The sequence below is a fragment of the Saprospira grandis DSM 2844 genome, from assembly GCF_000275825.1.
Classification (GTDB): domain Bacteria; phylum Bacteroidota; class Bacteroidia; order Chitinophagales; family Saprospiraceae; genus Saprospira; species Saprospira grandis_A.
Window position 1 is genome coordinate 791,957 of sequence record NZ_JH719942.1, and the last position, 115,343, is coordinate 907,299.

The 115,343-nt window shown below is 47.0% G+C and carries 88 protein-coding genes and 1 tRNA gene (2 of these 89 running past the window's edge); 48 read left to right on the plus strand and 41 right to left on the minus strand.

Features of this window, described 5'->3' with window-relative positions:
- From SAPGRDRAFT_RS03720 to SAPGRDRAFT_RS03740, 5 genes are all read left to right on the plus strand, one after another.
- Positions 1 to 905: the 3' portion of a DUF1015 family protein gene (locus tag SAPGRDRAFT_RS03720; protein WP_002657292.1), read on the plus strand. Its footprint begins 214 nt before the window's first position; the window shows 905 of its 1,119 coding nt (coding positions 215-1,119); its start codon lies off the left edge, out of view; its stop codon occupies positions 903 to 905.
- 97 nt (positions 906 to 1,002) lie between these two features.
- Positions 1,003 to 2,142, plus strand: coding sequence for a cystathionine gamma-synthase (locus SAPGRDRAFT_RS03725; protein ID WP_002657294.1), 1,140 nt, complete (start codon positions 1,003 to 1,005; stop codon positions 2,140 to 2,142).
- Positions 2,143 to 2,928: 786 nt separating this feature from the next.
- The gene (locus SAPGRDRAFT_RS03730) at positions 2,929 to 3,522 is read left to right on the plus strand and encodes a leucine-rich repeat domain-containing protein (protein WP_002657296.1); all 594 of its coding nucleotides are present in this window, start codon (positions 2,929 to 2,931) and stop codon (positions 3,520 to 3,522) included.
- Complete coding sequence (locus SAPGRDRAFT_RS03735; protein ID WP_002657299.1) at positions 3,507 to 4,037, plus strand: DinB family protein; 531 nt, start codon at positions 3,507 to 3,509, stop codon at positions 4,035 to 4,037. Before SAPGRDRAFT_RS03730 ends, SAPGRDRAFT_RS03735 begins: the two co-directional genes overlap by 16 nt.
- Positions 4,030 to 5,064: a radical SAM/SPASM domain-containing protein gene (locus SAPGRDRAFT_RS03740; RefSeq protein ID WP_002657301.1), complete on the plus strand. Its 1,035-nt coding sequence runs from the start codon at positions 4,030 to 4,032 to the stop codon at positions 5,062 to 5,064. Before SAPGRDRAFT_RS03735 ends, SAPGRDRAFT_RS03740 begins: the two co-directional genes overlap by 8 nt.
- A 244-nt stretch (positions 5,065 to 5,308) precedes the next feature.
- Here SAPGRDRAFT_RS03740 and SAPGRDRAFT_RS03745 read toward each other — a convergent pair whose 3' ends face one another.
- A complete protein-coding gene (locus SAPGRDRAFT_RS03745; protein ID WP_002657303.1) occupies positions 5,309 to 7,108 on the minus strand; it encodes an acyl-CoA dehydrogenase family protein in 1,800 nt (599 codons plus the stop codon).
- A gap of 261 nt (positions 7,109 to 7,369) precedes the next feature.
- Complete coding sequence (locus SAPGRDRAFT_RS03750) at positions 7,370 to 8,128, minus strand: hypothetical protein (RefSeq protein WP_002657305.1); 759 nt, start codon at positions 8,126 to 8,128, stop codon at positions 7,370 to 7,372.
- Between the two features lie 166 nt (positions 8,129 to 8,294).
- On the opposite strand from SAPGRDRAFT_RS03750, the gene SAPGRDRAFT_RS03755 reads away from it, so the two are divergent.
- The 5 genes from SAPGRDRAFT_RS03755 (at position 8,295) to SAPGRDRAFT_RS03775 (ending at position 11,813) form a co-directional block, all read left to right on the plus strand.
- Complete coding sequence (locus SAPGRDRAFT_RS03755) at positions 8,295 to 9,008, plus strand: DNA alkylation repair protein (RefSeq protein ID WP_002657307.1); 714 nt, start codon at positions 8,295 to 8,297, stop codon at positions 9,006 to 9,008.
- Positions 9,001 to 9,456, plus strand: a complete 456-nt coding sequence (locus tag SAPGRDRAFT_RS03760) for a hypothetical protein (protein ID WP_002657309.1) — start codon at positions 9,001 to 9,003, stop codon at positions 9,454 to 9,456. The genes SAPGRDRAFT_RS03755 and SAPGRDRAFT_RS03760 overlap by 8 nt, the downstream gene beginning before the upstream one ends.
- Positions 9,457 to 9,470: 14 nt before the next feature.
- Positions 9,471 to 10,106, plus strand: coding sequence for an SCO family protein (locus SAPGRDRAFT_RS03765; RefSeq protein WP_002657310.1), 636 nt, complete (start codon positions 9,471 to 9,473; stop codon positions 10,104 to 10,106).
- A 7-nt stretch (positions 10,107 to 10,113) separates the two neighbouring features.
- Entirely contained in the window at positions 10,114 to 10,506 is a 393-nt protein-coding gene (locus tag SAPGRDRAFT_RS03770; RefSeq protein ID WP_002657311.1) for a c-type cytochrome, read from the plus strand.
- Between the two features lie 311 nt (positions 10,507 to 10,817).
- Positions 10,818 to 11,813, plus strand: coding sequence for a DUF3137 domain-containing protein (locus SAPGRDRAFT_RS03775; RefSeq protein WP_002657312.1), 996 nt, complete (start codon positions 10,818 to 10,820; stop codon positions 11,811 to 11,813).
- A 230-nt stretch (positions 11,814 to 12,043) separates the two neighbouring features.
- Here SAPGRDRAFT_RS03775 and SAPGRDRAFT_RS03780 read toward each other — a convergent pair whose 3' ends face one another.
- Entirely contained in the window at positions 12,044 to 13,186 is a 1,143-nt protein-coding gene (locus SAPGRDRAFT_RS03780; RefSeq protein ID WP_002657313.1) for an OmpA family protein, read from the minus strand.
- 266 nt (positions 13,187 to 13,452) lie between these two features.
- On the opposite strand from SAPGRDRAFT_RS03780, the gene SAPGRDRAFT_RS03785 reads away from it, so the two are divergent.
- The 6 genes from SAPGRDRAFT_RS03785 to SAPGRDRAFT_RS03815 all read left to right on the plus strand — a co-directional run bounded on the left by SAPGRDRAFT_RS03785 (position 13,453) and on the right by SAPGRDRAFT_RS03815 (position 24,708).
- Complete coding sequence (locus SAPGRDRAFT_RS03785; protein WP_002657314.1) at positions 13,453 to 14,187, plus strand: L,D-transpeptidase family protein; 735 nt, start codon at positions 13,453 to 13,455, stop codon at positions 14,185 to 14,187.
- An 86-nt stretch (positions 14,188 to 14,273) separates the two neighbouring features.
- Positions 14,274 to 15,980 (plus strand): S8 family peptidase, encoded by a 1,707-nt coding sequence (locus tag SAPGRDRAFT_RS03790; RefSeq protein ID WP_002657315.1) that lies wholly within the window; start codon positions 14,274 to 14,276, stop codon positions 15,978 to 15,980.
- Positions 15,981 to 16,173: 193 nt separating this feature from the next.
- On the plus strand, positions 16,174 to 16,827 hold the full coding sequence (locus tag SAPGRDRAFT_RS03795) for a SanA/YdcF family protein (protein ID WP_253271259.1): 654 nt from the start codon (positions 16,174 to 16,176) through the stop codon (positions 16,825 to 16,827).
- Between the two features lie 15 nt (positions 16,828 to 16,842).
- A complete protein-coding gene (gene tpiA / locus SAPGRDRAFT_RS03800) occupies positions 16,843 to 17,616 on the plus strand; it encodes a triose-phosphate isomerase (protein ID WP_002657317.1) in 774 nt (257 codons plus the stop codon).
- 389 nt (positions 17,617 to 18,005) lie between these two features.
- Positions 18,006 to 21,479, plus strand: coding sequence for a S8 family serine peptidase (locus SAPGRDRAFT_RS03805; RefSeq protein WP_002657320.1), 3,474 nt, complete (start codon positions 18,006 to 18,008; stop codon positions 21,477 to 21,479).
- 208 nt (positions 21,480 to 21,687) lie between these two features.
- Positions 21,688 to 24,708 carry a CHAT domain-containing protein gene (locus tag SAPGRDRAFT_RS03815; protein WP_002657322.1) on the plus strand — a complete coding sequence of 1,007 codons (3,021 nt, stop codon included), beginning with the start codon at positions 21,688 to 21,690 and terminating at the stop codon, positions 24,706 to 24,708.
- A 292-nt stretch (positions 24,709 to 25,000) separates the two neighbouring features.
- On the opposite strand, the gene SAPGRDRAFT_RS03820 is transcribed toward SAPGRDRAFT_RS03815, so the two are convergent.
- Positions 25,001 to 27,598: an FtsK/SpoIIIE family DNA translocase gene (locus tag SAPGRDRAFT_RS03820; RefSeq protein ID WP_002657325.1), complete on the minus strand. Its 2,598-nt coding sequence runs from the start codon at positions 27,596 to 27,598 to the stop codon at positions 25,001 to 25,003.
- A gap of 180 nt (positions 27,599 to 27,778) precedes the next feature.
- Between SAPGRDRAFT_RS03820 and SAPGRDRAFT_RS03825 the strand changes: the two genes are divergently transcribed.
- Both SAPGRDRAFT_RS03825 and lipA read left to right on the plus strand, forming a co-directional pair.
- Complete coding sequence (locus SAPGRDRAFT_RS03825; RefSeq protein WP_002657327.1) at positions 27,779 to 28,528, plus strand: hypothetical protein; 750 nt, start codon at positions 27,779 to 27,781, stop codon at positions 28,526 to 28,528.
- A gap of 371 nt (positions 28,529 to 28,899) precedes the next feature.
- Positions 28,900 to 29,790 (plus strand): lipoyl synthase, encoded by an 891-nt coding sequence (lipA, locus tag SAPGRDRAFT_RS03835; protein WP_002657330.1) that lies wholly within the window; start codon positions 28,900 to 28,902, stop codon positions 29,788 to 29,790.
- A gap of 418 nt (positions 29,791 to 30,208) precedes the next feature.
- Here the strand turns inward: lipA and SAPGRDRAFT_RS03840 are convergent, their stop codons facing one another.
- The 4 genes from SAPGRDRAFT_RS03840 to SAPGRDRAFT_RS03860 form a co-directional block, all read right to left on the minus strand.
- Positions 30,209 to 32,308: a ComEA family DNA-binding protein gene (locus SAPGRDRAFT_RS03840; RefSeq protein WP_002657334.1), complete on the minus strand. Its 2,100-nt coding sequence runs from the start codon at positions 32,306 to 32,308 to the stop codon at positions 30,209 to 30,211.
- A gap of 27 nt (positions 32,309 to 32,335) precedes the next feature.
- Positions 32,336 to 33,196: a hypothetical protein gene (locus SAPGRDRAFT_RS03845; protein WP_002657335.1), complete on the minus strand. Its 861-nt coding sequence runs from the start codon at positions 33,194 to 33,196 to the stop codon at positions 32,336 to 32,338.
- 628 nt (positions 33,197 to 33,824) lie between these two features.
- Positions 33,825 to 34,691 carry a helix-turn-helix domain-containing protein gene (locus SAPGRDRAFT_RS03855; RefSeq protein WP_002657337.1) on the minus strand — a complete coding sequence of 289 codons (867 nt, stop codon included), beginning with the start codon at positions 34,689 to 34,691 and terminating at the stop codon, positions 33,825 to 33,827.
- A gap of 91 nt (positions 34,692 to 34,782) precedes the next feature.
- Complete coding sequence (locus SAPGRDRAFT_RS03860) at positions 34,783 to 35,193, minus strand: hypothetical protein (RefSeq protein WP_002657339.1); 411 nt, start codon at positions 35,191 to 35,193, stop codon at positions 34,783 to 34,785.
- Positions 35,194 to 35,376: 183 nt separating this feature from the next.
- Between SAPGRDRAFT_RS03860 and SAPGRDRAFT_RS03865 the strand changes: the two genes are divergently transcribed.
- The 10 genes from SAPGRDRAFT_RS03865 (at position 35,377) to ychF (ending at position 47,591) form a co-directional block, all read left to right on the plus strand.
- Positions 35,377 to 36,171, plus strand: a complete 795-nt coding sequence (locus tag SAPGRDRAFT_RS03865; protein WP_037349812.1) for a hypothetical protein — start codon at positions 35,377 to 35,379, stop codon at positions 36,169 to 36,171.
- Between the two features lie 22 nt (positions 36,172 to 36,193).
- Positions 36,194 to 36,802 carry a hypothetical protein gene (locus SAPGRDRAFT_RS03870; RefSeq protein ID WP_002657342.1) on the plus strand — a complete coding sequence of 203 codons (609 nt, stop codon included), beginning with the start codon at positions 36,194 to 36,196 and terminating at the stop codon, positions 36,800 to 36,802.
- A gap of 148 nt (positions 36,803 to 36,950) precedes the next feature.
- The gene (locus SAPGRDRAFT_RS03875; protein WP_002657344.1) at positions 36,951 to 37,511 is read left to right on the plus strand and encodes a hypothetical protein; all 561 of its coding nucleotides are present in this window, start codon (positions 36,951 to 36,953) and stop codon (positions 37,509 to 37,511) included.
- A gap of 3 nt (positions 37,512 to 37,514) precedes the next feature.
- Entirely contained in the window at positions 37,515 to 37,988 is a 474-nt protein-coding gene (locus SAPGRDRAFT_RS03880) for a TlpA family protein disulfide reductase (RefSeq protein WP_002657346.1), read from the plus strand.
- A 330-nt stretch (positions 37,989 to 38,318) separates the two neighbouring features.
- The gene (locus SAPGRDRAFT_RS03885; RefSeq protein ID WP_002657348.1) at positions 38,319 to 40,712 is read left to right on the plus strand and encodes a hypothetical protein; all 2,394 of its coding nucleotides are present in this window, start codon (positions 38,319 to 38,321) and stop codon (positions 40,710 to 40,712) included.
- A 517-nt stretch (positions 40,713 to 41,229) separates the two neighbouring features.
- Positions 41,230 to 42,879, plus strand: coding sequence for a S8 family serine peptidase (locus SAPGRDRAFT_RS03895; RefSeq protein ID WP_002657352.1), 1,650 nt, complete (start codon positions 41,230 to 41,232; stop codon positions 42,877 to 42,879).
- A 294-nt stretch (positions 42,880 to 43,173) separates the two neighbouring features.
- The gene (locus SAPGRDRAFT_RS03905) at positions 43,174 to 44,391 is read left to right on the plus strand and encodes an acyl-CoA dehydrogenase family protein (RefSeq protein WP_002657354.1); all 1,218 of its coding nucleotides are present in this window, start codon (positions 43,174 to 43,176) and stop codon (positions 44,389 to 44,391) included.
- 62 nt (positions 44,392 to 44,453) lie between these two features.
- Positions 44,454 to 44,993 carry a TrmH family RNA methyltransferase gene (locus SAPGRDRAFT_RS03910; RefSeq protein WP_037349814.1) on the plus strand — a complete coding sequence of 180 codons (540 nt, stop codon included), beginning with the start codon at positions 44,454 to 44,456 and terminating at the stop codon, positions 44,991 to 44,993.
- A gap of 307 nt (positions 44,994 to 45,300) precedes the next feature.
- A complete protein-coding gene (locus tag SAPGRDRAFT_RS03915) occupies positions 45,301 to 46,374 on the plus strand; it encodes a 3-oxoacyl-ACP synthase III family protein (RefSeq protein ID WP_002657358.1) in 1,074 nt (357 codons plus the stop codon).
- Between the two features lie 113 nt (positions 46,375 to 46,487).
- Positions 46,488 to 47,591 (plus strand): redox-regulated ATPase YchF, encoded by a 1,104-nt coding sequence (gene ychF, locus SAPGRDRAFT_RS03920; RefSeq protein ID WP_002657359.1) that lies wholly within the window; start codon positions 46,488 to 46,490, stop codon positions 47,589 to 47,591.
- Between the two features lie 385 nt (positions 47,592 to 47,976).
- On the opposite strand, the gene SAPGRDRAFT_RS03925 is transcribed toward ychF, so the two are convergent.
- From SAPGRDRAFT_RS03925 to SAPGRDRAFT_RS03960, 7 genes are all read right to left on the minus strand, one after another.
- The gene (locus SAPGRDRAFT_RS03925) at positions 47,977 to 48,759 is read right to left on the minus strand and encodes a hypothetical protein (RefSeq protein ID WP_002657361.1); all 783 of its coding nucleotides are present in this window, start codon (positions 48,757 to 48,759) and stop codon (positions 47,977 to 47,979) included.
- Between the two features lie 58 nt (positions 48,760 to 48,817).
- Positions 48,818 to 50,524 carry an AMP-binding protein gene (locus SAPGRDRAFT_RS03930; protein WP_002657362.1) on the minus strand — a complete coding sequence of 569 codons (1,707 nt, stop codon included), beginning with the start codon at positions 50,522 to 50,524 and terminating at the stop codon, positions 48,818 to 48,820.
- A gap of 435 nt (positions 50,525 to 50,959) precedes the next feature.
- Positions 50,960 to 51,946, minus strand: a complete 987-nt coding sequence (locus SAPGRDRAFT_RS03935) for an energy transducer TonB (RefSeq protein WP_002657364.1) — start codon at positions 51,944 to 51,946, stop codon at positions 50,960 to 50,962.
- Positions 51,947 to 51,975: 29 nt separating this feature from the next.
- Positions 51,976 to 52,311 carry a VanZ family protein gene (locus SAPGRDRAFT_RS03940; protein ID WP_156001819.1) on the minus strand — a complete coding sequence of 112 codons (336 nt, stop codon included), beginning with the start codon at positions 52,309 to 52,311 and terminating at the stop codon, positions 51,976 to 51,978.
- Entirely contained in the window at positions 52,304 to 52,684 is a 381-nt protein-coding gene (gene gcvH / locus SAPGRDRAFT_RS03945; protein ID WP_002657368.1) for a glycine cleavage system protein GcvH, read from the minus strand. The genes SAPGRDRAFT_RS03940 and gcvH overlap by 8 nt, the downstream gene beginning before the upstream one ends.
- A 592-nt stretch (positions 52,685 to 53,276) precedes the next feature.
- Positions 53,277 to 55,688 (minus strand): TonB-dependent receptor, encoded by a 2,412-nt coding sequence (locus tag SAPGRDRAFT_RS03955; protein WP_002657370.1) that lies wholly within the window; start codon positions 55,686 to 55,688, stop codon positions 53,277 to 53,279.
- A gap of 439 nt (positions 55,689 to 56,127) precedes the next feature.
- Complete coding sequence (locus SAPGRDRAFT_RS03960) at positions 56,128 to 57,189, minus strand: endonuclease (RefSeq protein ID WP_002657372.1); 1,062 nt, start codon at positions 57,187 to 57,189, stop codon at positions 56,128 to 56,130.
- Between the two features lie 301 nt (positions 57,190 to 57,490).
- Here SAPGRDRAFT_RS03960 and SAPGRDRAFT_RS03965 point away from each other — a divergent pair, with 301 nt between their 5' ends.
- Positions 57,491 to 60,346 carry a carboxypeptidase-like regulatory domain-containing protein gene (locus SAPGRDRAFT_RS03965; protein ID WP_002657374.1) on the plus strand — a complete coding sequence of 952 codons (2,856 nt, stop codon included), beginning with the start codon at positions 57,491 to 57,493 and terminating at the stop codon, positions 60,344 to 60,346.
- Between the two features lie 214 nt (positions 60,347 to 60,560).
- The gene (locus SAPGRDRAFT_RS03975) at positions 60,561 to 62,591 is read left to right on the plus strand and encodes a DUF5689 domain-containing protein (protein ID WP_002657376.1); all 2,031 of its coding nucleotides are present in this window, start codon (positions 60,561 to 60,563) and stop codon (positions 62,589 to 62,591) included.
- Positions 62,592 to 62,831: 240 nt separating this feature from the next.
- On the opposite strand, the gene SAPGRDRAFT_RS03980 is transcribed toward SAPGRDRAFT_RS03975, so the two are convergent.
- From SAPGRDRAFT_RS03980 to folP, 4 genes are all read right to left on the minus strand, one after another.
- Positions 62,832 to 63,953, minus strand: coding sequence for a hypothetical protein (locus tag SAPGRDRAFT_RS03980; RefSeq protein WP_002657378.1), 1,122 nt, complete (start codon positions 63,951 to 63,953; stop codon positions 62,832 to 62,834).
- 79 nt (positions 63,954 to 64,032) lie between these two features.
- Positions 64,033 to 66,936, minus strand: a complete 2,904-nt coding sequence (locus SAPGRDRAFT_RS03985) for a hypothetical protein (RefSeq protein ID WP_002657379.1) — start codon at positions 66,934 to 66,936, stop codon at positions 64,033 to 64,035.
- Between the two features lie 499 nt (positions 66,937 to 67,435).
- Positions 67,436 to 68,038, minus strand: coding sequence for a tRNA-(ms[2]io[6]A)-hydroxylase (locus tag SAPGRDRAFT_RS03990; protein WP_002657381.1), 603 nt, complete (start codon positions 68,036 to 68,038; stop codon positions 67,436 to 67,438).
- Positions 68,039 to 68,041: 3 nt separating this feature from the next.
- Positions 68,042 to 68,896, minus strand: a complete 855-nt coding sequence (gene folP, locus SAPGRDRAFT_RS03995; protein WP_002657383.1) for a dihydropteroate synthase — start codon at positions 68,894 to 68,896, stop codon at positions 68,042 to 68,044.
- Between the two features lie 190 nt (positions 68,897 to 69,086).
- Here folP and SAPGRDRAFT_RS04000 point away from each other — a divergent pair, with 190 nt between their 5' ends.
- From SAPGRDRAFT_RS04000 to SAPGRDRAFT_RS04010, 3 genes are all read left to right on the plus strand, one after another.
- Entirely contained in the window at positions 69,087 to 69,533 is a 447-nt protein-coding gene (locus SAPGRDRAFT_RS04000) for a Eukaryotic cytochrome b561 (protein ID WP_002657385.1), read from the plus strand.
- A 350-nt stretch (positions 69,534 to 69,883) separates the two neighbouring features.
- The gene (gene trxB / locus SAPGRDRAFT_RS04005) at positions 69,884 to 70,825 is read left to right on the plus strand and encodes a thioredoxin-disulfide reductase (protein ID WP_002657388.1); all 942 of its coding nucleotides are present in this window, start codon (positions 69,884 to 69,886) and stop codon (positions 70,823 to 70,825) included.
- A 306-nt stretch (positions 70,826 to 71,131) separates the two neighbouring features.
- On the plus strand, positions 71,132 to 73,570 hold the full coding sequence (locus SAPGRDRAFT_RS04010; RefSeq protein ID WP_002657389.1) for a bifunctional UDP-N-acetylmuramoyl-tripeptide:D-alanyl-D-alanine ligase/alanine racemase: 2,439 nt from the start codon (positions 71,132 to 71,134) through the stop codon (positions 73,568 to 73,570).
- Between the two features lie 209 nt (positions 73,571 to 73,779).
- Here the strand turns inward: SAPGRDRAFT_RS04010 and SAPGRDRAFT_RS04015 are convergent, their stop codons facing one another.
- The gene (locus tag SAPGRDRAFT_RS04015; RefSeq protein WP_002657391.1) at positions 73,780 to 74,643 is read right to left on the minus strand and encodes a hydroxymethylglutaryl-CoA lyase; all 864 of its coding nucleotides are present in this window, start codon (positions 74,641 to 74,643) and stop codon (positions 73,780 to 73,782) included.
- Between the two features lie 127 nt (positions 74,644 to 74,770).
- Between SAPGRDRAFT_RS04015 and SAPGRDRAFT_RS04020 the strand changes: the two genes are divergently transcribed.
- Positions 74,771 to 75,019, plus strand: a complete 249-nt coding sequence (locus SAPGRDRAFT_RS04020) for a hypothetical protein (RefSeq protein ID WP_002657393.1) — start codon at positions 74,771 to 74,773, stop codon at positions 75,017 to 75,019.
- On the opposite strand, the gene dcd is transcribed toward SAPGRDRAFT_RS04020, so the two are convergent.
- Positions 75,016 to 75,552 (minus strand): dCTP deaminase, encoded by a 537-nt coding sequence (gene dcd / locus SAPGRDRAFT_RS04025; RefSeq protein WP_002657395.1) that lies wholly within the window; start codon positions 75,550 to 75,552, stop codon positions 75,016 to 75,018. The genes SAPGRDRAFT_RS04020 and dcd overlap by 4 nt on opposite strands.
- 289 nt (positions 75,553 to 75,841) lie before the next feature.
- On the opposite strand from dcd, the gene SAPGRDRAFT_RS04030 reads away from it, so the two are divergent.
- Positions 75,842 to 76,063, plus strand: a complete 222-nt coding sequence (locus tag SAPGRDRAFT_RS04030; RefSeq protein ID WP_002657397.1) for a DUF2795 domain-containing protein — start codon at positions 75,842 to 75,844, stop codon at positions 76,061 to 76,063.
- 221 nt (positions 76,064 to 76,284) lie between these two features.
- Here SAPGRDRAFT_RS04030 and rodA read toward each other — a convergent pair whose 3' ends face one another.
- From rodA to SAPGRDRAFT_RS04055, 4 genes are all read right to left on the minus strand, one after another.
- Positions 76,285 to 77,700 (minus strand): rod shape-determining protein RodA, encoded by a 1,416-nt coding sequence (gene rodA / locus SAPGRDRAFT_RS04035; protein ID WP_002657398.1) that lies wholly within the window; start codon positions 77,698 to 77,700, stop codon positions 76,285 to 76,287.
- A gap of 116 nt (positions 77,701 to 77,816) precedes the next feature.
- A complete protein-coding gene (locus tag SAPGRDRAFT_RS04040) occupies positions 77,817 to 79,214 on the minus strand; it encodes a thioredoxin domain-containing protein (protein ID WP_002657399.1) in 1,398 nt (465 codons plus the stop codon).
- A 9-nt stretch (positions 79,215 to 79,223) separates the two neighbouring features.
- Positions 79,224 to 80,138 carry a hypothetical protein gene (locus tag SAPGRDRAFT_RS04045; protein ID WP_002657401.1) on the minus strand — a complete coding sequence of 305 codons (915 nt, stop codon included), beginning with the start codon at positions 80,136 to 80,138 and terminating at the stop codon, positions 79,224 to 79,226.
- 789 nt (positions 80,139 to 80,927) lie between these two features.
- Positions 80,928 to 82,457, minus strand: a complete 1,530-nt coding sequence (locus tag SAPGRDRAFT_RS04055; RefSeq protein WP_002657404.1) for a SulP family inorganic anion transporter — start codon at positions 82,455 to 82,457, stop codon at positions 80,928 to 80,930.
- A 409-nt stretch (positions 82,458 to 82,866) separates the two neighbouring features.
- On the opposite strand from SAPGRDRAFT_RS04055, the gene SAPGRDRAFT_RS04060 reads away from it, so the two are divergent.
- Positions 82,867 to 84,303, plus strand: coding sequence for a DEAD/DEAH box helicase (locus SAPGRDRAFT_RS04060; protein WP_051018650.1), 1,437 nt, complete (start codon positions 82,867 to 82,869; stop codon positions 84,301 to 84,303).
- A gap of 263 nt (positions 84,304 to 84,566) precedes the next feature.
- On the opposite strand, the gene SAPGRDRAFT_RS04065 is transcribed toward SAPGRDRAFT_RS04060, so the two are convergent.
- From SAPGRDRAFT_RS04065 to SAPGRDRAFT_RS04100, 7 genes are all read right to left on the minus strand, one after another.
- Positions 84,567 to 85,064 (minus strand): Lrp/AsnC family transcriptional regulator, encoded by a 498-nt coding sequence (locus SAPGRDRAFT_RS04065; protein ID WP_002657408.1) that lies wholly within the window; start codon positions 85,062 to 85,064, stop codon positions 84,567 to 84,569.
- 294 nt (positions 85,065 to 85,358) lie between these two features.
- Positions 85,359 to 86,780, minus strand: coding sequence for a Glu/Leu/Phe/Val family dehydrogenase (locus tag SAPGRDRAFT_RS04070; protein ID WP_002657411.1), 1,422 nt, complete (start codon positions 86,778 to 86,780; stop codon positions 85,359 to 85,361).
- A gap of 87 nt (positions 86,781 to 86,867) precedes the next feature.
- A complete protein-coding gene (locus SAPGRDRAFT_RS04075) occupies positions 86,868 to 87,083 on the minus strand; it encodes a CcmD family protein (RefSeq protein WP_002657413.1) in 216 nt (71 codons plus the stop codon).
- A 399-nt stretch (positions 87,084 to 87,482) separates the two neighbouring features.
- Positions 87,483 to 88,532 carry a cytochrome c biogenesis protein gene (locus SAPGRDRAFT_RS04085; protein WP_002657414.1) on the minus strand — a complete coding sequence of 350 codons (1,050 nt, stop codon included), beginning with the start codon at positions 88,530 to 88,532 and terminating at the stop codon, positions 87,483 to 87,485.
- A 10-nt stretch (positions 88,533 to 88,542) separates the two neighbouring features.
- The gene (gene rsmD, locus SAPGRDRAFT_RS04090) at positions 88,543 to 89,097 is read right to left on the minus strand and encodes a 16S rRNA (guanine(966)-N(2))-methyltransferase RsmD (RefSeq protein WP_002657416.1); all 555 of its coding nucleotides are present in this window, start codon (positions 89,095 to 89,097) and stop codon (positions 88,543 to 88,545) included.
- A 188-nt stretch (positions 89,098 to 89,285) separates the two neighbouring features.
- The gene (locus tag SAPGRDRAFT_RS04095; protein WP_002657418.1) at positions 89,286 to 90,125 is read right to left on the minus strand and encodes a DUF3822 family protein; all 840 of its coding nucleotides are present in this window, start codon (positions 90,123 to 90,125) and stop codon (positions 89,286 to 89,288) included.
- Between the two features lie 3 nt (positions 90,126 to 90,128).
- A complete protein-coding gene (locus SAPGRDRAFT_RS04100; protein ID WP_002657420.1) occupies positions 90,129 to 90,872 on the minus strand; it encodes a hypothetical protein in 744 nt (247 codons plus the stop codon).
- Between the two features lie 569 nt (positions 90,873 to 91,441).
- Between SAPGRDRAFT_RS04100 and SAPGRDRAFT_RS04110 the strand changes: the two genes are divergently transcribed.
- The 4 genes from SAPGRDRAFT_RS04110 to SAPGRDRAFT_RS04125 all read left to right on the plus strand — a co-directional run bounded on the left by SAPGRDRAFT_RS04110 (position 91,442) and on the right by SAPGRDRAFT_RS04125 (position 95,891).
- Complete coding sequence (locus SAPGRDRAFT_RS04110) at positions 91,442 to 92,914, plus strand: phytoene desaturase family protein (protein WP_002657422.1); 1,473 nt, start codon at positions 91,442 to 91,444, stop codon at positions 92,912 to 92,914.
- Between the two features lie 12 nt (positions 92,915 to 92,926).
- Positions 92,927 to 93,769: a phytoene/squalene synthase family protein gene (locus SAPGRDRAFT_RS04115; RefSeq protein ID WP_002657424.1), complete on the plus strand. Its 843-nt coding sequence runs from the start codon at positions 92,927 to 92,929 to the stop codon at positions 93,767 to 93,769.
- Positions 93,770 to 94,624, plus strand: coding sequence for a lycopene cyclase domain-containing protein (locus tag SAPGRDRAFT_RS04120; RefSeq protein WP_002657426.1), 855 nt, complete (start codon positions 93,770 to 93,772; stop codon positions 94,622 to 94,624). It begins immediately after the preceding gene.
- A 97-nt stretch (positions 94,625 to 94,721) separates the two neighbouring features.
- The gene (locus tag SAPGRDRAFT_RS04125) at positions 94,722 to 95,891 is read left to right on the plus strand and encodes a pyridoxal phosphate-dependent aminotransferase (protein ID WP_002657427.1); all 1,170 of its coding nucleotides are present in this window, start codon (positions 94,722 to 94,724) and stop codon (positions 95,889 to 95,891) included.
- A 467-nt stretch (positions 95,892 to 96,358) separates the two neighbouring features.
- Here the strand turns inward: SAPGRDRAFT_RS04125 and SAPGRDRAFT_RS04130 are convergent, their stop codons facing one another.
- The 3 genes from SAPGRDRAFT_RS04130 to SAPGRDRAFT_RS04145 all read right to left on the minus strand — a co-directional run bounded on the left by SAPGRDRAFT_RS04130 (position 96,359) and on the right by SAPGRDRAFT_RS04145 (position 103,399).
- Entirely contained in the window at positions 96,359 to 99,067 is a 2,709-nt protein-coding gene (locus tag SAPGRDRAFT_RS04130) for a D-alanine--D-alanine ligase family protein (protein ID WP_002657429.1), read from the minus strand.
- Positions 99,068 to 99,156: 89 nt separating this feature from the next.
- Positions 99,157 to 101,616, minus strand: coding sequence for a TonB-dependent receptor (locus SAPGRDRAFT_RS04135; protein WP_002657432.1), 2,460 nt, complete (start codon positions 101,614 to 101,616; stop codon positions 99,157 to 99,159).
- Between the two features lie 460 nt (positions 101,617 to 102,076).
- Positions 102,077 to 103,399 (minus strand): HTTM domain-containing protein, encoded by a 1,323-nt coding sequence (locus SAPGRDRAFT_RS04145; RefSeq protein ID WP_002657433.1) that lies wholly within the window; start codon positions 103,397 to 103,399, stop codon positions 102,077 to 102,079.
- A 323-nt stretch (positions 103,400 to 103,722) separates the two neighbouring features.
- Between SAPGRDRAFT_RS04145 and SAPGRDRAFT_RS04150 the strand changes: the two genes are divergently transcribed.
- From SAPGRDRAFT_RS04150 to SAPGRDRAFT_RS04160, 3 genes are all read left to right on the plus strand, one after another.
- Positions 103,723 to 104,679: a DUF6089 family protein gene (locus SAPGRDRAFT_RS04150; protein WP_002657436.1), complete on the plus strand. Its 957-nt coding sequence runs from the start codon at positions 103,723 to 103,725 to the stop codon at positions 104,677 to 104,679.
- A gap of 219 nt (positions 104,680 to 104,898) precedes the next feature.
- Positions 104,899 to 105,387 carry a hypothetical protein gene (locus SAPGRDRAFT_RS04155; RefSeq protein ID WP_002657438.1) on the plus strand — a complete coding sequence of 163 codons (489 nt, stop codon included), beginning with the start codon at positions 104,899 to 104,901 and terminating at the stop codon, positions 105,385 to 105,387.
- Positions 105,388 to 105,390: 3 nt separating this feature from the next.
- A complete protein-coding gene (locus tag SAPGRDRAFT_RS04160; protein ID WP_002657441.1) occupies positions 105,391 to 105,723 on the plus strand; it encodes a hypothetical protein in 333 nt (110 codons plus the stop codon).
- Positions 105,724 to 105,911: 188 nt separating this feature from the next.
- Here the strand turns inward: SAPGRDRAFT_RS04160 and SAPGRDRAFT_RS04165 are convergent.
- Positions 105,912 to 105,985, minus strand: a tRNA-Arg gene (locus SAPGRDRAFT_RS04165).
- Between the two features lie 238 nt (positions 105,986 to 106,223).
- Positions 106,224 to 106,745 carry a hypothetical protein gene (locus SAPGRDRAFT_RS04175; protein ID WP_002657442.1) on the minus strand — a complete coding sequence of 174 codons (522 nt, stop codon included), beginning with the start codon at positions 106,743 to 106,745 and terminating at the stop codon, positions 106,224 to 106,226.
- Positions 106,746 to 106,848: 103 nt separating this feature from the next.
- Between SAPGRDRAFT_RS04175 and SAPGRDRAFT_RS04180 the strand changes: the two genes are divergently transcribed.
- The 5 genes from SAPGRDRAFT_RS04180 (at position 106,849) to SAPGRDRAFT_RS04200 (ending at position 110,278) form a co-directional block, all read left to right on the plus strand.
- A complete protein-coding gene (locus SAPGRDRAFT_RS04180) occupies positions 106,849 to 107,304 on the plus strand; it encodes a hypothetical protein (RefSeq protein WP_002657443.1) in 456 nt (151 codons plus the stop codon).
- A gap of 23 nt (positions 107,305 to 107,327) precedes the next feature.
- Positions 107,328 to 108,329 carry a succinylglutamate desuccinylase/aspartoacylase domain-containing protein gene (locus tag SAPGRDRAFT_RS04185; protein WP_002657445.1) on the plus strand — a complete coding sequence of 334 codons (1,002 nt, stop codon included), beginning with the start codon at positions 107,328 to 107,330 and terminating at the stop codon, positions 108,327 to 108,329.
- Between the two features lie 283 nt (positions 108,330 to 108,612).
- Positions 108,613 to 108,951: a 2Fe-2S iron-sulfur cluster-binding protein gene (locus SAPGRDRAFT_RS04190; RefSeq protein WP_002657447.1), complete on the plus strand. Its 339-nt coding sequence runs from the start codon at positions 108,613 to 108,615 to the stop codon at positions 108,949 to 108,951.
- Positions 108,952 to 108,962: 11 nt separating this feature from the next.
- Positions 108,963 to 109,202 carry a Fe-S cluster assembly protein IscX gene (iscX, locus tag SAPGRDRAFT_RS04195; RefSeq protein WP_002657448.1) on the plus strand — a complete coding sequence of 80 codons (240 nt, stop codon included), beginning with the start codon at positions 108,963 to 108,965 and terminating at the stop codon, positions 109,200 to 109,202.
- 77 nt (positions 109,203 to 109,279) lie between these two features.
- A complete protein-coding gene (locus SAPGRDRAFT_RS04200; protein ID WP_002657451.1) occupies positions 109,280 to 110,278 on the plus strand; it encodes a CobW family GTP-binding protein in 999 nt (332 codons plus the stop codon).
- 201 nt (positions 110,279 to 110,479) lie between these two features.
- On the opposite strand, the gene SAPGRDRAFT_RS04205 is transcribed toward SAPGRDRAFT_RS04200, so the two are convergent.
- The 4 genes from SAPGRDRAFT_RS04205 to SAPGRDRAFT_RS04220 form a co-directional block, all read right to left on the minus strand.
- Entirely contained in the window at positions 110,480 to 111,868 is a 1,389-nt protein-coding gene (locus SAPGRDRAFT_RS04205; protein ID WP_002657452.1) for a dipeptidase, read from the minus strand.
- Positions 111,869 to 112,063: 195 nt separating this feature from the next.
- Complete coding sequence (locus tag SAPGRDRAFT_RS04210; RefSeq protein ID WP_002657454.1) at positions 112,064 to 112,963, minus strand: FkbM family methyltransferase; 900 nt, start codon at positions 112,961 to 112,963, stop codon at positions 112,064 to 112,066.
- A gap of 4 nt (positions 112,964 to 112,967) precedes the next feature.
- The gene (locus tag SAPGRDRAFT_RS04215; protein WP_002657456.1) at positions 112,968 to 113,363 is read right to left on the minus strand and encodes a Rid family detoxifying hydrolase; all 396 of its coding nucleotides are present in this window, start codon (positions 113,361 to 113,363) and stop codon (positions 112,968 to 112,970) included.
- A gap of 198 nt (positions 113,364 to 113,561) precedes the next feature.
- Positions 113,562 to 115,343, minus strand: the 3' portion of a protein-coding gene (locus tag SAPGRDRAFT_RS04220; protein ID WP_002657458.1) for a peptidase M61. It continues 90 nt past the right edge of the window; only the last 1,782 of its 1,872 coding nucleotides appear in the window; its start codon lies beyond the right edge, outside the window; the stop codon is at positions 113,562 to 113,564.

The window sequence follows — 115,343 nt, forward strand, 5'->3', positions numbered from 1 at the left end:
ATATTCAGGGCCATATCAAACGACATGAGTTTACTCTGGCCGATAAAGAGGCGCGGATGCAAGAGCTTTTTGAGGAGCGCAATGGCGTGATTAAGCCCATTTTGCTCACTTACCCCAATGTGCTAGAAATTGATGCCCTGATTAACCGCATCACGATTTCTATGCCCCCTAGCTTTAAAATTCCCTTTGAAGACGACCAACATGTATTCTGGCTGCTCAAAGAAGAAGAGCATATGCAGCGGCTGCAAGAACTCTTTAAGGATAAAATTCCAAGTAGCTATATCTGCGATGGGCACCACCGCATGACCACCGCCGAACGGCTGTATATGCAACATAAAAGTAAGGAGGCCAAAAATCCTTACCACTATATTATGGCCGCCTATTTTCCCGCTAGCGAAATCCTGATCCATAACTATAATCGCATTCTTAAGTCGCTCAAAGGACTTAGTGAAGAGGAGTTTTTGCAAAAACTAGAGAAATATTATGAGGTCAGCCTAGAACCCATGGCCTTCCGCCCGGTCCGCCGTGGCGAAATGGGCTGCTATATTAAGGGTCGTTGGCGCAAACTTATTTTAAAGGAAGAATATATCCCTGGCGATGAAACCAGCGTGGCCGACAGCCTAGATGTCCACCTCTTCAATCGCTATATTTTACAAGATATTTTGGGCATTGAGGATGTCCGAAATGATGTGGAGGTCCGTTATGTAGGTGGCGTAAAAGGCCCCGCGGCCCTAGAGAGAAAGGTAGACGAAGAATCGGCCTTGGCCGCCTTCAACCTCTATCCCGTGGCCATGGAAGACCTGATTTCTATCTCGGACCTCAGAGGAACCCTGCCCCCAAAATCTACTTATGTAGAACCCCGTATGCGCAACGGCTTTACCGCCCAAATGTATAGCAAAATCTAAGTATAGTCTTAATGAATGCCTAGAACTTGGCTAGACAGCCCTACTTTTGTATCTTCCCCTACCTTCATTTAAGAATCGAATTAAACGACTTATTTTTATGAAATTCGGAACCAAAGTCATTCACGCAGGTATTGAACCCGATCCCGCAACGGGAGCGATTATGACGCCCATTTATCAGACTTCTACTTATGCCCAAAGCTCTCCGGGCCAACATAAAGGTTATGAGTATTCTAGAACGCTCAACCCCACCCGCAAAGCCCTAGAAGATAACTTGGCTGCCCTAGAAAATGGACAGTTTGGCCTTACTTTCGGCTCTGGCCTTGCCGCAGAAGCTGCCCTTTTGCACCTGCTCGATCCAGGCGATGAGGTGATTTCTACCAACGACCTTTATGGCGGATCTTACCGCCTCTTTACGAAGGTCTTTAGCCGCTATGGCATCAAGTTTCAGTTTGTAGGGATGCAGGGCACTGCCGAAATTGAGGCCCATATTACTGAAAAAACCAAGCTCATTTGGGTAGAAACGCCCACCAACCCCATGCTCAATATTATTGATATTGAGGCCATTTGTGCCGTAGCCAAGAAGCACAACATTATGGTTTGTGTAGACAATACTTTTGCTACGCCTTACCTCCAAAACCCCTTGGACCTTGGCGCCGATGTAGTGATGCACTCGGTGACTAAATACCTAGGTGGCCACTCTGATGTGGTGATGGGCGCTTTGGTGGTGAAGGATGAAGCCTTGGCCGAAAAGCTCTATTTTATCCAAAACTCTGTGGGCGCCGTTCCTGGTCCCCAAGATTGTTTCTTGGTCCTTCGTGGCATCAAAACCCTACATCTTCGGGTACAAAGAGCCAGCGAAAATGCCGCTAAAATTGCCGACTTCTTGATGCAGCACCCCAAGGTAGATAAAGTGTATTATCCTGGTTTGGCCCATCATGCGGGACATGAAACCGCCAAAAAGCAGATGCGCGGCTTTGGCGCTATGTTGTCCTTTAACCTCAAGGAGGATACCGCAGAAGCTGCCGCTAAGGTGCTCGAAAAAGTGCATTATTTCACTTGTGCCGAGTCTTTGGGTGGCGTAGAATCGCTCATTGGCCATCCTGCTAGCATGACGCATGCGGCTATTCCCCGCGAAGAGCGCCTCAAAGTGGGCTTGACCGACTCGATCATTCGCCTTTCTGTTGGGGTAGAAGATGCCGATGACCTTTTGGCCGATTTGGATAAGGCCCTAGGATAGCTCCTCCCCTTTTGGAATCTATACGATATAGAGCTGCCGATCTTTTCGGTGGCTCTTTTTTTTGGGGCCTCCGCTGCGGCTCCGCCTTGCGGCGCTACGTTTCGCAGCTCGCTGTTCGCTCGGCCCTGCGGCGGCTGCACCGCCTGGGTCTGGCCTGACGGCCACTGCTGCACATCGCTAGGCCGTTTGGCCTTCGGCCATAGCAGCAGGTTGAAACCCGCAGCTTTTAAGCCGCTGCGGCGAGCAAGATGATGGCCCAACAAGCTTGGCTGCGGCCTTTAGGCTGCAGCTAGCAGCAGTGCCGCCATGGCCGAAGGCCAAACAGCCCATCAAAACCTTTTTGTCCTATTCTGCAGATGCAAAACGGCAGCTTACAGTTGCGGCAAGCTATTCTGCGTCTAGAGGCGGCGAAGCCGCCGGCTGAGGGGCTGTAGCAGGGCCGCCGAAGGCGGCAGACCAAAGCGGCGCAGCCGCTGCAGGGCCGAGCAGACCTGCGAGCTGCGACAACCAGCCCCTATAGGGGCGTCAGTTCGATGACCAACGGGAATAAATGGCCCGACCCAAGGCCGAAGGCCGCAGGGGCAGCCCCAAAACAGCCTCCTAAAGGCATAATAAAAGGGTGAAAAATTAGGCTATTGTGTAGATGAGTAGCGGCCTTAGGGGGCCAAAAAAGGAAATCATCTAGGGACTTAGGCGAAGAGAAGGCTTTAAAATCTTTAGAAAAGCAGTATTTTGAGGGTAGTTCAGTGCTTGATCGGCTTTATTTTGACACTTAAAACGATATTGATGGGGCGATTATATTTTTTGTTTTGCTTTCTTTTGTTTTGGCAGTTTGCAATGGGGCAAGTGCAGCCTCCATCTTGGGCTTGTCGGGATATAGTGGGGTTAGCGGGAGAGCAAATTGATAGTTTGCAGGTCCTTTATTTGCATGAAAAGGAGCTAGAAGACTGGCCCCAAGAGATGCGGCAGGCCAAGGGATTGAGGCGGCTTTGGCTGAGGAAGATGAGTTATATGGACCTGCCCCTTATTTTGGAGCAATTGCAATATCAGCCGCAGTTAGAGCAGCTCTTTTTGAGTGAGAACGAGCTGGCCTTTTTGCCGGCCAGCATTGCTAATTTGCAAGCCTTGCGCATTTTGTATTTGGACCAAAACGAGCTAGATCAGTTGCCTGAAGCCTTGGGGCAATTGCAAGATTTGGAAGAATTGCATTTGGGGGATAATCAGTTGGAGCAATTGCCTGCTTGGTTAGAAGATTTGCCTAATTTGAGAAAGCTCTATCTGCAGGGCAACCCTTTGAGTCAGGAGACCGATGAAAGTAGAGCGGCTTGGGAAGAACTATTTAAAGAAAAGAAAATTCATTGTCAATGGAACAAACAGTAGCACGTCCGGAAGCGGGAGAATTTGCGCCTTTTTATGCCAACTACATCAACTTGGTTCCGGCTAGGCCCATCTTGCCGCAGTTTCAGTTGAATATGGACAAAACCCTTGAGTTATTGGGGCATTTACCTTTGGAGGCTGGCAATTTTGCCTATGCCGAGGGCAAGTGGAGCATAAAGGAATTGGTACAGCACTGCATAGATACCGAGCAAATCATGTTATATAGAGCCCTGCGTTTTGTTCGGAACGATGGGCAGGCCTTGGCTGGATTTGATGAAGACGCTTATGTTGAGGCCCTTAATTTGGATCAGCGGAAGCTTTCGGATCTTTTAGCGGATTGGCAGAGTTTGCGACAATTTAGTCAGCGGTTTTTTTTCCATCTTCGGGCAGAAGATTGGCTAAAGTTGGGTGTAGCTAGTGGCAAAACTTGTTCGGTTCGGGCCTTGGCCTACATCATCTTGGGTCATGAAAGTCATCATCGTAATATATTAGAAGAACGTTACCTTCCTTATGTCTAAACTAGCCAAATTGCAAGATGCCTGGAATTTGGGGCGTCGGATTGGGCCAAAACGATTTTGGAATCTAGTCAAAGTCTACAGCTCCTATTATTATAGTCGTTTATTGGGGCGGCCCAAGCAATGGGGTTTGCCTTTTTCTATTGCTATAGAGCCGACCACGGCCTGCAACCTTAGGTGTCCGGAATGTCCTAGTGGATTGCGCAACTTCTCTAGGCCAACGGGCAACCTCAAGGCGGATTTTTTCAGGAATTTGATGGATCAAATGGGGGGGCAGCTCTTTTACCTGACCTTTTACTTTCAGGGGGAGCCCTACATCAACCCCAACTTTTTGGAGATGGTGGCCTATGCCAAGCAAAAGGGCATTTATACGGCGACCTCTACCAATGCACATTTTTTGAATGAGGCCAATGCGAAGAAAACGATAGAATCGGGTTTGGACCGTTTGATTATCTCTATAGATGGCAGTGATCAGGAGACCTACTCGGCCTATCGGAAGAGTGGAAAGCTGGAGAACGTATTGCAGGGGGCTAGGAATATGGTCAAGTGGCGCAAGAAGTTGAAGAGCAAAACGCCCTATTTGATCTTTCAGTTTTTGGTTGTTCGGCCCAATGAGCATCAGATACCAGACATTTATCGATTGGCGGAAGAGATTGGGGTGGATGAGGTTAAATTGAAGACTGCTCAGATCTATGATTACAAGCAGGGCAACCCCTTGATTCCGACAGAAAGTAAATATGCTCGATATGCCAAGCAGGCGGATGGGAGTTATGTCATCAAGAATGAGTTATTGAATCATTGTTGGAAGCTTTGGCATTCTTGTGTAATTAGTTGGGATGGGCGGGTATTGCCTTGTTGTTTTGACAAAGATGCGCAGCATGAGTTGGGGCAATTGCAGTTGGCTAGTTTTGAGGAAATTTGGTGGTCGGAGGCTTATCAGGAATTTAGGGAATTATTATTTAGGGGTCGGGATCAGATAGACATTTGTCAGAACTGCACAGAGGGTTGTAAAGTTTGGGCGGAGGATTGATTTGGTCCAGTTTGCGGCGGACAGGGCGCGAAGCGCCCGCAGGCCTAGGGGCCTGTAAGGGTGGCCTGAAGGGCCAGACCTAGTTTTTTGAGCGCAGCGAAAAAACGCAGGGCCGAGCAGACTTGCGAGCCCTGTAAGGGCCCGCCGCAGCAAAGCTGCGGAGGCCCCAAAACAGTAGTATCCAAACAAAAAAGGCCTACCTCTGAGGAGGCAGACCTTTTAAATTTGATTGATATTCTGCTAATTAGAAGCAGTACTCATTAGCGTCGATAAGTGTTTTGGCGACTTCACGACCTAGATTTTTGACATTGTATTGTCCGCCTTTGCTAAAGCGTTTCACGCCATTGAGCATCATGCGGAGGGCATCGCCATCGGCGAAAGAGCAGAGTGCATCTTTGGCATTTTTGGCGGCGCGATCGAGGGCATCGTTAAGGAAAATCTTAAGCATTTTTTCGGGATTGCTATTATCTTTTCCGAGTTCGGCTAATTTTTGGACACGGAGAAGGAAAGACTCGGCCACGAAAGCGTCGATCATCAGGTCGGCGATATTCATGCAGACTTCCTGTTCATTTTTGAGGTCCAATTTGCCATCAAGTTGATATTTGGCGGCACCACCGGCCACCATAAGGGCCATTTTCTTGAGTTGTTTAACGGTTTTAATTTCTTGAGCTAGGGGGCCGTCGAGATTTTCGATTTTGGGCATGCTAGCCAACTCCTTTTGCACCTCCCAAGCGGGTCCGGTGATATCGATAGCGCCTTTCATGGCTCTACGCATAGTCATAGAGAAAGTGAGCAGGCGGTTAATTTCGTTGGTTCCTTCAAAGATTCGGTTGATTCGGGCATCGCGATAAGCGCGGGCGGCAGAATACTCTTCAGAGAAGCCATTTCCACCATGGATTTGGACCGTTTCGTCGACTACATAGTCGAGCATTTCGGAGCCGATTACTTTAAGCATAGCGCATTCTACGGCATATTCTTCGGCGGCGATTAGTTTGGCTTCGGCAAAAGTTTTGCCTGCATCCATAAGGGCCTTAGCCTTTTGTTGGAGGAGCATAGAGCTACGGTAGAGGGCCGATTCTGCGGCATAGATTTGAGTAGCTTGTTGGGCCAATTTATGTTGGATCGCGCCAAAATTGCTAATTGGCTGTTTAAATTGATGGCGTTCGTTAGCGTATTGCACGGCTAGGTCGGCATTGCGTTTAGCGCCACCTAGGGTCATCACGCCCAACTTAAATCGGCCTACGTTTAGTACGTTAAAGGCGATGAGGTGGCCTTTTCCGATTTCTCCCAAAACGGCATCCTTAGATACCTTTACATTTTCGAAGAAAACTTGGCGGGTAGAAGAACCTTTGATCCCGAGTTTATCTTCTTCGGCGCCAAGGCTAAGGCCTTCGGCTCCACGTTCTACCAAAAATCCAGTAAACTTATCGCCATCTACTTGAGCGAAGACGATAAAGACATCGGCAAAACCGCCGTTTGTGATCCACATTTTTTGTCCGGTGATAAAGAAATGTTCTCCATCTTCAGAGCGGATCGCCTTAGTTTTAGCGGCTAGGGCATCGGAGCCAGAGCCGGGTTCGGTAAGGCAGTAAGAGGCGGCCATTTGGCCAGCGCAGAGGCTGGGGAGGTACTTTTGTTTTTGTTCTTCGGTGCCATAATAAAGGATAGGGAGCATACCGATACCTGTATGAGCGGCTACAGCAACAGAGAAAGAGCCAGCACGGCCAATTTCTTCTGTGATGATTGTATTGGTATTATTATCCATGGGCATTCCGCCATATTCTTCGGGAATATGTGCGCTGAGAAGGCCCTGCTCACCAGCTACAGCCAAAAGGTCCTTAGCAATATTATTTTCTTGCTTTTCGATTTTGCTGTAATTGGGATAGATATGCGTATCGCAGAAATCCTTCACCATTTGGCGGATCATCTCCTGCTCCTCATTACTTTCTTCGGGGATATAAGTTTCATTAGCTTGGCTATCGCGGACCAAATACTCGGCTCCTTTTAGCACCTCTATTTGTTTATTATCAACAAGTTCTGCCATGATTATATGTTTTTATAGATTATACTTTCTGAATCACTATAGTTTAAGGGGCTGCCTTAAACCCAAAAGAAGAGACAGGGCCTAAAGCCGTATCTCTTCTTTTGGGGAAAAGCGCTTATTGCTAGCGCTATCCTCACAACTCTAAAAATAGCATTTTGTTTGTATTTAAGCAAAAAAGCCGATAATAATTTTTATTTGCAGTCATTTAGGCCAACAAATAATCAACTAATTTGGTAGACATAGTTTTTCGGGGGCTAATCATTAGCGTTTTTTAGGCTTTTTAAAGTAGTCTTCAAAGATGGCGGTTTGGTAGGCTTGGCTACGGAGCAAAAAGGTTTTGTAGCTCTCTACCTTGGGGATATGTTTTTTGACCAACTCTATGCTCACCTTCGTCTTGGCGGGTTTGGCCATAAAGCAGAGGGCATCTAGGTGGATATAGTAGTAGTCTATGGTATATTTTTTCTCTTCTCTTTTTGCTTGGTTTTGAAAATAGGGCAAAGAGTGGCCTTCAAAGCTGTTATAGTCCCTTTTCCAATAAAAGATTTCCTCATCTAGAGCCTCTAGTTCTTCTAGATCTAATTTAATTTTGCCTAGGTTTTTTTTGGGCTTTTTTAGGAGCTGGCTCAGTTTAACTTCTACCGGAAGTTTATACATTTGCCCGTGCAAACTATCGCGGTTAATTTCTGTAATATGTTCTAGGGCGGTATAGACTGGCATATCGGGCAAATTGCTCATAAACTGATAATGCAACAGCCAGTAGCCATCTCGGTGCTTATTGCCTAGGGCTACAGTATACAACATCACACTATCTTGGCCCGAATTCACGTACCATGATTTCAACTCGCCACTTTTTGTTTTATTCTTTTGCCGAAAAACACCTTGACGCAGATGAAAAAGACGCTCTAAGTTGCCATCTAGTTTTTTGTAATGTTCTTTAGAGAGGTAAGCCTCGGCAGGCTGGGCCAACAAGGCCACAGAAGACAGGCTAAACAGGAGCAACATAAAATGACTATTCTTCATAAAAATTAAGTTTAGGAGTGAAGCTAGGCTATAGGGGAAGCCATCAATTTCATTTCAAATTTAGGGTATTGCTTGCTTTATTAAAATTAACTCAAAAATGGATAACTCTTAAATTTTTCAAAATAAAATTCTATTAAATCTATCTATATTAAAATTTTGTGAACTTTTGAAACAGACGGACAGAACAGTTCAGCGTTTAATGCTTGCCTTAATTTCTTGTTTTCAGGAAGCGGCTATTAAAGAAAAGGCGGCGCCTATGTCGGCTTATATGCGAAATCAATTTAGCTTTTTGGGCTTGCCTGCTCCTATTCGGAAAACGACTCAAAAAGTATTTTGGGCTAAACAGCAGCTGCCAAAAGGACAAGATTTGTTTGATTTTGTCGCCTTACTTTGGGCACAAGATTATCGAGAGTTGCATTATCAGGCCATGCAGCTCTTAGAAAAACCCTTGCAAAAAACGGAAAATGCAGAACTCCTCCCCTTTTTGCTGCAGCTCTTGCAAAGCAATAGTTGGTGGGATAGCTGCGATTATATTGGCCCCAAACTCATTGGCCCCTATTTGCAGCGCTTTCCCTCCCTCAAAACAGAGGTTAAAAACTGGGTTCAATCTGAAGACCTCTGGCTCCGAAGAACAGCCCTGCTCTTTCAACTTCGCTATAAAGACAAAACAGATTGGCCCCTCTTGCAAGAAATTATTTTAGAACTAGCCCCCGAAACCAACTTTTTTATCCGAAAAGCAATCGGTTGGTCCCTCAGAGAGTACTCTAAAACCAACGGCCCAGCCGTTACTACTTTTATTCACTCACATGAAGCTAAACTCTCGGGCCTTTCTCGACGAGAAGGACTCAAATGGCTAAAAAATCAACAAAAAAATGGCTAAATTCCACGCCTTATTTCTTGGCTTGCTCTTACTTGCAGCCTGCCAAAATCCCACGCCTCCCCCCAACAATCAAAGCGGCCTTTCGCCCCAACTAGATTCGCTCTATACAGTTGTCGTGGCCAAACACGATAGCATTATGCCCGAAATTGGGCAGCTAGAAGCCTATCAATTTAAACTGCGTAAACTAAGGACTACAGACAGCCTGTCCGCAGAACAAAAAAAGGCCGCTTTGCTCATTTTGGCCCAGCTCAAAAAAGGCCATGAGTCTATGTTTGACTGGATGAACGCCTTTAAAAACCCTCACCTCAATGAAGACTTTTATACCCAAAGCTCAGAAAAAGAACTTTGGAGCTACCTACAAACCGAAGAAGAAAAAATTGAAGAGGTCACTAGGCTGATGCAAAACAGTATGCAAAATGCCAAGGGCTTCCTTGAAGAGATTAAATAAAGATTGTCAATACTATGAATACTAAATTTTTCATCTTTTTGCTCGCCCTCGCTCTCTTGGGCGCCTGTAACTCTGGCCCACAAAAAATACTGCCCGTTTTGGGCCAACCCGAAGTGACCGAAAGAACCGTTGACGGCAAAACGGTCTATGACTCTACCGAACATAAAATTCCAGATTTTAGCCTCTATAACCAAGAAGGCGAAAATATTACCCAGGCTACCGTAAAAGGCAAGGTCTATGTCGCCGATTTCTTCTTTACCTCCTGCCCCACCATCTGCCCCAAGGTGAAAGCCAACCTCAAAAAGGTCTACAAGGAATATAAAGACCAAGACGATTTTCTCCTCCTCTCCCACTCTATCGATGTTAAACACGATACCATTGGCCGCCTCGCTTGGTATGCCGATAAGTTTAATATTGACGCCAAAAGCTGGCATTTGCTCACCGGTAAGCATGAGGATATCTATAAACTCTCCCCAGAATATCTCATTGCAGCCTTGGTCGATGAGGGCGTCCCTGGTGGCTTTGACCATAGTGGCGCCGTCGCCCTAGTCGATCGCCACCGCCGCATCCGAGGAATGTATGATGGTACAGATCCCGAAAAAATGAAGGACCTCATTAAAGATATTGCCATCCTTTTGGCCGAAAAATAAACCGCCTATGCGCCCCTTTTTCCTTTTCTTCCTGCTTTTGGGCCTTTTTGCCTGCAAACAACCCAATGCCTACGGCGATGGCGCCATGCTCTACGAAAAACATTGCGCCAACTGCCATGGCGAGCAAGGCGAAGGCCTAGAAGAACTAATCCCCCCCCTCGCCCAAGCCGATGCCCTGATGCAGGCCGGTACCGCCGCCGCCTGCTGGATCCGATACGGCCTAGATGGCCCTATTCTCGTCAATGGACAAGAATTTGACAATGAAATGCCCGAAAATAAAGCCCTGAGCGCCGTAGAAATTACGAATGTGCTCAATTATATCCGCAATTCTTGGGGCAATAAGGGGGAGTTCCTACAACTCGATCAGGTGCAAAATCAACTTTTAAATTGCCAAAAGTAATTTTTTTGTATTTTGCTTTGGGGCCTCCGCTGCGGCTACGCCTTGCGGCGGTTACTCCCTTCGGTCGTCGAACTGCGAACTAAAGTTCTTGTTGTCGTTTCGGGGCTCGCTATTACTTGCTTCGCTGCGTCGGCTCCCTTTGGTCGGGTCGCTCGGCCCTGCGCAGGCTACGCCCGCTCGGTCTGGCCTACGGCCACCCCTGCACATCGGTTACTCCCTTCGGTCGTCGAACTGCGGCCTAAAGGCCTTGTTGTGGCCAAGGCGGCTTCGCGCCTTTCTGGACCACTTTTCTTGCTCTAAATCTCCTCTTTATGTTTGACCTCAACGCCCATATTCAAGAAATTGAACAGCTGATTCCTCAGGCCGAAAAGCTGCGAAAGCGCAAACTAATTCCCTACTATTTGCTCAAGTCCTTGGCCCTAATTCCTTTGGCCATCGCTTTGCTTTTTGCCTATATTGCTCTGAGCAATTTAGATAGCAAGGCGATTCCGATTCCTACTGGGGTGGCCGCCTTTATTTTTTTTATTGGCGCCATTGTAATTTATAGTAGAGCGGGCCGCAATCGTTTGGACCGCCTGCGGGGCGAGCTAAAAGAAGCGCTTTTGCTGCCGCTTTTGGGCCAGCATCCTCATTTTGAGTATCGGCCAAAAAATAGCTTAACCCTAGATGATTTGCGCAGAGCAGGCTTATTTCAGCCACCGCCCAATATCCTAAAAGGCGAAGATTTGTTTGTGGGCCAAATTGGCAATTTCCCCATCGATTTTTCAGAAATTGAGGCCAAAAGACGGACAGAAAACCGCAGTGGCAACAAGAAAAAGGTCAATATTTCTGTTGTGTTTAAGGGAATTTTTGGCCGCATTCGGCTGCCCAACAGCAGCCAAATTGGATCCACCTTAGTAGTTCCACAATTGATAAAAAACGCCCAAAACTCCAAATGGTTTTCTTGGGTAAACGATGCGCTTTCTATGCTTCAGATTAAGCAAAAGCATATTGAAATTGAGGGGCTGCCCGAATTTTCGGAGCGTTATGCCATTTATGGAGATAGCCCCGAGGGCAGCCGCAAACTATTGCGTTTGGACTTACAGCAGGTTTTGCTAGATATTTCGGCTCGTTGGGAGCGGCCTGTTTATTTTGCTTTTGTGGACCAAACGGCTTATTTGGGCCTTTCTCATAAGGGCAATCGTTTTGAGCTATCTGTTCGCCAGCCCTTGAGTGCGGAAACGGTACGGCAGGAGGCTAAAATATTTTTGCAAGAGTTTCAGGAAATTGAGCATTATATGGAGCTATTGGTCCAGCAGCTCTCTTAGCCCTTCTGCCAAGCCGTCTTTGGCCCAGCGCTGCGGCGGGGTGGCCGAAGGCCAGACCGAGTTTTTGAGCGCAGCGAAAAAACGAAGGGCCGAGCAGACTTGCGAGCCCCAAAGCATAGCGGCGGCCAGCTAGCCAAAGGCTAGCTGGCCGCGGGCCCCAAAAAAGAATAAAGAAGGCCCCCAGCAGCAGAACGCTACGGAGGGCTATTTTTTGGATCTAAATCATCAATTTAATTTGGGCCATCTTGTTCGCCACAAATAATTTCGGCCTCTACACGGCGGTTAACCGCCCCGCCATTTTCGTGCTGCGGCAAAGGTTGAGAGCCACCATGATGAAGAGTAATAATTCTTTTGCGGTCCACCCCTTTTTGGATCAAGGCTCTTTTGACGGCCAGCACCCGTTCCTTAGAGAGGATGAGGTTATTGTAGGCATCGCCAAAAATATCGGTATGTCCGTGCAGGACCACCTTAGCGGAGGGGTATCGTTCTAGGTAATTTTGGACAATCCCCAAGGTTTTCATGGCATGTATCCGTTTAGAAAAGCGGGCTTTATTATCGTGGAAATAGACATTTTTGAGAATCACTCGTTTTTGGCACTCTAAATCTTCTACCGTATTGAGCATATTAGGCATATAATCTACGGGCTGCATAGCTGACTGAATGGGCATATTGGGGCGTTCGCCTAGGCTTTCGGCTTTGGGGATGAGTTCTTCAGACTCATAGACCTTAGACTTTGCGTAGTTAAATTCTGTATAGAAATTATCTAGCTTTGTTTTCATTTCTTGTTGGCTACCCAGGGTAGGGCTAGTTGCTGTTTTGAGCATGAGGTCATTAACCTCAAAATAAGTTCTAAAATTGGCATCTTGTGGTCCCCCGGTAAGGTTGACCACCTTAACGAAATAGGGTAAATTATCGATATGTAGCTCACAGCTAAGGACATCCCCTTTTTGGGGCATAATTGGGAAGCGCTGTTCGGCTTCTAGCTTGGCTAATTGCAATTCATTATTGAGGCGAATATTTTTGACCGTGGCCAATTTGCGCAAAGACTCTTGTTGGCTACTGGGCCGTTTGGGTGTTTCTAGGGCCCAGGCATAAGGGAGGTCGTGGCCGACAAACTCCAGCATATCGTTATGGGTAGAAATATAGATACAATGCAGGACGACCTCTTTGGCGCCGTATTCTACCTTCGAGATGATAAAGTTTTTGTTTTTTTCGCGATATCGGGGCAGGTAATCCACATGAGAGAAATGATCATCAATGAGGGGACGAAAATCCTCTGCTGGGCCTTGGGGGCTAGCCCAGACTGTTGTTGAATTGGGCCAAAAGACCAAGAGCAGACAGCTAAGGAGAAATAAGGGGAGAAATGATTTCATTTTCAGGCATTTGTATATCGAAGACAAGAGAAGTAGCATTTATCTATCTAAAAAAAGAGCAAAGGGCCAAATTTCTAATTGGAAAACATCACTTTCATTGCATTCTATTGAGGCGGACAAGGATAACGGGAGACAAAGATAAGCTATTCCCTTTGCATCTCCAACAAATTGGTTAACAAGCCGTTCCAAATTAACATTTGTAGAAAAACGATGGATATTTACCTTTATTTATTCCTGACTTATCTGCTGCTTTAAATAAAATTTTTATGTTGTACTATTTTATACCAACCACCAATTTGTTGGCCAAATTCCATATTTGCCATTTATCTTTTCCATTCCTTTTTTTCTTGGCGTTTTCTTGCCATTCTAAGTTGGCGCAGACGGAGCCCAGAAGAAGCTTAAGCAAACAGTTAGAAAAAGAGGGATTACATTTGGGTAATCCGGTCTTGATTCGGATCTTCAAGGCGGAGCGGCGCTTAGAATTATGGATGCAAAAAGAAACGCATTTCCCCTATACTTTAGTACAAAAGTATCCTATTTGCAGCTATGGTACTAAAGGCTTGGGGCCAAAATTCAAGGAGGGCGATGGTCGGGCGCCAGAGGGAATTTATGAGGTCCAAAAATCGCAGCTCCAGCCCAAGAGCAAATATCATTTAGCCTTCAATTTGGGTTATCCGAATGCCTATGACAGAGCCCATCAGCGGACGGGTTCTTTTTTGATGGTACATGGCGACTGTGTTTCTATTGGTTGTTATGCCATGACCGATGCTGCTATTGAGGAAATTTATGGGGCGGTAGCGGCGGCTTTATCTGCGGGGCAATCCTCGGTGCAGGTTCATTGCTATCCCTTTGCCTTAGAACAGGCCGTTTTAGACCAACATAAGGATAGCCCCTACTTTGATTTTTGGTCCAATTTGGCCGATGCTTATCAGTTGTTTGAGGAGCAAAAGCAGCCTTTGGTTTGGGAGGTTGAGCAAAAGCGCTATGTTTTTCTGCCTTAAACTTGGGAGGCAGCCCACTTTTTAGTTTTTGGCTACGTATTTTAAACAAACTTATTATTACGGACCTCATCTAAATAAAATCATTTATGCGTATCATCTACCTGCTTTTTTTGTCTTCTTTGCCGACCTTATTTTGGGCCCAAAAGATTTCGCCCATCATTGATATGGAGCAAGAGTCCTTAATTGACTGTTTTTTATTGTTGGAGCAGCAGGCTGACTTTCCTGAGCTTCCCAAAAGGGGGAAATTGGCCAAGGGAACTTATGTCTTTGCCCAACTCCAAAAAGCGCAGGCTGTGCAGGCGCCTATTTTGGCCCAATTAGAGAATTTAGAGGTTCAGCATCAGTCTTTTTTAGTGGTCAATGCAATAAGAGTTTGGGCCAAAGCAAGCGATTTGGAGCAGTTGGCCCAGCGAGCCGATATTGCCCGCATTCTCCCCAACCCCAATATGCAGGCGAGTTTTCCAGTAGCCCATGGCAGCAAAAGCTATAGCAATTGGGGGATTGAGCAGGTTCGGGCGCAGCTTCTCTGGGCCTTGGGCTTTAAGGGCGCTGGCGTAGTGCTAGCGGGCCAAGATACGGGCTACGATTGGGAGCATCCGGCCATTAATAGCCAATATAGAGGAACGGCCCAAAACGACCATAATTATAACTGGCATGATGCCATACATGAGGCCAGCCCCTTGCACAATAATTCAGATAATCCCTGTGGCTTTGATGCCCAAGCCCCCTGCGACGACCATGCTCACGGTACCCATACTATGGGGACCATGACGGGCCTGGCCCCCAACGAAAATATTGGCCTTGCCCCTGAGGCCCAATGGATGGGCTGCCGAAATATGGACCGAGGCTGGGGCAGCCCCGCCAGCTATTTAGAATGCTTTGAGTGGTTTTTGGCCCCCACAAACCTTAGTGGTAGCGATGCAGACCCCAGCAAAGCACCCGATGTGATCAACAACTCCTGGGGCTGCCCTCCCGTAGAGGGCTGCCACTCCGATAACTTCGCCCTGCTTCGACAAGCGGTGATCAACCTCAAGGCAGCGGGGATTATGGTGGTCGTTTCGGCTGGCAATGACGGACCTAGCTGCGGCAGTATTCAAAATCCAGCCGCTATTTTTGGAGAATCTTTTGTGGTGGCCGCCAGTACTATAGAGGACCAAATTGCAGGCTTTAGTAGCCGCGGGCCATCCCTTAATCCAAGCAACGACAAGCCCAAGCCAGACATTGCCGCTCCCGGGGTCAATATCCGCTCTTCGGTCCTCAATGAGGGCTATAGCAGCTCTTCGGGCACTAGCATGGCAGGCCCTCATGTAGCTGCGGCCGTGGCCCTTTTGCTCTCTGCCGCCCCCGAGCTCAAGGGAGATGTAGAGCGCATAGAAGAAATTTTGCGGCAATCGGCTTTGCCCTTGCCCGGCGAAGATTGTGGCGGCTTGACCCAAGATGCCCATCCCAATTTTAGTGCTGGTTGGGGCCGCCTAGATATTTGGCGGGCGCTGGCCTTGGTCCGTCCCAATTTAGTCTACCCCATCATGGAAGATAATGCCTACAAATTGAGTATCTTGCCCAACCCTAGCCAAGGAAAACTCATTGTATTATTGCCCGATAGCTATGATGAAATAGAATATCGCCTCTTCAATTTATTGGGCCAAGAGGTCGCCCGAGGCGAGGCACCACTTTTGGGCCGCAGCTTGCCGCTAGATTTTTCGGCCATTCCCCAAGGAAGTTATTTGCTCAATCTTTGGCCCAAAGGACGAAAAAGCGAGCAGTTTTCAGCAAAGTTGATTCTGCAGCATTAGGGGCCTCCGCAGCAAAGCTGCGGCGCTATGTTGCGGGGCTCGCAAGTCTGCTCGGCCCTGCGCCGCCTTTGGCGGCTGGGTCTGGCCTGCGGCCACCCCTGCACAGCGCTAGGCCATTTTTGGCCTTCGGCCAAGGCGGCTTTGCCGCCTCCCCATTTCCCAAGCCCCTATTTGAACCACCAATTTACCAACTATGAGAATATTAAAGCATTGGAAAAAAATGGCCTATTTGGCTTTAGGGCTTTCTGCTACGGCTCTTATTTTACTCCTTTCGGTCAATTATGCTATGTTGAGCTGGGCCAAAGGGCAATCTTACCAAGATGTGGAGCAGATTGAGGCTAGAGAAGTCGCCTTAGTTTTGGGCACCTCTCGTTCGGTCAATGGCCGTTATGAAAATCCTTTTTTTAGTTTGCGCATGAAAGCCGCCGCCGAGCTTTATCATGCCGGCAAAGTGAAGCATTTTTTAGTGAGTGGCGACAACAGCAACCACAATTATAATGAGCCCCGAGATATGCGTGAAAAGCTCATTAAGTTAGGCGTTCCTGCCTCGGCCATTACGATGGATTTTGCGGGTTTGCGGACCTTAGACTCGGTGGTGCGGGCCAAAAAGATTTTTCAGCAGCAAAAGATTACTATTATTTCTCAGGGTTTTCATAATCCTCGGGCCTTATGGATTGCTAGCGCCTGTGGTATAGATGCCATTGCCTATGATGCAGACTTTCCGAAATGGTCCAATAAGAAAGTGATTTACAGAGAATATTTGGCCCGTTTGGGGGCTTGGGTAGATTTATATATCTTAGGGACAGCACCCAAGTATTTGGGAGAAAAAATAGATATTCAAGTTTAAAATTGCCCATAAAAAATGAAAGCTAAGTCATTAGTGGTAGCCAACTGGAAGATGAATAAATCTTATATTCCAGGGATCATGCTACTGAATCAGATTATTTCGGCCCTAGAACCTTTGCCCGAGGGCAAAGAAATGGTGATTTGTCCGCCCTACATTCATTTGCAGACGGCCCAGACCTTGGCCAAAGATCGTTTTGATGTATATATTGGGGCCCAGAACTGCCATATTCAGAAAGAGGGGGCTTATACGGGAGAGATTTCGGCCTCTATGTTGGCGGATTTGGGTCTTAAGTATGTAATTTTGGGCCATTCTGAGCGCAGAAGAGATTTTGCTGAAGATGCTAAGATGCTCACGGCCAAAGTCAAGCAAGCATTGCGTCAGGGCTTGCAGCCGATCTATTGTTTTGGAGAGCCTTGGCCGGTTCGGAAGGAGGGCCAAGCGCAGGTTTTTGTAGAGCAGCAATTGCAGGACGTTTTGGGGCAACTAGATGTCCAGCAGATGGAGCGGATCGTTTTGGCCTATGAGCCGATTTGGGCCATTGGCACGGGGCAGACGGCTAGTCCGGCAGAGGCCGAAGAAATGCATGCTTTTATTCGGGCTTATTTGGCCAAACAATTTTCTGAGGATTTGGCCCAGAGAACGACTATTTTGTATGGTGGAAGTTGCAAGCCGAGCAATGCGGCAGCCCTTTTTGCCCAGCCCAACATCAATGGGGCTTTGGTGGGCGGTGCATCTTTAGATGCTGAAGACTTTTTGGCTATAGTAGAAGCTGCACGCAAGAAATTATAATTTGCGCAATTGCTTTTTAGCTTGAAGCCCTTGGCAACTAGTTGCCAGGGGCTTCTTTGTTTGGTCCATTTTGCATCTAGAGGCGGCGAAGCCGCCGGCTGAGGGATGGATAGCAGTGGCCGAAGGCCAGACCTAGGGCTTTTGAAGCGCAGCGAAAAAGCCCGCAGGGCCGAGCGAACAGCGAGCTGCGACACAGCCCGACCCGAGCCAAAGGCGAGGGGCAGCCCCAAAACCTCATCAGATAGAAAATAAAATAATAGTAGCAATGGCTTATAAATAGGCATTGACTTACGTTAAAGTAAATAAATTGCGCTAAACTGCTAATCCTGCCCTATTTTTGTGACTTTGACTTTTGCATTTAGCAAATTAACCCTAAACTAACTGAAACTATGTTGAAATCCCCCTACCCCTTTATCCTTCTCTTTATGTTTATGCCTTTTTTTGGGCAGGCGCAAATTAGCACAATAGACTCTGTAGAGCTACTAGAATTTGCTCAAAAATTTGGTGGTTTAGATAGCTTGAATATACCTATACCTAATAGTTGGAACTCTTCGCCTAATTTGGCGAGTACAGAAGTTTGGGTACCTACTAACCCGGCTTCAGATTGGTATGGTGTAGATACGGATGCCTCTGGGAATGTCATTCGGATTGATTTGAGTGGATTGCCTTTATCTATGCCCATTACGAGTTATAGTTTAGCTGATTTTTTCTTTTTGGAAGAGATTTACTTAGACAGTTGTGGGTTGTTGGGTTCTTTTCCTGCTGCTATGTTTCAGGGGGGGCAGCAAGCGCTCAGAGTAGTTGATATTAGTAATAATACGTTATTCTATGATAGCAGTTTTTACAGTATCAATTTTTCGGGGCAATTTGGATTGGAAGAGCTATATTCCCATAATACCTTTATTACGCCTAGCGCTTTATTTTCCTTTTATCCAGCTAGTGCTCAAAACCTTAGAGTACTTGACATTAGTGGAAACGGCTTTGTGGGGCAGTTAGATATGGCATCGGCGATGAGTAGTTTAGAGGTATTGAAGGCCAAGGACAATGCCTTGACGGGCATCATTAATGCCTCCAATGCGACTGTTTTAAATTTGCTTGACATTAGTAATAATGCGATGACCACAAGTGCTCATATTGAGGAGCTGCTAGAAGACTGTCCATTGAGCCGTTTGGAGGCCAGTTCTGCAATGAATGTGGCGGCGGGAACCACCTACCCTTTTCCGGACCCGACGCCCAACTTTACGCCTTACAGCCTTCATTTGGACCTTTCGTATAACAACTTTGATGGTATAGCCAATTTGGATAAGCTGGTAGATCAAGCGACTGCAGTATACATTAACCTATCGCATAATGAGTTGGATAGTGTTTATCCTTTGCAGAATAGTGTTAATCACTTGGAGTATTTAGATTTGTCTCATAATACCATTCGTTGCCATTTGGACAATAACTTTTTGGCTCCGTATAGAGAGCTTCGAGAACTGCGTTTAAACAACAACTTTTTTTATGGGCAGATCAGTAGTTTTCCGGATAATACCGCTGAATTTATGGAGGTTTTGAACCTTTCTGGCAATCTGGGACTGGTGGGTGTTTTTCCGCTAGAAGATTTTTTAACCGCCCAGGATCTCAATGCTCCTTTGACTACCTTTGACATTTCTAATTGTAACTTTAGAAAGCTACAGCCCACCTCTGGCAATGTTCGTAACTTTAGTAATTTGAAGCGCGTTGGCATAGATGGCAACCGCTTTCATTTTGATGACTTCTTTACGCTAGTTCGAGCAGTGAATGCCCCACAGTTTACCGTACACAATAACCTTCCTGCGGGAGTTACTGCTCCTGTTAGTCATTATATTCCACCTTATTGGAATAGTGGAGCTGGCGCGGGTCTTCTTTTTGATACCTTAGCTGCTTTTACCTATGGTACGGGTATCGATAGTGCTGGAGTGGGCGGTGTTCGTCGGAGAGGCACTGGCAAATATGTTTATCTCCCCAGCAATGTAGGCTTTGACCCCAATTTGGTCAATACTGTTCGTTGGTTTAGAACGAAGGGACTTACTCTAGAAAGCTTGGGCGGCTTAGCCTCTGATGGAACTCCACAGGGTTTTGATAATACCATTTTTCCAGTTACGGCCACAGATACAGGCTTTTTGGCTGGGCCAGATATTGATCATCCCAATATTTTGAGAGTCGGACCGCTTGATTCGGCAGCGCATTCTGTCTGGAAATACTTTGCCGAGGTGCGCCATGATTCTTTTCCGCTCAAGGGCTTTGCTAGCCGCCCAAAACGCCTAATTGTGGGCAACTGTTTTGATAGCTTGGGCGCTCCGATTAACTGCCAGCAGATGTTGGTGCAATTTCAAGATACCATTTCGGCAGAAACAAAACTGGCCCTTAGAGAAGAGCTAGGCGTTAGCTTGATCGATTCTTGTGTTTGTGGCTCTATTGAGCTTTGGGAAATTAGCGATACTTCTAATCAAGCTTTGGTGGAAAATGTAGGGCGAGGGACAAGAAATACGGCAAGTACCACAAGAGGACAAGCAGAGCTCCTCAGTGCCGACCCCAATTACCAACTCCTCGGCCCAGGTGGTAGTGGTAGTGCTGCAGCCCCCAACTTTGCGCCCAGCCACCCCAACAACAATCCCGTTCTAATTGGGATGATTGATGCCGGTATTGACTATAATAATAGTAGTTTGCAAGAACGCATCTGGGTCAATACCGAAGATAATGATAACAATGGCATTGATGATGATGGCGATTGTGAGCCAGACAATGGCTGGGGTTGGAACTACCTAGACCGAAACGGCAATGTCTATGACGACCACGGACACGGAACAGCCGTAGCCTCGGTTCTTGGCGGTTTCTCTAGCCCCAATATCCTACCCAATAGCAACAGTAATGACGATATTGCCATTGTGCCTTATAAGTATACCAATGGAACAGGAGCAGGTTCTGTTTTTGAAGCCGCTTGTGCACTTCGCCAAGCCACCGATTATGCCGATGTTCTTCCTTCTGGCGATACGGCCCGCATTCGCGTGGTCAATGCAAGCTGGGGCTATTATGGAGAGCCTTGTATTTTGCTAGAAAACACGATTAAATATGCAGGCAGTAAGGAGCATTTGCTTTTGGTTACTTCTGCTGGAAATGATGGCTACAATACGGCCAACCAAAAACACTGGCCCTCTAATTCGCCTTTTCAGGAGGACCCTCAGGAGAGCTTTAACGACAATGTTTTGGCCGTGGCTTCCCTAAACCCCAACAATCCCGACTTCTTGGCCAGCTACTCTAATTATAGCGCTATGCATATTGATTTGGCTGCCGATGGGCAGGTAGATGCTTTTGTTCCTGGCCAAACGACTATGCAAAGCCAGTCGGGGACCTCTTTTGCCGCTCCTCAGGTGGCTCGTGCAGCCGCCCAACTCTTTGATGAATTTCCCGATGCTTCGGCTTGTGCTGTGCGCAATGCCCTCTTGTTGGCTAGCACAAAATTGCAATCGGATGATAGCCTAAAACTTAGCTCTGGAGGTCGTCTGCATTACCAAGATGCTCGCCAAATTCTATACAACACCATTGATCGTCAAACTTGCTCAGACAACTATGTTCTAAGCCAAGAGCGCATCTATGATTCTGCCCATGAAGAGGAGCACCTGCTCTGGCTTTCTCCTAACCCTAGCCAAGGCCAAATTCGCCTGCAAAGCCTAAATGGCCCACTCATGGTTCGCATCCTGAGCCTAGACGGCAAAGTCTGGCAACAACTAGAGCTTCAAACTAGCCAAACCCTAGATCTTTCGGCCTTGCCCGCTGGCATGTACCTGATCGAATCTCGCCAAAATGATCGTCTGCAGGTCCAAAAATGGATCAAGCAGTAGGTTCTTCTATTTACTTTTTGGGGCCTCCGCCTCGCTGCGCTCGTCGGCGCTATGTTTCGGGGCTCGCAGCTCTGCTCGGCCCTTCGCCGCCTCCTGCGGCTCGGTCTGGCCCTGCGGGCCACCCCTACACAGCGCTAGGCCGCTCAACAGCAGAGCAAAAGCTAAACTTCTTGCTTCGGCCCCACACCCCAAAAAAACTCCCCTAATTATGCTAAAAAAAAGCCTTTACCTCCTCCCCTTTCTCTTGCCCCATCTTCTGCTGGCCCAAACCGCCGAAGAGTATCTAGAACAGGCCCAATCGGCAGAAAGCCCAGCCGCGGCTCAGACCCTCTACCAACAAGCTGCCCAAAAATTTAAGGCCCAAGGCCAAGCCGATCAATATCTACAAGCCCAAGCCGAATGGATCAAGGGCCAAATGAATGATTTAGGCTATGCCAATAGCCGAAAATTACTAGAAAACGCCATTAAAGAAGGCCAAGAAATGCTCGGGATGCAGGGCCAAGGTATGGCCCTACTTCATAAGTACCTAGGCTATACCTACTACTATGAAGATAACCTGATTGATGCCACTCCAACCCTAGAAACCGCCCTGGCACTAAGAGAAAAAGCCAACCCCAATGACCCCGAACTCTTTCGAGATTTTTTCAATCTAGGGGTCGTTTACAACAGTTTTGGAGCCTACCAAAGAGCTAATGCAAAATTAGCAAAAAGCTTGGCCCTCGCTAAGCTAAATAAAGCGGAAGAAACAGTCATTTATCGCATTCAAATTGAGCTAGCCAATAACTTAACCCTCTCCTTACGCTATAAGGAGGGCCTCCAATTACTAAATGCTATAGAGCCTAAACTTAAAAATCTAGATCAAAAAGCAAGTAATCAACGCCTGCAAGCTTTCTTCTATACTAAAAAAGCTAATTCCATCTATGAACAAGCAACTACCTATAAGGAAATGCTTCAAGCGGCCCTAACAGAAAAAAAAGCCCTTGCATTTTATGAAGCTGGACAAGATAAAGTAAATAGCATAGTATCTAAACTCAAAATCATAGAGTTTTATAGGCTGGCCTATGTAGACAAGCCTGATGAAACTTATATGAAAAAAGCTTTTAATTTTTTTGAAGAGATAGATAAAAGTAGCCTAACCCCTTACCAATTCAATAAGTATTTAACTATGGCGACTTTTTTTAGTAGCCATAATCAGAACGCTGCTTTTTCCTCTCAAAAAATAGAACAGGAGATTAACCAACTAATAAAGTCCCCTCAACTTACCACTTTCAGTAAAAGTAACTTATTTTCTACTCTTGCTACATTAGCTGCAGCTCAGAAAAAATGGACCAACACCCAAGAACAGCTAGATATGGCAGGCCGCGCACTCTTAAAAGAAGGTGCAGAAGTAGAAGGAAATATTTCCAAAAGTTGGGTAAATCAGATTAGCCATCTCGATTTATTTTCCACTGTGTTGATCCGAAAAATACGCTTCTACCAAGAGCAATACGCCCAAGAAAAAGACAAAGCCCTTTTAGTGAAAAGCTTGGCCCTTATGGAGGTCTATGATGCTGTAGTAGATGAAATCCGCAAACAGCTTAATGAATCTGGAGGACAAATGGCTTGGTCTAGCTTCTTAGTAGTAGACTACAAATATGCGCTCAATGCCTGCTATATTTTAGGCCAAGAAGACCCTCAATACCTAGAAAAGGCGTTCTATTACTCAGAGCGAGCAAAAAGCTTTTTGCTCTTACAGTCTTTTCAGGCAGCAAAAGCCAGACAAGAAGCGGGCTTGCCTCAGCAACTACTGGAGAAAGAGGAGGGCTTCCGCCAAACAATTACCGCTCTTAAGCAGGATATTTTTCAGTATAAGCAGGCGGGCCGAAGCAAGGAGCAAGCCGCCCAAAATTTAGAAAAAGAACTGTTGGCCCAAGAAACAGCCTTTAGCAACTTTCAAAAAGAGTTGCAAGAAGATTATCCAGCCTATTATCAAATGCAATATGAGTTGCCTATCCGCGACCTAAAGAGCTGCCAAGCGGCCTTGGCCCAAAACCAAGGGCTGCTAGAGTTCTTTGTTGGAGAAGAATATACTTATAGCTTTGGCATCCAAAAGGACCAAATTCAACTAAAACGCCATAAAATTAGCCGAGATGGGCTAAGCAAACGCATCAAAAGCTACCGTAATAGCATTTATGGGCATTATTTGGGCCTAGGCAAAAAAACAGAGGAGAGCTACAAAGAAGATGCAAAGGCTTTTTATGAGCAAGGGTTGGCTTTTTATCAGGACCTTATTGCGCCCTTGGGCAAACTGCCTGAACGGCTCATTATTGTGCCCGCTGGAGCTTTGGCTACTTTGCCCTTTGAGCCAATGATTACCGCTAAGGTGGAGCAGCCCACAAATTATCAAACGCACCCTTATTTGATCCAGAAACACGCCATTAGCTACAACTATTCAGCAACACTTTGGCAAGAAATGAAGGAACGCAAAGGCCCTCAGGCTAAAAAAGAACTTTTGGCTTTTGCCCCTGAGTTTGGGCAGGGAGCAGCTTCTTTTGTGCGGGGTCGACGCTTTGCGCTTTCTCCACTTACTTATAATAAAAGAGAGGTGGAACGAGTCCGTGAAATTTGGGGCGCAGGCGATATTTTTATGGGCCAAGAAGCAACTGAAGATAAATTTAAAGCGCTAGGCGAAGACTATAAAATTATTCACTTTGCCACCCATGGCATGGCCAACGACCAAGATCCAGATTTCTCGCTTTTGGCCTTTACCGAAATTGCCGATAGCATAGAAAATGAGTTTTTGTATGTGAGCGATATTTACAATATGCAGCTCAAAGCCGATTTGGTGGTCCTTTCTGCCTGCGAAACAGCCTTGGGAGAGCTCAATGAAGGTGAGGGCAGTATTTCTTTGGCTCGGAGTTTTTCTTATGCTGGGGCCAAAAGTATTTTTACCACCCTTTGGTCGGTAAATGACCAAGCGACCTCGGCCTTGGTAGAAAACTTTTACTACAACCTCAAGCAGGGCATGCCCAAAGACAAGGCCCTACAAAAAGCCAAAACCATGTTTTTGGCGGCGGGCAATCATGAAACCTCGCATCCTTTTTTATGGTCACCTTATATTTTGATTGGCGATAGCCAGCCTATTAACAGCCCTTCTTCGCTTTGGGGGTATGGCCTAGGTGCTGCGGGAGTTCTTTTATTGGGCGGCGGTTTTCTTTGGTTTAGAAGAAGAAAAAAGCAAGAAGCCTAATTTGGTCCAGAAAGGCGCGAAGCGCCTTGGCCACAACAAACCCTTTAGGGTGCAGTTCGACGACCAGAGGGAGTAACCGATCTGCAGGCAGGGCTGGCTCAAAGGGCCGTCAGGCCCGCAGGCCTAGCGATGTGAAAGGGGGGCCACAGGCCCGACCGAGTTTTTGAGCGTAGCGAAAAACGAAGGGCCGAGCAGACCTGCGAGCCCTGAAACGTAGCGCCGACGAGCGTAGCGAGGCGGAGGCCCCAAAACATCATAAAAAAGCCCAATACTTAGCGTACTGGGCTTTTCTTTATTTAAAGCTCAACTTATTTTTTTGGTCTTTAAGGTGTTTGAGGTATTCCTCCAATTCGATTTCATCCATAAAGAGGACATCTCGGGCTTTGGAGCCTTGATTGGGGCCTACAATGCCGGTATGTTCTAGTTGGTCCATAATGCGGCCAGCGCGATTGTAGCCCAATTTGAGGCGTCTTTGGATCATGGAAGTAGAGCCCGATTGATTGATAACGACCAGGCGGGCCGCATCCTCAAAATACTCATCTAGATCGTGTAGCACTTGGCTGAGTTGGTCGCCACCGCTACCGCCCTCCTCGCCATAAGTGGGCAGATAATAGGGTTCTGGATAGCCAGGTTGCTCGGCAATATGTTCAATAATTCGCTCCACTTCGGGGGTATCGACAAAGGCACATTGGAGGCGGATCAGGGTAGATCCTGAAGAAAGCAACATATCTCCTCGGCCAATGAGTTGTTCGGCTCCGCCAGCGTCCAGAATAGTTCTGGAGTCAATTTTTGAGGCTACTTTAAAGGCTAAGCGGGCGGGAAAGTTGGCCTTAATGACCCCGGTAATAATGTTTACCGAGGGGCGCTGTGTGGCAATAATCAGGTGGATCCCCACGGCTCGGGCCAGCTGTGCGAGGCGGCCAATGGGCAGCTCGACCTCTTTGCCTGCGGTCATGATAAGGTCGGCAAATTCATCAATGACCAAAACGATAAAGGGTAAAAAGCGGTGGCCTTTTTCGGGATTGAGGCGGCGAGCCACAAACTTGGCATTATACTCATTGAGGTTACGCACCCTTGCTTTTTTGAGCAAATTGTAGCGTTCATCCATTTCTACGGTTAGGGAGTAGAGGGTTTGAACTACCTGAGCGGTTTCGGTCACGATGGCCTCTTCTTCGCCGGGCAGGTAGCCCAAAAAGTGCGAAGCGATGGCATTATAGGGCGAAAGCTCTACCTTTTTGGGGTCAATCAGGATAAGTTTGAGCTGAGAGGGGTGTTTTTTATAGAGCAGGCTGGCAATGATGGTGTTGATTCCCACCGATTTACCTTGGCCCGTGGCCCCTGCAATCAGCAAGTGAGGCATTTTGGCCAAATCGGCGACAAAAACCTCATTGGAAATGGATTTCCCCAAGGCGATGGGCAGGTCCATTTTGGCATTTTTAAATTTGGGCGAGGCCAGCACCTCTTTGAGAGAAACAATCTGTTTATTGCGGTTGGGCACCTCAATACCGATCGTTCCTCGGCCAGGAATGGGGGCAATAATCCGAATCCCCAAAGCGGCCAAACTCAGGGCAATATCATCTTCTAAGTTCTTAATTTTAGAGATACGCACCCCTGGGGCGGGCACAATTTCATAGAGGGTGACGGTGGGCCCGATGGTCGCCTTAATTTTAACGATTTCGATTTTATAGTTGAGTAAGGTCTCAATAATTTGGTCCTTATTCGCTTCTAGTTCGGCCCGATCGATAACGGGTTTTTGGTCCTCATAGCTTTCTAGCAAATCTAAAACGGGGCTTTCATATCGGGGCAGCTCTAGAGTGGGGTCATAGGGTTCGATATGGTCCGAGTTTTCCTCTGCGATGGCTACATCTTGGGCCAATTTGTCTTGATCAGACAAGAGCTCTACATCTAGTTCTCCATCCGATTCGGCCTGTTCTTTCTTTTTGGCCTCTAGATTGAGTTCGAGTTGGTTTTCGGTCAGGCCCTTTACTCGTTCTTCCAATTCTTTGCTCTTGCTTTTCTTTTCTGCTTTGGCTTCTTCCGCCACAAGTCCTTCGGCCCGCAGGCGTTGGTCTTCGGTATGCTTGGGCAGCTCAGCCTCTCGCTCTTCTTGCGTTCGGGGGCGAAGCGTTTTGGGCTCTTCTTTTTCTTTGAGGCTTTCGTTTTTATCCCCTGCGGCCTTTACATCTTTGGGTTTAGGCTGATTTTTGGGCAGCTGTTCGGCCTGAAAGGGGCTTTCGCCTTTGATAAAATTGTTAAAGACTCGGCTTAGGCTGCGCAGCACTGTTTTTGGGGCCAAGCTCGACATAAAGAACTGCGGGGTCCATTCCTGAAAGTTGGGGTTGCGTAGCCAGACCAAAATAATTAGGGCAATAAAAATTAGCATGCCCACAATGCCCGCCGTTCCCACAAAAGAAGAGAGCGAGCCAATAATTAGGGCACCAAAACTCCCGCCCCAAGGAAACTGAGAGCTAGCCGACTGAAAAATAAATTGTAGCAAACAACTGGTCCAAACCATACTGACCAAGCCCCGACGATAAATTTTGAGCATAGAGCGAATCCCCTCGCCCATTACCAAGTTGTAGCCCGTTTTATAAAACAAGCCCACAAAAACATAGGAGGAAATCCCAAAGCCCCAATAAAAGAAGCTATGCGAAAGCACCGCCCCCAAACGGCCCAACCAATTACTCATCTCTTGCGGACGAAGCAGGATGGCCCAATAGGCTTTGTCCCAATCTTGTTTCCAGGTAAATAGATAAGAAGTAAAGGCAATCAGTAAATAAAGTGATATAAAAATGAGAAATAACCCAATCATTTTGGGCCAACGCTCGTCTTTATAAAAATTCATGGAGATTTGTCCTCCAGACTTCTTTTTTTTCTTGGCTTTAGACATGCTTTTTGCTGAAAGTTTTGCGAAACCCAAATTTAAGGAAAATTAGTAGCTTTGCCAGTCCTCTAGCAAGAAAAGCTCGTTTATCCCCTATAGCCCTAGACCTAGGGCCGCAAAAGCGAAACAAACACCCCAAATTTTACGTTTTTAATTCAATTTAGCCCCCTCAAACCTCCACCGCCTATGAAATTTATCCTCTACCTCTTTTGCCTCCTCGGCGCACTCTCTACTTTTGCCCAAAATGACAATACCCCCAACCATCAACATGAAGTGGTTCTTGGGGGCGGCCTACACAGCCGAGGCTATATGTTCGGCGGGACCTACAGCCATTTTTACCAGCCAAAACGCGCCTTCTTAGGCCAAGCCCAATTTGCCTATATTAAACACCCCAAAGAACGGGTGATGGACAATGATAACAATATTTCTATTAGCAATAGCGGCCAAAGCCGATACACTTTTGGCAAACAAAATAGCCTCTACAGCCTCCGCCTAGGCGCTGGCCAACGCTTTTTCCTCTCGCCCAGAAGCCGCAAACAAAATCTCGCCCTCGCCTGGAGCTATACCGCCGGCCTCAACCTCGGCCTGCTCAAACCCTATTATCTCGACCTCATCTACAGAACAAGCAATGATGGCGTAATTATCCGCTCCGAAACCTATTCCGAAGATAATCGCTATAAGTTTTTAGACCCCCTAGATATTAACGGCGCATCTAGCTCTTCTATGGGCTGGGACGAGCTCCAAGGCCGCACAGGCCTCTACCTCCAAGGCAGCCTCTACTTTGATTTTGGCCCCAGCGACCAAATCGCCAAAGCTATCGAAATTGGCCTCTCTGCCGACTATTTCTTCCAAGAAATGCCCATTATGCTCGAACAGCCCGACGAACGCCTTTTTGTCAATATTTTTATCCACTTTTATCTAGGTAAACGCTGGTAATTTGAGGCCTTCGCTGCGGCGGTTACTCCCTTCGCTCGTCGAACTGGCGCCCTAAAGGGCTTGTTGTCGTTCTGGGGCTCACTGATGTTTTGGGGCCTCCGCAGCTTCGCTGCGGCGCTACGTTCCGGGGCTCGCAGGTCTGCTCGGCCCTGCGGCGCAAGCGCCTGGGTCTGCGGCTGCGCCGCCCCCCTGCACATCGCTAGGCCAATCTGCGGCTGCGCCGCACTGCGCCTTCGGCGCAGCCCAACTGAACTTAATTGGCCTAAATTCCTCGGCTTTTGGGCAAAAAACAGTAATTTTGCCCCCATTCTTTTCCATCAGCTAACCGAACAGAAGCCAATTTCTGCTGTTCTCAAAATAAAACTTGCTGTATGTTCGAACTTCCAATCGTTGAATCTAAAAAAGAACGCCGCAAAAAGCCAGATTGGCTTCGGGTGAAACTCCCCATCGGCGAGAATTATAGAAAGGTCCGCGATTTAGTGGACCAATATAAACTGCATACCATTTGCCAAAGTGGCCACTGCCCCAATATGGGCGAATGCTGGGGCGAAGGTACTGCCACCTTTATGATTTTGGGCAATGTCTGTACCCGCTCTTGTTCTTTCTGTGCCGTGGCCACGGGCCGCCCACCAGAATATGATGAGGATGAACCCCAAAGAGTGGCCGAGGCCGTCCGCCTCATGCAGGTCAAACATGCAGTCCTCACTTCCGTCAACCGAGATGAACTCAAGGACCGAGGCGCCGCTATCTGGCACCAAACTGTTCGGGCCATTAAAGAACAATCACCCCAAACCACTATCGAAACCCTCATCCCCGATGTGCGCGCCAATTGGGAAGCCCTAGAAACTATGATTTCTGCCGGCCAAGAAGTGGTTTCTCACAATATGGAAACCGTAGAATCGCTCTACCGCAAAGTACGCCCCCAAGGAAAGTACAAACGCAGCTTAGAGCAAATCCAACGCATCAAAGACTATGGCAAACGGACCAAAACAGGAATCATGGTCGGCCTAGGCGAAAGCAAAGAAGATGTCTTCAAAATCATGGACGACCTGCTCGAACATGGCTGCGATGTCCTCACTATTGGCCAATACCTGCAACCTACCAAAATGCATATCGAAGTGGCCGAGTATATCCATCCCGACCTCTTTGCAGAATATGAGCAAGTCGGCCTAGAAAAAGGCTTCGACTTTGTAGAAAGTGGGCCCCTCGTCCGCTCTTCTTATCATGCAGAACGACATGTTTATCCCAATCAGAAGAAATAAAAAAAAGGCCCTTAGGGGCCTTTTTTAGTTTATAATTGTTTGGCGGTTGTTTTTTTGAACCCGTAGGTTGAAACCCACAGCAACCAAAAGGCCATACTAAACGCAATAAAAATGAGCCGAGGGTTGAAACCATCGGCCCATAGCAAACAAAGGCTTTAGCTCGCTTTTGCATAGACCCATAACCATGGGCTGAACGCAAAACTACCCAACCGCCGAGGAAAACAGCCAAAAGAAAAAAGACAGCTGAGCGGCCTAGCGATGCGAAAGGGGGCGGCAAAGCCGCAGACCGAGGAGCGAAGCGACGAAGGGCCGAGCAGACCTGCGAGCCCTGAAGCGTAGCGCCCGCCGAAGGCGGGAGGCCCCAAAAAAAACAGCAGTCCAAAACTGAACTGCTGCTTAAAAAATGGAGCAAAATGGCTTAGAACTTTAGGCGGAGCTGCACTTTTAGTTCTGAGCGAGTATTGCCCAAAATTAGATTTTGGCCCGAGCTAATCTCCTCGCGATCGGCCCAATAAGTTTGTGCATAGCGGACCCAAAGCGTTAGTTTTCGATTAAATTTATAGCTCGTGTTGATGTAAAATCGGCTGCCACGGCCATAATAAGCGGGCACCGAAAATGCGTAAAGCACATCATTTTCGTAGGCATAAATGCGGGTATCATAATCTTCGGTGGCAAAAATGGCAAATCGAGTTTGGACCTTGAGGGGCGCAAAACGGGCCGACCAAACCAAGTCTTGGTACATCATAAAGCCCTTGCTGAACTCATGGTCCTCATAGAAGGACAGCTCCGCTCGGCTGCGGATTTCCCACTCTCGGCTCAGGCGATAGCGAAAATGAATGCGGGCATTTTGCCGCTTTTTGTCAATCAGATAATCGTAGGGCGTGGCATTATCAGAGCGGTTGCCTTCTTTTTGCTCAAAGCGATATTGGAAGTAGAGGTTCCAGCGGTAAGCGGGCTGATAATCTAGGCGAACAAAATACTCATGTCCCTTGGAGGGTGCGTCAATATTGGAGCGCAGCCAAGGAAAAACGAAGAGGTCAAAATAGCCGCTAAAGCTCAGGCCACGGCCCAAATTGGCATTGAGGCCCATATATAGGCCCTTTTCGTTATTGGTTCCAGAAGACTCGCCAAAAGCATTGCCCGTTAGGGTCTGATACTCTTTGGCATAATTCCGATAAATCAGAGCCATGCTCACTTTTTCGTCTAGGGCCGCCGTCAGGCCGTTGATGGTTGCCAAGCCGCCATTATCACTCAGCGCCGTTTCGCCAAAAAACTGTAGGTTTTTGTAGGCCAGATTATAATCTAGACTAGCATTGAGCAGCGACTGCCCATTAAAGGCATACTTTTGATAGAGGCGGGGCGTGCGGACCAAAGAGTCGCTAAGGCGGTTATAGACTACATTTGCGCCAATTCGCCAAGTATTGGCCTTATAGGTCATATTGGCCCCCGTGGTAATTTGCTGCAAGCTGTTTTTGTCCTCCAATTCGTTTTCGGTCCGATGCAGACCACTCAATTGCAAAGAAGAAACCTCTAAGACCTCAAAAGAATCATCTAGGCTATCGGTTTGGACCAAAGAGATATTGCCATCTCTAAAACGGTGCGAGCCAAAGACCGTCGCCTCCCATTTGCTGCCGCCAATCGTGGCCGCCCCACCCCGCATAAACAAGGCCTCATTGACCGAACTATAGGGGCGAATTTTATTAGACAAGCGCTTAATATTGAGCACGGCGGCCCCCTTTCGGGTACCAAAGCCACTCCAAGTGGTGAGTCCCTGCCCAAAATAGACCTGATAATCGCCTAAGGCAATGGCTTTGACCCATTTATTGTAATCTTTGATAAAGAAATGGGCCGAAAAATAATCGGGTAATTTCGTCTGGTTTTTCTGACTAAAAGGCGTCAGCCATTCTTCACCCGCATCCTTTTCCAAGGTCAGGCCCATACTCAAACGGTCCTTGTAAGTGAGGCGATAACGCAAATAAAGTTTGTCGGGACTCCCCAAAAAGTCGGGATCTTCCCCATCCTGAGGCAGAAAACCAGCTTGATCCTCTATATTTCGCTGATAGCGCATAAAAACTTGCTGCCGCTTATATTTAAAGGCCCGTTTAAAGCTAAAAGCCTCCATTTCCTTAGTGGCTTCTAGACTGACAAAGGGCAGAATTTTGGCAATGCTACTTTGGTCAAAAGTGGGCACGCCCTGTAGTTCATAGAGCGAAAAGATTTGGCCAAAGCGATTTCGGTAGTTAATCAAGGCCTGAATCTGAATGGCCGACAGTAAGTTCAGGGCCTGTAGCTCCTCCCGGCTCGCCTTATTGATGTCTAAAGGGTTGCGTTGATAGATTTCGAGGTTTTCAAATTCTGTATCAAAATCAAACTCTTGCGCATCGGCATCATCCACCAAGTTTTCAATCTGGATTTGCGTGGCGCTATTGTCATCTAAAGGAGCGTCTGTAGTATCTACCTGACCAAAAAGGCTGGCAGTTAGGCCCATAAACAGGCCCAATAATGATCGTCTTAACATAATGGACAAAGTATTAAATGGGCAATTTTATTCTTCTTCTGTTTTGGCCTCGGCGGGTTTTTCACTCTTTTGCAAGCGATAACTTAGGGCAAAAGAAGGCGTAAACCCAAGCACTTGATGATAGGCCGTGGCCAAATCAATTTGTAGCTCGTCTAGGTCTAAGCCCAAACCAAAAGAAAGCTGGCTCAAATCACTGAGCTGCATGCCCGCTCGCAACTTAAATACCTTATGGGCCTGATACTCAATACCGGCCTTGGCCCCAAAAGGCTGATTGTAAATATCTTTTTCTAGGGCCGCATAAATCCCCACTTTTTCAGAGGGATGATAGGCCAAACCCAAATTAAAAAGGGCCGGCAGACGCTCGTCCAATTGGCCCAATTTGGCATGTACCGGATTATATACATGCGCTGCTAATGTCAATTCTTCAGTAATTTTGGCCGTCAAGCCCAACTCAAAGGTAAAACTATTGGCCGAGCCATAATTCGGAATCCGTGTCCCCAAATAATCTAATTGTACCCCCAAAGCAAAACGCTCCGATAGCTTTCTGGCATAGGCCAAGCCAATTTTTTGCTCGTTATAGGCCGAAAAACCAAAGTAGTTCAGCGTCAAACCAAAGGTCCCCTGATTATTTTCTAAGGGATAGGCCGCCGCAAATAAAAAGGAGTTGAGCCCCTCGGCCAAAAATCGCCGCTCGCCATAGGCCGAAAAGCTCAATTCTTCTAAAAAAGCAAGGCCAGCCTGGTTGCTGTAAGCGGCATTGATGTCGGTAAAAGCAACCGATGCATTCCCCAAGGCCGCCCCTCTGGCCGCAGCCGATTGAGGTTGGCCCTGCTGGGCAAAAAGTCCAAAAGCCATACTGGACAAAAGAAGAGTGTAAAGCGTTCTCATAGTTTTTGTAATTTGCTGATGATGTTGGTTTTTTTTGGGGCCTTCGCTGCGGCTTCGCCTTGCGGCGGTTACTCCCTTTGGTCGTCGAACTGCGAACTAAAGTTCTTGTTGTCGTTTCGCAGCTCGCTGCTATTTTGGGGCCTCCGCCTCCCTTTGGTCGTCGGCGCTACGTTTCGCAGCTCGCAAGTCTGCTCGGCCCTTCGCCGCTTTCAGCGGCTCGGTCTGGCCTAACGGCCACTGCTGCACATCGCTAGGCCAAATGGAAGCCCTGCGCTTCGGCCATTCTTTGATAAAAACTTCAGGCTAGTCAAGGCATTTTTTAAAGGCATAGCCCTAGCTATGGCTGAGAAAAATAAGGCAGAATAGCAGGAAATTAATTCAAAGGATAGAAGTGGCAGGGCTTTCATTTGGCCTTCGGCCAAAGGGAGCAAGGCAGCCAGCGCTTGGCCGCCCAACAAATTACATAATTCAGTAGCCTTCTACAAAAGAGGCTTGGCTTTCTTAAAGTTTAATTAAAGCTGAAAGCAAAAAATAAGCTTGTCGCTCATGGCCTTAAGACTGGGCCGCTAAAAAACAAAAGACCCAAAATCTAGGATTTTGGGTCTTTTGTTTAGCGCTAAAATGAGGCTTAGGCAGAAACTAGCTCTTGTTGTAGGCCTTGGCGATATTGCTCTGGAGAACAATCTTGGCTCTTACGGAAAAACGTAATAAAATAAGAGGGCGTTTCAAAACCCAACTCCTGAGAAATTTCGGCAATAGTGAGGTTGCTATGGCAAAGCAGGCGCTCGGCTTCTAGTTGCACTCTTTTGCGGATAACTGCCCCAGAGGTTTTACCAAAAACGCGTTTGCACAATTTATTGAGGTAATTGGTGCTAATGAACAATTTTTGCGCATAAAAAGAGGGCGCTCTAGAGCTCTGAAAATGCTCCTCTACCAACTGCTCAAACTCTAGCATTTTTTCTTCCTGTCGGTTAGGACGGGCCAATTGAATATTGCGGGCCATTTTTTCGGGAGCAAAACGCTCTTGCAATTCAAAGAAAATAATATTGGCATAAGAGCGCAATACGGCCAATTGCTGCGGCTCTTGCTGGTAGTCATTATACATACAAGCCAACAAAACATTTAGTTTGCTTACCGCATCCTGAGGCAAATCGACTAGGGCCAAAAGGCCTTTTTGCATAAAGGCAAAAGCCTTGAGAATATTGTTGTGATAGCGTTGCTCGAAAAAAGCTGGCGAAAAAGAAAACAGATAGCCTTCAGCAGCCTCTCCTTCTGCAGAAAGCAGAATTTGATCGGGACGAAGCAAAAGCGCTTGGCCAGCTGTTAAGGTCGTTTGGCGACGGTTGAGCTCCATCTTAAGTTGGCCAGCCGACAAATAAAAGAAACTATAGCCTCCTTCTAGCAAAGGAAGTTGCAGTTCAGCCTTGGGCTGAATCAATTGCATATCAATGAGTTGCGGCCCATCTTGGGGCTGATATATAGCGTGAATAGTCATGAGATTCCACTTTATTAGGATAATAGAAACAGGCCCAACAAACTGATTCTTAGCTTGTTGAACACAATAAAATTCAAAAAACGGTTTGAATTTATCCTAAAAGTGGAGGGTGAAAGACAGAAAGACCTGGCCCAGGATTTTCAGAAAAACAGTAGGCTGGAAAAGGGGCAGGTTCTAAAATAAAGGGAATGGCAATAATGGAATTACTTAGCCTAGCAGTAGCTGGGGCCAAATCTTCATACAAAAAGTTAATGTGCAGCTCTTTTTTCGAGTCTAGGCCTTTTTCTTCCTGCTCTTCAGCATCTTCGGCCCAATTATTTAGCTGCTCTTTGTAGTAGCATTTACCTTGGCACATAGGAAACTCATCGGGAATATTTCTATTTACACAAAACTCCTCTGCTATAAGCTCCTGCTGTAGCTTATAGGAAAGGTATACTTGCAAAGGCCGACTAAGGGGCAAGAGCAAAGTACAGATGAGTAAATATAATCCGAATTGCTTCAAAATTCTGCTGCGATTTATTTGTTGGTAATATAATACTTTTGAGCAGAATAAAAAGTGATCAAAGTATTCTTGCCCCTTTTTTAGATGATTAGTCCGCTTTAGTGGTACAAATAGCCATTATAAAATAGCTACGTTTTTTTTGTATTTTGCGGCCCATTTTAACGCCTACTTAACTACTTACGCATGTCGTTCTTTAAAATACATTTGCTTGCTTGTTGTTTGCTTCTCAGCCTACTTGCTTGTCAGCAGGAGCCCGCTAAAATTGAGCATCAGTTGCAGCCTGCAGATGACAGCCGAATTGGGCAAGCCATAGATGCGCAGTTTTTGGCCCATTGGGATAGTTTGCCCGAAGTAGAGCTACTACAAACGGCAGACTATCCACAGGCTTATAATTATTTAGACAGTCTGTTGTTATTTTGTTTGGCCCAACCTCAGTTTGAGCATGCCCAAACCTTTAATTGGCAGTTGCGTATTTTTCAGGCAGCAGAAAAAGAGCAACTATTTGTGGCCCCTGGCGGCTATCTATATTTTTCTACAGACTTCCTTCGCTTTTTGGCCAATGAAGAAGAATTAAAGGCCGTTTTGGCCCATGCCATGCTTAGCATTGACCAACGAATTATTAGCCAGCAACTACAGGAGGCCTTTTCAATTAGCTATTTATTGGACCTTGCCCTTGGGGCCGAACCCGATGAGCCTGCTCAACTCTTGGCGCTAGTAGAAACCGTAGCCTACAAAAAAGAAGAGATGCAGCAACTAGAGCCCCTATTTGAAGCCCTGCTCTGCCAAATTTATAGCTCTCCGGATAGTATGCGCTCTTTTTTGCAAAGAGTAGAAGGACAAAATGATTTTGACTGGGCTTGGCGATTTAATTCTGACTTTGACTGGCCCGCAGCGCTTAGCAACAATAACAACTGTCCCCTCTCTCCCACTATGCTTTCTAGCAATAACTATTTATCCTTTTTAGAACAACTTCCTTAACCCTTTAGCGCCAATTTCCCCTATGAAAAAAAGCATTCTCCTATTTTTGGCCCTAGGCCTCTTGGCCTGCCAAAACAAAGAACAAGAAAATAAAGTCATTCAAGAGATAACACCTCTGCCCAGCGCTACATCTCTTTCTCCAAAAGATAGCCTTAGCCAATTTCCTAAAGATTGGGAAGGCCGCTATGAAGGCGAAATGTACTGGTATGTCAATGGACAACTAAGGGGCAAAATTCCTTGCCGACATGAGGTCTTACCTCAAAAGCCAGGCGTTTGGAGCTGGACCACCGAATTTGACTCTAGCCAACTCGTCCCCAAAACCGTCCTCAAAGACTATCTCTTAATAGAAGATAAAAGCCAAGCCCAAGGGCATTATATCCTCGATGAACAAGATGGAATTCTAATTGACATGATTTTAATGGGCAATAGCTTGTATAGCCAATTTGAAGTGGGCAATAATAAAATTACTACAGTGGACCGAGTAGAAGGCGACCTCCTCTACAAAGAAATTATTATGGTCCCTAAAGACAAAGTCCGAAAAAGCTCCGCTAAAATTGGCAAAGAAAGCTTTGAAGTAAGCGCAGCAAACAGCATTGTTCTCCAAAAATCTATCCTGAAAAAACAAAAATAACTCGCTCTAGAAGAACAGCTTTCATCCTCATTTTAGCTCCCTAAACTTTTTCATAAAAAAAGTCTTGGAGAGGGTGCAAAAGGCTTCATTTTTGGATTAGAAGCAAGCCCCCCATTTTATATTACACACTATGAAAGCAAAACAGCTAATGAAAAACCTAGTTTTACTTCTCTTCTGTAGCCTCAGTCTACAGCTCTTTGCCCAAAACAAAGAAAACCTCATCAACAATGGTCAATTCCGAAATAGCCTAGATGGTTGGGAAATTCTGCTCAGCAATGGGAGCCCCGGCATTAAGGCCCAAATTTTATCGGAGGAGGCAGATTATAAGAAATTTGGCTTGGCCGATAACTTTGTCGGCACCTCTTTTGTCGAAATTGACGAAAACTCTAGCATTCGGCAAGATGTAGAGCTAAAAAGCATTGAACCACACAGCCTTGTTTTTGCCTATGCCCCTCGCCCTAATGCTGGCGATAAACAACTCATTGTAAAAGTAGATGGTCGGGCCGTTTGGACCACCACCCTAGGCAACCAAGATGCCCTAGGTCGTTTTCAGTATAAAGCCATTAAGTTGATGCCCGAAGAAAAGTCGGCCCAAATTAGTTTTTATGTGGTCTCTCTTTCTGGAAAAAAGGACCAAGGCGTTTTCATTGCCGATATTTTCCTCAATGAAGAGCCACTAGTAGATTTGTACATGATTGATAAACACTAATTTATGATTTGGCGCATTTTCTTTCTCTTGCTGCTCAGCGCCCCTCTTTTGGGGCAAATGGCCGCTCCTGACTTTCAATTGCAAGACCATAAGGAGCAATCCCTTGACTATCAGGAAGCTCGAAAGGCCAAGTATTACCTGCTCTTTTTTTGGCACTTCCAATGTAGCCATTGCCAACAGGGCTTGGCCAAGGTAGAACAATTTTTAAAAGACAAATCGCCAGAGGATATTCAGGTCGTTACGATTTTTCCCTTTGCCCACCAAAAAGAAGAATTTTGGGCCTATGTGCAAGATAGTAGCAACCAATTGCAGACGCCTTTCTTTCAGCATGCTACAGATTATAAAGCCACGGCTCGCCGAGCCTTTGCGCTGAAAGGACAGCCGCCTTTTTTGGTTTTGCTCAATGCAGAAAATGAAATTTTATCTTCTGGCTTTAAAGCCAAAAAATTGCAGCGCATCTGGAAAACGCTCCGCTAAGCTAAACAGCCCCTAGGGGCTGTTTTTTTTGTCCCCCTGCTTTTAGGTCGAGTTTTTGCGCAGGCTGAAATTCTTTTGTTCCTCTTTGCTAAAATACTATTTTTAAGCGTTCGTTAAAGCCTTGGCCCTATTGGCCCAGCGCTGCGGAGCGGGTGGCCGAAGGCCAGACCGAGTTTTTGAGCGCAGCGAAAAAACGAAGGGCCGAGCAGACCTGCGAGCCCCGAAGCATAGCGGCGGCCGACCTAGGCAAAGCCTAGCCGGCCGCGGGCCCCAAGAAAAATAAAACCCTACAGAAAGACTCATATATCTGTTTCATTAAAACCAATAAAAATGAAAAACATCTTACAGTCAGCGTTTTTGCTGCTTATTTTTCAGTTGATGGGGAGTATAGGCGCGCAGGCCCAGCTCATCAACTTTGAAGAAACTTGGCAAGCCTTTTTAAAAGATCCTCTGACGGCCTCTGTTTCAGAACTGCCCAAGCCGCCAAAATCTAGTGTGGGCGATTATGCCAAATATCATTTGATGTATGCCAACTCTAGCTTTTGTGCCGACGAATTGATTGATGCAGAAAGCTTTTTGAGAGAGCTCAAAAGTATGGATAAATCGCAATACGATAAATATCCGGGCTTTTCGCAGCGCTTGGCCGATTTGGAAGGAAAAATGAAAGCCTACTACAAAGTAGATGTACTTTGGAAGCGTCATTTGCAGAAATTTGATGTTTCTAGAGGCGAACTAGAAGGCGCCGAAGAAGGCCGCAAAGTTTGTGAAAAAGGGACCTTGGCCAAATATTATCAGATGATGTCGATGGCCTATTATTGTGAAGGCAATGAGGTAGAATCCCTCAATCAGTTTGAGAATAAAGCCATGCGCATTGTAGACAAAACCTCTTTGCAAGCTGCCGATGTAGAAGGTCTGCCCGGCGAAATTAAGCGCTCTAAGGCCCATTTTAAGGTCTTGGGACAGCTCAATAAAGCCTGGAAAACCTATATGGATAGCGATGTATCGCCTGGTTTTGAGCCTGAAATGCCTCTTTATACCTGTTATACCATTCCCAATATGAAAGCTTATATGCTGCGGGCTATGGTAGATGTTTGTAAAAATGGCTCGGAAATGCTGGCCAAAATTAAAGCACTAGAAGCCGAAAATACCCATGATATTCCCGCCGACTTGGCCGAGAAAATTGGTTGGTTGGAAGCCGAAGTGAAGAAATACAACGGAAACTTGGCCGTGCTCAACAAAGCTTGGGGACAATTTACCAGCAGCGGAAAAGTAGACCCCAGCCTAAAATATATGGGCGAATACTGCGAAAAAGATGCGCAAATTAAGGCCTATACTATGGCCGGAACCCTAGATTACTGTAACATTGGAGAAGAAATGCTCGGCAAAATTGCAGCAGTGCAAAAAGAGTATAATCCAACCCTAGACGCCACCACCAAGGCCAAAATTAAGGCCCTAGAAAAATTGGTGACAGAAGATGCCGCCCGCCAAGCCAAACTAGAAGAAGCTTGGGCCGAATTTGTTCCTCAAGATACCCTCAATAGCATTGATTTTGCCTTTGAATACTGCGATAAAGAAGCCCAAATCCGTGCCTATATCATGGATGGCCGCGTCAATGCTTGCTACAAAGGCGAACAACGCCTAGCCGATATCGATAAACTCATGGCCTCGGCCAAGCCTAGCCTACAAGCCGATACCAAAGCCAAATGGGAGGACCTCAAAGTTGTTGTGGCCAAATATCGTGGAGATATTGCCGCCCTAGACCAACTTTGGGCCACTTTTATCAAAAATAATGATACCATTCCCAATGAGTTTAGCGTAGAACCCTACTACTGCGATAAAATTACTCAGGTGAAATCTTGGTGCCTAGTCGGTAATGTGAATACCTGCGAACAAGGCCAAGAATACATGGACAAAATTGATAGCTATACCAAAACTTACAAACTCAAATATGACCGCGAACTAAGCTGCCGCATCAGTCGCCTCCGCCAACAAATTTGGGACTGCCGCTACTGGGAACTCGTGCGACAAGCACAACGCGAAACCCATGAAGAACGCGAACGCTTTGGCCCCGAATCTGCCGAGAATATGCGCCTAGACCTCAATAACGATAAACTTCCCTGTAAAACAGAGGTGCTCTATGAACCCCTCGGAAAAATTGGCGTGCGCTACGTCATCCAAACCTTCCTCTGCCAAGGAACAGACCTCGCCAAAATGGGCGATCCCGAATACTATAAGAAAATTGCCGGTTGGGTAGATACCGAAGTACTAAGCAAATATTGCGAAGCCAACATGCGCTGTAAAAAAGATTTTTATATCTACCTAGAAGGCCATACCGATGGCCACCCCTTTAGCTTCCACCGCTACAAAAAATCTTTGGGCGTTCCCCAAGGCACCGAGTTTACTCACTTTGTAGGCAAAGGAGAAAAAGAAGCCACCGATACGATCGTTAAGAAAACAGCACGCGAACTAAGCTTTGACCTAAAAAGCAATATGGAGTTGGGTATCGCCCGCGCCTGGACGGTCCGCAAGCAACTTCAGTTTATGAACGTTCCCATCACTATTGGCGCCTATGAGCACCCCTCTAAAGAGCGTGGAGCCGACTACCGCCGCGTAGATGTCGAGCTAAATATTACCAACCTTTTGCTCGATTTTTATGAAAAACGCCTAGCCGAACTCATCGAAGAATCTGGCATTGGCGAAAAACCTAAAGATTGTAAAGGCTAATTCTTTAGCCAAAAGTATCTGGGCCGGTCCTCTTTTTAAGGGCTGGCCCTTTTTTATTTTTTTTTGGGGCCTCCGCTGCGGCGGGCGCTACGTTTACTCCCTTCGGTCGTCGAACTGCGGACTAAAGTCCTTGTTGTCGCAGCTCGCTGAGTTTTTGGGGCCTCCGCTGCGGCGGGCGCTACGTTTACTCCCTTCGGTCGTCGAACTGCGGACTAAAGTCCTTGTTGTCGCAGCTCGCTGAGTTTTTGGGGCCTCCGCCTCGCTTCGCTCGTCGGCGCTACGTTTCGCAGCTCGCTATTCGCTCGGCCCTGCGCAAAAAAACAAGTTTTTTGCTGGGTCTGCGGCTGCGCCGCACTGCTACACATCGCTAGGCCGGGCGGCTGCGCCGCCCCCAAAACCATTTTGGCCCTCTTTTTTTGCCATTGGTCGAACTTTAGCCCAAAGCTTTGTAATATGTCCGCATCTTGCTTAAATTAGAATAAGCAACCCCAACCGCATTGAACGAATAAAAATGCCTATGTTAAAGCAACTCTACCTTTTAGTTTTTCTCCTCTCTAGCCAACTTATTTTTGCCCAAAGAGATTACGATTTATTTTGGGTGCAATTTGACCATAAGGACAATAGCCCCTACAGCATTTTTCACCCTCAAGAGTATCTCTCTTCTGCCGCCATTGAGCGCCGCCAAAAGATGGGCATAAAGATCGACAGCCTAGATTTACCTGTAGATCCTAGCTATTTGGCCCAAATAAAGGCCCAAGGCTTTGCCATTCAGTATAGCTCCAAATGGAAAAACGGCGCCGTGATCCGTGGCAATGGCCAAAAACTCCAATTCGTCCAAGAACTGCCCTTTGTCCAAAAAATAGCCGCCATCGGCTTTAGCCGCAAAAAAAATGAAGGGACCAACTACATCGGCCGCCGAGAATATAAAACCGAATATACCCAAGAAGACGACTTTTATGGCCTGAGCGAAAACCAAATCCATATGCTACAAGCCGATTATCTCCACCAACTCGGTTTTGCTGGACAAAATATGCCCCTAGCCGTTTTTGATGGCGGTTTCTCGGACCTCCGAGAAACCCCCGCCTTTGATTCCCTCCGCCAAAAGGGCCAAATTTTAGGCAGCTACGACTTTGTCCAACTCGATACCTTTGTCTATGAAGGCTCCGAACATGGCCGAGATGTTCTCTCCTGTATGGCCGCCAATTTGCCCGGCCAAGTCATGGGCAGCGCCCCCCAAGCCAATTACTTTTTATGCAAAACCGAAGACTCTAATGGAGAATACCGCATTGAAGAATATAACTGGCTGGCCGCCGCAGAATTTGCCGATAGCGTTGGCGTTTATCTGATCAATTCCTCTTTGGGCTATGCCGATTTTGATGACGATAAAATGGATTATGCCTATGTAGACCTAGATGGCAATACCACCACCATCACGCAGGCCGCCGACCTAGCCGCTAGCCGTGGCATTTTGGTCGTTACTTCAGCCGGAAATGAAGGCAATGACCCCTGGCACCACCTCTCCGCCCCCGGCGATGCCGATAGCATCCTGACCGTTGGCGCCACCGACCGCGACGGCTTTCATGCCGCTTTTAGCTCCTATGGTTTTGATTCTAGCTATTTGGTCAAACCCAACCTATCCGCCCGTGGCCTCTTCTCTATTGTGGCCCAAGTTGGCCGCTATCGACACAATTTTAATTCGGGAACTTCTTTTTCTTCGCCCATCTTGGCCGGCGCCATGGCTTGCCTTTGGCAAGCCCTGCCCGAGTACAGCAATCTAGAACTCATTCGCTTGGCCGAAAGCCTAGGCAGCCAATACAAAAAACCCGATACCGCCCTAGGCTATGGCGTGCCCGCCCTTTTTGATGCCTGGAAAAAAGCCAGAGCCGGCCACTATCTAGAGGTCCAAGAAACAGAAGATCTCTATTATCTGCCCATGGCCAAAGCCCAAGAAGATTTCTTTATCATCTGGCCAGAAGCTATAGACAAAGAAGTAGAAGTAAAACTCTATGGCCCAATCGGCCAATTGGTTTATGCTCAAAAGCATAGCGCTGTTTTTGGACAACGCTTTTTATGCAAAATTCCAAACTGGAAAACACTGCCCGCAGGCCTTTATCAACTGGAGCTGAAAATGGGACCCGCCAAGAAAAAAGCCCTTTTGGCCAAGTAGGACCCATAAAATATTGAACTCATTCATAGTTTTTTTTAGCTTTGCTAAAGGAAGGCTAACCCACTCATTTAAAACAGCAATAAGATCCTTTTGCAGAGGACAGGCGGCAAAGCCGCCGCAGGCTGAGCTGCCCGGCAGGGTGGCCGAAGGCCAGACCCAAGTTTTTGAGCGCAGCGAAAAAACTGCAGGGCCGAGCAGACCTGCGAGCCCTAAGGGGAGCGACCCGACCAGCGGGAGGGGCAGCCCCAAAAAAATAAAATTAAGATAAGCTAACAGCTAAATAATAGTACAATTATGCAAAATCAAGAATTGCTAGACAGCATTAAGCGTTCGGCCAAACAAGACCGCTTTAAGGGCCAAGATTATTATATGATTAACGATCTGCTAACGGATGAGCAAAAAATTGCTCGCGATGCCGTTCGCGAATTTGTTCGTGGCGAAATCTCTCCCATTATTGAGGATTGCTACGAACGCGCCATCTATCCCCGCCACCTCATCAAAGGATTGGCAGAGTTGGGCGCTTTTGGTCCCTCTTTACCCGAAAAATACGGCTGCGCAGGTACCGATGAAACCACCTACGGCCTCATGATGCAAGAATTGGAACGTGGCGACTCTGGCATTCGCTCTGCCGCCTCTGTGCAAGGTTCTTTGGTCATGTACCCCATCTATCGCTTCGGTAGCGAAGAACAACGCATGAAATACTTGCCCAAATTGGCCGCTGGCGAATTTATCGGCTGCTTTGGTTTGACTGAGCCCGATCATGGATCGAATCCCGCCGGCATGATTACCAATATCAAAGAAGATGGCGACCACTATATCCTCAATGGCGCAAAAATGTGGATCACCAACTCGCCTATCGCAGATGTGGCCGTGGTTTGGGCCAAGGATGAAGAAGGCGTTATCCGTGGTCTGATTGTCGATATGGATACCCCCGGCGTTTCTGCTCCCGAAATTCACGGAAAACTTTCTCTCCGCGCTTCTATTACTGGCGAATTGGTTTTTGAAGATGCTCGCATCCCCAAAGCCAATCTTTTGCCCAATGTAAAAGGCTTGAAAGGTCCTTTGTCTTGCCTCACTAAAGCCCGCTACGGCATCGCTTGGGGTGCTTTGGGTGCCGCTATGGATTGTTATGAGTCGGCTTTGCGCTACTCTTTGGAGCGCGAGCAGTTTGGTAAACCTATCGCTGGTTTCCAATTGACTCAGAAAAAATTGGCCGAAATGATTACCGAAATTACCAAAGCACAGCTTTTGCTTTGGCGTTTGGGTGGTTTGATGGATGCTGGCAAAGCTACTTCCGCTCAAGTATCTATGGCTAAACGGAATAATGTGGCCATGGCCCTAGACATTGCTCGCGAAGCTCGCCAAATTCATGGTGGAATGGGAATTACCAACGAGTATCCCTGCATGCGCCACATGATGAACCTAGAAACGGTATTGACTTATGAAGGTACTCACGATATTCACTTGCTCATTACGGGTATGGATGTTACGGGTTTGAACGCCTTTAAATAAGCGAAATCAATAAACTTTAGCCTCCTCTAGTTGATAGAGGAGGCTTTTTTGTCTACAAAATTATGGAACTGAAAAAAAAGAGCATGCTAGAGCTACAACGGCCTAGCATTGAAGAGTATAAGCAACAACCCAAAATGCCTTTGCTCCTCATTTTAGATAATTTGCGCTCGGCCCTAAATGTGGGGGCTGCTTTTCGCACCGCCGATGCTTTTGGCATTGAAGGCATTTACTTGACGGGAATTTCGGCCCAACCGCCGCAAAGAGAAATTATGAAGTCGGCCTTGGGCGCCGATAGAGCTGTAGATTGGCAATATTTTGAAGAAAATAAAGCCGCTATAGCTGCGGCCAAGGCCAAAGGCTATAAAGTCTATGCCGTAGAGCAAACTTTTGGCAGCCATTCTTTAGAACAGTTTGTTTGGGCCGCCCAAGAAGGCATTGCCCTCATTTTTGGCAATGAAGTAAAAGGCGTAGATGCCGAGCTCTTGCCTTTGGTAGATGGCGCCATTGAAATTCCGCAATTTGGCAGCAAACATTCTTTAAATGTTTCGGTGAGCATGGGCGTTTTGCTTTGGGAAATGCGCAGACAATATTTTGGGCGTTAAGTCTAGAAAAAAATGAGCGAACAGAGTGATAAAATCCTCTTTCGCTTTTTTTAGTGCTTTTTATAAGCTTTTTGGGGCTGTCCCTCGCCTTCGGCTCGGGTCGCTACGCTCCGCAAGGCGAAGCCGCAGCGGAGGCCCCAAAAGAAATAATAGAAAAAAATTATATTAAGGTCAAGACTAGGGGCAGATAGGGCCAACAAGTATCTCCCTAAAAGAGAAATCGTTTTAAAAATATTACCTTTGTGCCTAAGCGGAGTGAAAGCTTGGCCAACAATATCCTAAATACCAATAATTAGCTGCTTTTAATATGTGTGCATACTATAGTAAGATTGTGGGAACGGGTTCTTATGAGCCTCAAGTCGTGGTCCCTAATAAATATTTTACCGACTATCAATTTTATAAAGCCAATGGCGAGAAGAATCTAAAGGAGCCAGCGAAAATTGTGAGCAAATTGGCTGAAATTTCGGGCATTAGCGAGCGTCGTTATGCTCAAAAACACATCAACACCTCTGATTTGGCTTATTTGGCGGCCAAAGATGCTTTGGAGAGTTCTGGAATAGATGGCGAAAGTTTGGACCATATCATTGTGGCCCATAATTTTGGTGATGTTCATAGCAAAACGCATTATACCGATATGCTTCCCAATGTTGCGGCCAAGGTCAAGCAAAAACTAGGGATTATCAATTCGGATTGTGTAGCCTATGATCTTTTGTTTGGTTGCCCAAGTTGGGTACAGGCTGTCATTCAGGCCGATTATTATTTGCGTTCGGGCGATGCCAAACGGGTATTGGTTGTTGGTGCCGATATTATGTCTAGAGTATTGGACCCACATGATTTAGATTCTATGCTTTTTGGCGATGGTGCTGGTGCCGTTGTTTTGGAGCGTTTTGAATCGGAAGAACCTGCGGGAATTCTTTGCCATAAAACGGTAACCGATAGTGTGCAGGGAGCCAACTTCTTGTACATGGATGGTTCTTATAATGAAGAGGCAGAAGATCGTCTATTTGTAAAAATGAATGGTCGCTCTGTTTATAAATATGCGATGGAAAAAGTGCCGGCCACTATGGATGCCTGCTTAAAAAAGGCGAATGTAGATATTGCCGACCTCAAGCAAATTTTGATTCATCAGGCCAATGAAAAAATGATCCGTCAGTTGTGTAAGAAACTATACAGCATGCACGACCGCCAAATGCCCGAAACTGTTTTTCCCTTGACCGTAGGCAAATGGGGAAATAGTTCGGCGGCCACGGTCCCTATGTTATTGGACCATATCTTGAAAGGAAAATTGGAAGGCCACCAAATTGAAGCAGGAGACCATATTATTCTCTCTTCGGTAGGTGGTGGGATGCACGCCAACTGCATCGTTTATAAACATGTCTAAAAAACAAGAGGGAATTCTGCCCTTTTTTCTATAAGTTCGCTATTTTTGCGGCAAATGAATACAAGGGGCTTCGGCCCCTTTCTTTTTGAGGCCCTCAAAACTATACGCTATATATGGCTCTTCAATGTGGTATTGTAGGTTTGCCCAATGTGGGAAAATCGACACTCTTCAACGCACTCACTCAGGCTGGCGCACTAGCGGCCAACTATCCTTTTGCTACTAAAGACCCCAATGTTGGGGTGGTTACTGTTCCGGATTATCGTTTGGACAAGCTAGAGGAAATTGTTCAACCCCAAAAAACGGTTCCTACTACAGTAGAGATTGTAGATATTGCGGGCCTCATTCGTGGTGCGAGTAAAGGCGAAGGCCTGGGCAACCAGTTTTTGGCCAATATCCGTGAAGTAAATGCCATTATGCATGTGGTCCGTTGCTTTGACGATGGAAACGTAACGCATGTAGATGGTGGCGTAGACCCCGTTCGCGATAAAGAAACCATTGATTTGGAATTGATTTTCAAGGATATGGAAACCTTGGAAAAACGCAAACAACGGCTACAAAAACTAGCCAAAGCCCTAGACCGTACGGTTTTGCGCCAACTCAAAATTGTAGAAGATTTACTTGCACATTTGGAGCAAGAGCAGCCTGCTCGTTCTTTTGATGAGCTAGACAGCGATGATGACGAAAAGTTCTTTAAAGAATTGCAACTGCTTACCGCCAAGCCCATTATTTATATCTGCAATGTGGATGAGGCTTCTGTACTTACAGGAAATGAGCATACCGAAAAATTCAAGGCGGCTGTAGCCAAAGAAAATGCAGAAGTGATTCTCGTTTCTGCTGCTATTGAGGCAGATATTGCCGAGCTAGAAGAAGAAGAGGAGCGCAAAGAATTTTTGGCCGACATGGGCCTAGAAGAACCTGGCGTAAACCGTGTTGTTCGGGCTTGCTACAACCTACTCGAGCTGATTACCTATTTTACGGCTGGCGAAAAAGAGGTGCGTGCTTGGACCATTCGCAGAGGGACCAAAGCCCCAGAAGCGGCTGGTGTTATCCACTCTGATATTGAAAGAGGATTTATTAAGGCCCGTACCGTAGCTTATGAAAAATTTGTAGCGCTAGGCGGCTGGAAAGGCGCCCAAGAAGTAGGCGCTATGCGCCAAGAAGGTAAAGAATATGTAGTTCAAGATGGTGACCTTCTTGAGTTTATGCATAATACCTAGATCGATAGGCCAGACTACCTATTTTTAGGCTTTAGGTCTTATCAGCAAAAAAGATAATGCCCCCTGCCCTATCTTTGTCATAGACAAGAAGGAAATACCTTGTCTTATCCAATTAAGTTTGGGGTAAATCATGGGGATTAACATTTAGCAAGTAGCTTGGGGAAGCTGCTTGCTTTTTTTGTTTTGGGGCCGAAGCAATTTGTTCTGAGCAAAAAAGGAGGTGGAGCGGCTGAGCGCTGTGGAGTGGGTGGCCGAAGGCCAGACCAAGGAGCGAAGCGACGCAGGGCCGAGCGAGCAGCGAGCCCCGCAACATAGCGACCCGAGGCCGCAGGCCGAAGGGGCTGCCCCAAAAAAATAGCCCAGCAAAAAGCTAGGCTACAATAATTTAGAAATCTTCATACTTTTGGCGGAAAGCGACATAGCGCCAAAGGACGTACGAAAAGGCCAGGTTGGGCGTTAGGCAAAGGAGCTCCCAGGTAGAACGGAGCATGGATTTCCAGTAAGGCAGCTCCCAAAATAGTAGGCCAATGCTACTGATCATGATAAATATTCCCCAGGCAAAAATGCCCCAAAAAGCTGCTTTTTGGCTAGGTTTAAACCAAAGCAAGGGAATCAGGGCCAGCTCTACCCCGCCCATAATTTGCAAAATCAGGCGGCTGCTGCCATAACTTAGGCCAAAGCTATCTTGTAGGGCCTCCTGCCAATTGATCTGATTGGGCGCATGAACATCTAGGGCATAAAAGGCATAGGCCAAAAGGCTGAGGCTAAGGGCCATTTTCATCCGCCAGACAATTTTCTGCACTGGTTTTTTGCTAAAGAGCAGCAAATAGTAGCCAAAAGGCAAAGAAAACTGCAAACTGTGCACAAAAAAACTGGGCCAATAGGCGCCCGCTTCAATTTGATAGAGCCAGGCCAAAACCATCAATGCGCCTCCCTGCCAAATGAAAATGCGGCCCTTGTTTCGGCTATCGCTAAAGACCGTGGCGGCAGCGCCCAAAACATAAAACCAGCCCATCAAATGGGTAAAGCGGTCGACCCCATCGGGGCCCCAGCTGGCGGGTAAAATATATTCATAGGGGGCCGACCAAAAAAAGTGCTGCCAAGCTCGGCCAATCAAAAGTAAGAAAAGGCTCCATTTGAGAAGCCGAATGAGCATAAATCGGAGCATACTGCTTTTTTTTCTCCAAAAAAAAGGGGCCGAAGCCCCTTTGGTCCTAACTAAATTCTTATGCCTGTTTGGCCTCATCTCTTAGGGCCCGGCGAAGGATTTTACCCACATTGGTTTTGGGCAACTCCTCTCTAAATTCATAATGCTTGGGCTTTTTGTAACCCGTAAAGTTTTCTTTAGAGAAAGCACGCAGCTCCTCTTCCGTCAAAGAAGGATCTTTTTTGACCACAAAAACCTTAACGGCCTCCGTAGATTTGGGATCGGGAACGCCAACTGCGGCCACCTCCAACACTTTGGGATGAGCGGCAAGGACCTCCTCAATTTCATTGGGATAAACATTAAAGCCCGAGACCAAAATCATGTCCTTAATGCGGTCCACAATTTTTACAAAACCATCTTCATCCATAATGCCCACATCTCCAGTGCGCAACCAACCGTCAATAATGGTTTTGGCCGTAGCTTCTGGGCGGTTGAGATAGCCCTTCATCACCTGAGGACCCCGAACTTGGATTTCTCCAGCCTCGCCCAAAGGTAAAAGGTTATTTTCTTCATCGCAAATGCGAATTTCGGTAGAGGGAATAGGCAAACCAATGGTGCCAATACGGCCCTCATCATAGAGCGGATTGACAGAAACCACCGGAGAGGCTTCGGTCATACCGTAACCTTCCGTTAGGGTAGACCCCGTTATTTTTTTCCATTTTTCGGCCACGGGTTTCTGGATGGCCATCGCTCCACCAATGACAATTTGTAGCTTAGAAAAATCGAGCTGCGTAAATTCTGCATGATTCAAAAGGGCATTAAATAAGGTATTTACCCCAGTCATAATAGATGGTTGCGTCTTTTTCATGATGTCCACCACCGCAGGCAAATCTCTAGGATTGACCACCAAGATATTGCAGGCACCAAAAGATGTCCCCAAACAAAGTAAATTTACGGTAAAGGAGAAAATATGATAGAGCGGAAGCGGGGTCAGGATGCGCTCCTGCCCTTCTTTAATGTTAGCGCTCTTGATCCAGCCTTCTACCTGAAAAGCATTGGCCAATAGGTTTTTATTGGTCAGTTCGGCCCCCTTGGCCACCCCCGTAGTACCTCCCGTATATTGTAGGCAAATTACATCATCGAGTTGGCCGCCAGTAGCCATTTTGAGCTGGCTGGCATTGCCTTTATTTAGGGCCTTTTTAAATTTGATATGCCCCGCCAAATTATAGCTAGGGACCATTTTCTTAAGATTGCGCACCGCAAAATTGATCAGCCAGCCCTTAAAGCCGCCAAACATTTCTCCAATGCTCACCACAATCACCTTATTGCGCTTCACTTGGGTCTTATCGATTACTTTTTCGAGCTCGGCTGCAAAGTTTTCGGCAATGATAACCGCGGTCACCTCTGCATCATTAAACTGATGCTCAATTTCTCTGGCCGTATAAAGCGGATTGGTATTGACAATGGTCAAACCCGCACGCATAGCCGCAAAAAGAGCAATAGGATACTGTAGAAGGTTGGGCATCATCAACGCCAGGCGATCACCAGGCTTTAGGCCCATATCATTTTGCAAATAGGCCGCAAACTGCTTCGATAACTGATCGACCTCCGCAAAGCTGAGGGCCTTTTCCGAACTGCCCACAAAGCTCTTAAAAGCGGGACGGTTTGCATATTTTTTTAGGTTGTTGTTAACCAAATCTACTAAGCTGGTGTATCCTCCAAAATCGATTTCATGAGGAACGCCTTGGGGGTAATTTTTCAGCCATCGTTTTTCTACAGCAGACATATATTTTGTTGTTTTTCTATCTTCTGTCTCCTTACTGCCTAATTATGAGGCAACTAAGCAGCAGCTTAAATTGATTGTTGATGTCAGTTGAGTGGGAAGCAAACAAACTTTTGATTCCAAGACCCAAAATATACACAATCTTCTTTTTTATTTAAGCTTTGGCCCTCATTTTTATTAGGAGGCTATTTTTTTGGGGCTGCCCCTTCGCCTATCGGCTCGGGTCGGGCTCTGTCGCAGCTCGCAGGTCTGCTCGGCCCTGCAGCGCTTTCAGCGCTTTGGTCTGCCGCCTTCGGCGGCCCTGCTTTCCATCCCTCAGCCGAGGCGCTGCGCGCCTTACTCCCTTCGGTCGTTTTTGGAGCAGGATGCTGCGCTTTGGGCCAAAAAAAAAGCTACTCCCAAGGGAGTAGCTCTATACAGTTTGGCCTAAGCCAAGATTTAGTTCAATTGGAACTTGATAGGCACTACCATACGTACACGTACGGGATTACCTCTTTGGCGACCGGGCGTCCATTTTTCCTTCATACTGTTCATACTTTTCACAGCACGGAGGGCAGCTTCTGCTAGTCCTCCACCGCCAGTCATGTCGCGAACGACTTCAACATTGGCGATACGGCCATCTTCTAGTACGATGTAACGAACGTAAACGGTTCCTTCGATGCCATTTTCACGGGCCATAGCGGGATAACCTGCTTTTTTACCCAGATAGGCACGGAGCTTCAAATCAGCACATTGCTTCTTTTCTGCATCAGAGCCTGTCTTATCCTCACAACCGGGGAAGCGAGGAAACTGCTCCACAAACTCAAAAACCTCGGGGGCTTTGGGGGGAGGAGGAGGGGGGGGAGGTGGTGGTGGGGGCGGAGGCGGAGGGGGTGTCCCTTTGCTTCCTTTCTTCCCATCTTTATCTCCTTCAAGATCCTGTTTCTCATCATCCTGAGAAGGTGGCTCGGGGGGAGGCTCCGGCTTGGTATCATCAATTTGTACCTGCGTGGGAGGAGGAGGAGGTGGTGGTGGTGGTGGTGGCGGAGGCGGAGGTGGTGGCGTGTTAGGCACATCGATCAGAATTTCTTCTGATTCGATCACCGTTTCCTCCTCAAAAGCAAACTCTTCCCATTCGGTTTGAGTCCAGTTTAGCGCCAAGAAGACCACAAAGAGCGAACATGCCAAACCTGCCCGGTACACCATGGGCGAGTGCTTAAACACATTCACCTCCTCATACTTTCTAGTAATGGCCGAGTAATTGGCATCTTCTTTTCCTTCCTTGGCCTGCATGAGCTTTTCGCTCTGCTTAGCCAAATAGGATTTGTAGCCAAAAATAGCTCCGGCAGCAACTGCAATCAGCGCAACGAGGCTAATTACAATTTGGCTTCCAGAGACCATAATGCTCGCCATCAGAAAGTCATTAGAGAGGAATCCTAACAGCATAATTCTGTGGTTTTGGGTGAAAAAATAGTTTATTGAAATAATGAATATTTCCTTAATAAATAGTAGCCTATAAGGGCGCCCATTGTATTTGCGGCCAGGTCCCAATAGTCAAATTGACGATAAGGGCTAAGGTCTTGCAAACACTCTAGGAGGAGGCCCAAAGCGAGGCTAAAATAGAGATTATTTCTTTTTTTGGTCCAGATGCTATTGCCCAAGAGCAGTAGTCCGAAGTAAAAAAGAAAATGGGCTAATTTGTCCCAGCCCAAGCCATTTAGGCCAGCGGGCAATTGCAGGGGCCAAAGCGAGAGCAAGACCAGCGCAATCAGGGCCAAAAAATAGGCTGAGGAAAAAAGTCGCTTAAGCATTGATGGCTGCATTATAGGCAGCGGCATCCATCAAATCGTCCATTTCGGCAGTGTCTCGAACTTTGATTTTAACCATCCAGCCTTCGCCGTAGGGATCAGAGTTGACCAACTCGGGGCTATCTTCTAGGCCTTCGTTAAATTCTACCACCTCTCCGCTAATGGGCATCATTAGGTCTGAAACTGTTTTTACAGCTTCTACAGAGCCAAAGATTTCATCAGCGTCTAGGTCCTCCCCTTCTTCAGAAATATCAACATAAACAATATCTCCGAGTTCGGATTGGGCAAAATCAGTAATACCAACAAAAGCGAACTCCCCTTCTAGGCGAACCCATTCGTGGTCCTTACTGTACTTCAGATTTTCTGGAATATTCATAAGCGAAACTAGCTTAATTAAAGGATATTAAAATTGTGATTGGCCTCCAAGAATAGATTGGCCCAGAGGTATTGGGCGGCTATTTTGGGGGTATTTGCTGCCAAAAATAATTTTTTTTTGGGGAAAACACTAAAGCACTTCCTTTAATTTCGCTTTTTTCCTTGCGGGGCTGCATATATTGCCGCCCTATTCGCCTTTAAGAACTTTCTATTTGACTAGATGTAAGCGGCTTGTATTTTGGTGGTCGCCTTTTTGAAAAAAGTATTTTTTCTGTGAGGCGTAGGTGGCAGAGCCGTTCCCTTCTCCTTTAAGCGCTTTCTCTATTTGACTAGATGTAAGCGGCTTATATTTTGGTGGTTGTTTTTGTGAAAAAAGTATTTTTCTGCGGGGGACAGGCGGCGAAGCCGCCGCAGGCCTAGGGACATGCAGCAGGGCCGCAAAGCGGCCGACCAAGGCGCTGCAAGCGCCGCAGGGCCGAGCAGACCTGCGAGCTGCGCAATGGCCCGGCCGCCGCAGGCGGCAGGCCCCAAAAAACAATAAAAAAAGCCCAACTCTGAAGAATTGGGCTTTTCTATATATATAATAGTTCCTTTTAGAACTTGAGTACAGCGCCTAGGGCGGGGAGGATAGGCAATTGATTTACTCTTTGGTAGCGGACGCGATCAAAGTAGAAAATATTGGCTCGGTCGTACATATTGGTTACACTGGCATTGAGGAGCAGCTTGCTATATCGGCCAAGGTCAAAGGTATAAGTGGCCGAAAAATCGAGGCGATGATAATAAGGTAGGCGGCCACCGTTGAGTTCATCGCTGTAGAGCACGCCCAATTCGGTATCGGGATTATTATTGGCGGTAATATAATCGCTATTGATACCATCTTGGAAGCTATAGTTGGTAAAAAAGCCTTGAGTTTCTGTAAAGGGGAAGCCTGAGCCGAGGTTCCAGCGGATAGAAAGCTCTAGGGGGTACTCGGTACGTCTGCGGCGTTCTTCTGCGGGGAGGTCTTCGGGTAGGGACTTAAACTTAAGCTTATAGGAGCCTACAAAGTTGAGGTTATGTCGGCGGTCGAAGTGAGCGGGAAACTCTTGCAGGCCATCATCTCGGCGGACATGGCCTAGGGAGTAGGCTAGGTAGAGATAAAGTTGATCTTTTTCATAAGTTCCGGAGAGGTCGAGGCCATAGGCTTTTCCTTCTTCGGTGATATAAGTGGGTTGTAGTTGGTCGGTATCGGCGGTGCGGTTACGGTTCAGGCCAATAATTTGGGGGAACCATTTGATATAGGGTTCTACATTAAAGACCAAATGTTTGCCTGCGTCAAACTCTATACCGCCGATAGCATGAATAGAAGTTTGCAGTTTAGAATCGGTGGCCTCATAAATAGGCGATTGACTTTCTTCATCGTATCCTGTAATGCGGAATACTTGTTGGTCGGGGCCGCCCAAAAATCCTACAAACAAGTTAACTACATCTCGTTCGTCTACAGAGCTAATGAGGTTTTGGGAGTACATCCCGCCGGCCATTTTGATTCGGATATTTTCGGTAATATTATACTTAAGGCCTAGGCGGGGTTCTGCTCTAAACTCGCCCAGAGAGGCATAATATTGAGCGCGCAGGCTAGGTTCGATCACCAAATTGCCAAAGCGGCCTTGGTAGCGGATATAGCCGGCCACCTCTGTATTAGATTGAGTTTGGCCGATGGGGATACCATTATTGTTTACAAAGGCGAAATCGGTGCCGATACTATTGAACTCTAGGCCGTAGTTGAGTTCTCTAGAGAGGCCCATATAGTAGGTAAAATTAAAGTTGGCGTTAAAATTAGAGATATCGCTACGGCGTTCGCGGCTACCGTCGCCTTCTTCAAAGTTGGAGCCATAGAGCGAGTAGGCCAGGGTACCGTCCATAATAATTTTGGCTGCGCCGGGGACGATACGGAAATTGATTCCACCGCCGGCAGAATTCCAGCTATACTTAGCGACATCGCCAAAATTGGCCACATCATTATGGCTAAAGCCGTAGGCATTTAGTCGGCTACCGTTGGCGGCATTAAAAGAGAGTTTTGCGTGAAAATCGGTAAAGCTATAAGGGAGTGTACTATCGGAAACGGCGGTTCCTTCACGGCTGAGGATAGATTTATAGAGTAACTTAGAGCTTTCATTGAGGTAAGAATGCTTGGCTGTCACAAAATAAGAGAGGCTACTTCCGCCATCATCGCCTAGGGGGATGATAGGTCCTTCAATTAAGGCTTTAGCGACAAAGGGGTTGACACTAATCATTCCTGCGGTACGTTTTTTATTGCCATCTCGGGTTCGGATATCGACAATAGCGGAAGAGCGTCCGCCATATTTGGCGCTAAAGCCGCCGGTATAGACATCGGCGCTACGGATGAGTTCTGTTTCGAAGACCGAGAAAAAGCCGATAGAGTGGAAAGCGTTAGAGATGGTCATTCCATCGAGTAGAATTTTATTTTGGACGGGGGCGCCACCACGGATATAGAACTGTCCGCCTTGGTCGCCGGTAAAGACAATACCTGGAATAACTTGTAGGTATTGGGCGATATCGGCCTCGCCACCGGTAGAGGGCAGGCGTTTAATATCTTTGGGGGTAACTTGGACCACAGAGACGCGCACTGTATTTTGGGCTTTTTCTTTATCTGCATCTACGGTTACGATGCCTACCTGTTGGGCCGAGGGGAGCATATTGAGGTTTACGGTGATAAACTTACCGGCGATGACCTCTACATCTACTACCAAACTATCATAGCCGAGGCTACGGCATTTGAGTTGATAATTGCCTGGGGGCACATTAGCGATGGTATAAAAGCCATCATCGCCGGAGAGGGCATTATACTCTCCGTTATTGAGGTAGACGGGTGTAAAAGGGATAGGCATTCCCGTTTCATCATCTAGAAGGGTACCTCTTAGTCCGCCATTTTGGGCCATAAGGCTAAAAGAAAAGAGGCCAAAAAGCAGCAGAAAGAGGCTGCTCATTTTAAAATTCTGCATCATTTGATAAGATTATCAGTAGTCCGTTTTTGAATAAAAAGTGAAGTTTAGAGAAATGTTATAATTTTCCATACTTAACTTCTCTACAGCGGCCAAAATAGCCTTTTTCAAGGGGATTGCCCTAAAAAACAACTTTATAAATTTTGTTAAGAGAAGCCAAACAAAAAACAATATTTGGCAGCTGGAAAGCTTCTCCTGATTGTGTTGGGGACTATTTTTTGGGTGGAGCAGGGCGCGTAGCGGCCTAAAAAGGAGCGCAGCGACTTGGCTGAGGGATGGAGAGGGGGGCCGCAGGCCCGACCGAGCCGCTAAAAGCGGCGCAGGGCCGAGCGAGCAGCGAGCCCGGAACAGCCCGACCCGGCCTATGGCCGGGGCAGCCCCAAAAGAAAAAAGACCTAAAGCATGGGCCTTAGATCTTTTTGTGGGGAAAAAGTTTAATTGCTTATTGTTGTACTCGGCGGAGGAAAACGCTGTAGACGGGAAGGTGGTCGCTATAGCCGCCGATGAAGGTACCAAAAGAGTAGGTTCTTTTGGGGGCATTTTTGAATCTGCCTTCTTTTTGGAAGAGGTAACCTTTGCGGAAAACCACTGCTTTTTGGAAGAAAAAGCCCTTTTGTTTTTTATTGAGGAAAGCGGAAGAGACGATGGTTTGATCGAAGAGGTTCCAGCTATCGTTCCAGGCTAGGGTACCGTTACCTTTCTTATATTTTTTCCACATGGGGTTAAAGAACTCGCCAGTTTGCACCTCCTTTTTTTTGCCTTTGGCTTGCAGAACATTTTTCACAGAAGGGCTAACGGGGTCGTCATTGAGGTCGCCGGTAATAAAGACTTTGGTATTGGGGTTAATCTTCATGAGTGAGTCGATCACGGTTTTGCATTGTTTGGCGGCATGTTCTCGGCGGGGAGAGGAGCGTTTTTCTCCGCCACGGCGAGAGGGCCAGTGATTGACAAAAATGTGCATAGTATCGGTACCTCCGAGAATACCTTCTACCCAAAGGATATCGCGAGAGTGGTAAGTGCCATCGCCTTCATTGCGTGGAAAATTGACGGCTAGGGTTTTATGGCTAAGTTCGCGAAAATAGCGGGGGTTATAGAGCAGGGCCACATCGATACCGCGGGCATCGGGAGACTCTTCATGGATAATTTTGTAATTGCGATCTTTAATTTTGGGTTGTTGGACCAAATCCTCGAGCACCTTGCGGTTTTCGATTTCGGAAACGCCGAGAATGACTACTCCATCGGGGGTAATATCGGTAGCCATTTCGCTAATCACCTTAGAGAGGTTATTCATTTTGGATTGGTAGACCTCTGTATTGTATTTATTGCGGCCTGTTGGGGTAAACTCTTCATCTCGTTTATCGGGAGTATCTAGGGTATCAAAAAGATTTTCGAGGTTATAAAAGCCGATTGGCGCCACCTGATAATTTTGGGCGCTAAGGGGTTGTTGCAAAGCTAGGAGGCAAAGGCCTAGGGCCAAAACAGGAAGTTTAAAGAGAGCGTGCATGATAGTCGTTCTTTAGTTTCGAGCAAAAAAAATAAAATTTAAGTTAGCCAAAGGAAGCTAACAGCTAGGCCAAAACAGGGCCAAAACGAAACAAAGATAAAGGCTTGGGCCGCTTTTAGGTGCTGTTTCATTCAAATATGACTTTAACTTATTGTTAATTCCTAATAAAGTTTCGGTGGGCTCTCTCTTATTTGTGCTAACTTTGCCCCCGAAAAGGAGGGGCTAGCTTTTGCTTGCATCAATTTGCCAAGGGTAAAGGTTGGTCTTCATTTTACTATTAAAATAGCACAGTATTCTGCTTATGAAACAGTTAACCACATTATTCGCCTTGCTTTTGCTCTTAGGGCAGACGGTTTGGGCACAATCTGGGGTAGGGCTAAAAGGCTCGCTTAAGGATAGTGACAACCGGCCTGTGGATGGAGTTGCCTTAAGTGTAGATGGCCAAGAAGCTGCCGGTTCTTCTAATGAAGAGGGCTACTTCGAGCTATCTGGGCTGTCGGCAGGTAGCCACACCCTTATTTTTAGTAAAGCAGGTTGGAACACCTACCGCCTAGATGTAAACCTTACTGAAGGGAGCAAAGATCTAGGGACAATCATTATGGTCCAAGAAGGAGGCATTGATATGTTTTCTAGTGAGGACCTCATTCCCACTGTTAGCCTTTCGGACCAAGACGTTTCTGGAGGTTCTGGTGCTGGGGGCTCTAATGTCTCTGGTCTATTGACTTCTTCTAGAGATGTATTTTATAGTACCGCGGCTTTTGCCTTTAGCCCCTTGCGTTTCCGTATTCGTGGCTATGATTCTGAGCACTCTACGGTTTATATCAATGGCTTGCCTATGAACTCACCCGAAAATGGCTACGCAACTTGGAGCCTTTGGGGTGGATTGAATGACGCTATGCGCAACCGTAGCAATACCGTTGGTTTGGCCCCTACTGATTATACCTTTGGTGGAATTGGTGGAGCTACTCAAATTGATATGCGTGCCTCTACGCAATGGAAGCAACTTCGCGTTGGGGTAGCGGCTTCTAACCGCTCTTATCGTGTTCGTCCTATGTTTATCTACTCTACGGGCCTAATGGCTAATGGCTGGGCTTTTTCTATGAGTGGATCTTTGCGTTTGGCCGAACAAGGACAGGTAGATGGTACTTACTATAATGCAGGTTCTTACTATGCTGCCGCCGAAAAGCGCATTGGTAAAAAGCATGCCCTTAACCTTTCTATTTTTGGTGCGCCTAGAGCCAGAGGTAAAAATGCCCCCGTTACCGCTGAAATGCAAGAAATTGCCCGGGAAGCCAATGACGATGATGGCTATTTTTACAACCCCTACTGGGGCTGGCAAACCCAAGAAGATGGCAGCCGTGTAAAGCGTAACTCTCGCTACTCTTATACCCATATTCCCGTTATTATGCTTACGCATGACTGGAAAATCACGCCTTCTTCTAAATTGACCACTAGCTTTGGCTACCAATTTGGCGAAAACGGAAGCACCGCCCTTAACTGGTACAACTCTTCTGACCCCCGCCCCGAGTACTACCGAAAATGGCCCAGCTATTTCGATAATACCGACCAAGCTACTGCCGATGCCCTACGCGCACAGTATGTAGCCAACCCCGAACAACTACAGCTTGACTGGGATAACTTCTATGAAGTAAACCGCAATAGCTACGATGAGTCCATCTCTAACACAGAAACTCGCGCAAAATACATCGTTGAAGAACGTCGCTACGATACCAAACAATTTAATTTCAACAGTATCTACCGCAATTTCCTCAACGAAAATGTAACCCTCAACGCTGGTGTTAATGGCCAATACTATATCGGCCACAACTACAAGGTCCTTAACGATCTTCTTGGTGCCGATTATTACGTAGATGTAGACCAATTCGCCCTACGCGACTCGGCCCAAAATGAAGATTTCTACCAAAATGATCTCGATAACCCCAATGCAGAACTTTCTGAAGGCGATGTCTTTGGCTACGACTATGAGTCGCATATCCAAAATGTTGCCGCCTGGGGACAAGGTCAGTTCAAGTACGGACAACTCGAGTTCTTCGGCGCTGCCGAACTTAGCTACACCCAGTTCTGGAGAGAAGGAAATATGCGCAATGGCCGCTTCCCCGATAATTCTCTAGGTAAAGGCGAAGTTTTCTCCGATTTTAACTACAACTTTAAGACGGGCGCCACCTATAAACTAGATGGCCGCAACTTTTTCTTCCTCAACGGAAGCTATGGTACCAAAGCCCCCTATTTCCGCAACTCTTATGTTTCGGCCCGTACCCGCGACCAAATCGTTCCCGGCCTACAAAGCAAAACAGTTTATGGCGTAGAAGGAGGTTACCTCCTCAAAGCCCCCAAAGCCAAAGCTCGTATCTCTGGATACTATACCGTTTTCGAAAACGAATTCTATAACCGCAGCTTCTTCTCCGATAACGCCTTTGCCGCCGATGACGGAAGCCTACAAAGCGGTTATGTAAACTTTGTTATGGATGGTATCAACCGCCGCCATATGGGCCTCGAACTAGCCGGAGAATATGAAGTGCTTACCGGCCTCAAACTAAGAGCGGTTGCCGCTGTTGGTGAAAATATCTACACCAGCCGCCCCAATATCTCGATCTACCTAGATAATGACCCCAATACGCAGGTCTCTAGCCGTACCGCCTACATGAAAAACGCTTATGTAGCCGGATCTCCCCAAATTGCAACTTCTTTTGCAATCAACTACCGCTCACCTAAATACTGGTTTGTCAACCTCAGTTTCAACTATATGGCCCGCAGCTTCGTCGATATTAACCCCGACCGCCGCACTTATGAAGCCGTTACCTACAGCGCCGACCCCACTTACCAACAACAGGCCGTTGTCCCCGACTCTGATCAGTGGAATGCCATTTTGGCCCAAGAAGAATTACCCGCTGCCTTTACCGTAGACCTTTTCGCCGGTAAATCGCTCCGCCTGAAAACCAAAAAAGGCAAAACGTACTTCCTCTACTTCAACCTAGGGGTAAATAATATCTTGAATAACCGCAATATCGTTAGCGGTGGCTTTGAACAACTTCGCTACGATTTTGAAGAAAAAGATCCCGAGAAGTTCCCTACCCGTTACTTCTATAGCAACGGCATCAATTACTTCGCAAGCATTACTTACCGTCTACCTATGTAGATGAATCTTCATTTTTTCTGACTTTTATTTAGTTGGTTTTGGGGCCTCCCGCCTGCGGCGGGCGCTACGTTTCGCAGCTCGCTTTTCGCTCGGCCCTTCGGCAGCTCCGCTGCCTCGGTCTGGCCTGACGGCCACTGCTGCACATCGCTAGGCCAATCGCCGCCCGGATGCCCCCAAACTAACCTCAATGACTTCTACTGAAAAATACCATATTATGAAAAGTATGTCTTATCGCATTTTTGCGCTTTTCTTGGGCCTCACCCTTTTTGGCCTCAATTTCCAAAGTTGTAAGAAAGACTTTGATGAGCCCCCCATCCGTGAGCTCCCTAGCCTTACTGGCAACACTACCGTAGCCGAACTCCAAGCGCTACACAATATCGGCGAAACCGCCGACTCTATCTCCGGCGATATCATCGTCGAGGCTATCGTCGTCTCTTCTGATGAAGCCGGTAACTTCTACAAACAACTTATCGTTCAAGATGCTAGCGGTGGTGTAGAAATTCGCGTAGAAATGAATAATCTCTACAACGATTATCCCGTTGGCCGCCAAGTCTGGATCAACTGTAATGGCCTCTACCTAGGCGATTATGAAGGAAACTACCAATTGACCATCAACGCCAATGGCGACCGTATCCCCGAAGGCCTTTTGCCCGAGATTATCGTCGCCGGTGAACGTGACCAGCCCATCAACGCTCCTGTGGTCACTATCGCTGACATCAAAAGCAGTACGCAGTACCGCAACATGTTGGTCCAAATCGATGATGCCCAATTCGCTACTGCAGACGCTGGCCAACCCTATGCCGATGCAGCCGCTCAGCAATCTGCTAACCGTACTATCGTAGACTGTAATGGGGAGGCTATCCTCCTTCGTAGCTCTGGCTACTCTGACTTCGTTGCAGAACTTACCCCTAGCGGAAAAGGTACTGTTTTTGGCATCCACTCTAACTTTGGCTCTGATGCCCAACTCTATATCCGCGATACCGATGATATCAACTTTAATGATGCTCGCTGTAGCGTAAATGTTGGTGGCAACCTCATTGACTTGACTACCCTCCGCGCTGCTTATACCGGTAGCACAACCGTAGCTCCAGCCAACTCTAAGATCAATGTTTATGTGATCTCTGACCGCAATACAGACAACTTGGTGGACCAAAATATGGTCGTTACTGATGGTACCGCTGGTATCACCATCCGTTTCTCTTCTGCTCATAGCTTTAATGAAGGGGACCAACTAGAAATTGGTATCGATGGCGCTACTTTGGATGAGTTTAACGGCTTGCTACAACTAGAAGGCGTAAACACGGCCAATGTAGGCATTTTGAGCAGCAACAACGCTGTTCCCGCTACTACGGTAACGCTTAGCGATTTGAATACCAATGCCGAAACCTATGAGTCTATGCTCATCAAAGTAGTTAATGCTAGCCTTTCTGGTGGCGCTACTTACTCTGGTAGCTTGACTATTGACGATGGTACCGGTAGTATGGACCTCTTCACTCGCTTTGGCGCTACTTTCGCTAGCGATGCCGTTCCTTGCGGTACCCTAGAGGTAACGGCTATTGTTGGCCAATTTACTAGCTACCAACTTCAGTTGCGTAACCCCGCTAATGATGTAGTAGGTGGTACTACTTGTACTGTTGGTCCTGCCAACTTGACCACTATTGATAGCATCCGCATGCTTTATACTGGAAGTAATGTAACTGTAAATGCCAAAAAAGTAAGAGGTGTAGTTATCTCTGATGCAGCCAATGGCAATATCAATAACCAAAACTTGGTACTCCAAGACGGTACGGCTGGTATTACCCTTCGTTTCTCAAATGCGCACTCTTTCAATCTTGGCGACTCTATAGAGGTGATCTTGAATAGCGGTGTAGTAGGTGAGTACAACGGTCTTCTTCAAGTAGATGCCTTGTCGACGACTAACGCTACACTTATTGCTTCTGGTGTAACGCCTGCTGTTCGCACGGCTACTATTGCTCAGGTTTTGGCCAATGCTGAAGACTGGGAATCTACTTTGATTCAAATCACTGGGGTTACTATTAGCGGTGATGCTACTTACGGCTTCAATGATATTACTGATGCTTCTGGTACTATGGATTTCTATACCAATAGTAGTGCTAACTTCCATGGACAAACTGTTCCTACGGGTACTGTAAATATTACGGGAATCTTGGGCCAATATGACTCTAACGTTCCTGCGACTACAGACTACCAAATCCTTATCCGCAGCACTGCTGATGTTCAGTAAGCTTTAGGCTATTGATTATAATGAGGACTGCCCGCTAGCCAAAAGCTAGCGGGCAGTTTTTTTTTGGCCCAAGGTCTTGTTCTGCGTTCTACAGGGCGCGAAGCGCCCGCAGGCTGAGGGATAGATAGCAGTGGCCGCAGGCCAGACCCAGCCGCCAAAGGCGGCGCAGGGCCGAGCGAACAGCGAGCTGCGACATAGCCCGACCCGAAGGCCCAAAGGGCCGTAGGGGCAGCCCCTCCCCTACTTCCTCAGTATTTCTAGCTCCTCCTCGGCCTTTTGGGGCCAAGGTCCCTTGCGCTCTACCCACCTCAACTGAATGGCAGAGTAGGGCGTTTGCGACAAATAAGTTTTGGCCCAAGCCCGCAAATAAGGCTTGTTAGAAAAGCTGGGTAAATCGTACTCCATGATGCTCCAATCATCTACAGATAGCCAGTAGAGTCTTTTGCTGCGATAGGCCGTTTTTAGGACCTTGAGTGGAATTTGTTGCTTGAGGCTGGGGGCATTAAATTGCTCTTCCGAAAAGCCCAAATACAGCTCTGTAGAACAGGCCGAATACATAGAAAAGGAAAGTGGATAGGGCCAAAATCCGGTACTTCGCTGGCTGGGGAGCAGGCCAAAAAGCAGGAAACTGAGCATAAAAGCAGGCTGTTTGTACAAGGCCCTTTGTTGGTGTTTTTGGGGGCTAAAAAGCAGCAGTCCCAAGAGCGGCATGCCCAAATTCCAGGGATAAACCACCCGATTCCAGTCGTCGAAAAAGAGGAAAAGCAAGATGCCCAAATGAAAGGGAATGAGCAGCCAGCGGCTATAGCGGGCCAATTTTGGGAAGAAAAAGCTCAAGCCCAGAAGGGCCTCAAAAATGGCAATGAGGTAGCCGCCCAGGGGCCAATTGGCCCAGCTTTCGGTCCAAGAGAAAATGCCCATCAGCCAGGGAAATACCTCGCTGGCAAAGAGCGGGTTAATTTTATTTAGGCCCGCCCAAAGGTAGCAGCAAGCCATAAAAACAGACAGTAGCTTGAGGACCAGCGCTTGTCTTTGGCTTTGCCATTGGGCCCAGGCCAGGGCCAAAAAGAAGAAAAAATACTGATAGCTCCAGGCTTGTAGCAGTTGTAAATCGGCCAAAAATCCGTAGGTCAAACAGAGCACAGCCGCCGATAAGCTATAGCGGTTGGGGCGAAATACAACTGCTATGAGGACTACAACTAAGGCATAAAAATAGGGGGCGCCCAAGGGCAGGGGCAAGAGGCCCTGCATGGGGAAAAAACGTTGGCCCAAGCCCCAGGCAGAGGCCGAGAGCAGCAATTGGGCAAAAAACATCAGGCCGCAAAGGCGGGCAATTAGGGAGAGGCGTTTGCTGTTAGGCATAAAAAAAGAGTCAAAAAAGATCAAAAAAAGAGCCCGACATCCTCAGATAAATCGGGCTCTAAACTACTTAAATCAGGTGCTATTTGCCTTCTTCTAGTCGGCGTTCAGATTTAATTTGCTTGAGGGCATTTTCCTCATCTGCGATCTGTTTTCTCAAGAAGGCCAATTTATTTTCCTTCTCTTTAATTTCTGCCTGAATTTTATCCAGTTGCTCTTGGGTCGCTTTTCGGGCAGCTTCAATCTTCGCCATATTCTCAACCTCCACGGCCTTGAGGTTTTCGGCTAGTTTTTGTTTGGCGGCAAGATTATCGGCCTGAATATTTTTGATTTCCTCTTCAGAGCGTTTTTTGGCCTCGGCAATTTTTTGGGCCGCATTTTCTTGGGCCTTGGCAATTTGCTCGGCATTGAGTTTCAGCACTACATTGAGCGAGTCTTGCAATTCTTGCTTTTTGGCAGTGGTTTCTTTTTTGGCTTTGGCAATTTCGCTAGCGCCTTTCTCTTTGGTATCGGCAATTTGGTTGGCTACATTTTCCTTTACCTTGAGTAGGCGTTCGGTTTCGGCTTTTTCAACCAAAACGGTCTTGCTACGAATCTCCTGAATGGCCTTAGCGGCTTCTTCCTTAGTTTTTGCAATTTCAAAGGCGGCCGTTTCTTTGGTGGCGGCCACTTCGCTCAAAATCTTTTGGCGTTCGATAGCGGCCTTTTCCTTATCGGCACGGATGGCCTCGGCTTGGGTCTCTCTGTTTTCGGCAATCTTTTTGGCTTTTTCCTGATCAGAAGCGGCCATATCGGCATAGGCAGCGGCTTTTTCTGAAGCGACCTTTTTGCGCAATTCGGCAATTTCTTTTAGGGCTTTTTCTTGGGCCAAAAGGACCTCCTCTGCGGCAATTTCCTGGGTCTCTTTCATTTCTCCCTGAGACATGCGGTTCACCTCATCGGCCTGGGCTCTAGCTGTAATGATATCGGATTGTACCTTTTCTTGAATTTCCTTTTGCTTTTTCACGGCTTCTGCTTGGGCCTCTTGTACGGCCTCTGCATATCTGGCCTTAGCCGCAGCGGCATCTTTGCTGGCCTGCTGTGCTTCTTTTTGTGCTTCGGCATCTGCGGCAGCAATTTGCTCGGCGGCCTTTTCTTTGGCCTGGGCAATTTCCTTAGCGGCAGCAGCCTTAATTTCAGCCTCTCTGGCTTTGGCGGCCTTAATTTGCTCCTGAATTTCTTTCTGAATACGCTCAATTTCTTCTTGGGCTTTCACCTTGGCAGAGGCCACATCGGCCGCCAATTTTCGCTTCATGCTTTGGGCCTCTTCTCTGGCTTTAATGACCTCTTCATTGGTCAATTCCTTAGAGTTGGCAATTTCTGCTGCCGCTTTCTTTTTGGCTTCGGCTACCTCTTCGGCAGTAAGGGCTTTTTCTTTGGCCGCATCTGCTTTATCTTCTCTAATTTCCGACTTAATTCGGGCAATTTCATCCGCGGCAATTTTGCGCTCTTTCTCAATCTGAGCAGCAATGGCCTCTCTTTCTGTGGCCGCCTTTTCTAGAGTTGCGGCCACCGATTGGGCCGATTTCTCCTGCGCAGAGGCAATGTCTTCAGCGGCTTTGCGGCGCGCCTCCAAAACATCCATCTGAATCAATTCTTTTTCCTTGGCGGCTTTTTCTCTGGCTGCCGCAATGCTTTTAGCGGCCGCAATTTCGGCCTCGGCAATTTTCTCTGCAGCCGTCTTACGAGACTGGTCTACATCCGCAGCCGTTAGATTTTGCTGCTTTTTGGCCTTCTCTTTAGCCGCCGAAATTTCGGCCGCCATTTCTTCCTGAATGCTCTTGACTTTTTCATCAGAGGTTTCTTTGGCTAGCTCTACCTCGGCATCATACTGCGCCTTGGCCGATACGTACTGCTCTTTGGCGCTTTTGATGCGCTCGGCAGCATTCTTTTGAGCCTCAGCCACTTTCTTGGCCTCATTGGCCTGAATCTCACTGATTTTAGCATCGGCCTTCTGCCGAACTTGCATGGCCTCCAACTGCGCTTTTTCAATCAAACTGTTGGCCGTAGCCTGCGCATCCTCAATGGCTTTTCGCATCACCTCTCTAGCCTTGGCAATCTCCTCTTGGGCCTTCTGACGCACCGCAACCACCTCTTCCGCAATAGAAGATTTTTCCTTAGAAGCATTCTCCCGAGCCGTAGCCAAAGAACGCTGAATGCTCTCCCGAGCATCCGCCGCCTTCTGCTTTTCGTTCCGAATCGCTTCCTGCGTCAATTCTTTTTGTACGTTCAACTCATACTTCAATTTCTTGATCTCCTCATCCGAAAATTCTTCGCAAGGAGAAGATTGCGCCCGGGCAATCAATGCCGTAGAGTTGTTTTTCTTGGGGTCCTCCTTGGGCTTTTCGCCCCCTCTAGAAGAAGCCACCGGCCCCGATTTCTTCGCCCCAGCAATAGTTACATTAACGTCCTTATAAGGCAGCAAATCTTTGTTGATCACCTGCGTTAAACAATAAGCCGTGTTCTTCAACTCCTCTTGCCGCGTACTCGATACCGGACGCACATACATTTTACTCACCGTCATGTCTACCAAACGAAGAGTGCGTACTTTATTCACCGCCAACCACTTGAGGTTTTCCATATTGAGCTGAATACTGTTTTGGTAGCCCTTGCGGTTCCCCACCTTAATCTGCTCCGCCGTCGAAATAAAGTCGTACAAACGCTTTTCCCCACTAGTCGAAATCAACATGATTTTAGTATTCCCCTTTTCCAAAGGATGCTCATCCGTAGAGGTAACTTCCAAGATAATCCCATCATCATCAACCTGCAAAACAAATTGATAACTCAAAGAGGTCTGACTATGAATGATAATAGATTTGGAGCGAATCTTTTGACGATCACTCATGCTTACTTTTTGATCAAAAACGGTATTACACCCCTGCTGAGCAAAAAGCGAAGGGCCAGCCAATAGCATATAGCCCATCAATAAAAGTAGAATATGACGCATATAAATATATATTTTGGGGAAAATTAAAGGGATAAGTCATTCATACCCTCATAAGTTACAGAAAAAAGGACAAAAGCTTTGGAGAAGCCCCCATTTTAAGAGTTCTCCTCCCTAAGGAGGCCCTACTTGCTGTTTTTTGGGGCTGCCCCTCGCCTATCGGCTCGGGTCGGGCTGTGTCGGGGCTCGCTATTCGCTCGGCCCTGCACAAAAAAAGCTGCGCTTTTTTGCTGGGTCTGCGGCTGCGCCGCCCCCCTTTCCATCCCTCAGCCAGATTTAATCGCGCTGCTTTGGTCGTAGTTTGCTATGAATTTTTGGCTAAGCCAGCTATTTTTTAAGGGCATAGCCTTCGCTATGGCCGAGAAAAATAGGGCCGACTAGCGGGAAATTGCTGCAAACTATAAAAGTGAGTGCGTTTAAATTTGGCTATAGCCAGTCGCTGCGCTCCTTTGCGGGCGCTGCGCACCCTGCTCCATCCAAAAGAGAGCAAGGCCAAGCAAAACTAGTGCATGCGGTCGGCCCGAAGTTCTAGCCCAGCCAAAACCTCCGCCTCAAAAGCCAAACACGCTTTCCAACGAGCCATGGCCGTTTCTTCTCCACAATACTCTTTGGCCAAAGATAAAAAGAGCTTATAATGCCCCGCCTCCGCTACCATAAAACCATGGTAAAACTTCCGCAGATGCTCTTCTTCTAATTGAGTGGCCAACAAGCGAAAACGCTCACAACTTCGGGCCTCAATCATGGCACAAACCAAAAGCTTATCGAGTAAGGCCGTTTCTGGGCGCCCACCTTTACGCACAAAGGTAAACAACTTATTGACGTACTCGTCTTTGCGCTGCCGCCCCAACTTTAACCCCCGCTTTTTGAGCTCTTTGAGGACCGAACGAAAATGTCCCCACTCTTCCGTAACAATAGGGGCCAATTCAGCCACCAAACGCTCGTAATCCGAATAGCGCTGAATGAGCGAAATGCAGCTGGTCGCCGCCTTTTGCTCACAATAAGCATGATCGGTCAAAATATCTTCCAATTGCATGGCCGCCAAATCTACCCAACGTGGGTCGGTAGGTAGTTCTAGGCCCAAAACACGTTTAGTCGTTAGTTCCATAAACTAATTTATCTTTAATTCTTCTTTTGCTTCCTGATAAGCCTGCCAAACTCCAATAGCCTGACGAGCCGCTTCTACATCATGTACCCGCAAAATGCGAGCCCCTTCTTCTAAGGCAAAAATATGCGCTGCAGTAGTAGCCGGCAAAACTTCTTGCGGCTGGCTGCCCAAAAGTTTGTACAGCATCGACTTTCGAGAAACCCCCGCTAAAATAGGCAAACCCAATTGCCGAAAAGCTTGCCCCCCCGCCAATAACTGATAGTTCTGCCCCAGGCTTTTTCCAAAGCCATAACCAAGGTCCAAAATAATATCTTTGACCCCCAACTGACGCAAGGCGCCCAGACGCTCCACAAAAAAGTCATAGACTTCTAAAACTACTGACTCATATTGGGGTTTATCTTGCATCGTCTCTGGCCGCCCCTGCATATGCATCAATACATAAGGCAAACCCAACTTAGCCAGCACTGGCCAAAGTTTAGGGTCTATAGAGCCCGCCGATATATCATTGACCAAATGAATGCCCTCGGCCGCTGTAGCCTCAATAACTTCAGCCCAATAACTATCAATGCTGATCAATAAATCTGGAAACTCTTGCCGAATGCGCCTTAATGGCCCCAAAATTCGCTTTAACTCCTCCTCCGCAGAAACTGCCAGCGCCCCAGGCTTAGTCGATGCGCCACCAATATCTAAAATATCTAGCCCTTCCCCAATCATCCGCTCCACTTGCTCCAAATAAGCCTCTTCCCCCAAATAACGCCCGCCATCATAAAATGAATCTGGCGTTAGGTTGAGAACCCCCATAATCTTCGGAGAAGAGAGGTCCAAAAGTCGCCCCGCCGCATTAATCGTTGTTTGCATACTGCTTTTATACTTTAATGCGGCTAAAATAAGCCTTTTTTTTGAGAAACTAAGCCCCCAGGCCCTGCCGCTTATTTAGATAAAGTCTGATAAAAAACAGTTCTTTTTTTCCTTATATCAAGCCCCCTAATTACCTTTGAAGCCCCTTCTGACAAGGATCATTTTTTAATGTATAAATGCAACTAAACTTATGTTAAACGGACTACAACACGCTCACTCTGGCCTCCGCTGGCTAGTACTTATCTTTCTTTTACTCGCCATTGTGACCTCTTTCCAAAAATGGAGAGCCAATAAACAAGAGTACCTAAACAGCGATAAAAAACTACCGCTTTTTGCTCTCATTTTTACGCATACGCAGTTCCTAATCGGACTCATTCTCTATTTTATCAGCCCTAAGGTACAGTTTGTAGAAGGCATGATGAAGGATACTTATCTCCGCTTTTATGCCGTAGAGCATATCAGCATGATGGTCCTTGCTGTGGTAGCCATTACGATTGGCTATAGCCGTGCAAAACGCCTAGACGATGCCCCCGCTCGCTATAAAACGCAGTTTATGTTCTACCTTATCGGCCTAGTCATTATGCTAGCTGGTATCCCTTGGCCTTTCCGTGAAGCCTTGGGCGCTGGATGGTTCTAAATCATTGAATCAAAAAATAGAACTATACCCAAAGGGGCAAAACTGTAGTTTTGCCCCTTTTCTATTCCAAAATACGCTAAGGCCATATTTTAGCGCTACGCCCTTGCTAATCATTTAGCTTAGGGGCGAAATAATATGCGCTTAAATTCAGCCAAGGAGCCAATCCAAGATATCTGCACGGCTTAGTGCAAAGCATAAATTTTAAATAGCCTAGCCCCAAAAAGGAAAAGACTTTATTTTAGGCTTAACAAACCCTAAGCGGTAAAACTTGTTTGCCTAACTGGAATTCAATACCTTTGCAGCAGGAATTTTTAATATAAATCTTATACCTACACATAATATATATAGTTATGCCCAAAACAGTCAAATGTCTCATTATCGGTTCTGGCCCTGCTGGCTACACCGCTGCAATTTATGCTTCTAGAGCCAATATGGAGCCTGTACTTTATACAGGAAAAGAGCCAGGTGGTCAGCTGATGATCACAACAGATGTAGAAAACTTTCCGGGTTATCCCAATGGCATCATGGGACCTGAAATAATGGAAGATTTCCGCAATCAGGCGGCCCGTTTTGGTACCGAGATCCACACAGGAGTCATGATTGAGAAAGTAGACTTTTCTGGTCCAGTACATAAAGCTTGGACTGAAAGTGGAGAAGAGATCCATGCTCATTCTGTAGTGATTGCTACGGGTGCTTCGGCCAAATGGCTAGGCATTGAGTCTGAAAAGAGGCTAATGAACAAAGGCGTTTCTGCCTGTGCTGTTTGTGATGGCTTTTTCTTCCGTGGGCAAGAAGTCTCTGTAGTTGGTGGTGGAGACACTGCTGCTGAGGAGGCCCTTTATTTATCTAAACTTTGTCCCAAGGTGCACCTCTTTGTTCGTCGCGACGAGCTACGGGCCTCTAAGATTATGCAAGAGCGCATTGAGAAAACCGAAAATGTGGAGGTACACTGGAATACCGAGATCGAAGAGATTTTGGGCGATGATGGTGTCACTGGCGTTCGTCTTGTCAATAATAAAACGAAGGAAAATAGCGAACTCAGCCTAGGCGCTGTCTTTATTGCTATTGGCCATAAACCCAATACCGATATTTTCAAGGAGTGGTTACCCACAGATGAAACTGGCTACCTCATTGTAGACCAGCCAGGTACTTCTAAGACTAAGATTCCTGGTGTTTTTGTTAGTGGCGATGCTGCAGACAAAGTATATCGCCAGGCAATTACCGCCGCAGGTACTGGCTGTATGGCCGCCCTAGATGCCGAGCGCTACTTAGCTGAAGAAGGCATTATTTAAGCCTATACCTTGGCAAAAAAGGCTGTCGAATTTCTCTTCGGCAGCCTTTTTTTTGTTTGGCTAGGGCCCATTTTGGTCCAAAAGGCCACCTAGCGCCATGCCGCCCTTGGCCTAGCGATGTGGAGGGGGGGCCAAAGGCCAGACCCAGCGGGCGAAGCCCGCGCAGGGCCGAGCGAACAGCGAGCCCCGAAACGACAACAAGCCCTTTAGGGCGCAGTTCGACGACCGAAGGGAGTAACCGCCGCAAGGCGAAGCCGCAGCGGAGGCCCCAAAAAAAAATAGATACAGCATAAAAAAATAGCTAAGATGGAAGCAATAGATTTTGGAGGAGCATTTTGGCAAGGCAAGCGGGCACTAACGGATAGTCGGCAGGCGGTAGAAGCTGAGCGGCAAATCTTTTTTGCTCGTTTGGGGCCGCAGCACAATGGGCACGATTATATTCCTGCCCTTTATGAAAAAGGCCTGCGGCATTTTGTGGTAGAAGAGGGCGGTTGGGCAGAGCGCTACCCCAAGGCCAATTTTTTGCATTTTCCTGATAGTTTGGCCATTTTGCAAGCTTGGGCGGCCTGGCATCGGCAGCAATTTGAGGGGCCAATATTGGGCATTGCGGGCAGTAATGGCAAAACGATTATTAAGGAATGGCTCTATCAGTTGCTTTCGCCGCATTTGGCCCTACTCAAAAGCCCCAAGAGCTATAATTCTCAGTTGGGGGTGGCGCTTTCGCTTTTGGAATTACGCAAAGAGCATCAGTTGGGCCTCATTGAGGCGGGAATTTCGAAGCCGGGCGAGATGCAGCGGCTGGCTAAAATGATTTCGCCCCAATATGGGCTCTTTAGTAATTTGGGCTCGGCACATGATGAAGGTTTTGCCCATAGAAGCGAAAAACTAGCCGAGAAAATGCGTCTTTTTGAGGGGGTAGAGCAGCTGGTTTATTGTTTGGACCAGAGCGAATTGGCCCAGTATGTCGCAGAGCATTTTGAGGAAGATCGCCGCTTTAGTTGGGGCCGTTCGCCCTTGGCCAAGTTGCAGCTTTTATCGGAAAAACAGCAAGGCGCCCAGACCATTTTGCGCCTAGCTTATGCGGGTCAAGAGCAAACAGTTGTTCTGCCCTTTTGGGGAAAAGCCGCCATAGAAAACGCCCTGCAAGTCTTGAGTTTTTGTCTACTTTCGGGCTTATCTTGGGCCGATATTCAGGCTGGATTTAGGGAGCTGCGCAAATTGCCTATGCGGCTCAGTTGGAAAAAAGGGAGTCGAGATTGCCTCATTTTAGACGATAGTTATAGCAATGATTTATTGGGTCTTCGGCATGCTTTAGAGTTTATGGCCCAGCATCAGGAACATCGCTTTTTGCGGCCCAGCATCATCCTCTCCGACATCATGGAATCGGGCCAAGAAGAGGAGCAACTTTATGCAGAGGTTGCCCAATTATTGGAGCAATATCAGATGGAGCGGATCTTGGGCATTGGTCCAGCCATGCAGCGACAGCAAGGACAATTTGACTTTATTCCGGAGCGCAATTTTTACCCCAACACAGAGCAGGCCTTGGCGGCCTTGGTCTCGGATGAGTTGCTTTTTCAATCGGAATACGTCTTGGTCAAGGGAGCTCGGTCTTTCCGTTTGGAGCGTTTGAGTCAGCGCCTCCTCGAGCAGCGGCATCGCTCGGTTTTGGAGCTCTCCAAATCGGCTATTTTGCATAATTTGCGGACCTACAAGCGGCAATTGAAGCCCTCCACTCGGCTGATGGTCATGGTCAAGGCCTTTGCCTATGGCAGCAGCTATGAGATGGCCCATTTACTGGCCAATCAGGGGGTCGATTACTTTGGGGTAGCCTATGCCGATGAGGGGGTACGTTTGCGGAAAGAGGGCATTCAGCAACCGATTATGGTCATGAACAGTGAAAACCTGGCCTTTGAGGACCTCTTACAGTTTCGCTTGGCTCCTTCCATCTTTAGTTTGGCCCAGCTCAAGGCCTTTGTACAATTTTTGGAGCGTTACCACTACCCTGCTCATCCCATTCACATCGAGTTGGATACGGGCATGCATCGTTTGGGTTTTGAGGGCCAGGAATTACCCGCCCTTTTGGCCTTTTTGAAAGCGAAAAAGCAATATGTACAAGTGGCGGGTATCTTCTCGCATCTGGCCGCAGCCGATGAGGCCGAGCAGCAGGCCTTTACCCATTTGCAGGCCCAGCGTTTTGCCCATTGGGCCGAGCAAATAGAGGCCATTTTGGAGGAGAAACCCCTGCGGCATCTACTCAATTCGGCGGGAATTTCGGCCTATCCAAAGTACCAATACGACATGGTTCGTTTGGGCATTGGGTTGCATGGGGTAGACCCTGCCGAGCGCTTAAATTTGCAGGCGGTGGCTCGTTTGCGCAGCCAGGTCTCGCAGGTCAAGCAACTAGAGGCGGGAGAGGCCGTTGGCTATGGCCGAGCGGCCAAGGCTCCGCAGGCTAGAGAAATTGCCACCTTGGCCATTGGTTATGGAGATGGCTTGCCTAGGGGGCTGGGCAATGGCAAGGGGCAGGTTTATATAGGGGGAAAACTTTGTCCCTTGGTGGGCAATGTTTGCATGGACATGTGCTTTGCGGATGTATCGGGACTAGGGGTTCGGGCGGCTGATAAGGCCATATTTTTTGGTCCCGAGCTGCCCATTGAGGGGCAGGCCAAGGCCTTGGGCAGTATTCCCTACGAGCTCCTGACTCGGATAGGGCCAAGGGTGCCGCGTTTGTATTATGAGGATTAGGATTTGGGGCTGCCCGCTCGCTTCGCTCGGGTCGGGCCATTACACAGCTCGCAGGTCTGCTCGGCCCTGCAGGCTTTTTCGCTTTGCTTCAAAAGCCTTGGGTCTGCCGCCTTTGGCGGCCCTGCTCCAGCCCCTCAGCCGATAGCGCCAATAAAAGAGCCCCAAATGGCCTTTGGCCATTTGGGGCTTGCGCTAGTCTATTGGCTGGCTTAAATTGTTGTTTTTTGAGGAAAGACAGCAAGCGCCATGCTTAAGCTATCTTGCAAAGCCGTCTCATTGAGGGCGAGCTCTTCCTTTTGGCTATTAAAATAATAGACCAGATTTTCGGTAGGCATATTGCCCGTTAGATCATCTTTGGCCATAGGGCAGCCGCCATATCCTCTGAGCGCCCCATCAAAGCGGCGGCAATTATTTTGGTAAGCGGCCACTACTTTTTCCTCCCAGTTGTGGGCTTGAGTATGAAAATGGGCGCCAAACTCTACATCTGGATAAGGGGGAATCAGGTTGGCAAAAAGGTATTCGATAATTTGGGGATTAGCCACTCCAATCGTATCAGAAAGCGAAATAATTTTGATCCCCATATCGGCCAGAACATTGACCCAATGCTGCACCAATTCTACATTCCAGGGATCGCCATAAGGGTTCCCAAAGCCCATAGAGACATAGACCACCAACTGCTTATTATGCTTGAGGCAAAGCTTTTGGATAGCCTCCACCCGGCCCAAAGAATCAGCGATACTTGCATTCGTATTGCGTTGTTGGAAGGTTTCGGAGATCGAAAAGGGATAGCCTAGGTAGCGAATTTCTTCAAATTGGCAGGCCTCTTCGGCTCCTCTTTGGTTGGCCACAATAGCCAGCAACTGGCTGCTACTCTGCTCCAAATGCAGTTGGCCAAGGACCTTGGCGGTATCTCTCATTTGCGGAATCGCCTTAGGCGAGACAAAGCTGCCAAAATCTAGGGTATGAAAGCCCACTTTTAGCAATTGATTGAGATAATTTACCTTCTCTTCTGTGGGGATAAAATCATGCAAACCCTGCATGGCATCCCTTGGACATTCAATTAATTTGATCATTAGCTGTTAGTATGTTGTTAGTGAGGTCTAATTTTATACGGATCGGGCGAAAAGGAGCGAGAACAAAATGTAATTCTAATAGTTCTTTAGTAAGTTTGCGGCTTCAACGGAAATAGCATCTACAATTATGAAAAACAAAACAACCCTAACCCTCATTGCCTTTGGGCTTTTCCTCATTGGTTTTGTGGGCCTAATTGTCAACCTTATTGGTCTGCCATTTATGCTGACCGACTGGCTCAACCAGCTCTTTGGCACAGCCATTGGCTTTTTACTTAAACTCCTTCTCGTGATGATCGGTTTAGGTTTGGCGGTCTTTGCCAATAGTCCAGAAAAGGAACCCTATGATGAATACTTTGATGGGGACAAATTTGATTAGAACTTATTTTTCCACATCATAGATTCTACAGGATAAGGGGTTTTCTCTACATACTTGGCATTTTGTTTTTTATTGTAGCGATTTTCTACCTCGCCATCTAAGGCGAAGTAAATGAGTTGGCCAATAGGCATACCTGCATATACGCGGACGGGCAAGCTACAAGAAATCTCTAAGGTCCAATAATTACAGAAGCCCACATCTCCTTTGCCTGCTGTGGCATGAATATCAATGCCTAGGCGGCCCACACTAGATTTCCCCTCTAAAAAAGGAACTTGTTGATGGGTTTCGGTGTACTCTTGAGTCACGCCTAAATAAAGTTGACCAGGTTGTAGAACATAGCCTTCTTCGGGGATATCGAAACGGCGAACCGAGTTATGTTTTCGAGCATCTAGGACCTCGGCCTCATAGACGGCCAAGCTGGCTCCTAGGTGAACATCATAGGAATTGCTGCCTAGGCAAGCTCTATCAAAAGGCTCAATAACAATTTCGCCTTGCGCTATACGCCTTAAAATGGCTTTATCAGATAGGATCATCTTGTTCTTCTTGAAGACTGTTCTACGAGCTAGACCAATCTTTATTTTGAATAATAATAATTTTGGGCGAATTAAAAAAGAAAAACAGACTTAGCTACTATTTATCAGGATAAGATTTTATTAAACTTTTGTCTTTTTTTCTTGGCCAGCCCACTTTTTTTTCGCTCTTTTCGTTATGGAAATTAACGGCTAGCCCTTACATTTGCAGGCCTTTGAGGGGCCCGAATAAATAGAGGGTAATCCTTTAAAAGACAACATAAAAGCAAACCATCGAAAATTCTATTTCTCTATGTATTGGACGTTAGAACTCGCCTCTTATTTGCAGGATGCTCCTTGGCCTGCCACTCGCGACGAACTTATTGATTATGCTATCCGCTCTGGTGCGCCTATCGAGGTGATTGAAAACCTTCAGGCCCTAGAAGACGAGGGAGAGCATTACGAAGGCATTGAAGACATCTGGGATGATTATCCCACCAAAAGTGATTTCTTCTTTCCTGAAGACGAATATTAAATGCGAAAAGCGTTCTGGTAGAGCCCAGAGCGCTTTTTTTTTGGTTCTATTTTGCGGTTTTGCAGGCCCAAAGGGCCGCAGGCTGAGGGATGGATAAGGGGGCGGCGAAGCCGCAGACCAAAGGCTTTTGAGCGAAGCGAAAAAGCCTGCAGGGCCGAGCAGACCTGCGAGCCCTGACACAGCCCGACCCGCCCGCAGGGCGGGGCAGCCCCAAAAACAGCTTATCGAAAAATAGATTTTCGTTCAAAATCGAGTTTGAAGAGGATGGCTAGCAGGATGCCAAAAGACATTAGGGAAGAGCCTCCATAGCTAATAAAGGGGAGTGGAATGCCGATCACGGGGACTAGGCCGACCGTCATGCCGATATTGACAAAGAGGTGCATAAAGAGAATAAAGGCCACTCCATAGGCGTAATATTTGGCAAAATCGGATCGTTGGCGTTCGGCTAAGTAGAGAATGCGGAGCAAAAGGGCTGTAAACAGGCTAATGAGGAGAAAACTGCCCATAAAGCCCCATTCTTCGCCCATGGTACAAAAAATAAAGTCGGTAGATTGTTCGGGCACATAGTCTAGTTTTGTGCGTTCGCCTTCTAAGAAACCTTTGCCCCAGAGCCCGCCAGAACCAATGGCAAATTTAGATTGCTCTACATTGTAGAGTGCGCCAAGGGGGTCGCATTTTTCGGGCCGAAGCCAGACCAAAATGCGTTCTTGTTGGTGGGGGCGAAGGAGTTTATAAATGGCATAATTGACGGTAGCGCTATAGCCGATGCTGAGAGCAAGGATTCCTAAATTGAAGCCAAGGGCTTGCCATTGGTTTCGTTTCTTGAGCCCTGCTAGGGCCGATAAGCTGAGCAGGCTTGTTGAAAACAAGAAGAGTAGGGGCCAAAAATAGGCAGCTTGATAGATAAAATAGAGTAGTACGCCTAGGGCAACAGCTGCTAGCAGCCAGCGTTCATTTTTTTGCCAAAGGCGAAGGGCCACCAAATTGGCTAAAAAAATGAGGGTTAAAATCAGCCCGCTCACATCATCGACCATCAGGGAGGCGATGCCCAAACTGGCCATACTTAGGCCTAAGATATAGATGAAAGGTGGAAAACCTGCACGAAAAATGACAAGAAAAAAGGCGACGTAAACCAAACAAGAACCTGCATCGGGTTGTAGGGCAATAAGAACCACTGGGCTCAGGATAAGGCCTACGGCTTGCATTTGGTACTTAAATTCCTGCATCCTAAACTGTGGCCGAGTGAGTAGGGCGGCTAGGGCCAAGTTAGTGGCTGTTTTAGAAAACTCTGAGGGTTGCAGCCTAAAGCTGCCAATGCCAAACCAAGAACTAGCCCCATTGACTGGTTTGGTAAAGAGGACCGCAAAGAGTAGAAATAAAACGCCAGCAAACGCTAGGGGGCTCATAGTATGAATAAACTTAGAGTCGATAATTTGGACCCCCACAGCCAACACGATAGCTGCTATAATCCAGATGAGCTGCTTGCCGTAGTTCTTGTCTAGGTCTAGTAAATCTGTATAGCTTTCGGCATGATACTCCGAGGCAAAAATCATTAGCCAGCCGATGGCCATCAGGGCTAGGGTGAGGCCAATGCCCAGCCAATCATAATTGCTAAATTCTTTTCTGAGGTCGTTCATGAATAATAAAATTAGGCTCAAAGATAAGAAAGGGGGGGCGGCCCTTGGTCCAAAAGCGAAAAAAAAGCGGAAAAACCCAGAGGTTTTTCCGCTTTTTTGCGCTACCTAAAAAGGCCTTAGCTATTTAGGGCCTGCCAGCTTTCGTCGCCGGCCTTAATCACTCCTGTTTGAGGGAGTTCATTGGCGGCTTGGAATTCGCTGACTGTGGCGGCTAGTTCGCTGCTATATTCTCCATCTGCTGCGCAGCTGTAGCCATTTTGGGCCAAAAGGACCTGAATGGTATAGACATCAGAGGTTTCGTTTTTGCCTCCTTTGCCCACGCTACCATCTAGGCGGCTCTTGAGGTCCATATTGAGCTGTTGAGCAGAGGCTTGGTCATATTCCATCCCAATCAAATCGACCTGATTAGAGCTGCTATTGCCTACTTTTCCGTTGGCCAAGAAGCGGCGCATATCTTCTTTGAGGTTAGAGGGGTTGATATAGCCTTCATGTCGCCCTACTTCATTGCCATCGCGGAGATAGACCATAGTGGGCACTTTGTCCACCTTAAAGCGCTCATGCAATTTGGTGCGGCCATCAATCAATACATTTTCATATTTGATGCTGGTTGTTTTATTGGCCTCTGCGGCTAGTTCGAGCACGGCATCTTTTACGGAGCTGCCCACTTTTTTACAAGCGCCAGACCAGACGGTTTCGAAGTAGACCAGCACAAACTCGCCCAGCTCGAAGAGTTCTCTTTCCGAGATAGTTTTTTGGTCCTCCATAGAAATCACCTTGCTACTATCCGAGAACTTAGCGCCCTCGAGCATCGTATTGATTTTTTGTTGGAGGCTAGCTAGGCTAATTTCGCCTTCATGTCGAGCAAACTCCTTATTGTCCACCATAAAGAGGAGGCTAGGAAAGTGCTCGATATTATGTTTTTTGCGCAAGCCTTCTTGGCCATCATCTACATGTTTTTCTAGGCTAAACTGCCCGGCATGTTCGGCTGCCAAGTCATCTAGATGTTTAGAGAGCTTGCGACTGTCGCCAGTTTGAGTACCAAAGAAAGCAATTTTGTAATTGCCTTCAGCTTTTTGGGCCGAGCCGAGCAATTGTTTGGCTCTATCGCTTAGGCCGGCCACGGTGGCCTTGATATTTTGCGGCACTTCGGCAAGGTCGGCAAATTGGCCATACCAGTTGCTGGCCAACTTTTGGGCTTCTCCGGCCAATTTTTGAACGCTTTCATCTACTTTTTTGCCAGCGGCTAACAAGTCTTCTGCTGCGGCAAAGCAATTGGCAAAGAAGGGTTCTTGTTCAAATTGGGCCTTGAGTTTATCGAATTCTGCTTGCCAGTTGCCGCTACTGCCTTTGGCCTTGGCCAAAATCTGATTACATTTTTCTAGGGTGGCCTTCATTTCTTGGGCCTGAGCGGCTAGGGCTGCATCTTGGCCAAAGTCGCCGGCTTCATAGTGCTTGAGCCACTTTTGGGTCGCGGCCTGAAGGTCCTTAACTTTATTTATAGTTGCTTGATCCATTGCTGTGGTTTATACAAGTTGCTGCAATTGGCTCTCTTGGATGAGCTGATTGATTTCTTCAAAAAGGGCGGCATTGCTAGCAATAGCCTCCCCTTTATTTTCGGGAGCGGCTACAGTTTCTTCAGCTGCGGCAGTGGCCGTTTCCTCTTCTTCTAGCTCGCCAAATTCGGCGGCTAGTTCGGCATTGAGTTCTGCTTCAAGGGCTTTGGCGGCGGCAATTTCCTCTTCTAGTTTCTTAAAGAGCTTACGGGTTTTAATAAAGGCTGCACCAAATTCTTGGCGGAGTCCGGCATCTGCGTCTTTGAGCAAGAGCGCAAATTGGCGAATGGCGGTTTTTAGCTCTTCGGCCTGGCTGATGTCTTCTGGCTGAAGTCCATCCGCTAGGTTGATGCCTTTATTGAGCTCTGAAATCTCGACCAATAGCCCTTGAATTTGTTCTTTGGGGCTAGCGGGCGCCTCTTCTGCGGGGGCTTCGCTAGCATCGGCTACATCTACGGTGGCTTCAGCTGTAGCCATGGCTACTTCTACGCCTGTACCTTTTAGGGCTGTTTTGCTCAGTTGCTTAAGCAATAGGGCTTTTTTTGCATTCCCCTTCAATGGTTCAAGTTGAAGCACGGGATTGTCATATTCATCTAAGCTAATGTAGCATTGCCCTAGGCTAATTTCTTTTTTATTGGCTTTGAGCAGCTCTTTAGAGAGTTTGGTCCAGCTAGCGGTTTGGTCGCCAGGAATAATAAGGCCCATTTTTTTGCCAGGCATATCGGCAAACTCATAGTTGGTGAGGGCCAAATATTTGGTGGGCAGATCGGCACTGTTGTGCTCCGATTGCATGCTGTTGAGCAAGGTCTTAATGACCTTTTTGTACTCCTTGTATCCCAGGCTTTTTTCCTGAACCTGTTCGGGCGTAAGCTTCTTAATTTTCATAATCTGGTTCGCTTAATTTTTTTGGCAAATGTATTTGGAATCCGAAAATACAAAATTTATTAGGCTTCAGCCAAGCAAAAAGGGAAAAGCCATTTTTTTTTTCGCTTTTCTAAAAAACTATTGTTTATCTGTCTTTTATAGCTTATTTTATTGCCTTTTTTTTGGGGCTGCCCACTCGCTTCGCTCGGGTCGGGCTGTGTACTCCCGTTGGTCGTCGAACTGGCGCCCCTATAGGGGCTGGTTGTCACAGCTCGCAGCTCTGCTCGGCCCTGCGGCGCAAAGCGCCTGGGTCTGGCCCTTTGGGCCACTGCTTTCCATCCCTCAGCCAGATTTAATCGCGCTGCTTTGGCCATAGTTTGCTATGAATTTTTGGCTAGGCCAGCTATTTTTTAAGGGCATAGCCTTCGCTATGGCCGAGAAAAATAGGGCCGACTAGCGGGAAATTGCTGCAAACTATAAAAGTGAGTGCGTTTAAATCTGGCTATTGCCTGCGGCCCTTTGGGCCTGCAAGACGCAGAAAAGCGGTATTCGTCGCTGCGCTCCTCATGCTTTTATATGTCCCCGCCCACCCACCCCTTTTCGGGATTCCTTAAAGGAATCCCTCGGGGTAGTTGGGCCATTTTGGTCCAAACAGGCGGCTTTGCCGCCTGCTGGCCGCAGGCCAGAACGGCCACAACAAGGACTTTAGTTCGTCTTCGACGACCAAAGGGAGTAACCGCCTGCCGCAGGCGGGAGGCCCCCAAAAAAAACGCCTCACAAAAAAATGCGAGGCGTTAAAGGAAAGGGATTTTATTTTAAATCATCGACCACCAACTTATAATTAGGATCTTCTATAACATTTACATCGACCACCTTATCGGCATTGGCCAAAAGTTTTCGGCAATCTTCAGAGAGGTGTTTGAGGTGGAGCTCCTTATTGGCTTTTTGGTAGCGCTCTGTTAGTTTATTGAGGGCCTCAATGGCCGACATATCGACCACTCGGCTTTCGGCAAAGTCAATAATAATAACTTCGGGGTCATTTTGGACATCAAATTTCTCATTAAAGGTAGCCACAGAGCCAAAAAAGAGGGGGCCAAAAATTTCGTAATGCTTCTGGCCGTTTTCGTCGGTATACTTGCGGGCCCGAATCCGAACGGCGCTATCCCAAGCAAAAACCAAGGCCGAGATAATCACGCCCACTACTACGGCTAGGGCCAAATTATGCAAAACCAAAGTGACCACGGTAACCAGTATCATCACAAAAATATCGGATTTGGGCATCTTGTTGAAAACCGTAAAACTGGCCCATTCAAAGGTACCAATAGCCACCATAAACATCACACCAGCCAGAGCGGCAATGGGGAGTTGCTCAATCACGCCAGCGCCAAACATGATAAAAATGAGCAGCATTACGGCTGCTGTAATGCCCGACAAGCGAGCGCGGGCGCCACTAGAAATATTAATTAAACTTTGGCCCAACATAGCGCAACCGCCCATACCCGAAAAAAGGCCAGAGAGGATATTTGCGGTTCCCTGTGCCAGGGCTTCGCGGTTGCCAGAACCTCGGCTTTCGGTAATCTCGTCAATAATATTGAGGGTTAGCAAGCTCTCGATAAGGCCCACGGCGGCCACCACGCCTGCATAAGGCAAAATAATCTCTAAGGTTTTGAGGCTAAAGGGAACTTGGGGAATATGAAAGGGCGGAAAACTTCCCTGAATCGAGCTAATATCACCCACTGTTTTAGTGTCGATACCCAGAATAGAGACCAGGCCAAAGACGGCCAAAATAGCCACCAAAGAAGAGGGAATAGCCCGAGTTAACTTAGGCAACAGCCAGATAATCAGCATAGAAAGGACCGTGAGGCCGAGCATCATCCAGATGTCACTGTCAATTACCCATTCGCCATCTTGCTTAAAATGGTCAAATTGAGCGGTAAAAATGATAATGGCCAAGCCATTGACAAAACCAAAAATAACGGGATGCGGGACCAGCCGCATAAATTTGCCTAGGCGGAAAATCCCGGCCCCAATTTGGAAAATCCCGGCCAAAACAACGGCTGCAAAAACGTATTCGACCCCATGATGCAAGGCCAATTCGACAATCACCACCGCCACGGCGCCGGTTGCGCCAGAAATCATACCGGGCCGTCCGCCCAAAATAGCGGTAACGATTCCCATCATAAAAGCGGCATAGAGCCCTGTTAGCGGATTTAGGCCGGCAATCATGGCAAAGGCTACGGCCTCGGGAATTAGGGCTAGGGCCACGGTTAGGCCCGAGAGTAATTCTTTTTGATAATCTACTTTTTGAGAGAGATCAAAGAGTTGATATTTCTTTTTCATCGCTTAAAACTATTGATTTTCAGTGGGTTATTTTTTCATTGGCCCAAGCTTGGGCAAAACGGCCACAAAACTAGGCTTTTTTGAACAAAAGACCCTAAATAACTGAAAAACTTTGTCTTAACAGATGGCAGATTTAATATTAAATCTGCTAGGCAGAATACCGATTTTATCAATTTTAGGCTCAGTTCTGCAATATTTTACGCATCTTTGCGGCGAGCAATACCAAAAAAAACAATTGGATCAAGCTCAACTAATGATCATTTTGGCCTAAGGGCTCCTATTACTTTTGAATGAATTTGAGAAAGATTTTTGATGAAGGGGGCGAGTGGGTCGAGTTTAAATTAATACTACTTTGCTAACCTTCAAGGAGTTGGGCCTTTCGCAGCCCACGCTAAAAGCAATTGCGGAAATGGGATTTGAGAATCCTAGTGAAATTCAACATGAAGCTATTCCCGAACTACTAGAGCAGGACCGCGACTTTTTGGGCTTGGCCCAAACCGGAACCGGAAAAACCGCTGCTTTTGGTCTGCCGCTCATCGAGCGCATGGATAGCCAAATGCCCCTAACACAGGCATTGATCTTGGCCCCCACTCGAGAGTTGGGCCAACAGATTGCCAAACAACTGGCGCTTTTCGGAAAATACCAGCAGCGCGTTAATATGCTTGCCGTTTATGGTGGTGCTCCCATCGTTAAACAACTCAAAGCGCTTCGCTCTGAGACGCAGCATATTATTATTGCTACGCCTGGCCGCTTGATCGATTTGCTCAAACGTGGCGCTGTAGACCTCAGAGGGTTGCGCTATTTGGTCCTCGATGAAGCCGATGAGATGCTCAATATGGGCTTTAAAGAAGATCTAGACGAAATTCTAGAATATACCGCTGAAGGCAAAAACCTTTGGTTGTTCTCTGCCACTATGTCTAAGGATATTAAGGGCATCGTAAAACGCTATATGACTAACCCCCTAGAGGTGCAGCTCAATAGCAAGCAAGAGGTCAATGAAAATATCGAACACCAATATGTAGGCCTACACTATAAGGATAAATCAGAGGCTTTGGGCCGTTTCCTAGATGCTCAACCTGATATGCGGGCCGTGGTTTTTTGCCGCACTCGTCGCAATACCCAAGAGCTAGCCGAGCTCTTAATCCAAAGAGGCTATACTGCCGATGCTTTGCATGGCGATTTGTCGCAGGCGCAACGAGATCAAGTAATGCGCCGCTTCCGCCAGCATAACTTGCAGATGCTTATCGCTACCGATATTGCCGCCCGTGGTATTGATGTTGATGATCTAACGCATGTTTTTCACTACCATTTGCCCGATGACCTTTCTTATTATACGCACCGAAGTGGCCGTACCGCTCGTGCAGGTAAAAAAGGCTTGTCGATCGCTTTTGTAGAAAAACGCGACTTCCACCGCCTTCGCCATATCGAAAAGATGTTGGGCCTCAAGATTAAGCAAGCAGATGTGCCTTCTGCAGAACTGATCCGCAACGAACGCCTCAAAACTTGGTGCAAAAATGTATCGGATCAATCTATCCGGGCCAACCTCACCGAGGAAATGAAGGAACAGGCCAATTTGCTTTTTGCTAATCTCAGCAAAGAAGAGCTGATCGATAAGGTCCTCGCTCACGAATTGAGCAAAATCCAACTCGGCAAAATGGGCGCCCCTCAGTCTTTTTCTGAAAAAGGTGGAGGAGACCGTGGCCGCTCTGGCCGCAAAGATGGTCGCCGTGGTGGCTATAAAGGCAAGAAAAGAAGTGGAAGTGGAAGTGGAGGCGCTGGCAAAGGCCGCCCCAACGACCGCTTTAGTAGCTTCAAGAAAAAGAAGAAGAAAAGAGGGAAGTACTAAACATCACTCCAACTTCTAAGTAAAAAACCTTCTCCAGTTTTTGGAGAAGGTTTTTCTTTTTTTGGGGCCTCCCGCCTGCGGCGGGCGCTACGTTTCGGGGCTCGCTATTCGCTCGGCCCTGCGCAGGCTTCGCCAGCTTGGTCTGGCCCTACGGGCCTCCCCTGCACATCGCTAGGCCTGCGGGCCTTCGGCCCTGTAGGACTGCAAAAAGCGCTAAACCAGAAATTGGTTTAGCGCTCCTGCTGTCAATAGTAAGACAAAACTTAGTGCTGATGCAACTTATCATAATTAAAAGGCAACAACTTAGAATCCTTCACAGTAGATAAAGTCATCAACGTCTTGAGCCGCTCAATCTCCTCAATTTTAGATAGGGTCTTGAACAAAAGCTGCTCATAAGTGGGAATATCCTTACAAACCAACTTCATCAAGAAATCAGCCTCACCTGTAATAATATAGCACTCTACAATTTCGTCAATTTGATCCACCTTAGACAAAAAGCTCTCTAGGGCATTCTCTTTTTGCCAGGCCAAAGAAACCAAAACAAAAGTCTTTACGCTAAGTCCCATAGCCGCAGGGGCCACCTGGGCATGATAACTCTCAATAATACCAGAGTTCTCTAACTTCTTTACTCGCTCCAAAGTAGGAGCTGGAGACAAACCAATTCGCTTCGATAGCTCCAAATTGGTAATCTTGCTGTTCTGCTGAAGAATCTTCAAAATCTTCAGGTCAATCTTATCCAACTTATGATTTCCTGTTGGCATAATGCGTTGTTTAGCAAAGGACTATTCGCCCTTTTGTTATAGTAATATATATCCTAATCTCAAACGGTATGGCTCAGGGCCAAATATCTATTTATATAGATACACAAAAATAGTCTTTTTTTTCTATTCCAAAAGTGCTTTACAGGAATTTAACAAAATAAAATTTTGTTTCACCTATTAAACTTCTACTTATACAGTAGTATTGTGTTAGTTGTTACAAAAAAAGGAGGCCGAAGCCTCCTTTTCTTGTTGTTTGTTAGCGGTATAAACCAACTTTAAATTGGTCAATTTTGGCTACGGCCAAATACCGAGAGACATATAATCTGCGCCAATTTTTCTAATGGCGTAAACAAGTGCCGCAGTACGTAGATCTGGAATAGCGGGGTTAGACTTCCAAGTAGCACGAATATTTTGGTAAGAAGTTACCATGGTTTCTTCTAGGCCAGAGCGCACAAGGTCCAGCTCATCGGCACCAGAAGTAAGCATACTTCTTTGGGCGGGGCTGAGGTCTTTGCCAGTCATTTCCAAAATCATATCGACCAAATGGGTGTAGCGATTCGAGGTGAAGCGCTTCTCCATATGGCCAAATCGAGAGTGAGAAATATTTTTCAACCACTCAAAATAAGATACAGTTACCCCACCTGCGTTTGCATACATATCGGGAATGATAAGTACGCCTTTTTCTAGGAGAAGGGCTTCTGCCTCAGGAGTAACGGGGCCGTTGGCAGCTTCTGCAATAATTTTGGCCTTAATGCGATCTGCATTATCGGCGTTAATTTGGTTTTCTAGGGCAGCGGGAACAAGAATATCGCATTCTAGCTCCAGAGCACTTCCCCGGTGCTCCAAAGTAGTAGTACCTGGAAAGCCAAGGATAGAACCCGTTTTTGCACGGAATTTTAAGAGTGCTGGTACATCAATTCCCTCAGGGTTATAGATAGAACCTTCATACTCGGCTACGCCAATTACTTTGATTCCGCCTTCTTCCTGAGAAATCGTTCCCGTATAAGAACCTACATTACCCATACCTTGGATCACCATAGTTTTTCCTTCGGTTCCGGTAGTCAGGCCTAATTTATCTGTATCATCGCTATAAGAAAGGGCTTCGCGGATAGCATAGAAAACGCCACGGCCAGTAGCCTCTGTACGTCCAGCTACACCATTTTGCTCTACGGGCTTACCCGTTACACAACCTGCGCCTTCTAGCTCGCCATGACGAAGTGTCATGTAAGTATCCATGATCCAAGCCATTTCTTTGGGACCTGTTCCATAATCGGGAGCAGGTACGTCTAGGCCAGGGCCAATAAAGTTTTTGCGGACCAATTCAGAAGCATAGCGACGAGTAATGCGCTCCAACTCCTCTTCAGAGTAATCTTTAGGATTGATTTTCACGCCTCCCTTGGCGCCACCAAAAGGTACATCTACTACAGCACACTTATAGGTCATTAGGGCGGCAAGCGCTTTTACCTCATCTTGGTTTACCCCTAGACTATAGCGAATTCCGCCCTTAGAAGGCATACGGTGATTAGAGTGTTGTACGCGGTAAGCCTCGATTACATTCACATCGCCGTCTTTGGTACGTACAGGGAATTTCATTGCAAAAATCGCGTTACAAGCCTTAATCTGGCCCAATAGGCCCTCAGAAAGGCCAGCGTAACTTGCTGCTTTATCAAAGTTGCGTTCTACGCCTTCAAAAAAGCTATAATGTTTGTCCGCCATAATTCGGAAAATTGATAATTGAAAAAGTCAAATGTATTAAAGTAGACCTATCCATTTGATAAGGCCTCTCAGGTATTTCGATTTTATTTATAAATCTTCATGCGCTTGCTCTATCTTGGCCAAACGGCGCTCCAGATAAACCAAAAGGGCAATAATGCCTATGAAGATCAACAGGATAACGGCCACTACTACATAAATTTTACCCGTACTCTCCAAAAAATCTGTCTGTGTAGATGGAGATTGAGCGCTTAGGCTAACTGTAGCCAAAAGCATTAAAATCAAGCTATTGTATGTTTTTCTCATGCTTTTATGATCCGTTTGTATTGTAAACTTTGGAATTTTTATTTGGAAAAAAAAATTTATCCTCAACTATATTTAAAAGAAGAGTCTACCGTTTGAGGCAAATTTGGAGCGATTCACTTATATAATCTTTTGCAAATTAGCCATTTTCCCAAAGAAATATCTAAAACTCTATATTAAAAATTATTCTTATTGGCCCCTTCTTTTAGGACCAAAATAAAAGCGGCCAAAGCCGACTGCCAAGAGCAAGCCCTAATGATGAGCGGCTTACTGGCCTGTAGGGGGCGGCAAAGCCGCAGACCTAGGGGCTGAAGCGAAGCGAAAGCCCCGCAGGGCCGAGCAGACCTGCGAGCCCGGAAGGGCAGGACCTGAGGCCGCAGGCCGAAGGGAAGCCCCAAAAAATTAGTCCCTAAATTGATTTTCCCAAACCCTAGGTTCTAGACGATAGACCCGAAAGCAGATTTGAGCCAACCAAAGGCCAAAAATGATCCAGCCCAAAACCGAAGGGTAAAAAAGTAGGCGCAGGCTGCTATCCAAATCATAGCTACTAAAAGCGGGATTACCCTCGGCGCCGGGGTGCAGGCTATCCACCATTCTGGGCACCACATAGAGCAGCGGAATGAGGGTGGCAAAGGCAAAAATGTTGTAGGTGGCCGCAATTCTGGCCCGTTTGTCGGGGTCTTCAAAAGAAGAGCGCAAAACGAAATAGGCCAGGTAAATGAGGACCGCCACCGCAGAGGTGTTCTGCTTGACATCCCAGCTCCAATAGGCGCCCCAGGTGTGTTTGGCCCAAATAGCGCCCGTGACCAAGCCCAAAAGGCCGTAACTCACGCCCACCGTGGCCAAGGCTCTGGCCCAATGGTCATTTTTGAGGCCTTGGCCCGCCCGCAATTGTTTGATACTTGCCACTACAGAAAGGAGCAAAATAAACATCATCCCAAACCACATGGGCACATGATAAAACAGGTTGCGGATACTTTCTTCTAGAATATTGAGAAAGGGAAAATTGGTCCCTGCCGTCATCGCAAAAGGCTCAGATTGGCAGGTCTCTACGGCCAAATCGCCCGCTCCTTTCTGGATATATAAATCGGTAAAAGCGGTTCCGTATTTGGGCGTGCTAATCTCAATCAAGGGAAAAGGCGCCTTAATTTTGTTGGGGTCTAGCTGCGGCAAAGCCACCTGCAGTTTGAGTTGGCGGGCCTGGCCAATTTCAATTTTTTGGGCGCAAAATACTTGATCCTCGGCCAGCAGAATGCGAGCTTGGACCTCCTCGCTCGACTCAAAGCGGCCATTATAGACCCAAACATCTAACGATTGACTTTGGCCCGTTTTCAGGCTCAAACTACTTTTATCCGATACAATTCCCATTCTTAGCGGAATCAATAAACCAGCCGAGAGGCTGTAGAACAACAAGACCGCCGCTAGGGCCTTCCACCAATGTTTTTTCAACATATTTCTCTATTTACTGAGCCTCATCGGCCCAAAAGATGCTAAATCGGGCCTGCCCATACTTACGAATTTGCGCAAAGTTAGCATGATTTGCGAAATCTTGGCGCTCGTCATGCTCTATTATCAGGCAGCCCCCTTTTTTTAATATATTCTTAGAAAAAATAAGCGCTGGCAGCTCCTGCATTTTGTTCAGGGCATAGGGCGGATCGGCAAAGACGAGCCCATAACTTTCTTCGGGCAATTGGCCCAAAAAAGCAAAAACATCGGTTTGATGGACCTTGGCCTTTTCTTCCATATGAAAACGCTGCAATTGGCTTTGGATAAAGCGGCAACAGCCCCGATATTTCTCTACAAAATCAACCTGTTCGGCCCCTCTAGACAAAAACTCATAGCCCACTCCTCCCACTCCCGCAAAGAGGTCCAAAACCCGCAAATCTTGCAATTCAATTTGATGTTGGAGGATATTAAAAAGCCCCTCTCTGGCCATATCGGTGGTGGGGCGGGTTTTCTGGCTTTTGCCAGGCATTTCATAGCGTTGGCCCTTCAATTGGCCACTGATGATTCGCATATATTTTTGTTTTTTCTGCTGTTTTGGGGCTGCCCCTGCGCTTCGCTTGGGTCGGGCTGTGTCAGGGCTCGCAGGTCTGCTCGGCCCTTCGCTTTTCGCTAGGCTCAAAGCTCGGTCTGGCCTTCGGCCCCCCTTATCCATCCCTCAGCCAGCGGGCTGCGCCCGCTTCTAGGTCCAAAAAGGACCAGCTATAAAATAGTGGATAAAAGGTGAACGGCTCTTTGGGGTTCTAGTTCAGCCAAGCAATCGCTTTGGGCAAAAGCTTGGGGTCGGGGCAAAGGCTTTAGGGCCACAATATAAGTATAAAGCAATTGATGAATAGCAGAATCTACATTCAGTTCTCCGCCAAAATAGAGCGGAATCTTTTTGGGAGAAAGTCCCAGCTCCTTATACATCCAGAGCAAATAATAGAGGCAATCTTCTGCATTTTGGAAGGGCCGTAATTGGTGCAGCAGCAACTTATTTTTGTGCCAGGCCAGCAACTGAATGCTTTGACGGCTAAAATAGGCCAGCAAGCGGTAGTTATTTTCGGGCAATTTGGGGATCAGTTCTTGGCTTATTTGGAGCAGGCTAGGCAGGGCAGAATAAATTTTGGCCTGCGGAAAAAGGTCTTGCAACTGGTCTTTTAGGCCTAGGCGGACCGACTGCAGAAAGACCAAATCTATTGTGGGCATTTGGGCCTCCAACAGATAATCGCCTTCATCAATGGGCAGTAGGGCCTCAAAATAGCTATATTGTTGTTTGGCCTGATAGAGCGGCAAGGGCAGCGAAATCACTCTATTGCTACGCAAATAAATTTGGACCTTTTGATAAGGAGCACGCAGAATTTCTCTTTGTTCATAAACCTGATTGATTGCCTCGACCAAACTATACTCCTCTTCTACCTGAACAAAATCGAGGCCGCCTAGGGCCAAGACCTCTTTTTGGGCATACACCAAATAAGACAACCTATCCGCTCCAAGCAGGAGGGATAGGTTATAATTTTTGCTTTTGTCTAGCGAAAACTTAGCGCTTGTATAGCGGTCCATAGCTTACCAGTTACCAGTAGTAGAAGGTTTGGTCAAATCACCCACCTTAACCTCTGCTTTATGATCAAAGCTAGGGTCATACATACCATATTCTTTTACAGAATACTCTTTCATATAATCCCCTACCGTAGTTTTTACTTCAAAAGTGGGGAGGCTGCGGCCAAAAGCACGGCGACCTTCCATGGCGACTTCGCCAGCGGCTACTACAAACTCTTTATTATCAGAGAAAGGAACGCTACGAATTTTCTTAAAATAATCTTTAATAGAAGCCTCTGCAAAATCTAGATAAGCGGCAACGGCGGGGTCTTGGCGAACATCTTGGCTAGTGTCTTGCCAGTTTTCCATAATTTCTAGAGCGGGGCCTTGCAACTCCTTAAGTTTGGCCTGATCCAATTTGCCGGCTGTGGCAATAAAAGAGAGGACCGAATCACGGGCGGGATACATCAGTTCTGTGGTATCGGGCGTGATCGTTGTATCAAAGGGGTCCCCTTCAACTTTAAGGATAAAGAAGCTATCCTTAAGGAAAGAAGTTTCTAGTTCTTCAAAAGAGGCGGCAAAAAGGGTATCGCCCTTAATGCTGGTATACATCTTTTGGAGCTCTGCAATTTCTTCTAGTTTTTCTTGGACGGCAGTTTTGCGCTCCGCCCAAGTATCTCTAAAATCTACAGGTCGGCGGATGCTTTCCATGAGGTAATAGGCAGAGGCTAGAGCAGCCAAAATAAATACGATATTGAGTACGATCTTCATCGGGCTATTATTTTAAATCTAATAAAGTAGCGCAAAATAAAATTTTATATCAGGTGGGCTAGGGCCCTTTAATCCTGCTTGCAAGTATAAGTATTTTTTAAAAAAAATTGGTCCTCTCTTCTTTTTTTGTTTTTAGCAGCTAGGGCCAAAGGTAGTTATTAGATGAGAAAAGGGCCCTTTTTTGGTGTTTGGCTACGGCTTCTCTTTTTGGGTCATCGCAGAAGGTGGAAGAGGAGCGCAGCGACTGGCTGAGGGATGGATAGCAGTGGCCGAAGGCCAGACCCAAGGCTTTTGAAGCAAAGCGAAAAAGCCTGCAGGGCCGAGCGAACAGCGAGCTGCGACACAGCCCGACCCGGCCAAAGGCCGGGGCAGCCCCAAAACAAAAAAACAGTAAAAACTATTAAATTGGGTCAAATTTAGTATGTTTACAGTGTAACCGTTGAGACTTTGGCTAAAAAAAATGCTTTTTTTTTAAACAAAAGTTTTAGAGATAAGTTAAAGAGCCAATAATCGTTTAACTTGTCTCTTGGCTAAAAAGCCTTTTTGCTTTACTGGAGAACAACCACAATATGTCGAAAAAAATCATTGTTATTGGGTCTGGATTTGCGGGCCTTTCTGCGGCCTGTCATTTGGCCAAGGCTGGATATCGTGTTCAGTTATTAGAAAAAAATGATTGTGCTGGCGGGCGTGCTCGCAAAATGGAGGTACAGGGATATCATTTTGATATGGGGCCGAGTTGGTATTGGATGCCGGAGGTTTTTGAGCAATTTTTTGAGCAATTTGGCAAAAAAGTGTCTGATTATTATGAGCTCAAGCGCTTGGACCCGGCCTATAAAATTGTATTTGGGGAGGGTGATGAGTTGGCGGTTCCGGCCGATATGCAGGCCTTAAAAGAGTTGTTTGAGCGTTATGAGCCGGGCAGTTCGGCTAAATTGCAACAATTTTTGGATGAGGCCGAATACAAATATAAGGTAGGCATGGGGGAATTTGTGCAAAAGCCTTCTTTGTCTATTTTGGAGTTTGCAGATTTTCGGGTGGTTCGGGCACTATTTAAGCTCCAAATGTTTTCTTCTATTGCCAGTCATGTAGAAAAGCTATTTAAGCATCCGCATTTGCGGGAGTTGTTGAAATTTCCCGTTTTATTTTTGGGGGCCACTCCAGAAGAAACGCCGGCCATGTACAGCTTGATGAACTATGCGGATTTGGCTTTGGGGACCTGGTTTCCTATGGGCGGCATGTATCAGATTGTGGCGGCTATGGTGAGTTTAGCCGAAGAATTGGGGGTAGAAATTTTGCTCAATGAAGAAGTGCTAAATATTGAGGTTTCTGGCAAGCAGGCCAAGGCGGCCATTACAAAAAATGGGCGTTTTGAGGCCGATATTATTGTAGCTGGGGCTGATTATCATCATGTAGACCAAAAACTACTTGCTCCTGAATATCGTAACTACAATGAGCGCTATTGGGATAAGCGGGTAATGGCGCCATCTTCTCTGCTCTTTTATTTGGGGGTAAACAAGCCGCTAGACAACCTCCTGCACCACAACCTCTTTTTTGATGAGGACTTTAAGCTACATGCTCAAGAAATTTACAAAACGCCAAAATGGCCTAGCAAGCCTTTGTTCTATGCTTGTTTGGCCTCTAAAACCGACCCTTCCTGTGCTCCAAAAGGGCATGAAAACCTCTTTTTATTGGTGCCTGTGGCCCCAGAACTAGAGGATACCGAAGCTACTCGAGAGTATTACTACGACTTAGTGATGGATCGTTTGGAAGCCCTAACGGGCCAAGAAATTCGCTCGGCTGTTGACTACAAACTGAGTTATGCACATAAGGACTTTAAGAAAGACTACTATGCCTATAAAGGGAACGCCTATGGTTTGGCCAATACCCTATCGCAAACGGCTATTCTCAAGCCCCGTTTGAAGAACAAAAAACTAAACAACTTCTATTATGCTGGGCAATTGACCACGCCCGGTCCGGGTGTTCCCCCCTCTCTTATTTCTGGAGAGGTTGTCGCCCGAGAAATCATTAAGTCTAAGGGCTAAAATACATCTCCTATGGATCACTTAAAACTTTATCAGGACAGCTGCCAAGCTTGCAGCCAGCTCATTACAGAGCGTTATAGCACCTCTTTTTCGCTGGGCATTCGGATGTTTTCTAAGCGGTTCAGAGGACCTATTTACGCCATTTATGGTTTTGTTCGCTTTGCCGATGAAATCGTAGATACTTTTCATGGGCATGACAAGGCCGATTTGCTCGAGCGGTTTCGGCAGGATACTTATCGGGCCATTGAGGAAAAGATCAGCCTCAACCCTGTTTTGCAGGCCTTTCAAATGGTGGTTAATGAATACCAAATTGAGCGAGAACTGATTGATGCCTTTTTGTATAGTATGGAGATGGACCTGCATTTTCAGCGCTATGAAGATAGCCTCTACAAAAAGTACATTTATGGCTCTGCCGAGGTGGTGGGCCTGATGTGTCTGCGGGTGTTTTGCAAAGATCAGCCAAGCCTTTATGAAGAGCTAAAAGAACCAGCCTGCGCCCTAGGCTCGGCCTTTCAAAAGGTCAACTTTTTGCGCGATATGAAAAGCGATTATGCAGAAAGAGGGCGGGTGTATTTTCCGGGTGTAGATTATAAGTTGTTCAATGACCAAATCAAGGCCGAAATTGAGGCGGATATCCTCCAAGATTTTCAATTGGCCTATCATGGCATTTTGGGCCTGCCCAAAGGCTGCCGCTTTGGGGTTTATGTGGCCTATAAGTACTACCTCAATCTCTTTCACAAAATTAAGCAATCGCCTGCCGATCGGGTAACCGAAGAGCGCATCCGAATTCCCAATGGCAGCAAATTGTATATCTTGGGCAAATCCATGATTCGGGCACAGTTTAATCTTTTATAAATGCAGCAGCAAACAAAAAAATGGGGGGCGGCTCTTCTTCTTGGAGGGCTGCCCTTGCTTTGGGTCCTTTACTTATTATGGCAGCCCCTAGATTGGCAGGCCGAGCAGTCTATGCAGGTTCCCGCTATGGGGCCAAAACTCAGTTTTGGCGAGCATGCCTATTGGTATTTATGGATTAACATCGGGACGCTCCTCTTCCCTTTTGTGCTCTCCTTTGATAAAAAGGTGCATTTCTATAAAAAATGGCGCTTTCTTCTGCCCGGCCTGCTCATGGTAGGCGGCTTCTTTTTGGCCTGGGATGTTTTCTTTACCCAAATGGGCGTCTGGGATTTCAATCCCCGCTATTTTACCTACTCTTTTCTGGGCCTCCCCTTAGGCGAATGGCTGTTTTTTGTTAGCGTGCCCTATGCCTGTGTCTTTATTCATGAATGCCTCTTGGCCTATATTCCTAAAGATGTTTTGGCCCCCATAGAACGGCCCCTAAGCTGGCTTTTGGTCCTCGCCTTTTATACTATTGGCTTTTGGGGCCTCTGGATGAGCTATACCGCCTGGACCTTCCTGCTGGCAGGCAGCTTTTTGCTATGGCAATTGCTGTTTGTCCCCAACCATTATCGCAGCCGATTTTATCTGGCCTATCTCATTAGCATTTTTCCCTTTTTATTGGTCAATGGCATCCTAACCGGAGGCTTCAATCAAGAACCCGTGGTCCTCTATAATAATAGCCAACAACTGCAAAATCTGCTCGGCTTTCGCTGCGGCAGCATCCCCTACGATGACTTTGTTTACGGCTTTTTACTCCTTTTTCTAAATGTCGCCTTTTTTGAATACTTTAAGAAAAAGGCCAAAAAACAATAGGGCAGCTTTAAAAACAAGGACTAGACTAGCACGAAATTTGAGCAAAAAATAATACCTTTATTCGCTAACTTTTCACTCATGTATCTAGCCCTACCCTATGCCGTCCAGCAATTTTGATATTTATGAATTACTGCCCCGCCGCAGCCGAAAAATTCTAAATAACCGCCGCCGAGCCCGCTACCATAGCCTGCCTCGGCATTGCCTGCGTATGGAGCAAAACGAAAGCCCCTGGGGCAGCCTAGGCAGCGAGCAAGACTATAGCCAATATCCCGATCCCCAATGCCAGCTACTCTGCGAAGAAGCCGCCGAGTTTTATGGCCTGAAAAAAGAACAAATTATCGCCGGCAATGGCGGCAGCGCCCTAATCGACCTGATCTTTCGCGTCTTTTGCCAAAATGATAAGGACCATATCCTCAGCTTTAGCCCTATCGCTCCCGAGGTCCGCCACCTAGCCGACCTCAACGGTAGCCATCTCGAACTGCTCCCCCTCAATGAAGATCACCAAATTTCACTCTTCAAACTGCGGGCAGAACTCCGCAAAGAGGTCAAAATTCTATTTCTTAGCCACCCCAACCCCATCTCTGGCCGCTGCCTAAGAGGAATCGATATTGTCGATGCCATAGAGGGCTTTAAAGGCTTAGTGGTCCTTGATGAAAGACAACTAAATTATCAACAAGACCTTAGCCTACTCCCCTACCTCAAAGACTTTCCCAATCTGGTCATCATTCGCTCTTTTTCTAGCCTCTGGGGCCTGGCTGGCCTCCGCCTCGGCCTAGCCTTTGGCTCTGCCGAACTGATCGAGATTTTGCAAAAAATGCAAAGGCCCTTTAGTGTCAATAGTATGGCCCAAGCTGCAGCCGTAAAAGCTATGCGCCTGCCCGCCCAAAAGGATCGCGTGCTCGAACAAACCCTAGAACAACGCAAAATCCTCATCGAAAAACTCGACCAATTGCCTCTGGTCCAAGAGGTTTTCCTCTCCAACAGCAATTGCATCCTCTTTAAGGTTAAAGAGGGCCAAAAAACTTATGAATACCTACAATCAGAAGGCATTGAGGTCTTTCCCGCCTTCCAAATTGATAAAAATTTAGAGCACTGTATCCGCATTTCTGTCGGCCAAGAGGAACAAAATAAACGCCTTATCAAGGCCCTCAAAGATATGCCGAGCAAAACCTCCCTGCGCCACAAAATTATGAAGCAAGTCGGCCAAGGCCTCAAAAATGCTAGCCTGATTCTAGGCATGGGCGTCTTCAAAAAAATTATTGGCTAACAGAATACCAATACCTCTAGGGCAGGATAGCGCAGGCTGTTCTGCCCTTTTTTATGCCCCAACACTAAGGGTTTTCTTCTTTTTATGCTGCTGTTTTTTGGGGGCTGCCCCGCCCTGCGGGCGGGTCGGGCTGTGTCAGGGCTCGCAGGTCTGCTCGGCCCTTCGCAAAAAAGCTGCGCTTTTTTGCTCGGTCTGGCCCTGCGGGCCACCCTTATCCATCCCTCAGCCGAGGGCCAGCCGCCAAGCACTTTAGCCTAAAAAATCATCAAAGAATGGCCAAAAAATTAATTGCATCATTGCGAAGCAATACCGTTTTGCTGTAGGTGGAAACCTACAGCATTGGCCTAGCGATGTGCAGCAGTGCGGCGCAGCCGCAGACCAAGGCCGTCAGGCCGCAGGGCCGAGCGAACAGCGAGCTGCGAAACGTAGCGCCGACGACCGAAGGGAGGCGGAGGCCCCAAAACATCCTAATCCTCCTGAGAAGAAGACAACAAACTGTTTTGCGCTTGTCGCTCTTGGCCAAAAGTAAGAATCTGTCGAATAAAATCGAAGGGCTGATAGCCATTGATGGCCGTTTGGTGGAAGATGCAGGTGGCGGGCGTCATGCCGGGCAAAGAATTGACCTCAATGACCAGGGTTTCGGCTCGGCCATCGGCATAAATGCGGACAAAAGCATCGATTCGGGCATAGCCCGTAACCCCCAAAATGCGGGCCGCCTGCTCTAAATCGACCTTGATTTGGGCCGCCAAGGGCGCATATTCAAGTTTGCCAACAGCCAGGCGGGCGGGCGTAATATTTTGTCCCTCTCCGGCCAAAAACTTCTCTTCTAAGGATAAAATCTCGCCAGAAGCCAAGGTTTCAGAAGGCTCAAAGACCTCATAGCGGATGCTTCCATCGGCCTCATGATGGCAAAGTAGGCCCACGGTCACCTCCAGAAAATGTAAGGCATCTTTTTGCTCGACCAACTGCTCCAAAAGGGCATATTGCTTCTGGGGAAACTCCTCTTTGGGCAAAATGGCTAGGCGCTCTTGGGCAATTTTTGGCAAAAGGTCCTCTTCACGGAAAAGGGCCGCCAAAAAGGCCTCCAATTCCGCCTCATTTTTGATCTTTTTCACGGCAGAACTACAGCCATCATCTACCGGTTTGGCAATCAGGGGCCAGCCTAGTTTTTTGCCTGCTTGCTGCAGACTTTTCTCAGGCTGGGCCAAATAATCGTTTTTGCTCAAAAGAATTTGCTCGGTCACGGGCAGGCCAGCGGCCTTCAGCTTTTGGAGACTCTGGTATTTATCAATCGTCAAGGCGGCAGAATCGGCCTCCGAACCATTAAAGGCAATGCCTCTTTTGGCCAACTCTCTTTGGAGCGCGCCATCCTCGCCGGGGCGGCCATGCAAAGCGATAAAGGCCAAGCGGCTCTCCTCTCCTAGTTCATCAAAAGAAAGCGGGCGGGGATCCAAGCGGCTGCTTCGGCCAGAAAACTGCTGGGCAATATGAGCCGTTTCTTGGCGAATCTTTTGGATAATCGGATGCACCTTATAATTTAATAATTTATCGCGAATATCGTCGGCATTATCCTTTAGCAAAAGGTTGATTGGCAGTTCATAGAGCTGTTGGTCCTCGGCCTTACCCGTAAGGAAAACGGGAAAAGGCAGATAATCGGCAGAGCTAGCCAACTTCTCATAAATATTGCGGCCACTTTCTACCGAAATATGGCGCTCGGAGGAATAGCCTCCAAGAATAACCGCCACCTTTTGGAGTTCGGCAACCTCTCCGTCTAGGCGTTGCATCTCACTTTCCAATTGGGCCAATAATTGGCCGTAATTATTCGGGCGCAGGCATTTTCGGCTGCGGGCCAAAAGCGATCGATGAATAATGAAGCTGAGGAAATGCGAGGGATTGAGGCCAATTTCGGCTGCTTGATGGAAAAAGAAAGAAGAAGGCAGCATGCCCGAAGTCGTATTCGGATCATTGAGAATAATGCGGCCATCGGCTTGAATAAAGCCATCAATTCGGGCATAAACATCAAACTCCAAAAAGCGGAACAGCCGTTCACACTCTTGGCGGATCGCTTGAATTTGGGCCTCGGGCAAATCAATAGGCGTCAATTTGCGAGAAAGTCCAGCCAAATACTTAGAACGATAATCAAAAAGCTCTTTGCCCTTGATGATTTCTGTGGGGGGCAAGGCAATTGCTTGGCCATCCTCATCTTGAATCACGACACAGGAAAACTCTCGGCCCTCAATAAAGCCCTCTAATAAAACGCTTTCCTCTCGGTATTGGCTTTGGAGGCGAAGCTTGGGGCTGTGCCCCTGCCCCAACTCCTTATCGAATAGGGCCAATAATTGCTCCGGATGATAGAGTAACTGTTTATCTTTTTTGGGCCCTTCCACCTCTAGCGGGAAGCCCAAACCAGAGCGAATATCGAGCAATTTCCGCATCCATTGGATCTGCTCCTCTCGGCTCATTTGCTGCCAGTCTTCAGCGCTAATTTCGAGACCAAAAAAGGCATCTTCTAGGGCATCGAGAAGGTCTTCAGGCTGATTGACAATACGCACACCAATGGAAGAACCTTGATTGGAAGGGCGGACCACCAAGGGGAAGCCCATCTCTTTTTTGAGTTGCTCCAGATTGGGCAATTCGCCGCTCCAGTCTTTGGCCCAAATTTGTTGGATGGGAGGACTTTCAAAGCCGCCGGCCTGCATCATTTTCTTTTGGAAACTTTTGTCCATGCCCAGGCTACTCGCTCGAATCCCAGAGCCACTATAGGGAATCCCTAGCGCCTCTAACATCCCTTGAAGTTGGCCATCTTCGCCCCATTCGCCATGCAGACTCAGAAAAGCGAAATCAATCAGTTCGGGCAATTCGCTAAAGCTAATTGGGCGGCCAATTTGGGCCAGCAACTCCTTAGAAGCCTGCTTAGAAAGGCCTAGGCTTTCCACATAAATCTGAAACTGATTTGGGCTAGGCGGTAAAGCCTCTACGGGAGGATAAAAATCTCGGATACTGCCCTTATAAAGATACTCCCAATCGAGCAGGCAGAGTTGGCCAAAACTATCCACAAAAATAGGGATGGGCCGAAAAAGTTGTTTATTTAAATTATCGTAGACGGTCCGGCCACCTGCAAAGGCGATTTCGCGTTCTCGAGAGGGGCCAGCCAGAAATATTCCAATGTTCAACATAGGTGCAAGGCAGATTTATAATGATGGCGCAAAGGTAGCAGATTTTTTAGAGAGTTGAGTTTTTAGCTACAGCTTAGAGCGCCTTAAATCTACTTCAGCCCCAATTGCCAGCCCAAACTCAACTGAATAGAGCGCCCTTCTGCCGGTAGAATACCTGGACCAGGATAAGCCGCGGCTCGGCGGCTGAAATAGGCTTTGTTCAGTAGGTTATTTACATTTAATCCCAAGCGAAGGGCTTTATACTGATAACTAAAACTAGCATCCCAAACGCCATAGGCTGGAATACGGCCCAAAACCGCATTAGCCACGAGTTCCGCATTGCTGGCATCGCTAAAATGGCTGCCCGTATAAGCGTATTGCAGACTAGCTTTGTAGTTTCCCAAATAGGCCTGTAGGCCCAAACGCCAACTAATGGGCGGCACCAGTTCCAATAATTTGCCCTGAGCAAAGGTATTGGCTGTTTTGGTATAGCGCCCATCCAAAATAGAGAAGTTGTTAAAGAACAACAGGCCCTTATCCTCTTTGATGCTTTTAAATAAGCGCAGAACATCCCATTCAATCAGGCTTTCTAGGCCCAAAACACGAGCATTTCCAATATTAGAGCGATAAGAAATGAGCTGAATTAAATCGGGGTTTTCAGGATCGGCCCGACTCGTTGAAATAGTCCCAATCCGATCTTGATAGGCCAAATAAAACAAAGAAAAATCAAAGCGGAGGTGCCGCCCCCAACGTCCACGAAAGCCCAAATCGGCATTAAATCCACTTTCATCCTGCAAATCGGGATCAATGACTTGGTTGGGATTGACCAAACGCAAATCATTAAAGTTGATGGCCCGATAGTTCTGCGAAATATTGCCGTAAACCTCTAATTGGTCCTTGGGCCGATAACTCAAGCCAATCCCCACTAAAAAAACAGACCGACTGCTGCCCCGCTGCTCATAAATCGCTTCATTGCGAAGGGTATCGGCCCCTTCTGCGCTAGGCTGCACCAGCAAGTCTTGATAATAACCATCGGCTTGGGTTTGAATATATTCATAGCGCAAACCTGGCGTAATGCTCCAGCCCTTGCCCAAACTAAAGAAGTTCTCGGCAAAGGCGGCAAAGTTAAAGCTAGGAAAATTATAGTCTGAACTGAGGATGCCTTTGGCGGGCTCCAAGAAGGTAAAATCGGCTCGGCTGCCTGTGCTATCGGCATTGGCCAGGCCTTGAGCTTGGGTAGTAAAGCCTTTGTAGAGGCGAACGCCCCCCAAAAGAACGCCCATTTTTTTGGCCCCAATCTTATAGCGGTGCATGATCCGACTTTCTTGCCCAAAGTTTTGGTATTGGCCCTTAATCAGCTGTCTTGGGCCCCCATAATCTACTCGATTGATAGCTTCTAAATTGCCCAAAGATTGACGGCCTGCAAAAAGTGCAAACTGCCGAAAATTAAGCTTAGTATTTTTGGCCAAACGATAATTGATATCTAAAGCCGTAATGGCCCAATCTACCCGAAACCAGTTGCGGGGGCGCTTGGCTTGTCGGGGATTTTGCCGAAACTCTAAATCGGTCAGGCCGCCAGGCTGCTGCGCCACATAAGACATATAGGTTTGCTCCAAAGACAAGCTCAACTTTTCGGTCCACTGATAATGCAAGCCCAAATAAGCCGTATGCTGCTCAAAAGCAGAGTTTGGCCGCCAGCCATCGCCTCTTTTATATTGATGAAAAGCATAATAACGCAGCTTTCCTTTTTGGCCCTCTAAGCTATTAAAGCTAGCATAAAAGCCAAAAGAACCGCCCGTTTGTTGGCCCGTCCAAAGCAATTTATAATCCTTATTTCCCTGCTTCATTCTAAAGTTGAGCAAACCGCCAAACTGCGTTCCATACTGCAAGGAAGCGGCTCCCCGAATCAACTCAATGCCTTCTAGGGCCAAAACGGGAGGCGTATAATAAGACTCTGGATAGCCCAAGGCATCGGCACTAATATCATAGCCATTTTGGCGAGTATTGAAGTTAGAACTGCGGTTGGGGCTCAGGCCGCGGCCGCCAATATTGAGTTGAATCCCCGAATTGTCATTCTCCCAAATGTTTAAGCCTGCAATTTTTGCATAGACCTGCCGGCTGTTATTGGCGGCCAAATTGCCCTGCAACTTATTGGCCTTGATGATCGAGGACTTTTTTGCGGCCCCAATCAGCATTTTGTCCCAATCTACGGCCCGAAATTGCTGCAAACCATAATTTCCATCTTCGGCCTGCACATAAACCGTGGGGCCCTGCCCGCCCAAAGGCTGCAAAACGACTTGCAAAACCGTATCTATAGGCAGTTGCAGCACTAAAGATCGGCCCTGAAAACCCTGCGCATAAACATCCAGTTGATAGGGACCAGCGGCCAAACTATCAAAGCGAAAAAAGCCCTGGGCATTGCTTTTGGTCAGGGTTGTTTTTTGGACCAAAAACAGCTCGGCCCCAGCAATGGCTTGGCCCAAACTATCTGTTAATTGGCCCTGAAGAGCCGATTGCGCTCCCGCCAAAACAGGGAGCAAAAAGAAAAAGAGATAGCCATAAAGTCGCATAAACTCCTTTTGTTTTAAATTAAACGTACTGAAGTAATAAATAGAAATCTGCCTAGGATGTTGATTTTTTGGGGCTGCCCCTGCGGCCTGCGGCCTTGGGTCGGGCTGTGTCGCAGCTCGCTGTTCGCTCGGCCCTGCGCTTTTTCGCTGCGCTCAAAAGCTGGGTCTGGCCTTCGGCCACTGCTGTCCATCCCTCAGCCTGCGGCGGCTTTGCCGCCTGCTAACTGTGGCTGCAACTTAGCCCCTACAGCAAAAATGGTCTTGCGCTGCAAGGCGATATAAATTAAGGGCCGAAGAAAATGGCCCAAAGAGAAAAAGACAGTTGAGCGGCTTAGCGCTGCGGAGCGGGTGGCCCGAAGGGCCAGACCAAAGGCAGGCATCGCCTGCCTGCAGGGCCGAGCAGGCTTGCGAGCCCCGCAGCATAGCGCCCCGCCGCCTTCGGCGGCGGGGAAGCCCCAAATTAGTCCTTATTAAAAGGAAGCAACCAATGGGGACTGCTGAAGAGCTCTGCTTTTTCTTGGGCCAAATTGACCTGAGGATCCACTAAGCGTTGGCTAGGGCGGCCATTGAGGCTGACCTGAGCGTCTAGATAAACCTGCGGGTTTTGATAGCCTTCTTCCTTTTGGTAATAATTGGCCAAATAATGGGCAAACTGCAAAAGCATATCGGCTTGATAGGCCATCATCATCTCTTGTTTTTCATTGAGGTGGTCCAGATTATTGACCCAGCTCATTTTGCCTGTTTGGCCATCGACCACCTTAAATTGGGCATAGCCTCTTTTTTCGACCAGCATGACCATCCAAGAAAAGCGGAAGCCCTGTTCCTGCCAAAGGACATTGCCTGTGTATAGATGATGTCGCAGTGGAAAAAGCGCCTGAAAAAGCAGAAAAGACAGCAAAAAATAGCGTTGAAAAGGGGGAAGAACGAGCTCTAGTTTTAATTTAGACAAAGTCAAATTAAAAACTTGAGCAAAGGTAGCAATTATTTTTTCATGAAAATGGCTAGAGAAAAAAATTGTCGTGCAGGCCATCATCAGGTAGGGAAAAATGCCGATATGGAAGAGGGCGGCGGTGGCTAGGTGGAAGCTAATGACAAAAAAGTAGGCATATTTTCGGCTTTTGGGCCAAAGGAGAAAAAAGCCCACGCTAAGGTCGAATGCGGCGCCAAAGTAGGCAAAAACGGGGGGCAGCCAGCTCTTGCTGAGGAGGGGGCCAAAGATTGGAAAATCGGATAGTTGGCCTAGCCAGATGCGCAGGGGTTGGGCTAAAACGAGCCAATCGCTTTGCAACTTGGCCAAGCCGGCAAAAAAATAGACCAGCACAAAAAGCAGGCGGGGCGTCCAGATGTATAGGGCGGGGACCTTGACCAAATTGGGGGAGATGGGATAATCTAGCGAAAAGGCTCGATGAGCGGGGAGGGTCCAAAGCAGCAGGGCCAGCAAAGCGACCAAGTAGTAATGATTGAGGTAATGCGTTAGGTCCAAAAGCTCTACATAAGTAAAGCAGGCGAAAAAAAACCCGGCAGAAAATTTATATTTATAGCCTAGGGCGATACCGAGGCCTGCGGCAGCCATCAAAAAAAAGCAGCTATAAAGGGCCATTGCGGGCAATTCGGGCAGCCAGTGCGTTCCCCAAAGGCGGAAGGCAAAATGGGGTTGGATATAGAACTTATCGACCCAGCCGAGCAGCATCATTCGGAGAGAGAGCCAGCAAGCGATCAGGCCAAAAATGATTCTGAAGCTAATGAGGGGCGCGATACTTTTGGGTTGGTCTAAAGCGAGCATAAAGACTAATTTTATGGGCGCAAAGGTAGACAATAGTGGCAAAAAAATGCTTGGGTCTAAAAAAAGAGAAAGAAAGTCCTATCTTCTCTACTAAAAATAGAGAAAGCGCAATATTTCGCAATCCTTGAAATACTAGGAGCGCTTTTATTGGCGTTTTCCATAAGATCGAGGGCATTTTCCTCGAATTTTTAAGGAGAAATTAACATATTTGGTTTTTCCTTTTTAAAGTCAAGAGAGCCAATAAAAGTTGGTATCTTAAGGCGTACAGACAAACCATAAGACAGAACATTACCATTTCTTCACCTCTACATACTGTTAGTAGCATGCGCATAGGACTACTTAGCTTTTGTTTGCTGTTTAGCTTTGGGCTATTAAAAGCTCAAGCTGGTTATCAGCCCCCTTTTCCTTATGAAATTGGTCTTCAGATTGGGACCTCTCAATTTTTGGGTGACCTTGGTGGGCAAAGTGAGATTGGTCGCCCCTTTATTCGGGACACTGATCTCAAGGCCATTCGCCCTTTAATTGGCGCTTTTGGGCGTTGGAATATTGGCCCTTATTTTTCTGCACGTGCAGATTTGAATTACCTTCAATTGGCGGGAGACGATGCGCTTGCGGGTGATGGATTTAGTGGCGAGACACGTTCAGAGGACCAAGCTTGGTATCGTTACTACCGCAACTTGAGTTTCCGCTCGCATGTATTTGAGGCCTCTATTGCTGGGGAGTTGATTCCCTACAACTTTGAGTTGGGTGGAGGTTACCAGAGTTATAGTGTAATTTCTCCTTATGGATTTATTGGGGTGGGAATTTTCCACTTTAATCCTCAGGCGCAGTATGATGGGCAGTGGGTAGACCTACAGCCTTTGTCTACAGAGGGCCAAGGTTTGGTAGATGGGCGCACGCCTTATAGCCTTACTCAATTTAATGTGCCTTTGGGCTTTGGCGTAAAATGGAATTACAACGATCAGTGGGCGCTATCTTTTGAGGTAAACCACCGATTGACCTTTACCGATTATATTGATGATGTTTCTGTGGACTATGTTGATCCGCAGGTATTCTACGATAACTTTGCGCCTGAGCAAGCGGCCTTATCTGCAGCCATGGCTCGCCGCTCTGTAGAGATTGATCCCGGCCTAGTGAATGGCTATGTATCGGCTCCGGGTGAGCAAAGAGGAGACCCCAAAGATAATGACTCTTATTATACAATTGCCCTTCGTTTTAGCTACTTCTTTGATGCTAACTCTTTGGGTGGTGGTCGTCGTTATGGTTGTCCCGTTTGGTAGACTAAGCCAGCGATGAATTGAAATAGAAAAGCTGAGTAGGTGAAAGCCTGCTTGGCTTTTTTTGTGGGGGTGTATATGTTGTTTTTAGAGATTTTTGTTGTATATCTCTAGATATAGTTGTACTTTAGTTAAAATTCTACTTTTCCCAAAGGCTAAAAAACTCAAGCTAAGTGCTTATCGTTTAAAGTGCATAATTAAGCAGTAAAAACTTTATATACTATGGATTTATCAATTCAATATGGAAGGTCTAAAAGTATATTAGATTCGCTTTCTGATGAGGCATCTACAGCATCTAGTATAAGTTGGGTAGAGCGCCTGCTTTTAATTTTCATTATCAACAGAGTGAATAAAAAGCTCTCTAAATTAAGTGCTGGCATTGAGGCTAAAATTAGCTCAGAAAAACAAGCTAAAGAATATCACAAACTCTACTTGGTGGCCCAAAAGCTCTCTAAAGAAGACATTCAACTCCAAGCCTCTAGTTCTTATCATTTTTTGGAGGGTCGAGTAATCAAAAAAGCCCTACAAACACAAAAGCTACTCCTTGAAATCAAGGAAAAATTAGCTGTAGTTTTATTTCCTACTCCCGAAAAGGTAGATCAAGCAACATTTTTCAAAGAGTCGAAACGCATTAAGGATTTTTTTGATGATTTAGATGATGAGGACACAGACCAAGCCTACTTAAGTTATCATCCAGATTTACCTCAATAATATATGAGTTTCTCCTTTGAAGTTGGTGATGTCGTCATCTGTGCCGTATTTTATGAAGAGCGTCTTGAAACCAAAAGACGGCCTGTTGTTATTGTAGAAAAATACAACGACTCAAGTTATGCAGTGAAAGTAACTAGCACAAATATTCCCCGTAAATTTCCGGGGAAGTATAAAGGGAGATGGATTGAAGAAGGAAGCGAAGCCTACAAAATGATGGGGCTAAGAAAAGCTAGTTTTGTCTTTCATGAAAGGGGATTTACTGTAGGCAGTTATATGTTTGAAAATAAAATAGGGGTCTACCCCTATATAGATGAATTATCTGAGGATTTGAGATAAACCAAAAGCGGCCTTAAGGCCGCTTTTTTTTATCCCCCATCTCACTATAACCTCGGTACAACACCCCCTAAAAACAAGGCGAATTTGGGCTTTTTTCCAAGACCGCAGTAATGCGCAAAAATAGCGGATAAACCCCTGACAGATAGGCTAAAACAAAAAAAGCAGCTAGTTTTCACTAGCTGCTTTTGTGACTCCAGCAGGACTCGAACCTGCAACCGTCTGCTTAGAAGGCAGATGCTCTATCCAGTTGAGCTATGGAGCCAACTGCAGCGCAAATATGGCAACTTTTAATTAAACCACCAAATATTTTACCTTTTTTTTAAGCAAAACCCTTCCCCCAGGCCCTATTGGCCCAGCGCTGCGGAGCGGGTGGCCGAAGGCCAGACCGAGCAAAACGAGCGCTAGCGAAGTTTTGCGAAGGGCCGAGCAGACCTGCGAGCCCCGAAGCATAGCGGCGGCCAAGCAAGGCGAAGCCGAGCCGGCCGCGGGCCCCAAAATAATTATCGAACAGAAGAGCGAAATACCTGCTGACCGTACTCCCAGAGGAATTTGAAGACCAAGAAAAAGAGAAAAAACGAAAGCCCAATTTGCCAAAGCTTTTGAAAAGGAAGGACCATTTTGTGCATGAGCAAAAGAAGCAGACCCAGGGCCAAAGCCGCCGTAATGAGTAGTTCGTAGAGCTCGCCAAACCAAGGCAGCACCTTCATGTTTAGGCCTTTTTTTCGGAGAATCAGAAATACAATGACCGCCGATATTAAGGGCAAATAATAAACGCTAAAACTCAGTTCTAATAGATTTTCTTGATTCATCATGATGCTGTAGAGCCAAAAAACCCCAGAAATAAGGGCCGGAATAGCCGTGCCATAAACCAAGGAGGAATACATATAGCCATAGGCGCTAGAGGCTGGCGATGGACCCGAAATAATATTGAGCAGCAAGGCCACAAAAGGCAATAGCAAAAAATAAAAGAAAAGGGCCAGGGGATCCTGATGAAGCAAGACAATGAGTTCTTCGATCTGCATAATTTTGGGAATGGATTTTGGCAATACAATACTAGATTTTAAATCTAGGAATAAATCATTACTTTTGTAAACTTCCGCAGACGGAACTTAAAACTACTACAAAATGAAATCCTTAGCACTAGTATTCAGCTTTCTATTGGCAGGCTTAGGCAGCGGCCTTTTGGCCCAAAACCCTTCTGATGGCCTCCACTTTTGGAAAGTACTGAGCAAAGTGAAGTATAAATCAAAAATTGATATCGAAAGCGGAACCCTGATCTATACACCAGTTTTTAATAGAAGCATCAAAAAACTAAATGGCAAGGAGATCATCCTCAAAGGCTATGTGATTCCCGCCGACCTTAGCGGAGGCCGCATGACCCTCTCGGCATTCCCCTATAGCTCTTGCTTTTTTTGTGGCGGCGCCGGCCCCGAATCAGTTATTGAAATCGATGCCAAAACGCCCATTATCTACCGCATAGATAAACCAATCACGCTTAAAGGAAAACTCAAACTCAATAGCGAAGACCCCCTCCGCCTGATCTATATCCTCAAGGAAGCTGATTACTACGAAGGCAGTTAATGCCCGAAAAATATTAGACGATTATGACTCAAATTTCGCGCATTCTGGGCGAACGCAGCGGCTCTGAAAAAGGGCCGCTTTTGCTTATTCTTACCCAGGTCCATGGCAACGAACCCGCCGGCTACTACGCCGTCCATGAACTCTTTCAACGCATTGACCAAGAGTATCAAAATAAAGCAGACTTTGACTACCGAGGCCGAATTGTCGCCCTAAGAGGAAATCTGGCCGCTATTGCCTCTGGCCAACGATTTATCGATGAAGATTTTAATCGCATCTGGACCGATGAACGAGTGAAACAAATCCAAAATAGCCCCCTAGATCAACTCAAATCTCAAGAGGAAAAAGAACTGAAAGGACTGCTGGAAACTATTCAGGCCCTCATGGACCAACATCCAGATGAACAGGTCGTTCTACTCGATCTGCATACCACCACCGCCAAGGGCGGCATGTTCCTCATCCCCTCTGCCGACGATAACTCTAGAGCCCTAGGCCTCAATATCCACGCCCCGCTCCTACACGGTTTTCTCGATGGCCTAGAAGGGACGATCCTCCACTATTTTCGCCAGAAAAATTTCCCCAAACATCAACTCACTTCGATCTGCTTCGAAGCCGGCCAACACGATAGCCTCTCTTCTGTCGGCCATGCCGTCTCCGCCATCATCCAATGCTTTACCGCTATGGGAGGCTTCTATGCCGCAGATATCGAAATGAAACACGAACTCCGCCTGAGCGAAGAAAATCAAGGACTGCCCAAAGAAGGCCGCCTAGCCCACTGCCACCGCATCCATCAAGGCGATGACTTTAGAATGCGCAGCGACAAAATTTATCGCAATTTTGACCCCATCTATAAAGGAGAATTGCTGGCCGAAGATAAAAATGGCCCCATCTACTCCCCCCTCAATGGCCTCATCCTTATGCCACTCTACCAAAAACAAGGCAATGACGGCTTCTTTATCATTGAAGATCTGGACCTCTCTGCCCCCAAATTGGGCCGAAAAATTCCAAAAACTATTCTCAATGCCTAACTCCCCCAAGTTTAGCCCCCAAAAAGAACTATTTTGATTTAGTCTTGTTAACTTTGCGCTCCCAAGAAGAAAAAGCTAATCATGCCGATCTTTTGGGGCCTCCGCAGCAAAGCTGCGGCGCTATGTTGCGGGGCTCGCAAGCTTGCTCGGCCCTTCAGTGCTGCGCACTTCGGTCTGGCCTAACGGCCCCCCCTCCACAGCGCTAGGCCATCTGGCCTGACGGCCAAGGCGGCCAAGCCGCCTAGCATTTCATACCACCAAAAAATATTTGATCCGCTATAATATGGCTATTGTAAAATTTACTTTCGAAGACCCTAATATTCCCCCCAAGGAATTAGAAGCCAGCCTAGGCGATAATATCTCCGAATTGGCTGATGATAACGGCATTCATATCAACCATAACTGTGGCCGAGTCTGCGCCTGTAGTACCTGCCACGTTTATATTGAAGAAGGCGAAGATAAACTGCCCGAAATCTCAGACCAAGAAGAAGACTTTATTGATAGAGCCCTAGACCCCCGCATCGAGTCTAGACTCGCCTGCCAGTGCATTATCCAAGAAGATGATGCCGTTATCGAGGTCTTGGTCCCCGATCAAGGCCGCATTATTGGACATGAACACTAAATTGAGCTATCATGAGTTTTGAACTTAACCTGCCTATCCATTGGACCGATTATGAAGATATCGCCATGGGCCTTTATGATAAATTTGGCGACGATTTTCCCGAATCCAAAATTTATCGCATCCGCTTTACTGACCTCATCGAATGGGTGCTAGACCTCCCCAATTTTGTGGGCAAACGCGAAGATTGTAATGAGGGCCACCTCGAACAAATTCAAGCCAAATGGGTCTACGAATGGAGAGATAACCAATAAAATAAAAAAGGCCACAGCTATTTGCTGTGGCCTTTTTTGCCCATAAACAACAGCTCTAATTAACAAAAGATACAATTATGGATAACCGCATTCCAGTAACTATTATTACGGGCTTTTTGGGCAGCGGAAAAACTACCCTGCTCAACGAACTCATCCAACGCTATCCCGAGAAAAAACTCGCCATCATTGAAAATGAATTTGGCGAATTAGGCATCGACCAAGATTTAGTCGTCCGTGGAGATGACCAAATATTTGAACTCTCTAATGGCTGTATTTGCTGCAACCTCAATGATGAATTAATCGAGACCCTAGCCAAACTCCTCAACGGAAATTACGAGTTTGATCATCTCCTTATTGAAACTACCGGCATTGCCGAACCCGACGCCATCGCCGCCGCCTTTGTAGCCGATGCCTCGGTCCAAGCCTATTTTCAATTGGATGCCGTCATCTGCCTAGCCGATGCAAAATATACCCTAGAAAGCCTAGCCGAAAGAGAAGAAGCCAAACGCCAACTCGCCTTTGCCGACCTCATTTTGCTCAATAAAAAGTCTAGCGTCTCCGCAGAACAATTGGAGCAAAGCAAGGCAGGCCTTAAAAAGCTCAATCCCCTAGCCGAAATCATGGAGGCCGATTATGGCAAAACAGAACGAAACCTTCTGGACCTACAAGCCTATGCCTTCGCTTCTGTAGAAGAAAAGCTAAAGGCCCAACATCAACCCAAAACTTGCAGCCACGGCAGCCACCATCATCATCATCATGAGCAAGGCGATTTAGTCACGCATAGCTTTATTTTTGACCAACCCTTTGACCTGCTCAAACTTCGACATTGGCTGCAAGTACTCCTCATGCTACAAGGAGAAGGCATTTATCGAGTGAAGGGCGTACTTTGGGTGCAATGGCAAGATAAAAAAATGGTCCTGCAATCGGTCCGAAAATCTTTTGCCCTCCAATTAGGCGAAGACTGGCCCGAAGACAAAGCCCGCCAAAGCCGAATTGTCTTTATTGGCAAAAACCTGCGCAAGGATATTCTAGAAAAAAGCCTCAAACAATTGCTGGCCCTAGAAACTAGCTTCTAAATAGAAAAGGCCCAGAACATCGAGTTCTGGGCCTTTCTTTTGGATGGAACAGGGCGCAAAGCGCCCGCAGGCTGAGCTGCCGGAGCAGGGCCGCCAAAGGCGGCAGACCAAAGCGCTGAAAGCGCTGCAGGGCCGAGCAAACCTGCGAGCTGCGAAGTGGAGCGACCCGACCAAAGGAAGGGGCAGCCCCAAAAAAAGATCCTAAGCCTCCTTCATCGCACGGAAATGCTCATAGAAATAAGGCAAGGTTTCAATTCCTTTGAAGTAATTGAATACTCCAAAATGCTCATTGGGCGAGTGAATGGCGTCGGTGTCTAGACCAAAGCCCATCATGACCGTTTTAGCCCCCAAAATCTCCTCAAAAAGAGCCACAATCGGAATGCTTCCGCCCGCTCTCAAAGGAATGGGCCGCTTGCCAAAGGTTTGCGCATAGGCCTTGGCCGCCGCCTGAAACTCAATGCCATCGGTGGGCGTCAAAACCGGCTCTCCACCATGATGAGGATTCACCACCACCTTGACCGAAGCAGGCGCAAGGGCCTCAAAATGCTTCTTAAATAGGGCCGTGATTTGCTCAGAACTTTGGTTGGGTACCAAACGCATAGAAATTTTGGCATAAGCTTTTGAAGGCAAAACCGTTTTGGCCCCTTCTCCAATATAACCGCCCCAAATGCCGTTCACATCGAGGGTTGGGCGAATAGAAGCCCGCTCCATAGTTGAGAATCCAGCCTCTCCAGACACATCACCAATGCCCAATTTAGCCTTATAATCGGCCAAATCAAAAGGCGCTTGGGCCATGGCCTCCCGCTCCTCAGCAGAAACCTCCAACACATCATCATAAAAACCCTCTACCGTAATTCGGCCCTCCTCATCTTGCAAAGAAGCAATCATTTTAGCCAAAATATTGATGGGATTGGCCACAGCACCCCCATAAGTTCCCGAATGCAAATCGCGATTTGGGCCAGTCACTTCCACTTCCACATAGCTCAATCCACGCAAACCCGAAGTCATAGAAGGACTCTCATTGCCCAACATAGAAGTATCAGAAATGAGAATGACATCACAAGCCAAACGCTCCTGATTTTCACGCATAAAAGGACCCAAATTTGGCGAACCAACTTCCTCTTCCCCCTCAATCATAAACTTGACATTGCAATACATTTTTTGCTCCCGCATCATGTACTCAAAGGCCTTGACATGCATGTACATCTGCCCCTTATCATCACAGGCGCCACGGGCAAAAATTGCCCCCTCAGGATGGCGGTCAGTGGGCTTAATAATGGGCTCAAATGGTCCAGATTCCCAAAGCTCAATGGGGTCTGCTGGCTGCACATCATAATGGCCATAAACCAAAACCGTAGGCCAGCTAGGGTCCATGATTTTCTCGGCATAGACAATGGGGTGGCCCGCAGTGGAACAAATTTCCACGCTATCCACTCCCGCCTCTAACAGCTTGATTTTCAAAAACTCCGCAGCCGAAAGCATATCTTTTTTATATGCAGAATCGGCACTCACAGAAGGAATCCGCAAAAGAGCCATCAGCTCCTCTAACAAACGGTCCTTATCCTTTTCAATAAATTGTTTTACAGACATAAGTTGTTGTTGTTTTTCTATTTTTTTTGGGGCTGCCCCTCGCCTATCGGCTCGGGTCGGGCTGTGTCGCAGCTCGCTGTTCGCTCGGCCCTGCGCTTTTTCGCTACGCTCAAAAGCTAGGTCTGGCCTTCGGCCACTGCTGTCCATCCCTCAGCCTGCGGGCGCTTCGCGCCCTGTCCCCTGCAATTGGACCAATTAGGCCTTCACAAAGACAATATTATCCGAGTCTTCTCCCTTCCGCTGAAGGTAATCTTCTACCGAGCTATTTAGCCGCTCCAAATGGCCCGAAGCGCAGATAATATGGGGAAAATAAGCCAGCTCTGCCAAAAGCGATTGGGCTGCCAAATGCGGGGCATTGTCGCGGCTAGCAGCCAAATACTCCATGGCAATTTTGGGCGAATGAGCGCTCAAAAACGCCTTGGCCCCAGACAAAACCTCATATTCGGCCCCTTCCACATCAATTTTAATCAATTTTGGCCGAAAAGCGCTGGGCAGCAGATAATCATCTAGGCAAACGGCCTCAATATCGTGGACCTTAGGCGGATCTTGGGCAAACCAATCTTCGCCCTCAAATTGCTCTAAATGTAGGCTGTTATACTCAGAATGTTTGTTGCTAAACTCATAAAATTTGAGGGTAGCCGCTTTTTGGGCCACCGCCTTATTGTTTGGCTTCAGTTGAGGAAGCTCGGCGGCATTTTGGGCCAATATCCTAAAGGTGGTCGAGGCCGCCTCAAAGGCTTGCACCTGGCCCTTGGGCCCCACCAAATGAGCGGCCAGCAGACAAAAGTAGCCATAATGCGCCCCAATATCCAAAAACTGATCTTCGGCTTTTAGCTCTTGGATGAGCCAACGAGCCAGGCGAATTTCAGAATCATGCGTTTTTCCTCCTGTCAGATAAATATCCAAACTAGCGGGCAGTAGCAACTGCATCTTTGGGCCCCAGAAGGTATTGGCTTGCACGGTCCATTCTCCCTTTGGGAAAAGCCGTCTGCGCAATTGGGCCAAGATATAGCCCAAAGGACGTTTTTGCAGGCGTTTCCATTTGCTAGCTTGGGCCAAATTGGCCACTTCTTGCAATTGTTCTAGCATGTTCATTTAGCTATTTCTCTTGAGGGTAGGCAGCAAAGGCAGAAATCTCGACCCGTACATCCTTGGGCAGGCGGCTCACTTGCACCGCCTCTCTAGCTGGGGGCGCAATGCCTTCAAAATAGCTAGCATAAACCGCATTGATAGCTGCATAATCATTCATATCCTTCATGAAGATGCTACATTTTACGAGCTGTTCTGGACCAAGACCTGCTTCGGCCAGTACTGCCAGCATATTATTCATCACCTGTTTGGTCTCCTCTTGGATCGTTCCATGGACCTTAAGTTCTTGAGTAGCGGGATCAATTGCAATTTGGCCAGAAAGAAACAAAAAGCCATTGGCCGCAACGGCTTGGCTGTAGGGGCCCACTGCCGCAGGCGCTTGATCGGTATGGATAATTTTTTTCATTTTCTTAGTTATCATTGGTAGAAGCGAAAGATAAGGAAGTTGGGGCAAGCTGCAAAAGTTTTTGGTCCAGATAGGCGGCGAAGCCGCCTGCGAGCGGCGACAACAAGGACTTTAGTCCGCAGTTCGACGACCGAAGGGAGTAACCATAGCGGTGGCCGCCCCAAAGCAAAAAAAAGAGGACCGTAGTCCTCCCTTTTCTTATTTAATTTGTGGTTCGAGCCAGCGTTTGAAGCGTTTTTCTTGTTCCTCCCTCATCTTCTCTTTAATCTTGAAGACATGTTTTTTCATCATTTTGATTTTGGCGATTTCGGTCTCCAAAGTCATTTCCTTGTAATTGCCTTCGCCATCGGGGCGGAGGATGCGAATGGCTAGAGGGTCGCCTACTTTGAGGCCCTGCATATAGGTAAATAGGATGGCCGAGGCGGTTTTGGGCGTAAAGCTTTTATCGTTCCAAGACAGGATCACATCGCCATTTTTGAGGCCCATATATTTGCTACCAAACTCATCTAGTTTTTCGGCTTTGGCCATATAGAAGCGGCCAAGGGTATCGGTTCGGAGAGCGCCATTTTCTAGGCCACCTAGGGGAGACATTTCTAGCACGGGGGCCTCCTTAAAGTACTCTACGCCATAGGGTTCGAGAAACTTATTGTAGTCGAGCATTTCGGTACCTTCCACATACTTATCAAAGAACTTCTGGAGCTGTGGAAAGCCTGTAATTTCGATAATCTTATCATAGAGTTCTACATCTTGGAAAGGATTATCTTGGCCATAATAGGCAGATAGATCGCGAAGGAGCATCGTTAGATCGTATTGTCCTTCTGAAAGGCGAATCAGTTCTAGATCGAAGCACATAGCGGTTAGTGCCCCCTTATAATAGATATTATTGTATTGGCTATTAAAGCTTTTTTCGAGGCATTTCTTACTCATTTCGGCTAGGGGAATACCGGCCTTATAGCGAGTAGAGGTTTGCACCTTTTCGCAGAGTTTGTCCATAAACTCCTCCTGTGTTTTCAGGCCATATTGGCATTGCATATGGTGGGCCATATACTCTACCACCCCTTCATAAAGCCAAAGGTGTTTAGACATTTTGGGGTTCATATAATTAAAATTGTAAATCTCCTCCGATTGGATATAGAGGGGGGTTACAATATGGAAAAACTCATGAGAGGCAATATTGACTACTAGCTCGCCAATGCGATCTACTTTTTCCTCGGCTAGGCAGAACATAGAAGATCGAGGATGCTCTAGGGCACCAATAGAGCCCGAGGGGTAGCCATTGGGCGAAAGATAGATAAGAAAATGGTAGCGATCTACGGGGAGCATATTGCCCAAATATTTATTTTGGGCCTCTAGCATGGGGCGGATTTTATCGGCAATATCTTTGGCCGTGGCTTTTTTATTGGGCGAGTAGACTGAAATTTGGATATCTCCATAGCCCAACTTAAAATTGACCGTATCGGGATTGCTGTAAAGGATTGGGGCATCGACTAGGTCGCCATAATCGGAGGCGCGAAAAATATCGGTATCAAAATCGCCGCCGATTCTGCGCAAAGAGGTACTTGCATAAAAATCATTGGGTCGATTGAAGGTCAGTTCAAACTTAAGTTTCTCTTTACCTTCAAAGAAGCCAAAGAGTCCGTTATTATTGATAAAAAAGACCTTACCTGCCTCAAAGTTGGTACAGGCAGGCTCAAAGAGGGGTTCTTTTAGTTTGGCATCCCAGATATCTTCTACTAGGTAGGTAATTTTTTCTAGGCGTTTGGCTTTTTTGATTTTCCAGGTATTCTTATCAATACGATTCACCTTAAGTTTTTTACCTCGGCTATCAAAGGCTTCAAGGTTATTGATAAACTGGCCATAATCATGAATTTCGTAAGTTCCGGGAATGATTCGGGGAAAATAGAAAGTCACCTCATCTTTTTGGACCGAACTAGGCACCTGCAGGCTTACCTTTACTTGGTCCGCAATGACTTCATTGAG

Bases quoted from the DNA above. Each gene is read 5' to 3' on its own strand.
- SAPGRDRAFT_RS03725 (WP_002657294.1), top strand. From the start codon at position 1,003: ATGAAATTCGGAACCAAAGTCATTCACGCAGGTATTGAACCCGATCCC.
- SAPGRDRAFT_RS03730 (WP_002657296.1), top strand. From the start codon at position 2,929: ATGGGGCGATTATATTTTTTGTTTTGCTTTCTTTTGTTTTGGCAGTTT.
- SAPGRDRAFT_RS03735 (WP_002657299.1), top strand. From the start codon at position 3,507: ATGGAACAAACAGTAGCACGTCCGGAAGCGGGAGAATTTGCGCCTTTT.
- SAPGRDRAFT_RS03740 (WP_002657301.1), top strand. From the start codon at position 4,030: ATGTCTAAACTAGCCAAATTGCAAGATGCCTGGAATTTGGGGCGTCGG.
- SAPGRDRAFT_RS03745 (WP_002657303.1), bottom strand. From the start codon at position 7,108: ATGGCAGAACTTGTTGATAATAAACAAATAGAGGTGCTAAAAGGAGCC.
- SAPGRDRAFT_RS03750 (WP_002657305.1), bottom strand. From the start codon at position 8,128: ATGAAGAATAGTCATTTTATGTTGCTCCTGTTTAGCCTGTCTTCTGTG.
- SAPGRDRAFT_RS03760 (WP_002657309.1), top strand. From the start codon at position 9,001: ATGGCTAAATTCCACGCCTTATTTCTTGGCTTGCTCTTACTTGCAGCC.
- SAPGRDRAFT_RS03765 (WP_002657310.1), top strand. From the start codon at position 9,471: ATGAATACTAAATTTTTCATCTTTTTGCTCGCCCTCGCTCTCTTGGGC.
- SAPGRDRAFT_RS03770 (WP_002657311.1), top strand. From the start codon at position 10,114: ATGCGCCCCTTTTTCCTTTTCTTCCTGCTTTTGGGCCTTTTTGCCTGC.
- SAPGRDRAFT_RS03775 (WP_002657312.1), top strand. From the start codon at position 10,818: ATGTTTGACCTCAACGCCCATATTCAAGAAATTGAACAGCTGATTCCT.
- SAPGRDRAFT_RS03780 (WP_002657313.1), bottom strand. From the start codon at position 13,186: ATGAAATCATTTCTCCCCTTATTTCTCCTTAGCTGTCTGCTCTTGGTC.
- SAPGRDRAFT_RS03785 (WP_002657314.1), top strand. From the start codon at position 13,453: ATGTTGTACTATTTTATACCAACCACCAATTTGTTGGCCAAATTCCAT.
- SAPGRDRAFT_RS03790 (WP_002657315.1), top strand. From the start codon at position 14,274: ATGCGTATCATCTACCTGCTTTTTTTGTCTTCTTTGCCGACCTTATTT.
- SAPGRDRAFT_RS03795 (WP_253271259.1), top strand. From the start codon at position 16,174: ATGAGAATATTAAAGCATTGGAAAAAAATGGCCTATTTGGCTTTAGGG.
- tpiA (WP_002657317.1), top strand. From the start codon at position 16,843: ATGAAAGCTAAGTCATTAGTGGTAGCCAACTGGAAGATGAATAAATCT.
- SAPGRDRAFT_RS03805 (WP_002657320.1), top strand. From the start codon at position 18,006: ATGTTGAAATCCCCCTACCCCTTTATCCTTCTCTTTATGTTTATGCCT.
- SAPGRDRAFT_RS03815 (WP_002657322.1), top strand. From the start codon at position 21,688: ATGCTAAAAAAAAGCCTTTACCTCCTCCCCTTTCTCTTGCCCCATCTT.
- SAPGRDRAFT_RS03820 (WP_002657325.1), bottom strand. From the start codon at position 27,598: ATGTCTAAAGCCAAGAAAAAAAAGAAGTCTGGAGGACAAATCTCCATG.
- SAPGRDRAFT_RS03825 (WP_002657327.1), top strand. From the start codon at position 27,779: ATGAAATTTATCCTCTACCTCTTTTGCCTCCTCGGCGCACTCTCTACT.
- lipA (WP_002657330.1), top strand. From the start codon at position 28,900: ATGTTCGAACTTCCAATCGTTGAATCTAAAAAAGAACGCCGCAAAAAG.
- SAPGRDRAFT_RS03840 (WP_002657334.1), bottom strand. From the start codon at position 32,308: ATGTTAAGACGATCATTATTGGGCCTGTTTATGGGCCTAACTGCCAGC.
- SAPGRDRAFT_RS03845 (WP_002657335.1), bottom strand. From the start codon at position 33,196: ATGAGAACGCTTTACACTCTTCTTTTGTCCAGTATGGCTTTTGGACTT.
- SAPGRDRAFT_RS03855 (WP_002657337.1), bottom strand. From the start codon at position 34,691: ATGACTATTCACGCTATATATCAGCCCCAAGATGGGCCGCAACTCATT.
- SAPGRDRAFT_RS03865 (WP_037349812.1), top strand. From the start codon at position 35,377: ATGTCGTTCTTTAAAATACATTTGCTTGCTTGTTGTTTGCTTCTCAGC.
- SAPGRDRAFT_RS03870 (WP_002657342.1), top strand. From the start codon at position 36,194: ATGAAAAAAAGCATTCTCCTATTTTTGGCCCTAGGCCTCTTGGCCTGC.
- SAPGRDRAFT_RS03875 (WP_002657344.1), top strand. From the start codon at position 36,951: ATGAAAAACCTAGTTTTACTTCTCTTCTGTAGCCTCAGTCTACAGCTC.
- SAPGRDRAFT_RS03880 (WP_002657346.1), top strand. From the start codon at position 37,515: ATGATTTGGCGCATTTTCTTTCTCTTGCTGCTCAGCGCCCCTCTTTTG.
- SAPGRDRAFT_RS03885 (WP_002657348.1), top strand. From the start codon at position 38,319: ATGAAAAACATCTTACAGTCAGCGTTTTTGCTGCTTATTTTTCAGTTG.
- SAPGRDRAFT_RS03895 (WP_002657352.1), top strand. From the start codon at position 41,230: ATGTTAAAGCAACTCTACCTTTTAGTTTTTCTCCTCTCTAGCCAACTT.
- SAPGRDRAFT_RS03905 (WP_002657354.1), top strand. From the start codon at position 43,174: ATGCAAAATCAAGAATTGCTAGACAGCATTAAGCGTTCGGCCAAACAA.
- SAPGRDRAFT_RS03910 (WP_037349814.1), top strand. From the start codon at position 44,454: ATGGAACTGAAAAAAAAGAGCATGCTAGAGCTACAACGGCCTAGCATT.
- SAPGRDRAFT_RS03915 (WP_002657358.1), top strand. From the start codon at position 45,301: ATGTGTGCATACTATAGTAAGATTGTGGGAACGGGTTCTTATGAGCCT.
- ychF (WP_002657359.1), top strand. From the start codon at position 46,488: ATGGCTCTTCAATGTGGTATTGTAGGTTTGCCCAATGTGGGAAAATCG.
- SAPGRDRAFT_RS03925 (WP_002657361.1), bottom strand. From the start codon at position 48,759: ATGCTCCGATTTATGCTCATTCGGCTTCTCAAATGGAGCCTTTTCTTA.
- SAPGRDRAFT_RS03930 (WP_002657362.1), bottom strand. From the start codon at position 50,524: ATGTCTGCTGTAGAAAAACGATGGCTGAAAAATTACCCCCAAGGCGTT.
- SAPGRDRAFT_RS03935 (WP_002657364.1), bottom strand. From the start codon at position 51,946: ATGCTGTTAGGATTCCTCTCTAATGACTTTCTGATGGCGAGCATTATG.
- SAPGRDRAFT_RS03940 (WP_156001819.1), bottom strand. From the start codon at position 52,311: ATGCTTAAGCGACTTTTTTCCTCAGCCTATTTTTTGGCCCTGATTGCG.
- gcvH (WP_002657368.1), bottom strand. From the start codon at position 52,684: ATGAATATTCCAGAAAATCTGAAGTACAGTAAGGACCACGAATGGGTT.
- SAPGRDRAFT_RS03955 (WP_002657370.1), bottom strand. From the start codon at position 55,688: ATGATGCAGAATTTTAAAATGAGCAGCCTCTTTCTGCTGCTTTTTGGC.
- SAPGRDRAFT_RS03960 (WP_002657372.1), bottom strand. From the start codon at position 57,189: ATGCACGCTCTCTTTAAACTTCCTGTTTTGGCCCTAGGCCTTTGCCTC.
- SAPGRDRAFT_RS03965 (WP_002657374.1), top strand. From the start codon at position 57,491: ATGAAACAGTTAACCACATTATTCGCCTTGCTTTTGCTCTTAGGGCAG.
- SAPGRDRAFT_RS03975 (WP_002657376.1), top strand. From the start codon at position 60,561: ATGAAAAGTATGTCTTATCGCATTTTTGCGCTTTTCTTGGGCCTCACC.
- SAPGRDRAFT_RS03980 (WP_002657378.1), bottom strand. From the start codon at position 63,953: ATGCCTAACAGCAAACGCCTCTCCCTAATTGCCCGCCTTTGCGGCCTG.
- SAPGRDRAFT_RS03985 (WP_002657379.1), bottom strand. From the start codon at position 66,936: ATGCGTCATATTCTACTTTTATTGATGGGCTATATGCTATTGGCTGGC.
- SAPGRDRAFT_RS03990 (WP_002657381.1), bottom strand. From the start codon at position 68,038: ATGGAACTAACGACTAAACGTGTTTTGGGCCTAGAACTACCTACCGAC.
- folP (WP_002657383.1), bottom strand. From the start codon at position 68,896: ATGCAAACAACGATTAATGCGGCGGGGCGACTTTTGGACCTCTCTTCT.
- SAPGRDRAFT_RS04000 (WP_002657385.1), top strand. From the start codon at position 69,087: ATGTTAAACGGACTACAACACGCTCACTCTGGCCTCCGCTGGCTAGTA.
- trxB (WP_002657388.1), top strand. From the start codon at position 69,884: ATGCCCAAAACAGTCAAATGTCTCATTATCGGTTCTGGCCCTGCTGGC.
- SAPGRDRAFT_RS04010 (WP_002657389.1), top strand. From the start codon at position 71,132: ATGGAAGCAATAGATTTTGGAGGAGCATTTTGGCAAGGCAAGCGGGCA.
- SAPGRDRAFT_RS04015 (WP_002657391.1), bottom strand. From the start codon at position 74,643: ATGATCAAATTAATTGAATGTCCAAGGGATGCCATGCAGGGTTTGCAT.
- SAPGRDRAFT_RS04020 (WP_002657393.1), top strand. From the start codon at position 74,771: ATGAAAAACAAAACAACCCTAACCCTCATTGCCTTTGGGCTTTTCCTC.
- dcd (WP_002657395.1), bottom strand. From the start codon at position 75,552: ATGATCCTATCTGATAAAGCCATTTTAAGGCGTATAGCGCAAGGCGAA.
- SAPGRDRAFT_RS04030 (WP_002657397.1), top strand. From the start codon at position 75,842: ATGTATTGGACGTTAGAACTCGCCTCTTATTTGCAGGATGCTCCTTGG.
- rodA (WP_002657398.1), bottom strand. From the start codon at position 77,700: ATGAACGACCTCAGAAAAGAATTTAGCAATTATGATTGGCTGGGCATT.
- SAPGRDRAFT_RS04040 (WP_002657399.1), bottom strand. From the start codon at position 79,214: ATGGATCAAGCAACTATAAATAAAGTTAAGGACCTTCAGGCCGCGACC.
- SAPGRDRAFT_RS04045 (WP_002657401.1), bottom strand. From the start codon at position 80,138: ATGAAAATTAAGAAGCTTACGCCCGAACAGGTTCAGGAAAAAAGCCTG.
- SAPGRDRAFT_RS04055 (WP_002657404.1), bottom strand. From the start codon at position 82,457: ATGAAAAAGAAATATCAACTCTTTGATCTCTCTCAAAAAGTAGATTAT.
- SAPGRDRAFT_RS04060 (WP_051018650.1), top strand. From the start codon at position 82,867: ATGGGATTTGAGAATCCTAGTGAAATTCAACATGAAGCTATTCCCGAA.
- SAPGRDRAFT_RS04065 (WP_002657408.1), bottom strand. From the start codon at position 85,064: ATGCCAACAGGAAATCATAAGTTGGATAAGATTGACCTGAAGATTTTG.
- SAPGRDRAFT_RS04070 (WP_002657411.1), bottom strand. From the start codon at position 86,780: ATGGCGGACAAACATTATAGCTTTTTTGAAGGCGTAGAACGCAACTTT.
- SAPGRDRAFT_RS04075 (WP_002657413.1), bottom strand. From the start codon at position 87,083: ATGAGAAAAACATACAATAGCTTGATTTTAATGCTTTTGGCTACAGTT.
- SAPGRDRAFT_RS04085 (WP_002657414.1), bottom strand. From the start codon at position 88,532: ATGTTGAAAAAACATTGGTGGAAGGCCCTAGCGGCGGTCTTGTTGTTC.
- rsmD (WP_002657416.1), bottom strand. From the start codon at position 89,097: ATGCGAATCATCAGTGGCCAATTGAAGGGCCAACGCTATGAAATGCCT.
- SAPGRDRAFT_RS04095 (WP_002657418.1), bottom strand. From the start codon at position 90,125: ATGGACCGCTATACAAGCGCTAAGTTTTCGCTAGACAAAAGCAAAAAT.
- SAPGRDRAFT_RS04100 (WP_002657420.1), bottom strand. From the start codon at position 90,872: ATGAAGATCGTACTCAATATCGTATTTATTTTGGCTGCTCTAGCCTCT.
- SAPGRDRAFT_RS04110 (WP_002657422.1), top strand. From the start codon at position 91,442: ATGTCGAAAAAAATCATTGTTATTGGGTCTGGATTTGCGGGCCTTTCT.
- SAPGRDRAFT_RS04115 (WP_002657424.1), top strand. From the start codon at position 92,927: ATGGATCACTTAAAACTTTATCAGGACAGCTGCCAAGCTTGCAGCCAG.
- SAPGRDRAFT_RS04120 (WP_002657426.1), top strand. From the start codon at position 93,770: ATGCAGCAGCAAACAAAAAAATGGGGGGCGGCTCTTCTTCTTGGAGGG.
- SAPGRDRAFT_RS04125 (WP_002657427.1), top strand. From the start codon at position 94,722: ATGCCGTCCAGCAATTTTGATATTTATGAATTACTGCCCCGCCGCAGC.
- SAPGRDRAFT_RS04130 (WP_002657429.1), bottom strand. From the start codon at position 99,067: ATGTTGAACATTGGAATATTTCTGGCTGGCCCCTCTCGAGAACGCGAA.
- SAPGRDRAFT_RS04135 (WP_002657432.1), bottom strand. From the start codon at position 101,616: ATGCGACTTTATGGCTATCTCTTTTTCTTTTTGCTCCCTGTTTTGGCG.
- SAPGRDRAFT_RS04145 (WP_002657433.1), bottom strand. From the start codon at position 103,399: ATGCTCGCTTTAGACCAACCCAAAAGTATCGCGCCCCTCATTAGCTTC.
- SAPGRDRAFT_RS04150 (WP_002657436.1), top strand. From the start codon at position 103,723: ATGCGCATAGGACTACTTAGCTTTTGTTTGCTGTTTAGCTTTGGGCTA.
- SAPGRDRAFT_RS04155 (WP_002657438.1), top strand. From the start codon at position 104,899: ATGGATTTATCAATTCAATATGGAAGGTCTAAAAGTATATTAGATTCG.
- SAPGRDRAFT_RS04160 (WP_002657441.1), top strand. From the start codon at position 105,391: ATGAGTTTCTCCTTTGAAGTTGGTGATGTCGTCATCTGTGCCGTATTT.
- SAPGRDRAFT_RS04175 (WP_002657442.1), bottom strand. From the start codon at position 106,745: ATGCAGATCGAAGAACTCATTGTCTTGCTTCATCAGGATCCCCTGGCC.
- SAPGRDRAFT_RS04180 (WP_002657443.1), top strand. From the start codon at position 106,849: ATGAAATCCTTAGCACTAGTATTCAGCTTTCTATTGGCAGGCTTAGGC.
- SAPGRDRAFT_RS04185 (WP_002657445.1), top strand. From the start codon at position 107,328: ATGACTCAAATTTCGCGCATTCTGGGCGAACGCAGCGGCTCTGAAAAA.
- SAPGRDRAFT_RS04190 (WP_002657447.1), top strand. From the start codon at position 108,613: ATGGCTATTGTAAAATTTACTTTCGAAGACCCTAATATTCCCCCCAAG.
- iscX (WP_002657448.1), top strand. From the start codon at position 108,963: ATGAGTTTTGAACTTAACCTGCCTATCCATTGGACCGATTATGAAGAT.
- SAPGRDRAFT_RS04200 (WP_002657451.1), top strand. From the start codon at position 109,280: ATGGATAACCGCATTCCAGTAACTATTATTACGGGCTTTTTGGGCAGC.
- SAPGRDRAFT_RS04205 (WP_002657452.1), bottom strand. From the start codon at position 111,868: ATGTCTGTAAAACAATTTATTGAAAAGGATAAGGACCGTTTGTTAGAG.
- SAPGRDRAFT_RS04210 (WP_002657454.1), bottom strand. From the start codon at position 112,963: ATGAACATGCTAGAACAATTGCAAGAAGTGGCCAATTTGGCCCAAGCT.
- SAPGRDRAFT_RS04215 (WP_002657456.1), bottom strand. From the start codon at position 113,363: ATGAAAAAAATTATCCATACCGATCAAGCGCCTGCGGCAGTGGGCCCC.